Raw genomic sequence first — 115343 nt, 5'->3', positions numbered from 1 at the left:
ATAAACATATTTCTAAAAGCCCCTCGAAGGGCTTTTTTCATTTCATCTCCTATTGTTTCTAGCAAATTTTGCTGATATAATGTAGACTGTAAAAGTATCATTCATCATCGGCGAAAGGAAAAAAGATTAATTATGAAAAAAGTTAGCTTCTATGCCCTCAGCCTTCTCTCTCTGCTAGCTCTCTCAGCCTGCATGCCTGCCAAGCAGACGCAGCAAAGAAAAAAGACACCTAGCTCCCTCAAAGCTTCGAAAAGTTCATCCCCAACAAAGGAATCTAGCAAAAAAATCTCATCTTCCAGTGAGGAAGATGAAGACTACTCTACTTCTTCTAGCTCTAATACTCGCAAGGATCCTAATGCTCAAATCAGCCTAATTGACCAAGGAGAAGCTCTGGAAGCCCTTGGCGATATCCCCGAAATTCCAAAGTGGGCTGAATTTAAAACCATAAAAGTCGAGTCACTTATCGGATCTGCTGGTCCTACTCCCAGCACCAAAGATGAGGTTGTCAGCAAAATGGGACCCGCTGACTCAGATATGGGAAGTGGTGGCTTTTGGAGAGGAACTGATTACAGCATCTTGATAAGTTTTAGTGATCAGGGAGCAGCAACTACCAAGACAGCAAGCCTACCCAATCCTAAGAAAATCAGCAATCTCAAGGATGTAGAACCTGGGATGTCTGCACAGGAGGTCGTTGCTAAACATGGACGGCCAGAAACAATTGCAGTCTTTGGCCACTCAACCGTTTTTGGATGGGAAGGTCAGGATGGCAAAGATTACAGCGTCATGTTCGATCAAGATAAAGTCTATCAAATCGTTGAACCGTAAAATGTAAATTTGCTATTTTAAACGTTAGATTTTATAGCATTCTATTCGATAATTACCCACTTATCTATACTAGACTAAGCAGTTCTAGGAGTCGACAAACCTAATCGTTCGGAAATGATTATGCGTTCAGAACGCGAAACAACCTATGTCTATAAAAATTCCAATGACGAACAGTTTAGTTTCTCTACTCAGAACAATCAAATCGTTGGAGTAATGTCGACTTATCAAATGAAACAAACCAAAGACATTATTGACTCTGTCATTAAGGATAAGTAATCTTGTAATTGTTCCAAAAACACAAAAATCCAAGACCTCGTTTCGTCTTGGATTTTATTTTGGACAAGAGCAGTGAATGCTTTCCCTGCTTTGTCAATTAAAGCTCTGCAATCTGGCTGAGATTAACTTCAGCTACCGTGTCATTGCCAAACATGGAAATAATCATCTTGACCTTGTTATTATCAATTTCCGTAATCTTACCTGTATAGTCAGTGAAGGCACCATCTATGATACGAACAGTATCCCCAACCTTGACATCCAAGTCAAATTCCTGCACTGTTTGACCCATGGAGATGAGAATGTTGCGAATCTCTTCTTCCAAGAGTGGCGTTGGTTTAGAGCGGTTTCCGTGTGAACCGACAAATCCTGTTACATTCGGAGTATTCCGCACGACAAACCAGGCTTCGTCTGTCATTACCATTTCCACCAAAACATAACCAGGGAAGCGATTTTCTTCGATTTCCTTGGTCTTGCCATTTTTCTCTACTTGCACGGTCTGAGTAGGGATTTCCACGCGCAAGATATTTTCCAGCATATTATAAGTCTGAGCGCGCTGCAAAAGATTTTCTTTTACCTTGTTTTCATAGCCTGAGTAGGTCTGCAATACAAACCAGCCTTTGTCAAAACTGTCCATGAGTTCATCCTTTCCTAAATAAAAAAGCCTGTGGGCTTCTGCTTCTTTCTAGCCCTATTATACCATAATTTCCTCAAATGCAAAGGAATTTATCAACTATTTCCCAGACAAATCAAAACCTTGCAATTCTGCCTCATGTTTTTAAAAATAAAGGAAGGAGTAAATAAGGATATATACCAAAAATCCCACCTACTCACAATAGGTGGGAATTTGAATAATATGGCTGCCGCAGGATTCTTCTCTATTTCTACTTCAGTTATTAAGAGAAAATATTCAGAATCTGGAAAAGACCGCTTGCTACTACTTTGTCAAAGATATAGATGATTACCACAAAGAATGCAGTGTATTCCATGACAGAGATAAAATCTGTCCATCTTTCTTTTCTGGTAGGCCAAGTTGTATCTTTCAATAATTTAAAAACATCTTTAAAGAATTTCACAACAATCTCCTATCTAGTTTCTTTATGCAGCGTATATTTACTGCAATGCTTACAAAATTTATTAACTTCTAAACGCGTTGGTTTTGGAGTGCTACTGAGCTTAACCGAGTAGTTCCTAGAACCGCAGACTGTACACGCTAGACTCGCTTTTTTTAATGCCATAACGCCTCCATCTTTCTTATTATAGCAGGATTCTATGCTTTTGACAAGTCGTTCAGTTCTTTTAAATCCTATTGAAACCAGCTGGTAACAGTATCCCAGAGATTTTTCGCTTTCTCAGGAATACCAGTGTCATCAATGGCTTTCTTGGCTTCATCCACTAGATTTTGAGCTCGGTCCTGAACGTCCTGCAGGAAGTCTTTATTTTCGGTTGTGGTTCCCGTTTCCTGGGTACCATAGGTGTCCACAGGGGCAATACCGTTGGCAGCATAGGCATTCTTTTGCCCTTCAAAGGAAGTTCCTTCTGTATATGGCAGGATGCTGTTGGCAACATTTCGGAAAACCGCCGAGGCTTCATTTGCGCTGGTCCCAGTCAGATAGTGGGTTTCGTCAGTTTTTGGAAAGCCTAGCCACTGGCTGATAACCACATCCGGCGTATAACCAATGACCCATTGGTCGCCTGATAGATCTGGGTTAAAGTCCGTTTCAGTCGTACCGGTCTTACCAGCCATAGTATAACCATACGGAGCCGCATAAATACCTGTACCGTTCGAGAAGGTCCCCAGCATCATGCTGTTCATCTTGTCGGTCGTTGAGCTATTAAGAACTCGGGTAGAGGTTTGGCGATGGGTCTTGACGACCTGACCACTGGCATTTTCAATTTTTGTAATGAGATGAGCATCATTCATCACGCCGCCGTTGGCAAAGACTGAATAGGCCTGAGCCATCTGCATTGGATTGGTTGTAACTCCGCTTCCTAGAGCCACGCCCAAGGTCTTATCAACCTTGTCCATATTCAGACCAAACTTTTTACCGTACTCAAAGGCTTTGTTAATGCCTAACTCGTCCACAGTTGAAACAGCCGGAATGTTCAGAGATTCTGCCAAGGCTTGATACATTGGAACTGTAGGTGAACTTTGGATATTGCCGTAGTTGTTGATGGTATAGTCGCCAAAGGTGGTTCTGGTATTATCCAGCTCCTTATCCGTCGGCCAACCAGCAGCGACGGCCGGACTATAAGCAACCAAAGGCTTGATAGTAGAGCCAGGGCTACGAGAGGACTGGGTTGCATAGTTGAAACTTCTGAAGCTCGAGCCTTCTGCACTATTTACTCGCCCAACCAGCGCTCGCACACCGCCAGTCTTTGGATCCAAAGCAACACTGCCTGATTCAGCCATGGTGCCATCTTCTGCTACAGGAAAGAGAGAGACATTGCTATAAATAACCTGCATGCTGGCTTGGTAGTTCTGATCCAACTCCGTGTAAATTCGGTAGCCATTATTAACAATCTCTTCTTCTGTCAAGCCGTAGTCATTGACCGCTTCATTGATGACCGCATCGAAATAGGACGGATAGCGGTAGTCTTCTGACTTACCGGCATAAGCATCAACCAGCTGACCACCAATTCCTACAGCGGCAGCCTGGTCGGCCGTCCCCTGATCAATAAAGCCTGCAGCCACCATGTTTTGCAGCACCGTATCGCGGCGATTGGTCGCATTTTCAACCGAATACAGCGGATTATAGATCTCTGGTCCCTTGAGCATACCAGCTAGAACAGCCGACTGGTCCAGACTGAGCTGGCTAGCCGAAACTCCGAAATATTTCTTAGAGGCATCCTCCACTCCCCAGACCCCATTTCCAAAGTAAGAGTTATTGAGGTACATGGTCAGGATTTCCTGCTTGCTGTATTTCTTATTGATTTCCAGAGCCAGGAAAAACTCCTTGGCTTTCCGCTCAATGGTCTGGTCCTGAGACAGATAGGCATTTTTTGCCAGCTGCTGGGTAATGGTAGAACCCCACCCGAGCGACCAGCTGTCAGGATAGCCAGAATAAACCGACTGTAGTTAATCCCGCCATTCTCATAGAAAGTTCGGTCCTCTGTCGCGATGACAGCATTTTGCAAGTCTTGGCTAATCTCGGTCAGCTCGACATAAGTTCCTTTCTGGCCAGACAGGCTTCCCGCTTCATTGCCATCCTTGTCAAAGATGAACGTGGTAGCTTTGAGGGCATTCTGCAAATCCTTGACATTGGTTGTCTTAGCCACATAAAAGAGATAGCCGCCGACCACCAGACCAAAGGTCAAACCGAGAATCAGGAATATCTTAGTCAGATGAAACCTGCGCCAAAAACGGCGGATAGGATGCTGAGAGAGAGGTTTCTTTTTGGTCTTGCCCGAACGGCTGAGACCAGACTTGGCCTGCTCTTCTGTCAGCTCCACCTCCTCTGCTGCTTCTTTTTGAGGTTTCTGTATAGTAAAATAATCTACTAATTTTTCAAACAAATCTTTTAAATTCTTCATAAACCTTATTTTATCACCTTATTTAAGTGCAGACAAGAAAGTACCCTATTTCCCGTCTGATTTTTAGTTATTTTTAAGAAAAAGAGTATATTAAATAGCCTTTTAAAAGTCTCTGCAGCAAGTCTTATCCGACACTGCCTATTTCCAAAGTTCTGGCTTTCTGCTACAATAAATGTATGAAATTTACACTGACTATCCCAGACGGACTGCCTGCCATGACAGTCAAAAAGCTGCTGGAAGAACAATTTCTCATTCCACGAAAAATCCGGCACTTTCTACGGACCAAGAAGCATGTGTCCGTCAACGGTCTAGCTATCAACTGGCAGACTGTAGTCAAACCCGGAGATGACATCTGCCTGATATTTGACGAGGAGGATTATCCTCAAAAGACAATCTTGCTTGGCCAACCTGAACTCGTAGAAGAGCTCTACCAGGACCAACACCTCATTATCGTCAATAAACCCGAGGGTATGAAAACCCACGCCAATGAGCCGACTGAGCTAGCCCTGCTCAATCATGTTTCGGCTTATGTCGGTGAGACCTGCTATGTCGTCCACCGGCTGGATAAGGAGACTAGCGGTGCTGTCCTCTTCGCCAAGAATCCCTTTGTCCTGCCCATCCTCAATCGGTTGCTGGAAAAGCGAGAAATCAGTCGTGAATATTGGGCTCTGGTCCAAGGCAAGTTCCCAAGCAAAAAGCTTATCTATAAAGACAAGATTGGCCGCGACCGCCATGATCGTAGGAAACGGCTGGTCGACCCACGAAAAGGACTCTTTGCAGAGACTCATGTGACTAGGCTCAAGCAGTTTGGGCAGGCTGCCTTGGTCAAATGCCAACTCAAGACTGGCCGCACCCATCAGATCCGTGTCCATCTGGCTCACCACGGACACCCTCTGGTCGGCGACCCCCTCTATCATCCGCAACCCCAAGGGCGACTTATGCTCCACGCCCATCGACTGACCTTCACCCATCCTTTTACCCTGGGAAAAATCACTGTCGAGGCTCGCTCCGACAGCTTTGAAAAGGTCTTAAGCAGCCTGAAATCATAAAAGCTCTACTCTGAGAGATAGACTGTAACCTTATCCTAGATAAACCACGAAAAGAGGCTGAGACAAAAGTCCTAGCCTCTCAATTGTCTTTGGATCGTCGAGCAAGACGCAGTGGTTGAGTGGGCTCTACTACGCTGATTTCATCAGCTTTTACAGCCCTACTCAACTGTGCGGAGGTGGGACGACGAAATCGAATTCTAACGAATTCCCGATTTCTGTCCCACTCTCTTTTGGTTTGGAGTGAATGCGAGGATAAGCTCTGCTAGCTTACATCACTGAGCTGGAAGCGCACTGAGAAGCCTGGGTTTGATGGCTTTCTGAAAAGCTATGCTTAGCAAGTAAGATAGTAAGAAAATGATAAAAAAGCCAAAACTATAAATGCTATTCCGAGGCATTATCGACCTGAAAATGAAGATAATGAAAGGATGAATGATATAAATCATGGTGGCATATCTCTTGGCGATATTATTCAAAATCGGAATATCAATATCGGACCCATTTCTGACCGCATAGAGGAAAATTGCACTAGATGACAAAAGGGTACTAGGATAGAGGTCATATTCCGTACCCATGAAACAGTACTCAAGTAAAATCAAGCCTGCTATTCCTAGACCGATCGCCCATTTCCTGACAGACGACAAGTCGTAGGCTAAAATCCGAGCCCGATGCTTAGCAAACTGCATTCCTAGAATGAAAAAGGGAAGACCCATAAACAGGAAATTTCGGTAGTACAGGGTGCCACTAATATTGAACTCAATGCAAAAGGCCAGAACCAACAAGAACAGAGACACACCAAAGCTGGTTAAGCGGTAAAAATGCTTATAAAAAACCAGATAAAGCGTGTAGATATAAGAAATAGCCAGCAAATACCAGGTCGGTGTAGCAGCCGAGCCAATCAAGTCTCTGGGACTGTTAAAGAGGAAAAAGTCCGCAAAATCAGACAGGTCTATCGCTGCCATCTTTTCTGTTAACTCTTTGGTCAGCACTAGGTTGACAAAATGCACAATCGTGTAAAACATCAGACTGGCAGCTGTCAAAAGGAGCATCTGCTTGAGACGATACTTGACCTTATCTCTGGAAATATTAAAAGAAAAATAGCCCGACAGCATCATGAAAAAGGGAACTGCAAAGCGGGCCACAATTTGATAAAAAACGCCAAATTGCCCCGGCAGCAAAAAGTGTAAGGAAACAATACTAAAGCAAGCCAGGGCCTTAAAAGCGTGCAAAGTTGTGTTTTCAGTCTTCATGCGGACATTATAGCATGTTTATTATTACAGCTCATCAAGACCAGATTACACGCCCATTAAAAAACATATCAATTGATGACAGGGGAGTGCATATAAAAAGCCCAGACAGGGCTTAGCATTTAGATGAGGCTGGGACAAAAGTCCTAGCCTCTCAATTGTCTTTGGATTGTCGAGCAAGACGCAGTGGTTGAGTGGGCTCTATTACGCTGATTTCATCAGCTTTTACAGCCCTACTCAACTATGCGGAGGTAGGACGACGAAATCGAATTCTAACGAATTACCGATTTCTGTCCCACTCTCAGCATCAACGAGTCCGCAATTGCTGGAGCAGGCCTTTTAAATTTTGGTATTTGTAAATGCTGTAGGTCAGATAGACAAAACCGTAGGCTGCCGCAGCAAGATAAACTGATAAAAACCAATTCGAAGCAATAAATACAAGTGTCATTAGCAACTCAACCCAGATATCTTTGACGACCTCGATTTGCATCCTCTTGGCTAAGATTAACTCTGCCAATATACTCCTAGTCGCCAGTAGCAGTACGATAGACAGCACTGTAGCATTCAGATTGCGCAGAAAAACTGCAAAAATCAAGGTAGTAGCAAAGCTTAAGAGCATGGCAATAACATTTACTTTAAAAATCTGCCTCTCCATTCGCAAAGCTTTTAAGTAGGTATTGATAAGCAGAGCCATTTTTCCCTCATAGACAGACATAGGAAAGACTAGAGCCATAAATATCAAGGACTCTCTGTAAGCTGGTAGCCAGCTGTCCAAAACTATTTTCAGGGGATAATACAGCAAAAGCACGCCAAACATAAGAACCATAAGGACATTCCGCAACTGATTGTAAATCTTAGGTAACTTGCTTTCGTCCGTCCGTTTCAAAATCGGAAAGATGACCAAACCAATAGCGTTTATAAAGGTCATAAGCAAATTGGAAATGCTCAGGGTCAAGGATACTTTCCCAAATGTAGCAATGTTCCATACCTTTTGAATCCCCATTCGAACGGTCCCGATAATGAGCATACTGGCTACATTTGATAGCATCAGATTGATCCCAACAGCAATATCGCGAACCGTTTCCCGTATATCAAGCTTAAACTGATTGAGAGGTTGCAGAGCCATATCTCGGCACAGATACATGGCATAAAAAAGAGAAACAACTCTACCAATCAAATCTGCATAGACCATAATCTTGAAATCTCGAAAACCCACGAAAATAAAGACCAGTAAAAGCAGTAAATAGAGGAGTCGGTCTCCACTGACAACATAGGAACTCTCCTTTAGTCGATTAGTCATCTGCAAAACGTAAACAAAGAGAAAGCGCAGATTGGTGACCAACATGGTATAAACCAAAAGTGTAAAAACAAACCGACTGCTATCATCTCTAATAAAGGCAGAAATCCCTAATAAAAATAAAATCCCAATCCCTGTCAGATAAATCAAAAGCATGAGAAACTGAGAGAAAAACTTTTCTTTATCCAGATCCGCATACTCCAAACCACCGTAGCGAAGGTAGATTCCATCCACCCAACCCAGATGAACAAAACCGGCATAGGATAAATAGAAAATATAGAGTTGCCAGTATCCATACTCCTCTACACCCATAATCTTAGGCAAAATCAAGACAACCAGAGAAGAAACTATTACTGTCAGCAAATTGGACAAAACGACATAGGAAAAATTAGCTACTATTTTTTTAAATCCACCAGACAAATTTGCCCTCCTATTTCTTCCTATCTGCTGCCATGCTCTCAATCAAACGTGAAAACATAGTTTCTAAATCAGTATGAGCTTGCCAGCCCAAACTTTCAAGCTTGTCCGTATTGAGACGAATCTTAACTGTCGGATTATATCCTAGCTTTTCCACATCCTCTGCAAAATCAAAGACCAACTTCGTTTCATTGCTACCACTTAGTTCAATAACCATTTCCGCCATCTCACGGATAGAAATAGCCGTCTCTTTATTGGCGACATTATATGCTTGACCTGCTTGGCCTTTCAGCAGAATGTAAAAAATGGCTTCAATAGCATCTTTGGTATAGCAGTAGTTCCGAACAGTTTCCCCTTTAGTCCGGAGAACAATATCTTTCTTTTCAAGGATAGCACGCGCAAACTGCGCAAAAACTCTGTTGTCTTCATAGCTCACACCTGGGCCAAAGGTTTGTGACAAACGAGCCATTTTCACTGGCACCTGATACTGATGACAATAACCTACACACAAGGACTCTGCCATGCGCTTGCTTTCCGAATAACTACTACGGACACTGGTTGGATCCAAATAACCATAATCTTTCTCGCTAATGCTGGAAGCATCAGGATTTGTCGTCCCATAGACTTCCAGAGAAGAGAGATAGACCATACTGTGAACCTGCTTATTTTTAGCCAGCTCCAGCAGTTTTTTCGTTCCATTTACGGCTAGATCAATTGTCTCCACAGGATGCTCAACGAAAAAAGAGGAGTCCGTCGCACTGGCTCCATGGATAATATAGTCCAAATCCTCCTCTATCTGCCAATCTGACAGCAAGTCAGCATACACTAGCTTCAGATTCTCACTATGTAAAAAATCTTGAAATAGATCTTCCGCTTTTTTCTGATTTCGTGCTAAGGCCACTACTCTGACATTAGCTTGGTACAAATCATTTAAAGCCATCAAAGCGGAAATACAGTGTCTGCCTATAAGCCCAGTTGCTCCAGTTACCAAGACTGTAACATTTCTCAGTTCTCTGAGAATAGGACTGACAGCAGCTAGGTCTTCCATATCCTTTTGTAAAATCGTATTATTTCCCATATTAACCAAAAATTTGTGCATTTTCGCGCGCTTCGTAAATCGCTCTAAAAATATAAAAATCAGACGGAGTCGTAATTTTGATATTTTCGCTGCCCCCCATGACTGTATGCAGAGGGAGTCCAAAATAACGAGCCAGTGTCGCAGAATCCGTCATATCAAACTGATTCTCTGCCTGAGCTTTTAAATGCAGGGAGTGAATCTTCGAAAGCGAAAAAGTTTGAGGGGCGACAGCTGTCTGACAAGTGGAACGCTCGATAACCTGATTAATAACATCCGCCTCATCGACCTGAATAACTGTTTCGATAACCGGCTTAACCGTAATAGCTGCCCCATACTTTTTGGCTGCTTCAATATTTTTAGAAATAATTCCCCCGTCAATCAAGGGGCGAACACCATCATGAATCAACACATAGTCGTCATCGTTCTTGTACTTTTCCCGTAAGACAGATAGACCATTAAAAATAGACATTTGGCCAGTCTCTCCACCAGGAACCACTTGACTGACTTTTTTAATATTGAATCGAGCTAATAAATCTCTGCAGTAGTCCAGCCAGCCGTCTACACAGACAACCACAATGTCCGATACTGCCGGATGGTCTTCAAAGTGCTCAATCGTATGAATAATAATAGGCTTACCGTGCAACTCTAAAAACTGCTTGGGTAAGGTCTTGGTATTCATGCGGCTGCCTGTGCCGCCTGCGAATATCAGAGCTGATGTCGTCATACCGATACTTTCCTTCCTCTCGTTGTAAATCGTACTCTACTCAGTAAATCAGCTGCCATATAAATCACAAAAGCATAGATAATCCGATTAATATGGGTTGTCAGCAATGACAGCAACGTTTCCTGAAAGAATGAAATGACCAAAGGATACGCAAACAAAGCGAAAACAATAACCTTTAGCGGGGTGAAATAGCGTTTTTTGATAGAATAGTAGAAACTTCCGTAAAAGAAGCCATATAAAAGCTGAAAGATAAGGACTGAGAAATAGCCAAAATCCTTGATAAAGTAGTAATAAATTGTGTAAACATTGGTTTTATCGTCGTTGAAATGAACAACAGGCAAGAAAGGTGTCAGCTCATGGCTAGACAGACCGAGGGATTTCAAAGTTCCATAGATAGCAATAAGAGTATTTTCTCCAAAGACTTGATTATCGCTATAAAGAGTAGGATTTTTCAGATAATAGTCTAAAGCCTGAATAGGTGAACCCATATATTTAACCAAATTATCCAAAATTCCGAACTCTGCCCGACTATCCACTCGATTGAGAACAAAGGTTCCAACCGCCATGAATAAGACAAGGAATACAAAGCCAATTATCAGCAAAGAGCGAAAAAGCTTCACACCGTACCTGCTGTCTCTCCACGAATAATACTTCGAGAAAAACAGCATATACACAATAGCATAGCCTGCAACCAAGCCCAGCAACTCCGTACGTCCGGTGGACAAGAGGGAAATACCTAAAGAAATCAGACTAACCAGCAGTAACTTGCCCTTGTAAAAAATGCCATCTTTTCCCGAAAAAAGAGACTCGCAGAAAAAGTAGAAGAAAACAATTCCTAAGGAAAAGTTAACCCGCAACAAATTAAGGCTAAGACGACTAAGAGAGAAATCATAATTTGTAGTCATATGCCGAGCCAATTCAATGGTTTTAAACAATCCCCCCGGTACCTGCTTACTCTGCGCCGCCAAGTAAAGCAAATCGGAATAAATAAATCTGACCGCATAAGCCAAAAATAAGAGAACTAAAATAATGAAAAAATTACTCACCTTTATTTGACTAGGTTTGGCGTCCAACTTCCTCTCAGCAAACAAATTCGATGACAACAGGACTCCCATTAAAAAAATGGCATTTCCAACAAAGATAACAGTGACCGTTATCAGAGAAAGTCCCTCTCCCCATTTGGATGAATAAAATGCAGTAAAAATGCTTGCTATCATCCATATTGCCAGATATATAAAAGCCGGGTTAGCATAGTCTCTTCCTACTATTTTGATTGTCAAAAACAATAGGAAAAGGCCACCCAAAATCAGTAAAAAAACCATTATCTTCCTTCTATTAATTCAACCCAATTATCTCTCAGTCTGACATGACGTTCTGTCTGTTCTTTTTTTTCAGGCGGTGTCATGTAATCACCGTAGCGATTAGTCAGATACTTGTCCGCATCATTAGGTCCATCGAACTCATAGCCTTCAAAGGAATACTTCTTAGCTGGATAGAAACTTTCATAGTCAATAGTCTCTCCCAAATAGCCTTTTACACCATAAGCAATTGTTATTTTTGAAGTCTTCTTATTAGACTGGATGAGTTTTTCCATCAACTTATACATATTAGCCGGCCCCATGATAAAAGAAGGGAAGCCTATCAGTCTTCTGATCCAAAGATTTTGTCTGAGTTCTTTGGATTCTTTAGCCATATAGGTCAGATGCGGAGTAAACTTCGTATAGCAGCGCGAGCTGTTGTGTGATAAATCCAAGGCTCTGAATAGAAGACCCTTGAGCTTGCGAAGCATGTTATTCTCTGGGACAAAGTCAATTGGCAGCATATCAAGATAAAGATGTTTCTTTTTACTGAAACCTTCTCCCAAAACATCATAGTAGGTCAGTGACTTGCTCTGCAGCTTTAGAACCTTAAAGACACTGTCTGTCGCATCCGCAGGAGAGATCAGCTCGAAGTCCTCGCTGTCCGCAAAGATTTCCTGCAGACGATTGTAGTCCTCTCGGAACATCACTAAGTCGATATCATCGTCCCAAGGGATATAGCCCCCATGTCGCAAAGAACCAATCAAGGTCCCTGCAACCATATAGGAATGAATATGATGCCGACGACACTCTGCATCAAATTTTTTATACATTTGTAAATAGGCTTTTTGCAAAACCTTTAATTTATCATCCGTAATTTTCTGATACATGGGGCTGAAGCGTTCTCCCAAAGCCAACTCCCATTCAATCTTACTGGTTCCTCTCATTTTTCTTACCTCCCAAACTTTTTCAATAATCTCCTAGCAAGTCCATTCAGTGAATAGGTGTATACCAAATCACTGATGAAATCTTTTATCGTTCGATACTCCCTTATTTGAAACATTAGGCCCAAAGCCCAAAATGGATTTCTAGACTGTAATAATTTCAGTCTAAGATTGGTCAAGGCCAAAGCCCTATCAATCTGGCGATGGTCCGCCTCAGAAATCTGTCGTTCTTCTGCGATTTTTTTCACAGACTCATAGCGACTGATGACCTTCTGTAAATAGTTAATCCTAGATAACCTTGTTTTGTTAAAACTGAGCGACGACGCAGACTGGGTTACATTCGCCTGATGAATGCGATGCTGATCTAGAAGCTGGTCCAAGCAAACAACTTTTCCATACAATGGAGCCAGCATGCCAAATAAAACATCATGATAATCAAATCCAGGATAATCCGTATACTGCTGCTGCAAAATATCCGTCAGTACCGACTTTCTAAAAGCTGTCTGATAACCTGACGGCCATTTTTTCAGAAGCCAAGCTAGATCTCTTTCTCGACTTTCTCCTGAAACCTTGGGCTCCTTGATGACCTGACCATTTTGATCAATCAAGTAAGACTGGCCATACACCATAGCAGCACCTGTTTCTAACAGTACTTTCTGCAAGGCAGCTGTTTTATCAGGTAGCCATTTATCATCCTGATCAGCGAAAAAAACAATATCGTGCTCAGCCAAACTCGCTAATTTTATAAAAGTTCGATAATGACCCAAATTTTCCTGATTTTCAATCAGCTGCCAATCAGTCAGTTGATGCTTGGTGATGTAATCCTTGATTAGCGCCACTGTCTGATTTGTCGAACAGTCATCACAGATAATGACCTGATCAGGCTTCAGCTTTTGAGTGCGGATAGAGTCTAGTTGCTCCAAAATAAAATCCGCCCCATTATAGGTCGCCATCACGACAGAAATCATTTCTCCCTCCTTCCTAAACTTTTCATCCTATATCCCCCTAACTTCTAGCTTTCTCCCTGTCTAAGCTAGACTGCTCTGTCTGTAAAGAAGATTACTTTCTTCTAAGCAGATACTTATAAATAAAGGCTTTTATCCAAATAGGCGTTCCCACAAAAGCGCGAATCATCAACATATTTTGATAATATTGCCCTCGGTTCAACATACCATGTGCCAGCAAAAAAGTATTGACTACTTTCCAGCTGGCAATCTGCTCTGTCTGGCTTCTTCTCGTATGCATGCCGTTTCCGACGCGAGCATAAACCAAGACCCGATTAAGATTGGCGAAACGACAGCCCTGAGCAGCCATTCTCGCCCAAAGATAATAGTCTTCCACTAAAGGCAAGGGCTTGTAATTGCCTGCTTTTAAAACAGATGATTTCTTGAAAAATACTGTCATGTGACAGAAAGGATTTCTCCGCTGCAACCTTTTGATAATCTCTTCATGGGAGAGCGGCATTTGTTTCTCTGCCACTATTTGATCTGGTTCCGTGTCAAATTCTATGATATTGCCACCCAAAACATCTAACTGCGGATGCTGCTCAATATAGTCCACTTGTTGCTGGAAACGGTCCGGTGTCGCAATGTCATCTGTATCCATTCTAGCAATCCAGTCATAAGAGCAAGCCTCAACTCCCCGATGCAAAGCTTCTCCCAATCCGACATTTTCCTTTAAGGGTAGAACTTTCATCTCTGGAAATTTTTCCTTGAAATCTTGAATCGTCTGATACAGCTCTTCTGTCAGCGGCCCATCCTCTACAAGGACAAGCTCATCTGGCTTGCGGCTCTGCTCTATAAGAACGCTATTTAGGCTCTTCCTTAAGAAATCCGGATTCTCCTTCTGATAGACAGACATCAATACCGAAAACTTCACTAACAATCCCCCCATTCATCCTAAACTAGTTTCCCTTCTCCGTCCTCTCAATAGATCTCCTAAAATCTGCCACCTGATAAGACTGAGGATAGCTAGACATCTCTTTTTCATAAGTTAAGTCTGAAAACAGCTTATTCAGAGTCGAAACATAGCGGGACAATCTTTTTAAAATCCAGTTAAATGCAGGCAGCAAGGCTACTCTCTGGCCATGAGTCCGTTTTATTTCTTTGACTAGCTGAGAGGTATTGACATAGTCCTGATTTTGAGGATAGAAGATACCGCTGTCTTGATTCTGAACAATCAGTCTGATAAACTCACAAAGGTTATCAATATAAATCATACTACGTTCATTCTGAACCAAAGGGAAGACTGGTAGTTTCTGAGCCAACTTTGACAGTCGCTTATAGTTTCCCTTAGCTTGATGACCATAAACCATGGGCGGCCGTAAAACTGCCAATTTGAAATCTTCACTCTCCAATTCCCTCAGAAGTTTCTCAGCAGCTAGTTTGCTTTTGCCATAAAAAGAATCAGGACCTTCTTGCGTGTCTTTTGTGATAACCCGGTCTCCCAAAACTTCGCCATAGACGCTCATACTGCTCATAAAGACAAACTGTTTGACACCTTCGCGTTTAGCCTTTTGAGCCAATTCATAAGGTAGCTGAGTATTGACTTGATTATATACTGATTCCATCTCTTTTGATGGGTTGGAGATATGGACAATCGCCGCCAAATGCAAAATTACATCAAAAGACGAAAAATCTTTCTCCTTCCAGGTCTCTCCGCGGACGTCCAGCTCATCAACCTGAACATCCTCCCGTGAGGAAACATACCTCTTAAAGCTCCGGCCGATATAGCTACCCTCTCCCGTAATTAATATTCTTTTCATCAGCCTTTAATCTTTCTTTCCCATATTTCCCGTGCCGCCTTCAACAACACCTTCGCTCTTGGCCACACTCTTAATGGTGCCAAAGAAACAGCGGACATCTAATCCAAAAGACAAATGCTGGACGTAGTAGCCGTCCAATTCAGCTTTCTTGGCAATCGGCAACTCATCTCGCCCGTGAATCTGAGCCCATCCCGTCAGACCTGGCAAAACATCATTTGCTCCATAGCGGTCTCGCTCCTCAATCAAATCATACTGATTCCAAAGAGCCGGTCTTGGACCTATGATACTCATATCACCCACAAAAATATTCCAAATCTGAGGTAACTCATCCAGAGATGTCTTCCTTATAAATTTCCCAACCTTTGTAATCCATTGCTCAGGATTTTCCAGCAAATGAGTTGGAGTATCCTTAGGTGTGTCAATTCGCATCGTTCTGAATTTCAAAATATAGAAGTGTTTCTTATGCAGACCGATCCGCTTCTGTTTGAACAAAACTGGTCCTTTTGAATCCAATTTAATAGCGAGTACTAGAAGCAGAAAAAACGGTGATAAGGCAATCATTCCTAAGAATGACAAGACTATATCTAATGTTCGTTTAAAAAATTTATACATGATTATCCTAAAAACTTATTGCTGTGCAAACTTTACCAGGCTATCCTTGAGGTCATTTGCACCAAGAGACAGAAGAGAGTTCACATAGGAATCTACCTCGGTCTTGGGCAACGACTGAACATTTCCTACAAAAATCTTTTCATAGACTTGATCATTGACCTTTTCCTTGGCGGACAATAGCTCTTCATAAAGCTTTTCACCCGGTCGAATGCCTGCTTCCTGAATCTGAATCTCCTCTTCAGTATGGCCACTAAGCGTAATCATCTTTTTAGCTAGGTCCAAAATTTTCACAGGCTCGCCCATATCCAAGACAAAAACCTCTCCCCCTTGCATCAAGGCCCCAGCCTGAATCACCAAGCGGCTGGCTTCTGGTATCGTCATGAAATAGCGTGTCATTCGAAAGTCCGTCACGGTTATAGGACCTCCCTTGGCAATCTGCTCCTTGAACAAAGGAACAACACTACCTCGGCTGCCCAAAACATTCCCAAAGCGGACAGCTGAGAAAAGAGTCTTTCCTTCTTCATTTAAACTGGTCACGACCATTTCGGCCACACGCTTAGTTGCCCCCATAACATTAGGCGGGTTGACTGCCTTATCTGTAGAAATCATGACAAATTTCGCGACACCAGCTGCCTTTGCTGCTTCTGCTACATTTCGTGTACCATAGATATTGTTTTTGACCGCTTCTGTCGGATTGTACTCCATCAAAGGAACATGTTTATGAGCCGCTGCATGATACACTCGATCAGGGCGATAGGTTTCCATAATATGGAAAATCCTCTCTCTATCTTGAATATCCGCAATGATTGGAATCAACTCAATATCATCTTTATAACGGCTTGACAGCTCCTTATGAATCAAATAAATGGAATTTTCTCCATGACCTAGAAGCAGTAGCCTAGCTGGGCAGAATTGAGCAATCTGACGGCAAAGTTCCGAGCCGATTGACCCACCGGCCCCCGTAACTAGTACTGTCTTGCATTTAATATTGGACTTCAAACTTTGCTGATCCAGCTTAACTTCTTTACGTCCTAACAGATCTGCAATATCAATTTCCTGAAGTTTGCTGACAGATAATTTCCCCGTAATCACCTGTTCATACTTAGGCATGGCATTGACCTTGACCTCCGTCTGTTGGCAGTACTCTACGATTCGCTCGTAATCATCCGGAGCCAACGAAGGAATGGCAATGACAATTTGTTCAACTTCATAATTCCCTACAATTTCAGGTATCTGATCGGTTGTTCCTACAACTTTTACTCCATGAAGATACGTATTTTGCTTATTCTTATCATCATCCACAATCGCGACTATCTTCAAATCTTTTGATTTTTGCTGGGCCGTCTTGATAAAGAGACTAGCACCATCCCCTGAACCAACAACAAGGGTCTTTGTCCCATCTACTTTCTTACCCAGTAAAGCTGAAGGGTGCTGCACGAATTCATGAATCTCCCGCCAAGTCAGCCTTGAAGCAATAACCAATAAAAACGATAGCAGCATAGAAAGAACAATATATCTACTGTTTGTGGATTCATAAAAAATTTTCTCTACAATGTATACAATCGAGTAAGCTCCCCAAATTGAGCCCCCTACTCGAAACATTGTTTTGTAATCTGTATACCTTGTAATGGTAGAAAAGACATTCGACAGTGTTGCAAATGTCAAATACAATACAATAATCCCCATTAAAATAGAGATAAAAGACAAATCCGTTATCCCGACATATTTTGCTAAGAAGAATTTTGAAATCCCCTGACTTATACTGAGCAAAATAATATCAACAATAATTAATATGACTCTTTTTCTCGCTCTTGTCATGTTCCTAATCTCCCAATTATCCTAAAACTCTTTATTCCCTATTTCCCATAATAGCCATAGCTGCCATATCCCCCATAAGTTCCGTAGGCACCATAGCGTTCCAAGTCAATGTTATATTTATTGAGGACAACGCCCAAAAAAGGAGTTCCCGTTTGTTCCAGCTGATCTTTAGCTTTCATGACTGCTTTTCGTTTGATATGTCCTGCTTGTGTCACCAAGAAGCTAGCGTCGCATTTCTGAGCGATGATAGCCGCATCAATGACCAGACCAATCGGTGAAGTATCCACAATGATGTAGTCATAACGAACACGCAGGTCGGTCAAAAGTGCGTCAAACTGCTTGCTTTGCAAAAGCCCTGTCGGATTAGGCGATACTGGACCGGACAAGATCACATCCAGGTTGTCCATATCTGTATCGTTGATGACTTCATGCAGGGCAGCCTGTCCTGACAGATAGTCCGTCAGACCTGACACTTTTTTCTGACTGCTAAACACACCGGACATGACCGAGTTGCGGATGTCAGCATCAATCAGCAAGGTCTTATGACCAGCTCTGGCAAAGGCCGCCGCAAGATTCACCGAGGTTGTAGACTTTCCTTCATTTGCCGTCACCGAGGTTATTTCGACCATTTTGATATTGGCGCCGCTCAGCTGTACATTAGTGCTGAGAGCATTGTAGTATTCCTCGGTTAGTTTGACAAGATTCCTTTTTTTCCTAACTAATTCTAAGGTTGCCATTTTCTCTCCCTTACATTCTGTTCATATCTGGGATAACGCCCAACAGCGTCAAGCCCATAACTTCCTCAATGTCTTCTGGCTTCTTCACCCGATCGTCCAAGATTTCTACCGCGATGATAAAGATTGACATCAGGACGCTGCCTCCTAAAAATCCTAAGATAACATTACGCCGAATATTAGGTGAAGAAGGCTCTGCTGCGACTGTCGCTTCTTCCAAAGTTGTCACATCAGGAACTTTTGTCACCTCAATAATTTTCTCAGCGGCGATATTACGAAAGGCATTGGCAATGCGAGCCGCTTCCTCTGGATTGTCATCTTTAACCGTAATCGAAACGATACGAGTATCCGCCGGAACGGAAACGGTGATGTGACGCGTCAGCTCTCTTGGTGACGTTTGCAGTTTCAACTCACTAATTGCCTGTGACAGAACCGCCTGTGACAGAATAATTTCCTTAAAGTCCTTAACGAGGTAAGCCCCCGCCTGCAGGTCCTGATTGGTCAAAGCTGCCTGCGTTTCGTTCTGACGGCTGACCACATAGATGCGCGTGGTGCTCTGATACATTTTCTTAGCAATAAAGACGCTGTAGCCAAAAGCCAGCAAAGAAAAGAGCACAGCTCCCAATACGATGGTGAATTTCTTCAGCCATAAGGCTCTCAGCAAGGACAGAATATCGATTTCTACGATTTGCTTTTCTTGTTTTTCCATTTTTCCCCTAAATTAATTCATTTTTCAATAATAATGCTTGGTTGCCGCCAAAGAGAGCTTCTGCCCGGCGGGAACCGTATTTTTTAGCGACGATGTCAAAGGCCTCCTTCATAAAGGGCGGTCTCTGACTTAGATTGTGCATGTCGCTGGCAACAAAGTGGACCAAGTCCCTCTCCAAAAAGAACTGAGCCCGTTTTTTCATAAATTTATGCGAGTCTCCAAGCAGCTTAGGCTTCAGAACACTGGAGCTATTAATTTGAGTATAGCAGCCCATATTAATGAGTTCCTGCACCTTCTTTTCATCATTTTCCAGACAGTGATAGCGCTCAATATGAGCCACGACTGGGGTTAGACCTAAGCGCAGAATCTGAGCCAAGCCTTTATGAATGTCCTTATAAGGCGTCGCCATGCTAAACTCAATCAGCACATAGCGTGTACCAGCTAGACTGGGGAAAATCCCCTTTTCCAACTTATCCGCCACATCACTGGTGTAGTAAATCTCTGCCCCATGGAGAACCGTCAAGTCAGGCGCTACAAGCTCTGCCAGTTCTTTCACCATTTTAAAGTTAGCGCTAATGGTCTCCTCAGGCGTTTCAAACATACCCTTTCTGCGATGAGAAGTAGAGATGATGGTCCGAACTCCCTGTCGATAGCTTTCTTCCAGCAGTTTTTTGGAATCCTCAAAATTCTTAGGTCCGTCGTCCACATCAAAGATAATATGAGAATGGATATCAATCATGGTGTTTTTCCTTCCATTACCTGCTGAATCGCTGCCTTAGCATTGTCAAGGCTTTCTGGCTGGATTTCCATCATGTAGAGATTGGAGTCTGGCATAGCATAGGATGGTAAATCCATGCGCCCGTTTCCACTGATGGCTTGTGACTGAACCTGATAGCTTCCGCCTGATTCCAGCTGGGTATTGACCAGATTCATAAGAACAGGCAGCTCCATATTGGTCTGGATAGAATCCTGCAAGCCGGAAATAATTTCGTTGTAGTTCTTCAAAGCACTGGTTGAAGTCAGCTTTTTAATGACTGCTTCGATAACCTTTTCTTGATTTTTTCCGCGGTCATTGTCGCCACCCTGAAGGGAGTAACGCTCGCGAACAAAGCCAAGTGCCTGATCTGAGTTCATATGGACTTTCCCTACTGGGAAATGATGGTTGCCGTGTCGGCTGGTAAATTCTTGGTCATTTTCAACATCAATCCCTCCCAGCAGGTCTACCAGCTTGAGGAAGGAAGTGAAGTTCAGACGAACATAGTAGTCAATGCGAATGCCGTAAAGATTTTCCAGCGTGTGAACAGAGGCGTCCACCCCGTAAATCCCTGCATGGGTCAGCTTGTCCATCTGCCCAGCTCCTCCATCCGCAATAGCTACATAAGCATCACGCGGAGTTGTGGTCAAGAGGACTTTCTTGGTCTTGCGATTGACTGTCATGATGATATTGACATCTGAGCGAGAGACAGATGAGATAGACCCATAAGTGTCAATACCGCTGACATAGATATTAAAGACATCCGCATTGGCATCATCGCTGCGCTTACCGGTCTCTACTTGACGGGTGATTTTATAAGTATAGATTTTCTTTATCTTTGAAGCATAGTCAGCATCGTGAGAAGCCAGCATATCTCCAAACGAGTTGTTGAGGGCAATGGCCTCGGCCTCTTGATTGATGAGGGCATTGTAGGCTGAGATATATGACGAGCTGTTTTCTACAGTGAGCTCTGTCTTTTTAGTCTTCTTGATGTGGTCCAGAAGAGCCGTTACATTGTCCTTGTCCCCATTTTCAGTCGGAGCTGTCAACTTCTGCAGCTGAGTTACATCTGATTTATCGCTATCTGCCCGGACATAAACTGCCATTTCAATTTCAGAGTAATTTGAAGTGGAGTTCACACCTCTAGACAAGTCCATCAGCTCCTTGATCCCGTACATAGCTCCTGAAGATACTAGCAAGGTCACAAACAAAAGCACCGTGGTCAGAACTTTGAACTTATTTTTCCATATAAAGAAGGCTGCCAGTAAAATAACAGCCGCCAAAAGAGCAGACAAAATAAGGTTCAGGTGATAAAACGCCAGAACATTATTTTTAAATACAGAAAAAACCAGCAAAACTGAGACCAAGCTTACCAATATCAGTAAAGCTACATTAAAGAGCCTAAGCTTCTTCCCCTTTTTAGAAGCAGGCGCACTTCTCCTATGATGATTCATAATTCTCCCTTTTTCTCCCCTGAGATATAAATACATTTTATTATACCATAAATGCAATCTGATACACTAAAATATTTAAAAATATTTTAGTTTTTTTCAAATTTTGTTGACAAAAAAGGACAGTCTGTATTAATTTTCGGTAAATTCTTTCTTTCTTCTCGAAAAACCGATATTTTATACTGTTTTTGACAAAAGAAAAAAGAGATAAAACCTCTTTTATATCAGCATTTTACTTGGTTTTTAAAGCATCTTATCCCTGTCAACCTGCTCATAGGCCTGCAAACCATCATTCAGCTTGTCCCAGATGACTATCTGGCCTGACTGAAGGGACTTCTGCACATCAATGATGCGCTGATTAGAAGAGCCGCGGAACTGCAGCATGAGATTCTTCTTGGTAAGGTCAAAACGGCCGTCCACTAGAATGTCAATCAAACTAAGCAGCTCCAGCTTATCCTCCGTTTCCAGCATCATCTCCTCCCAGGTGTAGCCCGTCCAAGACCAGATATCCTTGTCTGGAAGCTCTCTCCGAATCCGCTTGACCAAGGGCAGGAGAATGCCTGTATTGAGAAAAGGCTCGCCGCCTAGGAGGGTCAGCCCCTGCACATAGGGTTCCGCCAAGTCTTTCATAATCTGCTCCTCCAACTCTTGGGTATAGGAAATGCCAGCGTTGAAAGACCAAGTTGCTGCATTATAGCAGCCCTCACAGTGAAACATACAGCCACTGACATAGAGGGAGTTGCGGACGCCTTCGCCATCTACAAAGTTAAAGGCCTTATAGTCAATGATTCGCCCCTTGCTCAGCTCCTCACTTTTCCATTCTTGAGGTTTGGGATTGTTCATGACACCTCCCCATCTAGCTCTATCCAGTAGCGCTGACTTCTGTCGATTGTATTTTCGTAAACACCGCCAGCAGAGAGAATCGTGCGTCGGCTGGCTTCGTTGTCTTCATCGCAGGTAATCAGCACTCGTTCCAATCCTTGCTTTCGAGCCTCTGCCAGCCCTAATCTCAACTGCTCCTTCCCATATCCTTTGCCTCGTTGACTGGGACGAATAGAATAGCCAATATGCCCACCCTCCACAAATAATTTGTCATTCAAGGACAAGCGCAGGGCTAAAAATCCTAGAGGCAGGCCAGTCTCATCAAAGGATAAAAATTTGATAGCGGGAACCCAGCCTGCTGGCAAGTTTGCTACATCTTCCTGCCGTTCTACAATTTTCAACCAATCCTCATAATCCTTTGCTCGCTTCCAAGCGGAGCCCATGCCACCGTGCATATAGGATTTTGCAGCATCGAACTCCGCAATCATCTCTAATATCGCGTTTTTATCTTCCAAAGTTGGTCGTCTTAGCTCCATACTCCCTCCTTAATCGACATCAATCCAGTAACGCTCTTTCCCGCCTCGAATATCCTCTAAAGCTCCGCCATTCGCCAGAATCACTGCTCGACTGGCAGCATTATCACAATCGCAAGTCACTAGGACTCGTTTAATATTTTTACTTTTGGCTACTTGCAAGCCTTGTCGCAGCTGCTCTTTTGCCAATCCTTTCCCACGCGCAGAGGGACGGATACTATAGCCGATATGCCCTCCTTCTTGGAGCAAATAGTCATTAAGCCGCAAGCGCAGATTGAGAAAGCCCACAGCCTGACCATCTGCAGCAAAAGAAATTAGTTGGATGTAAGGCACAAAACCTTGCGGCAAGCCTAGACCTGCCTCAGCTAGCTGAATAGTCTCCAGCCAGTCCTCGTAGACAAAATCCGCTCCGCCAAAGAAGCCGTCCTGCCGGCTACCAGTCGCTTCAAAGTCAGCCAGCATCTCTAAAATTTTTTCCTTGTCTTCTAGTTTCGGTCGTCTCAGCTCCATAGTGCCTCCTGATACGAAGAGAGTGAGACCGCCTTGCGCCCCACTCTGACTTCTATTGCTTCTTGTTTTTTTCTAAAAATTGCTAACGCAGTTTGGCCAATCGTTCTTTCTTACCGCTGCCGCCCTGCGAATGTTTTTCATGGAAACACTGCACCTGAGCCTTTCCTTTGTCGTCCAATTGATACTTTCCCATCTTAATTTCCTTCGTACTTAATAGTCGAGCCATTCATGTGCTTGACCCGAGCTGATATTTCCTTGTGTCGGCCGTTAACCATCGGACGGGCTTGCGGATTTCCTAGGTAACCGCAGGTCCGCTTGACCACATCGACCGTCTTGGGATCGCTGTTGCCACAGTTTGGACAGGTGAAGCCCCGCTCGGTCGGCGTGAAGTCTCCCTCAAAGTTACACTTGTAACAGCGATCAATCGGCGTATTGGTTCCCAGATAGCCGACCCGATCATAGGCATAGTCCCAGACAGCCTCCAGTGCTTTTGGATTTTGCTGTAGCACAGGATATTCACAATAATGGATAAAGCCACCAGAAGCACCCACTTCAGGATAAATCTTCTCAAAGTCCAGCTTTTCAAAAGGCGTTGGATTCTTACGCACATCGTAGTGGAAGGAGTTAGTATAGTACTCCTTATCAGTAATATCGGGAACAACCCCAAACTTCTCTGTATCCAAACGGCAGAAACGGTCGGTCAGGCTTTCAGATGGTGTCGAGTAGACAGAGAAATGATAGTCATACTGATCTGACCACTCTTCCACCCGACGCTTCATATCTTTGACAATGGCAATCGTAAAGTCCTTGGCTTCTGGATTGGTCTCCCAGTCACCACCGTAAAAGACTGCTGCCACTTCATACAGACCGATATAGCCTAGGGAAACCGTTGCACGACGGTGAGTAAAGAGCTGGTCTACCTGATCATACTTGCCCAGACGTTGGCCAAAAGCCCCATACTGATAAAGAATCGGTGCATTGGCTGGACTGGCTTCCTTGGTCCGCTCCACTCGGTAGACTAAAGCATCCTCAGCGATATTCATCCGCTCGTTAAAGAGTTCCCAGAATTTATCCAAATCCCCCTCGGATTCAAGCGCAATCCGCGGCAGATTGACAGTAACGACTCCTAGATTCATACGGCCGGAGTTGACTTCCTGACCATTTTCATCCTTCCAGCCTTGCAGGAAAGAACGGCAGCCCATCGGTACCTTGAACGATCCAGTCAAGTCGATAATCTTGTCATAGGAAAGGACATCGGGATACATGCGCTTAGTGGCACACTCCAGAGCCAGTTCTTTGATGTCGTAATTAGGCGTTCCCGGCTCGAGATTAAGCCCGCGCTTAAGGGTGAAAATCAGCTTAGGGAAAATTGCTGTGCGGTGCTCGCTTCCCAGTCCCTTGATGCGGATATTGAGAATGGCCTTCTGAATTTCTCGCTCAAAACGATTGGTTCCCAGACCAAAGCCCAGCGAGGTAAAAGGAGTTTGACCGTTAGAGGTAAAGAGAGTATTGATCTCATACTCTAGCGACTGCATGGCATCGTAGATGTCCTTCTTGGTCTTCGCCCACGCGTACTCTTCCTGCTTATCCGGCAAAACCCATTGCTCCGCATCCTTGAGATGCTTTTGGTAATTAAGTTTAGCATAGGGCGCCAAGACTTCGTCAATCCGATCGGCTGAGCAGCCGCCGTACTGACTGGAAGCTACATTGGCAATGATTTGCGAGATTTGAGCTGTCGCGGTCTGGATAGACTTGGGACTCTCTACTTCTGCATTCCCAATCTTGAAGCCATTTTTCAGCATGCCGTCAAAGTCGATCAAACAGCAGTTCGTCATGGGCGTATAAGGGCTGTAGTCCAAATCATGGTAATGGATGTCCCCCTTCTGGTGGGCATTGGCCACATGAGGCGGCAGCATCTTAAGCCCAATGGACTTGCCGACAATCCCAGCTGTCAAATCCCGTTGGGTATTGAAAACATCGCTGTCCTTATTGGCATTCTCATTGACTACCGTCCGATCTTTGTTGAGAAGCTTGTCAATGGTAAAGTTAATATCAGTCGCTTTTGAGCGCTCAAAATCCCGTTGGGTGCGGTAAGTGATGTAGTTCTCCGCAATAGCGTATTCCTTGGCATTCAAAAGCTCATGCTCAACGATGTTCTGAATCTCATAGATTTTGACATACTTAGCGAAGCGACTGCTGATTTCTGCCACAATACGGTCTGTGATAGCTTCTATCTTGGCTTCTAGCATCGGATTCAGCGGACCAACTTCTTGAGCTGCCCGCACCATAGCCTTATAGATCTTTGACACATCAAAAGCCACCCTGCGGCCGTCCCGCTTCTCCACATAAATCGCTGGAGCAGTTTCAAACTTCTCTTCCCTTAAAATCATTATGAACACTTCCTTTTCCTGCCCTTAGGACAAATCAAGTCTCTTCAGACTAGCCGCCTGCTAAGAAATTTCCAAGAAATCTCCGACAGCGGTTTATCCAAAGAACAGTATTTTTTTAATAAGTCGATACAAGTCTCATTATAGCACGTTAAAATTAAAAATCAATATGTTGTGGCAAAAAAGTCATTTTTTCTTTTTATACACAACATATTGATTTTTTACTACTTAAGTTGATAAAGCTTGAAATGGTCAAGTTTGAGGTCAGCTTCCTTGTAATTTTGGGAAATTAGCTGCTTCACATCTGACAGCAGTTTGACATCATTGTTAACCAAGATATACTTAGGTTGACTGTTTTCCAGTCCATTCTGAAGACCTAGACGATTTTCAGCCGTTCCCACATACAAAGTTGGAGTCAAGAGAGAGACAGCAGATAGGCGACCGCTCTTTTGATACAGACTAGCCGAGGTATCCCAAGCATAGATAGTATCCCCATCCTTGGTCTTTTCCTTAATATACTGAGCCACTTCACTTCTTTCAGCAGATACACCGCTGGAAAGGATATACTCATTGACCAAAGGATAGCCAATCAGATAAAAGATGGCTAGGAGTGGCAAAAAGAACTGGCCTGAAAGATAAGAAGTCCACATGGTAGGGCGACGGCGCTCCCGGCGGTGACGCCCTGGTGCCTGCTGCTTGCCTTTATTGAACCACAAAGCAAAAAGAATCATGGCAAAAGGCAGGGCCGGAAGCAGTTGATAACTGCCTTGATCTGGCAGGATAAAAGCCGCAAAGGCAGTAATGAAGAGCCCTAGCAGACCGATAAAGCGCAAGACGCGCAGGCTGGTTGCTTGCCCCTTTTCTCTTGAAAAGAGATTGACCCCGAAAGCAGAGATAAATCCTAAACCAAGAGTCAACAAGCCATAATAAACCAAATTAGAAATACTATGACTGCCAATCAAGCTGATGGAATCCCAAGCATAGGTCACCTGGCTGATAGCCTGACCAAAGGTTCGATTAGCAACAGTAAAGTAGCCGATAGGATAAAAAATCACTGAGAAGCCAAAGAGACCAGCTAAAAGCTGATAAAAACCTCGAGCCGTACGCTTGGCTGCGATATTGTAGACCAAAAGCACCAGAGCAGTCAAAGAATAGAAGACTAGGCTGGAAACCGGATCAATCATAAAAGCAAGAGCTCCAAAAGCTCCATAAAGAATGAACTTTTCATCCTTGATTGAATCCTGCAGATAGCGCACCAAAAAAGATAGATTCCAAAAAATAAAGGGCAGAACAAAAATACTAGAGTAAAGGCCGCCAAATCCAAGAGCAAAGACTAGCAGGTAAAAGAGCAGCAAGAGGCTGCGCGATAGATCCTGTTTAGGCTGTAAGAGCACCAAGGTCTTGTGCAGGAAAAGTCCGGCCAGCCACAGAGCCAGCGTCTGAAAGACCATCCACAAAAGCTGGCCAAAAGCCAGGCTGCTGGTCCAAGCCATCAGATAGTAAAGCAGGCCACTAGTCCCATATATTTGCGAATAAGGCACCTGCCCCTGAGTCATGGCCCAACCGGCATAGAGATTCTGACTTTGTAAATTCGTTGCTAGATTGGTCAAAAAAGGATTGACCACACTCAGCAGGCTGATAGCCAAACTGCACAAGAGCGTCAAAAAATAGGGCGTCGGCTCTGGCTTGGTAATTTTTTGCTCAGACCTTTCAGCCCTAGTAAGCTGCTCCTCTGAAACCTCTAAAACTTTTTCTTCCGTTGTATCATGCATATAAAATATTCTCCTTGATATCAGTCCAATCTAGTATATCAAATTCCTGTCCTCCTGTCAGCTTTCTCTTGACCCTTCTTCTGAGCATTATAGCTTCTAGCCAGCTCCTCCAATTCCCGAAAACAGCGATATTCTCTCGTTTCATAAGCAAGCGGCTGACTGGAAATTTTCTCCATTGTCATCTTAAAAAATTCCTTTATTTTTTACATTCGTAAAAACAGAGCAAAAATCCATCCCCCTATAAAAGCAAAAATGACAAGAACACATCTCAACACGATTAGCAAAAGACAAGCAAAAAATCTGAAACTTCCGCCTCAGATTTTCGGCTCTTTGTCAACTGTAGTTGGTAGAAAGTTTAAATCCGAGAGAGGACCAAATTGGTTCTCTCTTTTTGTATGTTCAAAGCGAGGAGGATTTTAGTTCTAAAGTTCTTAAAATTGCGAAAGCCGAAGGCCGCTCGTTTGATATCCTTGATGAGCTTGTTGGTAGCCTCGAGCTTGGCGTTGGAATAGTCGAACTGGAGTGCATTTGTGATGTAAGGTTTGAGTTTTAGGAAGCTCTCAAAAACTCTTTTGAAGGTCGAATTGACAAGATTCATGTTGTCTTCGATGATTTCAAAAAATTCTGTAGTACGTTTCTCTTGGAAATGGAAGAGCAAGAGCTGGTAGAGATCGTAGTAATAACGGAGTTCTTCTGAGAATTGAAGTGTCTTGTCCACGATTTCCTTAGGCTTTAGGGTCTGCCTAAAGGTCTTGGAATAAAAGCGATGACGAGACAGTTTTCTGCTTTCTCTCTGAAATAGTCGCCAGTGGTTTTTCAGCGCACGATAAGGCAGAGATTTCTTGTCAAAGGTCTTCATGATAGCGATTCGAGTGGTCATCATGGCTTTGCCAAGATGTTGGACGATGTGAAACCTATCCAACACAATTCTGGCCTTAGGAAATAGTTGCTTGATGATTGGAATGTAAGTGCCAGACATGTCCACGGTCACGACTTTGACCTGTTCTCTGACCTTTCTCGGGTAGCGGTAGAAATAATTTTTGATGGTATTCTGGCGATTGTTTTCGAGGAGGGCGATGATTTTCCTGGTCTCGAAATCCTGTGCAATGAAGGCTAATTTGCCTTTGTTCCTAGAAAATTCATCCCAGGAGATGACCTCGGGAAGTTTGGTGTAATCCTCTTTGAAAGTGAACTGAGCCAGCTTTCTCTGGACGGTTGAGACGGAGATGTGGAGGGTTCTGGCAATATCGGTATTGGCTCGATTTTCGGTCAAGAGCTGGGTGAGCTTCTTCCAGACCAGGTGTGAAATCTGGTGGTTCTTGTCTACGATGGGTGTCTCAGCTACGGTCACCCGATGACAAGATTTACACTGAAATCGCCGCTTCTTGAGACGGAGCAGAGTTGGAAACCCTTGTGCATCCAAGAGTGGGATTTTAGAGGACCTCTGAAAACCGTACTTAATCATCTTACCGCCGCAGTGAGGGCAGGAAGGAGCTGCATAATCCAGTCTAGCCCGAATTTCAAGATGGGTCTGGTGCTGCAAGATGAAGGTAATTTTGATATTTAAGTCTTTCATTCCCAGCAATTCTGTGGTATTCTTGATGTGTTCCATATGAGTCTTTCTAATGAGTTGTTTGCGCTTTTCATTATAGGTCGTATGGGACTTTTTGTATACATTCAAAAAGCCCTATAACCTCTGTGTCGGATTTACCAACTACAGATATTATAGAGCCAGATTTTCTGTATATTGCTGCAGAACTCGCCCACCTCTGGCATTAGAGCATGGGTGCAAAGAGTTGCATAATTTCTTTGATAAAGCGACGATACCAGCTGCTATCGAGATTCTCAGGAAGAATTTCCTCAGAAGCTTCAAAAATTGCTTCAAAATCTTCCTTGATAGCTGGGATACTCTCTGTTTGGTACATCAGGACTGCATTTTCATAGTGGTGCACCAAACTGCGGTAGTCAAAGTTAATCGTCCCTACCACAGCAAATTCATCATCGGCCACCACATGCTTGCTGTGGATAAACCCAGGCGTGTACTCAAAGATCTTAACCCCCGCTTCCATCAGATCCGGATAGGCTCCGCGGGTAACAATCTGAATCAGCTTCTTGTCCGGAATGAAAGGAGTCACGATGCGGACATCCACTCCCCGCATAGCAGCATTCTTAATATCCTCCGTCAGGTCATAGTCAATAATCAGATAAGGCGTGGTAATGTAGACATAGTCCGTAGCCTGACTGATAATATTTTGATAGACTATTTTGCCAACCTGACCCTTATAAATAGGCTTAGGCCCGCTGCCATAGGGAATGTAAAGCCCTCTGCCTTCGACAGCTTTATTTTCCAGATGGTACTTGTCAAAGTCAGTGATTTCCCCGCGGTTGATGTACCAGTTCATGAGAAAGAGACGCGTCAGAGCCTTGACTGCCCGACCTTCCAAGCGGACACCGCCATCTTTCCAGTGGCCAAAACGAACAATATGATTGATATACTCGTCAGCCAGATTGATGCCGCCAGTATAGCCAACCTGACCGTCAATGACCAAAATCTTGCGGTGGTCACGATTGTTATAGGCTACCGTCGTTCGCGGAATCACCTTGTTAAACTTATAAGCCTCGATGCCCATCTTGCGCAGCTTACGCGTATAATCGCCTGGCAAAGTGGCCATGCAGCCAATATCATCATAGAGCAGCTTGACTTCAATGCCCTGAGCAGCTTTTTCGACCAAGATTTCCAGAACACTGTCCCACATCAGCCCTTCATCGATGATAAAAAATTCCAGAAAAATGAATTTCTCAGCAGCCCGCAGATCAGCCAGCATGGCCTCAAACATCTCCTCTCCGATGGGGAAATAGTGAGAAGCTGTACCGTCATAGACATCCGCATTATTGTCCATACTCAGCAGCGACTTGATAATACCATAAGCCGACTTGTTTTCTTTTTTCAGCTGGACACGAAGATCATAGCTGTTGTCCTCTCGAAATTTCATGGAGTCCATATTTTCCAGCTGAATCATTTCTTTTTTAGACAGCCGCCGCTCGCCAAACATCAGATAGAGCAGGAAGCCAAAGACCGGCACGACGGCAATTAAGAGCCAGGTCACCTTGCTCTCTGGTGGCATATTGCGGTTGACAATGGCTAAAATGGTTCCGATATACAAAAACACAATCATAACTACTGACAGCCAGTTAGGTGCAATCTCATTTAAATAGAAAAACGCAACAAAGACAAAGGCCAGCTCCAGCAGCATTATAATGATGCTAAAACCATATTTTGACATTAATAAGCGGAATTTCCTGAAAGTCATACACTCTCCTATCTCATTGCATATATTCTAGTATAGCAGTAAAAGCGCCTTAAAACAACCTTTATATCAATGTAAATCGTATTTCTAGCTGATGAAAAACCAAGAGCAGCATTTAAACACCGCTATCCTTCTAATTTCACTGAAAGATTAGAACCGATAAAAGGAAAAGCCCTATTCAAGACAGGGCTCTTTCATCATTGTTTGGTAAAGACCAGTGTGTCATCATCATAAGGCTCTTGAGAAAGGTCCTCAATTGTCAGCTGATTGCCCTCAATGCGATAGCGCTTGACATCATCTCCAATGACCATAGTCTGGTTGGTAACATCAATCTGAACCTGTTCAATTTCCTGATCACCATCCGCCTCGACTTTAGTCAGCTGGCCAGTAGTTCCTGAAATCTGTAAGGTCAGCTGATCGCCTTCATGACTTGTCTGATAGCTGCCATCCAGCTCGCCATTGGCTGCTTGTTCAGAAGAGGATGCAGAAGCAGATGAGCTACTATTGGCCGCACTAGACGTGCTAGCTATCGACGAAGACTCTGCTGACTTGCTGGAAGCGACTGACTGAGACTGAGAGGAAGGTGCCGTCTGGTTCTGATTAGAACCGCAAGCTGCCAAGGCCAAAATAGCCGCAGCAGTTAGACCTGAAATCATTAACTTTTTAGAAATTGCCATAGTATTCTCCTTTTTCTTCTGTCTTTATTTTACCAAAGCAGGACTCTGGCGGTCAATTTATAAACTTGTCAAATAAGCTCTGACTTCTGCAATAAAATAGAGGGAACCCGTAATGAAAAGTAGCTGATTATCGTTTTGCCTCTCCTTAAAATTCTGAATAAGCTGCCGATAATCCTCTATGTAGAAGAAGCCTTCCGCTTCATCTTGACCAAGGGAATCTCCATCAGAAAAGGAAGTAACCGTCAACTGAACATCTGGCAGAGCCTCTCGCAAATAAGCCAGCATAGCGCTATAGTCCTTACGCTTGAGAGCACCGAAAAGAAGCAGGCACTCTTTGTCATTCTGGCTTTGGATAAACTCTACTAACCTTTCCAGCGCAGGCAGATTATGGGCCCCATCTAGATAAATACCTGGACCGGTTTCCTCCAAACGCCCTGCCCATCGAGTCTCCTGCAAGGCTGTCCGAATCTTAGCAGAATCTATTTCCCAGCCCTGCTGCTGCATGAAGAGCAGGAATGCCTGCAGAGCCAGCGCTGCATTTTCCTCCTGATAGCCCCCCTTGAGACCCAGTTCAAGATTTGATAGGGTCATAGTCGAATTGGAAAAAGTCTGATTTGCCAGAGAAAAATCGCAACCATACTGATAGAGTTCTATTCCCAGCTCCTGTGCTCGCTGCTCACAAACCAATCGCGCCTCCTCTGACATCGGTCCGATGACTGCTGGCCGCCCCGGCTTGAAAATCCCTGCCTTTTGCTCCGCAATCGCCGTCAAGCTCCCTCCCAGAGTCTCCTGATGGTCCAAGCCTACGGAGCTGATGACCGCAATATCACCTGTAATGACATTAGTCGTGTCCAAGAGTCCACCAATCCCTACCTCAATCAAGGCCAAATCCACTTCCTGCTCCTTGAAATAGAGAAAAGCAATCAAGGTCAGAATTTCAAAATAGGACAGCTGGTCATGGCTTTTGAGCAGTTCTTGCTCCATCTTTTGCACCTGCTGACCCAGACGGATAAAATCAGCTGAAGCAATCGGTTGACCGTTGATACAAATCCGATCATGAATACTAATCATGTGAGGCGAGGTGAAACTTCCTGTCTTGCGACCATGCCCCGCAAACAGCTGACGCATAAAAGCAATAGTAGAACCTTTGCCATTTGTACCAGTTACATGAATCGTTGGATAGCTCCGCTCAGGATTCCCCAAAAGAGTCACTGCCTGCCGCATCCGCCCTAGTCCCGAACGAAAGTTTAGCCCAATTCGGCTGTTCAGCCATTCTTCAATTTCATTCATTTCCTTACCCAAAAAAGAGCAGCGAAGCAGAATTCAAATCTGAATTGCAACTCGCTCCTCTTTCTAATCTTTATGATATAAGACGGAAAATAGCCAAGTCTTAGCTACTTCCTTCATCTGTCAAGTTTAGCTAGCTTTTCGCCCACACTTGTCCATTTCTGGAAATGAGACTAGGCTAGTCTTACTCTTCCATAAAGCTGTTGAAGACTTCTTCAATCATATCCCATTCAGCATCTGAGTCTTCTGGGATCGGCTGCAGGTCACCTTCTGTACCATCTTCATTTTCAGTAAAGGAATAAGCTTGAATCTCTACTTCACCGTTCTCATCTTCTTCCGCATTAGCCGGAATCAAAAGAACATAATTCTTGCCAAACTCTTCCTTACCATCAATGGTCAAAAGAATTTCAAATAAAGTCTCGTTCCCTTGCTCGTCAACCAAGGTGATTAATTCACGCTCTTCATGCTCGTGGTCATGGTTATGATCATGTGTCATACTAGTGTCTCCTTCATTTCTTTTCTAAAAATTTCGATCCAGATAATTCTGCAAAATCAGCTGCGCTGCCAGCTTATCAATGACTTTCTTACGCTTACTGCGGCTAATGTCCGCCTGCTCCACCAGCATGCGCTCAGCAGCCACCGTCGTCAGACGCTCATCCTGATAGTCAACCGGCAGACCAAAAAGCTCAGCAACCCGCCGGCCATAAGCCTGACTAGCCTCCACTCGAGGCCCGCTGGTATTGTTCATATTCTTAGGCAGGCCAATAACAAACTTATCAACCTTATACTCTTTAACCAGCTCGCCCAAGCGCTCTAGGCCGAATTCGCCCTTATCTTCATGAATCGGAATAATCTCCAGTCCTTGAGCCGTAAAACCAAGAGGATCACTAATAGCAACCCCAACCGTTTTTGAGCCCACATCTAATCCCATAATTCTCATTAGAGATCGACGCCTTGTCCTTTCAAATAATAACGAACCAACTCCTCAACAATCTCATCGCGCTCATATTTGCGGATTTGATTGCGGGCGTTGTTATAGCGAGGTACGTACGCAGGATCACCACTGAGTACGTATCCCACGATTTGATTGATTGGATTGTATCCTTTTTCATTGAGCGACTTGTAGACATCGGTCAAAGTCTCGCTAATTTCCTTTTTATTTGAATCATCGAGATTAAAACGTACTGTTTCATCTGTAAATCCCACAATTACACCCTCTTTCTTTAGAATATCCCTATTATAGCATAATTATAGGCTTTTCACAAATTTAATTCACCCGAATTCTCCTAATTTTTCAATAAGCTTTAGCTAATATTTATCCGAAGTCTGGCTCTGAAATCCAGCAAAAATCCAGCTCTCTTCAGAGAACTGGATGGAAACTTCCTAATTTGAAGACGGCACTTCCACACCGTCGCTTCCCTTAAACTTGTTTAGCAATTCTTCCGGACTCAGGGTCTCGATTTGCTCAAACAGCTGCGCGTAGTTTGGAAGCTTTTTGGCTGCTTCGTAGTCTAGATTCTCAGGATCGATAGTCATCTCCAGAGAAATCTCTTCCGCTGTCATATCTGTTTTCAAGTCAAGACCGGTGATATTCACCGCCTCTTTCAGACCCAGTGCTTCTTCGATCAAAGACAGCATTTCCTTCTTTACGGTGGAAACATCCTGTTTTGACAAAGCTTCCTTGATGTTGTCAGGAATAGCCTTGCTGACATGCAGGATAACCTTATCATACTTCTGTCCGCTGTAGCTGACGGTTAAGATTCTGGTTTCTTTCCCATGTTCTAATTGCTTCTCAGTTTTATAGGACTTAGTGACAATATCTCCTTTTCCAGCCCCTCCCTGTGAGGATGAACTGTTATTTGACTGCTGACTGCAGGCTGTTAAGATTGCCAAAGCTGCCAGCAAAAAGACAATTAATTTTCTCATGTCTTATCTCCTTCAATATTGAGCTGATTTTATCATATCATTATAAAAACGGCGCTGTCAAACTGATTGTCACTCTGTCATTAAAATGTAATAAAAAAGAGCAGCTTATTTCTGCTCTTCTGCTCCATTCATCAGGAGATTGTTGATATATTCTTCTGGCGTCAGCTTAATCATTTCTTTGAGCTTGAGATTTTGAAAATAAGGCATAGATGCAGCTTTTTCGATATCTAAACTCTCAAAATCATAGCTAGAAGTCATTTTCAGCTCGTTCTCATTCAAAATGGTCACTGAACCGCTGAAGCCTTGAAGTCCACTAGCCTGCACATAGTCTGCATCCTGCTCCAGTGACTCATTGAGCGACTTCTGCGCTTCCTCCAGCCCCATTTGCTTGATGGCTTCTTTCATCTCATCATCAGTCGCAGTCAGCCTTTCGATGACCAAACGTTTGAAATGCTCTCCCTGATAAGTCACTGTCTGACTCTGCTGGTTTCCTCGTTCATCCTTTGGAAAAACAAGTGTCCGAGTAATCACTTCCTGCTGCTTGGCATTATCAATGATAGGCAGATTATTGCTTATTTCTTTCTTGTCAGCCGCATTCGAATTCGTCTCTGTCTTTTTATGTCCACAGCCTGCTAACAGTGCCACACTCAATCCCAGTCCTAATAAAATTTTCTTCATCTTCCATCCTCCTCAGAGATATTGTATCACAGTTCTGCTCCTTGTCAATCCATCCCGTCGCCAAAGCCCTCTGTCAACCCGAACAAAAAGAAGAGCCGAGATTCTCTTCCCGACTCTTTCAGTTATATTCAAAGATTAAAGAGCAGCCCGCAGACGAGCTTCTGCATTTTCAACATTACGGACAGAACGTGGCAGAAAAGCACGGATATCATCTTCTTTGTAACCAACTTGGAGACGTTTATCATCCACTAAGATAGGACTTTTCAAAATACGCGGGGTCTCCATGATGATGTCAAGAACTTCGTTGACACTTAATTCCTCAATGTCAACACCCAAACCTTTAGCATAGCGATTTTTCGATGAAACAATGCTCGCAATACCATTTTCAGTTTTGGTTAGAATATCCAGAAGTTCCTCTTTGGTGATGCCTTCTTTGCCTAAATTTTGTTCTTTATAAGTTAATTGATGAGCGTTTAGCCAGGTTTTTGCTTTTTTACAACTAGTACAACTTGAGACAGTATAGATTGTGATCATGTAAGTACTCCTTTCGCTACACGATACTAATATCGTAGTCTATTATATCACAAAAACCATCGGTCTTGCGACCTATTTTGCAAAATTACTCTTCAATTTCGATGGCATCGTCCAAATCCAGAGTCACTTCTTCCAACGTTTCTACAGGGCTGTCAGCTTTGCTGCCAGCTACTTCTGCCAACTCATCGCCTTCAATCAAACCATAGCGGACACGAACCTGGCGGTCAATTTCGTCAAAGACTTCTGGATGATCTGCCAAGTACTTCTTAGCATTTTCAGAGCCTTGACCGATTTTTTCATCATTGTAGGAGTACCAAGCACCAGCTTTTTTGATGATATCCAAATCAGTCGCAATCTTAATCAACTCACCAGTCTTGGAAATTCCTTCTCCATACATGATTTCCACGAAAGCTTCCTTGAATGGCGGAGCCACCTTATTTTTAACGACCTTGATCTTGGTTTCTTTACCAACATTGGTATCCTTCTCATCACCAGTTCCCTTGATTTGAGTATTACCACGGACATCCAGACGGACAGAAGCATAGAACTTCAATGCACGGCCACCTGGTGTTGTTTCAGGATTCCCAAACATAACGCCAACTTTTTCGCGCAGCTGGTTAATGAAAATCGCAATCGTCTTCGTTTTGTTGATAGAAGCAGACAGTTTGCGCATAGCCTGGCTCATCATCCGAGCCTGCAAGCCGACATGGCTGTCACCGATATCGCCATCGATTTCTGCACGTGGTACCAGGGCTGCAACTGAGTCCACGACCACCAAGTCGACAGCACCTGAGTCAATCAGCTTGCCAGCAATTTCCAGTCCCTGTTCTCCAGAATCAGGTTGAGACAGCAGCAACTCATCAATATTGACACCCAGTGCAGCTGCGTATGACGGATCCAAAGCATGCTCAGCATCGATAAAGGCTGCGATGCCACCTTCTTTTTGCGCTTGAGCAACTGCATGAAGAGCAACAGTTGTCTTACCAGAAGACTCCGGACCATAGATTTCAATAATCCGTCCCTTAGGGTAACCACCAGCACCAAGGGCAATATCCAAGGCCAAAGAGCCAGAACTCATGACTTGAACCTTTTGCTCTGCCCGCTCGCCAAGACGCATAATGGCTCCCTTACCAAAATCCTTTTCAATGTTTTTAAGAGCATTATCCAAGGCTTTTTGGCGCTCATCGCCGAATTTCTTTGAGATTTCGTCTAATTTTTTTTGTTTCTTTGCCATTTATTTCTCCTGTTTTTTCTAAAATGTCTTTTGGCCATCTTCGTCATTATACCAAAAATCAGCTATTTAATAAAGTTTTTCGTACTAGGTTGAAAGCGTGCAGAACAGCAATTTTCCGCACATCACGCCGACTTCGTCCAGCAATATTGACCTTAATAGTTTCTGTTCCAGCAGCACTAGCTAAGCCGATAAAAACAGTCCCTGCTGGATGGTCTTCCAGTGACTCTGGTCCAGCCACACCTGTCAAACTGACAGCTAAGTCGCTTTCGGTCAGCTTTCTAGCCTGCTCTGCCATTTTCCCAGCTGTAAAAGCGGAAACAACTCCATGCTTCTCTAGGTCTCCCAACGGAATATCCAGCATCCGGCTCTTTTCCACCATGCTGTAGGTGACAAAGCCACCTGAAAAAATGGATGAGGCTCCAGCAAAATCTGCCAAGGTAGCCTGAAAGAGGCCAGCTGTCAGACTCTCTGCCGCCGAAATCGACTTCCCCTGATTCTTGAGCAAGTCAAAAGCCACCTGTGCCAAGGAATTGTCATCGCCATAACCGTAGAAAATCTCTGACAGTGAATGTCCCTCAAAAGTCTTGTGTGCCAAAATTTCCTTTTCCACAGCCTCAAATTTGGTGTCGGCTTCTGCCTGACTCAGAGCCTTGGTGGACAGTCGCAGGGTAACTTCCCCTGTCTTTGCATAAGGAGCAATGGTGGGGTCACTCTGCTGCTCAATCATCTCTGACAAAATAGTCACTAACTGACTCTCGCCGATACCAAAGAAGCGCAGCACGCGGGAATACAATTTTTGGCCTGTGGATAAGAGGGGAACCAGCTCGTTATTGACCATGGGCTTGAGCTCACTAGGCGGGCCAGGCAGGACTACATAGGTCACTCCATCTGCTTCTAACAATCCTCCGACAGCTAAGCCGGTTGCATTTGGTAACGGAGTCGAGCCTTCAACCAGCTGGGCCTGACGCTCATTGTTGGGAGTTCGAGCATAATCTGGCCGGCTAGCAAAAAAGCGATCCAGCTTTTCCACAGCCTGAGAGTCAAAATTGAGCTCACGTCCTAAGAACTTAGCCAAGGTCTGCTTGGTCAAATCATCCTCTGTTGGCCCCAAGCCTCCTGTTAGGATAATTAGATTACTACGCCCTTGAGCAATTTCCAAAACAGAGAGGAGACGATTTTCATTGTCCCCTACTGCTGTTTGAAAATAGACATCAATCCCCAGACTCGCCAGTTTTTCAGATAAAAATTGGGCATTGGTATTGACAATCTGACCTGTCAGAATCTCGGTGCCCACAGCAATAATTTCTGCTTTCATAGAACCTCCTACCTTACTATTCGGAATTGGCTTTATTTTATCACAAAAAATCTTAAAAAAGTTGATTTTCATTTCAGGAAATAAAAAGAGCTGTCAAGTTCCTTGACAAACTTGTCAACATGCTGTGGAAAACTTTTAAGAATGACTGGTGTTATGCAGAATAACTAGATTGTTAGGGAAATGCTATTGGCAAATAGTTTCATTATTTTTATAATAAAGAAGAAAAAAGGAAATCATCTAACTACTTTTATTTGAAGAAAGGAGATCATCATGAAAATTTCACAAGTTCTCAAAGATATTCGTCAACAAAATCAACTCACTCAGGAGGCTTTGGCAGAAAGACTCAAGGTTTCCCGCTCTGCCATTCGCTGGGAAAGCGAAAAAGGTATCCCTGATATTGGAAATCTCATCGCTATCAGTCGGGAGTTCGATATCAGTCTGGACACACTCATCAAGGAGGATGAGCGCTTGGAGAAAAAGGTTATCGAAGACAGTAAGGCTAAGAAATGGCATTATTTAGTCATTTTCTATCTCTTCTCCGTTTTGGTTGAGATTGCTATTTTTGCCTATTTGCATCATATCTTTATGGCTGGCTTCCTCATCTCCACCCTCTTTATGCTTTTCTATGAATTACGCATCTTTATCAAGGAAAAGATTTGGATGCAGAAAGGATAACTAAATAAAATTCCTTGGATTTTAGAAAGCCAAGGAATTTTTCCTATGAAATAAGAAACAGAATCACCCTATTATGAAACATATGAAAGAGAGCAGGCATGCAAAGATTGCGTTCGATTTTTACATATAAGACAGCAAAGAAAAAAGAGGAAAGTAGAACTGCAGCTACCTTTGACAAATGCTTGTCAAAAAATTAAATAATCATTTGTATTTCAAAAATTTATTGGAACTTTTGTCTTTATGCGTTTGTCGTGTCATCATAAATTATTTTTTAAACGCTTCGTATAGTTTTTTATAGAACTCTTTCTTTTCTTTTTTTTGATTATTAAACTCTTTTTTGCCGTAATCAAAATTCGCTACTGAAAATCCCTTGCCATCATCAGAAAAAGTGAAGAATTCTATCCCAATCAATTTATTATTTTTAGCATCTACTACAGTAGTTCCTAAATTATTGTTAAATTGTTTAACTTCTTCTTCACTAACCCCAAACCCCATAGCAGTGCCATCTGCAATAATATTTGAAAACACTTCTTCTGAAGATGCTACTTCTTTGACAGATATTAGATAGACAGCATCTTCTGTTTCTACTTGCCTTACCTTATCCCATCTTTCGGTATCATTCGAAGAGATTGTATAGACTGTTAAATCCACCGAAGGTTTATTGGGATTTTCTTTTTTAATCACTTGTTTGCCAATTAAGACGATTGCGAGTACTCCAATGACTAGTAGCAAACTAATATAAATTTTCTTTTTCATGCCTTACTTCCTATATCTTTTATGTCAACGATAACATCAACTTTACTATATACAGCTGGATCATGTGTTGCTATAATAACATAATTATTCTTGGCTGCTTCACTCAATAATAAGTTGATGATTTCATTCCCAATCTCACTATCCAAGGCTCCTGTAGGTTCATCCGCTAAAATAATTTTACGCGGTTTCATTAACATTCTTGCAATAGCTACACGCTGAGCCTGTCCCCCAGACAATTCATATATTTTATGTTTTAAATAGTCCGTAGAAAGGCCTACTTTTTCAAGTATCTCAGATATAATCTTTTTGTCTTTATTGAGGAGTTTTAAATTATCATATACTGTTTTGTTTTCTATCAAAGAATAATTTTGGAATACATACCCAATAGTATTTTTAAAATAGGTTCTTTCTTTTGTTTTCCAAATATCCTGTTTATCAACTAACACTTTTCCACTGTCAATTTTTTCTAGCCTTCCTATAATGTTTAGCAAGGTACTTTTACCTGAACCCGAACCGCCAATCAAGGCGTAGCTTTTCCCAGCTTCAAAGGTTAAATTTAAATCTGTAAATATTTCTTTTGAGCCATATTTTTTTGTAACATTCACAATTTCAATTGTCATTAGTCATCTCCTTTTAGAATTTGAGTGTATCTATCAGATAATTTTCTGAAACTTATTATTATTGACATCATTAAAACCGTTAAAGAAGCAAGACCAATATACAATAACTCTATTTGTCCAGTCATGATAAATGTCGATAAGATAACCATTATAATCGTTATCATAAAATATTTTAGACTTGAAATGGCTATACTTGTTTTCGATAGGCCTAAAATGATTTTTTTGACATAGTCATTCTGTTTTAAGGCAACAAACATTTGAGCATATTGATAAATGAGTAGAAATACAATTCCACAAATAATTATTTGCAGTATTTTTGAAAGGAGAATTTGGTGCTCTAAAGATTGAATATTAAGTTTCACAGTTTGGTAAACCTCGACTGGATTGATTGAAAAATTCAAACTAGCACTCAAATCGTTGATTTCCTTAATTGCTTCTGGACTAAAAAGTGAGTTATATATGATATTGCTTGCCAAAATAAAATCGTTAGTTTCTACCATTTTATCAGTATCTAATACAACCACTATATTACTCTTACTATTTGTCACACTTTCCAAAGGTAGATTATCTTTATTTTCAGGGACACTACTGCCATTTTCATTGAAATAGAAAAATTCTTGCCCATCAGGAATGACTTGCACCGTAAGATCATCTTTTGTATAGTTTGTACCAGTAAATTGTTCTGCTACAACCGTATTCTCGATTGATGCCTTATTCTCTTTAAATTTATTAGGAATATAGATGGTTGCTATTTTATTATCTAAAATACGATAGTTTGTTCCATTAACTTTATTTTGTACCTTAGCACCTGTTTGATTGATATAAACCAGCTCTTTATTAACCTCTGGATTCGTTATCCCATCACTTTTTAATTGCTTAGAAAAATCTTCTGTAACATGAGAAGTTTTCATAAAATCTGGAACATAGGCTGAAGATGATTTGATATATATAAAATCCAGTTTTTTTAAGGCTTTAGCAATCTCTATATACTTAGCTCCTGAGTCATTTGCTTCTTCTCCATTAGTAACAGATTCATTTTCAATACCCAAAAACTCTAGTCTTTTCCAATCTTTTACTGCGCTCCATGGTTCTAAATGCTTTATCTGTATATTTATCTTTGATTGACTAGCCTTTGTTTCCCGTAAAAAGACTCCTGAAACAACTATTATGCTAGAAATAACCGCAAGCCATACGATAAAAATGAGGCTGTTTTTGGCCTTATTTTTTATAATTTCAATAGGCTTTTCAACCTGAATCGTCAGCCAAAATAAAACAAAGGTGATGAGATCAATGATTTGAAAAATTATAAAATTGGTTAGAAGTAGAGAGAAGAATAACTTGGAACTATAGGTGAAGAGACCACTCCCCAGAAAAGAGCCATAGAAAACCATCAATAAAGCAACTAAAATCAGCTCAAAAGTAACAGAAATTAAATAATCCTTTTTTAGGTTATACACAGGCAATCCTAAAGAACGTCTTATCATCCCTTCTTTAATCTTTCTCGCTCTAACAACAAATAAAACAACTAATAAGGTTAAGTAAATTGAAATCATTAACAAAAATCTTAAAGAGCCAGTAAATTGTATCATTCCTCCCATATACCAAGGGTAAGCCATATATACTACTTGCAGACCTGTAGACGTAAGTTTTTTTAAACCATTTGAATCTATTTCCCCTAGAGTATAGTACATCCCTGTTATCGGTATAGACTTTAATTGTTCATGGCTGGCATCATCAAGATTTATATAAGTCAACTGTCCTGAATTCTGAACCACTGGCTTGTATATTTTAACTTTTTTCTCTTCTGATAGGTCACTAATCATTTGATATATTTCTTCATTAGAAAGATTGCTTTTCCCTTGAATGGAGAAGGCACCATCAATTGGTAAAGGTATTGGTTTTTGAGTATCACTAATACTAACCAGACCAATGGCAGCAATTAAGCAAAAAAAGAGTCCTATAACACCTAATTTTAATTTCATAAGCTCCTACCTATATTATAAAAGACCCTATAATATTATTGGGTCTTCCAACTTTCATAAACTATTGTTAAAATTTAAAGTAGTTCCAATGTGCATTTAATCGAACATCATTCCAACTTTTTGTTGAACTTGACATTGCCCATCCATATTTTTGAGAATCAGATGACTTAACAGTTCCCCAAAGATTAGTTATCGAAGATTTTGAACCAATATTATTCGGAGATTTAACATAGTAATTAGAATAACCATAGTTATCATTCACACCATAATTCCATTCATCAATAATCGGATATGGGGCTGGATATACTACTTCTGCACTAACGATACTAGTGCCCAAAACCTAAAGAAACTGTAGCTAATAAAGCTAATGTTTTATTTTTAATTCTTATTTTCATAACTACACTCCTATATTGAATATTTTATAGTTTTTAGAGAATATTTTACCTTTCCAATTTATAGCTTAGCTAGTCACAATCAACGACCCCTTGGTCTCACCTCCTTTAATTTTATAGATTCTAATTTTTAAATATATATATATTTAATCTTTGCCTACTTTTTTGAATGATTTAGTCCATTGGACTCGCCCCTTTCCTATTCTATTCACTTTACCACCATGGCCACCACCATGGAAATACACTTGTAGTAACTATTGACGTTACTGCCAGTACAATTAAATTGTACACTATTTTTTTCACATTTGCCCTCCTTTTTATTCCATGATATACTATTTTAAAATATTTTTTTCAAAATGTAGCTTTTAGTAACATTTTAAAAAGGAGTTCTTATGCGCTGGGATTATGGAAAAATCTATAAAGAAATTAGAAAATCAAAAGGGCTGACTCAAGAAGAAATTTGTGGGGATTTTTTAGCTCGCTCAACTTTGGCACGAATTGAAAGCGGACAAGTCGTGCCAAAGTTCGATACCATGATTTTTTTACTTCGCCAGATAGATATGACACTAGAAGAATTTAAATACATTTGTGATTATTATCAACCTAGTCAGAGACAGAAAATTTTAAATTCTTTTTATAACCAAGGTGAGACTATTGTAGGGACGAAAGGTTTGTTACAATTAAAGAGAGAATGCGAGGCATATCTATGTAAACATTCCGATATTCCGATTAAACATGCTTTAGATAGCATCAATATTACTATTCATCTGAGACAAAATGGAATTTCTGAGACAAAAGAAATTAATGCTACTACCAATAAAATTTGGGCGTATTTAGAAAAACAGGACACTTGGTATGAAAGTGATTTTCGACTTCTTTCTACTATTCTTTATTTCTTCCCTTTAGAAAATATAAAACAATTTACCCAAAAGATTTTAAATAGCATAAAAAAATACCAATCATTCCGCTATGGGAATAATCTACAAATCGGACTCTTAGTCAACCTTTCTACCATCTATCTTTATAATGGATTAAAGAGAGAATGCGCTGAAATCACTAAGTACATTTACGATTTGTCAAAAAAAGAAAAACGTTATGATTCCCTCGGGCTTTCACAGATTCGACTTGGAATTTGCAAAAATGATAACGAATTAATAAAAAAGGGATTGGTCTACTACAACTTGCCGATGAAAAAGAGCTAGTAAAATCGCTAAAAGAAGAAATTGAAAAATACCGTTGAGAGTCTTTCTCAAACGGTATTTTTATGTAAATTGAAGTCACAATCCTTTTCATGGTCGTTGATAAGTCCAGCTGCTTCTAGGAATGAATAGACACAAACAGGACCGACAAATTTGAAGCCTTGCTTTTTCAGCGCTTTAGACATGCTTTCTGATAGCTCTGTTTTAGTAGGTGCTTCCTTGTAGTTCGTAATTTGATTGTCAATCGTTTTGAAACCGACAAAGGACCAGATATAGTCATTAAACGAGCCAAACTGCTTTTGAACAGCCAAAAAAGCTTGGGCATTAGCCCTGGTCGCATAAATTTTCATCTTGTTACGGATAATATCAGGATTGCCTAACAAACCATCCAGATCTGCATCCGTCATCTGAGCAATTTTCTGGCCATCATAGAAATGAAAAGCTTCCCGAAAAGCCTGGCGTTTATTGAGAATGGTCTCCCAAGAAAGTCCAGCCTGATAGGTCTCCATGCAGAGCAATTCAAATAACTTCTGATCATCATGGAGGGGCTGGCCCCACTCCTCATCATGATAGGCTACATACAAGGGGTTATTCATTTTTACCCAGCCGCAGCGTTTGGTCATAGCTTTCTCCTATTTTACCAACATCTTAAGAGCGGACTTGATATAGTTTTCAGCTGTATCCGTCGTTCCTTCAAAGAATTTCTTGATTTTCTTAAGTTCAGCAGCTTTGTAGCCCAGAGCCAGCATGGCTTCCATGGCTTCCTCCAGCTCCTGATTATCCACAGTCTGGACGGGCGCCTTGCTTTCTGCTGGGCTGCCTGCCGCCACTACCTTGCCTTCTAAATCCAGCACCATCTGCTGGGCTGTCTTCTTGCCAATCTTAGGAAACTTGGTCAGGTAGGTGATGTTTTTCTGCTCAATGGCTTGTACCAAGCCGGCATTATCATCAGCCGCAATAATTGCCAGAGCAGACACTGGGCCGATACCTGAGACTGAAATCAGGCTGAGAAAGAGTTGCTTCTCCTCCTCGGTTGCAAAACCGTAAAGGAGTTCAGCGTCTTCTCTCACCACCTGGTGAACATAGACCTTGACTTCCTGATGAAGATGGCCTGAGTAAGCATAAGGATTAGCTACATGAAGAATATAGCCGATAGAGTTGGCTTCCAACACAATGTATTTGGCTGTAATTTTGCTGATAATTCCTTTAAAATATTCGTACATAATTTCCCTTCTTTTTGTATCATTTTGCCTATCTAGTATATCATATTTTCTGTCTAGAAACTGCAAACAGAAGTGCAACCAGCGGTTGACAAAATGTACAGGAAGCTGTATCCTCAAGATAACTAAAAGCTGTTAGGATAGAGTTAGCAAAGAAAAGGAGGCTGCGAACATGAAACTCGCTGATAAATTATTTGAACTAAGAAAAGAAAAAGGCTGGTCACAAGAAAAGCTAGCTGAACAAATCAATGTCTCTCGCCAGAGCATTTCCAAGTGGGAGTCTGGCCAAGCGCTACCAGAACTCGAAAAAGTTGTAGAGCTGAGCAAGATTTTCCAAGTGACGACAGATTATCTGCTTTTAGAAGACAGCGATAAGCCGGAAATAAAACCCGTCCTCTCAGAAGACGAAAAAAATCGCTACTACAAGGAAGTAAAATCTTATGGCTTCTGGCAGGTTCTGTATATTTTTATATCTGCCTTGGCTATTTTTCTCTTTTTTGCTGGCTCCAGCTTTCCAGCAAAATTCACTGCCCTTATCTGGTTAACTTTTTTCCTCTTAATCGCATCAACAATGGCTATTAACAAGGCGCTAAAAATCAAGAAAAAGTATCTGGACAAAGTTATAGGCCTTGATGATTTTAAGAAAGAAGGTGCTCAAGATGAAACTAAAAACTGACAATCCCATACCTGTCAAAACTCGTCTGAAAGAACTGATTGGAGACTGGCTCTTCATTTCGAGCTACCTTATTTCTCTTTTTTTACTAGCTATGGGCTTTTATAATCTGGTTCTAAAAGACATTCCTGTATTCACTGAAGCCCAGAGCCAGCTTCTGGCTTTTTCTACCTCAGTCCTGCCTCTAACCATCATCTTTGCTTGGCTAGACTATAGAAAAGGCAGTTTTGGAAAGCGTTGGGCAGGTTTACAGTTGGTTTACAAGCGTAGGAGCCTTGCCCACAGTCTTTTACGCTCTGCTATTAAGTTTTTTCCTTGGCAGCTGGGACATCTGGGAGCTATCCGTAGTGCTTATCAAGCAGATACCCTATCAATTTTCTTGTCAACTTCAGCAGGTATTCTCTTCTCGATCTTTCTGCTGATGGGACTGCTTCGTAAGGACAAACGCCATCCAGCTGATTTGCTTGCTGGAACACAAGTTCAGCTCAAACATTCAAAACAGCTCTAGTTCGATGACTAGGGCTGTTTGATCTTCTATAGAGTTTAGTATTTCCCTAACTCCCGTAGGCTAGTGTGATTTTCCTGAATGCGGCGGAACATTTTTTCCATATCCGACTTGGTAAAGTTGACCAAGACCGGTCGGCCGTGTGGGCAGTTATAAGGATTATCACACTGGGACAGTTGAAAGAGCAAGTCACGCGCAGAGTAGTCATCCAGGCTGTGATTGGCCTTGATGGAGCGTTTGCAGCTCATCATAATGGCCAGCTCTGCTCGATATTTCTTGATGGAAACTTCCTTAGTCAGGAGAAGCATATCACACATCTCATAGATGCCGGCCTCAATCTCCTCTTCCTTGAACCAAATGGGATGCTCACGGAGGATAAACTGGTTGGCACCATACTCTTCTAAAAAGATGCCAGCATCTTCTAACAGCTCCATCCGCTGCTTGATTCGCAGCATATCGTCCGCTGGAAATTCAAAGATATAGGGCACTAAGAGCTGCTGCTGGCTATTATCCACATCTCCAATCTTCTCCCGATAATACTCATACTTGACCCGCTCCTGGGCAGCATGCTGGTCAATAATGTAAAGACCGCCCTTGCCCTGAGCAAATAGATAAGTACCATGCATCTGACCGAAATATTCTAACTCTGGGAAGCTTGACTTCTCTTCCTGTTCCAACTTATCCACAGCTCGCTCCAGACTGGCTTGATCTAGCTCTGGATGGTCTAGTTGGTCATAGCTGGCCGGCTTTCGCTCTGCGAATTTGACCGAAGTCGGTTGCGGCTCTGCTTTTTCATCTGTCGCTTCATGAACAGGCTCCGCTGATTCTTCAAAGGATAGCTGCTGCTCGGCCACCTCTGGCTTGAGGAAAAAGTCATTCTGCTCCTTATCGTAGTAGAGGCGATTTTCTTTCAGCGGAAGACTGGTCTGTTCAGGCTTATTGGCACGCTTAACAGTTGATTTGGCTAGATTTTCCAAAGCATCAGGGATAAGATCCTGCTCCTTGAGACTGGTCGCAATAGCTTGCGAAATCAAGGCCATGAGTTCCCGCTCTTTAGAAATCCGCACCTCTTGCTTGGTCGGATGGACATTGACATCGGCCAGATAGGGGTCAATCTGAATATTGATGACCGCGAGTGGAAAGCGTCCTACCATAAGCTTGCTGCCGTAGCCGTCCAGAATAGCACGATTGAGCAGGAAATTCTTAATATAGCGACCGTTGATAAGGATCGTAATATAATTACGATTGGCACGAGTCAGATCAGGCAAACTAACATAGCCGCTCACCTCAAAGTCCAAATCTGAAGCGGAAATTTCCACCATTTTCTTAGCTGTTGCCAGACCATAGATGCCCGCAATAGCCTGACGCAAATTGCCACTGCCGGCAGTCCGTGTCATTTCGCGGCCGTCACTGATAAGGGTGAAAGCCACTTCCGGATGGGCCAGACTGATCCGATTGATCACATCAACGATATGGGACAGCTCAGCCTGCTGGCTCTTCATATACTTGAGCCGGGCTGGAGTATTAAAGAAGAGATCTTCTATCTTGATTTTCGTTCCCACTGGACTGCTAGCAGGCTCGTGCTCTTCTATCTCACCGCCTTGGGCAACCAGTAGCGTCCCGTGCTGGCCAGTTTCCGTTGCTGTTTCAATGGTAAAACGCGAGACAGAAGCAATAGAAGGAATAGCCTCGCCACGAAAACCCAGCGTCCGAATCCGAAAGAGATCCGCCTGCTTCTTGATTTTGCTGGTAGCATGGCGACGAAGAGCCAGAGGGACATCTTGGTGGTCAATGCCCTCGCCATTATCAGTCACCTGAATGCTCTTGAGTCCAGCTTCTTCGATTTCGATAGTAATCTGACTTGCACCCGCATCAATTGAATTTTCCACCAACTCCTTGACCACGCTGCTAGGCCGCTCAATGACTTCACCGGCTGCAATCTGATTGGCTAGAATTTCTGGAAGTTCGATAATTTTTGACATCATTTTCTCCGTATTTGTTCTGCTATCTATTATAACACATTGGGCTCTTTCTATCAGAAGGGAGCCTTATCTCGACCACTCTGCTCACCATTCAAACCAGATAGACACAAATAGCTACCACATGGTCAAAAGGGCTTGTTTTCTCTGCCAAGTTGCGGTTTAATAAAGGTGAAAGGAGGAAGTTATGAAAGTTAAGCTAAGAATCGATTCTCAAGTCACCGAGGACTCCGTTAGCATTGAGGCCGGCCTCATGACAGAAAGCATTCAGGAATTGGTCCACTTTGCTCAACATCTAGGCAAAGAGGACAAGATTCATGTCAAGAAAGAAGACGAAATTCACTTACTAGATGCTAAGGAAATTCACCGAATCTATACAGAAAATCGGCAGGTTCGGGTCCGAACGGCAAAAGACAGCTATCGAGCTCAACAAGCTCTTTATCAATTGCTGCAGGTCCTGCCGGACTATTTCCTGCAGATTTCTCAGTCGGAGATTATCAACAGCCGAAAAATTAGCCACCTCAAGCTGACTCCAAATGGTCTGATTCAAATATTTCTAAAAAACGGCGATCAGACTTACTCGTCCCGCCGTTATCTCAAATCTATCAAAGAAAGGTTGCAATTATGAAAACTCGTCTTAAAGAACTCTTTTTCGGAGGGATTGGAGGCATTTTCATCGGTCTCTTCTTCTCCATGATTGTTTCTTATTTTTACAATCCAGCTTATCTACCGCTTCACCCTCGCTCTCCTATCGGCCACTTCTTTTTGAGCCGGCATGTCCATGTTTCCCTCATCATGCTCTACTGCCTGCTTATCTGGTTTATCATGGGAGCTATTTTCAGATGGAGCGGAAACTTCTTCCAAAGAGACTGGAGCATCCTACGCTCCATCGTCAGCCACTATGGTATGATGATTCTGAGCTTTGCACTTTTGGCAAATCTAGCTGGATTTTTCCCAAGAGAAAAAATACTCAGCCTGACACTGACTGCCGTTGGGGAATTCACCCTTATCTATCTAATTATTTCAGGCGCCATCTATTACCACACCTACCGTAAAATTCAAAAAATCAATAGCGGCTTGTCTAGCAAATCGTGATAAATAAAAACAGTTCGAGTTCGAACTGTTTTTATTCGACTGGCGGAATTGGAGGCATAAACAGCTCTTTCAAATCATCAACTGTATCTGCTCTCATCCATTCTGCCATTCCTGGTTTCCAGACTAAGGTCGAAGGGAGGAATTGCCCTGATAGAGACATTTGTGTTAGGGTATTTCTATCATAAGGTCCAGATGCTTGTCCATTGTCAGCAATATGGTAAGCAGTTGTTGGAATCGGAGGAGGCGAAACAACTGACTGTTGTTGGGAGTTGCCTGACATCATATTATTCATAGCTCCAGCAATATTTTGGCCTACAGCACCTCCTACTGCCATTCCTGCCACCATAGCAGCGGGGTTGAAGCCTGCATCGCCTCCCAGAGAAACTGTTCCCGAACCATTAACGCCCATTTGCCCCAATGCATCAGCGCCAGCAATACCAACTTCGGACTGCTTTTCAACTTGAAATGCATCTAGGTTTGCAGATTGTGTTTGCTTATGTTGCGCATATTGTCCTTCTTCACGTTGGATACGTATCCGTTCAACATAGTCAGTAGTTTCCGCTTGTATTTTAGCTGTGGTAACATCCTTGGTAACCAACATAAGCTGTCGATAACCTTGACTTGATTTATCTATCTCTATTGCAGCTATATCAAGACTTGAAACAGTGACACCAAAATTCTCCTTTAATCTTTCCATGACATCATGTTCAAGAGCTTCATTAATTTGTGAAATTTTACTTTCAAGATTAATGACAGGAATGTTATTCTCTGTAGGAGCATTTGTTACAATATGTTTAGCATATCGGGCTACAGCATCCCGAATTTGCTTTTGAAAATCATCAAGATTAAAAGTATTTAGCCTGTGTAACTTGATAAATTCTTTATAATCAGTAATTTTAAAATTAATCGTACCACGAACTGCAACAGGTACACCAAAATCTAAAAACCTTGGATCATAGACATCAAAAAAGGGAACAGCAAACTTGACTTGAATAATTTGCGCAAGATTGATGAAATAGACTTCTGCCGGAAATGGCGTGCCACCTTCATAAGCTAGACCTACTATGCTTGCAAGCGCAGGAAAGTTAGAAGTCTTGATAGTCTGATCATATGGACCTACAATAAAGTCCTGCAGTGTGCCATCTTTTTGTTTATAGACAAAGACAGCAACCTCCCCATCTTTGACTCGCAGAGAAGAACCCCAACGAATGGCATTTTCTCTATTACCTACACCCTGTTTCACTCCTGCAGGATGCCACTTCCATATCAAATAGGATACTTCATCGCAACGAATTTCATCCATGAAACCGCCTGTGCGGTTGTTTTTAGCAAACAATCCCATAATATAACTCCTTCTAAATACAATCATTTAGCCCCAAAAATTAATGCAATGAATCCCAAAATAAACCCCAAAAGAAGAAATAACACCATGCTCAGAATAATAAGTGTTTGATTCCTTTTTTCTTTCTTTAGTTGTTTCATTTTTTGATCATGAATCTCTTTTATATTCAAAAAGTCTGGTGAATTAGCAAAACTAAAACGCGCCTTATCATAAGCTTGTTCAAACTTAGCTAACCAAGCATCTGATATAGCCCTTTGAGACGAATTAGGATCTCCCCCCGAGAAGCCATATAACCTTAAATCAATATTTGAAGCAGCTAAAATCACAAACTCAACAATATCTTCTTTGGTATTGGGAATAGAAAAACTACGAATCAAGTTTATCTTTTGCTCATCAGTTTTATTAAATTTGCCAAATATATCCCCTATAACTGAGTATACTTTATTCGTATCTGTGCGTACACTTTCAATTTGTTCAAGTTTTTTAGCAAACTCTTTCACGACAGAAGCTCCCTTTGCTCCCCTCAATTCATATCCGCAAGTGGGACAAACGGTCATAAAAGAATCTAGCCTCTCAGTACAATTCGGACATTTATATAATTCCCCATCATATACTGTTTTCCGTTGTGACGTTCCTGTATTTGTTTCTCCTACTGCAACGCCACAATTACTACAAAAATGAGCTCCCTCAGCAAGTGTTTGCCCACAGTTTATACAAAATCCCATTTCTTTTTCTCCGTTCTCCTATTTAACACCAATGTAGCATAAGCTATCTAATCTCATTATACAGCATTCCCACTACCATGTAAATATAAATTATCGCCTCAGCAACAAGCTTCTAAGCGATTACAAGAAAATTTTAATTACAATAAAAAAGAGCTTGATTAAGTATCAGGCTCTGATTTATCTATTTTACAACTTCTTCTTGAGCTCGGCTACCGCCGCCATGACTTCCAGGGGAGTCATATTGTAGATGTCCAAGTCTCGGAGTTCAGTCAGGACTGGATTTTCCGACCCTTCTGCGAAAAGAGAAATCTGCTCAGCTACTTGTGACCGCTTCGGTCTGGATTCAGCAGGAAGCTCTGAGCCTAGTCCCGTATTCTGACTCTCCAAATGACTCAAAATGCTATCCGCCCGCTCCAGTAATTTCTCAGGAAGTCCGGCAATCTTCGCCACATGGATTCCGTAAGACTTGTCAGCCGGACCCGGCTCAATCTTATGCAGGAAAGTCACCTGTCCGTCCTTTTCCAAGGTTGCCACATGGACATTTTCCAAATGCTCTAAGCTGTCCTCTAAGGCTGTCAGCTCATGATAGTGGGTGGCAAAGAGGGTCTTGGCCCCAGTATAATGATGAATATGCTCGATAATAGCCTGAGCCAGCGCCATCCCATCATAAGTAGCCGTCCCACGGCCCAGTTCATCAAAGAGAATGAGCGAACGCTCGCTGGCCTGCCGAATGGCCCGATTGGCCTCCATCATTTCCACCATAAAAGTGGACTGGCCAGACACCAGATCATCCGCTGCACCGATGCGAGTAAAAATCGCATCGAATAGTGGCAGACTGGCAGACTGAGCGGGCACATAAGATCCCATCTGTGCCATAATGACGATGATAGCCAGCTGGCGCATATAAGTCGACTTCCCGCTCATATTAGGCCCGGTAATGAGCTGGATGTCCGTTTGCTGGTCCAGCAGAATACTATTTGGAATGTAACTCTGGGCACCCATGACCTTTTCCACAACAGCATGCCGACCTTTTTCAATCTCCAGACGGCGCTCTGCAGTAAAGACAGGACGTACCAAATGCAGTTGTTCTGCCACCGCAGCAAAGCTCTGCAAAACATCGACAGCTGCCAGTGTTTGTGCCAAGGCCTGCAAGCGCTGGATGTATTTGCCAGCTTCCTCGCGAATCCGCATGAAAATCTCGTATTCCAGATTAGCAGATTTTTCACGCGCCTCCAACATCTCTCCCTCAATCCGGGCCAACTCCTCCGTTCCGAAACGCTCCGAATTTTTCAGGGTCGCCTTGCGGAAGAAATGACTAGGCACATGAGCCAGCTGAGAATTGGTCACGTGGAAATAGTAACCATCTTTTTTGTTGTAATCAATCTTCAGATTGCTGATGCCGCTGTTGGCACGCTCTTTGACTTCCAGCTCTGCAATCCATCCAGTCCCCTCCCTCAGCACAAGTCGATACTGATCCAAAGTCTCATCAAAACCGGTCCGAATGATATTTCCCTCTGTGATGATATGGGGTGCATCCGGTGAAATAGCTGAGCTAATCAAGCCCGCCAACTCTGGAATAGGATCCAATCCCTCAATCAAACGAGCTAGATGCGGGCTGCCAATCCCTTGCAGGATAGCCTTAATCTGAGGCACATTGCCCAATGTCGCTGCCAGCTGCAGCAGATCCTTGGGATTGGTCTTGCCAAAAGACACTCGACTAGCCAGCCGCTCGATATCATAGACTCCCTTGAGGCTCTCCGTCAAATCACTCCGCTCAAAGAAATGATCCAGAAAAACCTCGACGACATTCTGCCGCTGGCTAATTCGCGCTTCATCAATCAGCGGACGCTGAATCCAAGAGCGCAGCATACGGCCGCCCATGGCCGTCTTGGTCTCGTCCATCAGCCAATAAAGACTGCCGTGCTTCTTGCCCGAACGAGCATTTTCCGTCAAATCCAGACTCGCCTTGGTGGCATAGTCCATTTGCAGAAAGTCCTTGATTTCATAATGCTGAGCCTTCTTCAAATGGCTGAGCTCCCTCATCTGGGTTCGATGCACATACTCCAGCAGTTTCCCCGCCGCCTGACGTTCCATAGGAGACAGCTCCTCGCCCAGCAGCTGGACATCGTCCAAGGCCGTCTGTACATAGGACAGTAAGAGGTTCATCTGTCCAGCCAAGACCTGCTCCTCAGCTTCTGGCAAGGCATAGCCCAGCACCACTTCCCTAGCTTTCAAATTGCGGATTTCCCCGCAGACCAAGGCAAAGTCCTCTAAACTAGTCACCTGAAACTCACCAGTCACCAGGTCCATATAAGCCAGACCATAGAGGCCGTCCGAGTAATCCAGAGCCACCAGAAAGTTATTAGCAGAATCCGGCTTACTGGAGTCCACTACCGTTCCCGGCGTAATAACCTGAACTACTTCCCGCTTGACAACACCCTTGGCTTCTTTGGGGTCTTCCATCTGCTCCGCAATCGCCACCTTATAGCCTGACTCGACCAAAATATCAATATACTGCTGTGCCGAATGATAGGGAACTCCAGCCATGGGAATGGGATTTTCTGCATTTTTATTACGGCTGGTCAAGGAAATCTCTAAAATCTGGGCGGCATTGACCGCATCATCATAAAACAACTCATAGAAATCCCCCATCCGAAAGAGCAAGAAAGCATCTGGATAGTCCTTTTTGATATCCAAATACTGCTGCATGCCTGGCGATAACTTGTCTACTGCCATCTCTATCCTTTCTAAAAACAAACGAGGTCAGGACTCCCGTCTCAAACCTCTCCACCTTTCCTGAAAAAAATGTGACTCTTACATCACTTCCTGTATTTGCTCTTCAATCTCCTGAGCAGCTGCCTGATCCCGGCAAACCACTAAAAGAGTATTGGCACCCGCAACGGTTCCCAAAATACGGCTATCCAGCGAGCTATCTACGATATTGGCCAGCACTGTTGCCTCGCCCAGCTCAGTGCGAAGAACCAGACTAAACTCTGCTCTGGCTACACTCTCCACATGCTTGGCTAAAAACTCTATCAAGTCAATCTCTTCGGTCTCATGCGCCAAAACATAATAAGTCAGACCCTTCTTCTTAACCTTGGTCAGGCCAATTTCACGGAGGTCACGCGACAGGGTAGTCTGCGTTACATAAATCCCTTGCGCTTCCAGACGATCCTGAATCTCCTTTTGCGTTCCTAGCTTTTCTTCCTTAATCATCGTTTTGACTAACTGATGACGATCATTCTTTCTCATTTTTACCTCATTATTGAATAATTAGAAGCTGCATTCATGAAGAGCACTTCAACGGACAAAAGACTGCTTCTCCATCAATCTAGGCAAAGATTTGCAGGAATACTGAGAATAAACAAAAAACTTTAACGAAGAGTGACAGGCAAGGAAGCATTCAGATGGAAAGCTCATCTATAAATACAGGTTCTTATCCCTCTTATTATATCAGAAAAATTCCTATTAGCCCAAAAATTATTCCCAAAAAAATTGAAGATTCCTTGAAAAATGTGATAAAATAATAACAAAAGACACAAAGGAGCAAATATGGATAACAAACAGTTGATTGCCGGCGAATTGGCCAAGGTTATTGACAGCCTTGATCAAGACGCTATTTTAAATTTATTGGAGCAGCCAAAGAGCTCTGAACTTGGTGATATCGCCTTCCCAGCCTTTTCTCTGGCAAAGACTGAGCGCAAAGCTCCTCAGGCTATCGCTGCTGACATTGCTGAAAAGATTGACACGGCGCATTTTGATAAAGTCGTTGCGACTGGCCCTTATGTCAACTTTTTCCTCAGCAAGGCTGAAATTTCTGGCCAAGTTATCAAAGAAGTCATCAAAGACGGAGCTGACTACGGCCAACAGAACGAAGGAAATGGAGAAAATGTCACCATTGACCTATCCAGCCCAAACATTGCCAAGCCTTTCTCAGTCGGCCACTTGCGCTCTACTGTTATTGGTGATGCTCTTTCCAACATCTTCCGCAAGATTGGCTACAACACCATTAAAGTCAACCACTTGGGAGACTGGGGCAAACAGTTCGGCCTCCTGATGGTAGCTTATAAGAAGTGGGGAAGCCAGGAAGCTGTTGAAGCCAACCCTATTGACGAGCTCCTCAAACTCTATGTGCGTATCAATGCCGAGATTGAAAACGATCCGTCTCTAGATGACGAAGGCCGCCTTTGGTTCAAGAAGCTAGAAGACGGTGACCCAGAAGCGACTGAGCTCTGGCAATGGTTCCGCGACGAAAGTCTGACAGAATTCAACCGTATCTACGAACTCCTTGGTGTCGAATTTGACAGTCTAAACGGTGAAGCCTTCTACAACGATAAGATGGACGAAGGGATTCAAATCCTCGAAGACAAGGGTCTCCTGCAGGAATCCAAAGGAGCTAGCATTGTAGACTTGGAAGACTTCAACCTTCCGCCTGCTATGATTAAAAAATCAGACGGTGCTACTCTCTACATTACACGTGATATCGCAACAGCCATCTACCGGGCTCGCACTTACAACTTTGTTAAAAATGTCTATGTCGTAGGTCAAGAGCAGGCCAACCACTTCAGACAGCTTAAGGCTGTTCTGAAAAAGATGGGCTTTGACTGGAGCGATAACATGATTCACGTTGACTTCGGTCTGGTGACTAAGAACCGTCAAAAACTGTCTACACGTAAAGGAAACATCATCCTCCTCGAACCAACTCTGCTGGAAGCTATCAGCCGGGCAAAAAGTCAGATTGAAGCTAAAAACCCAGATTTGGAAAACAAGGAAGCTGTTGCTCGCGCAGTTGGAGTCGGAGCGGTTAAGTTCTACGACCTCAAAACTGACCGCCGCAATGGTTACGACTTTGACCTGGAAGCTATGGTTTCCTTCGAGGGAGAAACAGGCCCTTACATCCAGTATGCCTATGCTCGTATCCAGTCTATCCTGCGCAAGGCGAACTTCCAGCCAGATGCAGAGGCTATATACAGCCTGAACGATCCTGAAAGCTGGGAAATTATCAAGCTGCTCCAAGACTTCGGTCGCGTTGTCAAACGTGCTGCTGATAACTATGAGCCATCTCTGATTGCCAAATATGCTATCAGTCTGGCTCAAGCCTTTAACAAATACTATGCACACACTCGGATTCTGGACGAAAGCCCTGAGCGCGACAGCCGTCTGGCTCTCAGCTACTCAACAGCTGTTGTCCTCAAAGAAGCTCTGCGTCTGTTGGGAGTAGAAGCGCCAGAAAAGATGTAAGCTTGATTTAGAAACATCAAAAAACGAAAACCTCACTGGTTTTCGTTTTTTTCAATATGATAAAGTTCTTCAATAATCCCTGCAACCTTCTTAATGTCTCCCAACATGCCACGCATTTCAAAATCGGCCAAAACCGGAAATCCGAAGCGCTCTGAGTATTGCTTGGCAGTCAAACAGTATTGGTTGTTAAAGTTACGATTGCCGCTGCCAATGACACCTAGACACTTGCTGGCATTCTGACCATAGGCGATAAAGTCCCCCACATCGGTTGTCAGAATTTCTACATCGCCATTGTCGACACCATTGCCACCCTCCAGATAAGTCGGCAGAAAAGCGATAAAAGGATTGTCCATCTCAAAAAAGGGCTGACCTTCCTTTACCAGGTCTTTGATATGAATCTTCTCCACCTCTAGGCTTGGATGTTGCTCCAGCAAATAGTCTGTCAGCCGACGGACAAAACTCTCTGTATTGCCGCTCAAGCTGATGTAAACCAAGGAAACCTTTGTCATTGTATTCTCCATTCTAAAAAATAACAGATATTGCTTCTTAAAATTGTAAGCACTTATCTGTTATTTGTCAAATCTTATTCGTTTGCAGCTAGTTCCGCTTTTTCAGCTTCTTTCTGCTGCTGGACTAGCTTAAAGATGACGATGGAAAGGAAGATTAGGCTAATGACTACTGAAAGGAGGATGGAGAAATTCAGCCCCGTCATCTGTGCCGAAAGAAGAGTTGAGTCTGAAAAAGAAGAAGCTATAATTCCCTTTGATACCACATAAGCATAGGCTGTCGAAATCAAGCCCACAAGAACATCGGCAATGTAGATAAGATTGGCCTTAAATACATCTTTCCTAAAAAGGAAGAAAAGAGCCACTATTAAGAGAATGATGTGCCCGTAAAAAAAGAAATTATTGGCTAGCGAATTCGCCACTTCTGCACTCTTGCTAAAATAAGTTGCATATTGGGATTTTGCTGGTTCTTCTATCTGCTTAAGAATGCTTTTCACTCCAGCATCAGAAGAAGTGAACTTGCTAAAAAGTCCCCACAAGGTTCCCACGGTTGACAAACCCAGCAAAACATAAAGATAAATTGGTCTCTTTTTCATAAACGCCTCCTGTAAAGAAATATTTTCACTTATTATACACCGAAAAGAAAAAGCTGACAAGACCAAGAGGCTCTCGCCTTTTCAGAAGCCCACACAATAGCTAAGTCCCTATCCATATATTTTATTCAAAAATCAAAGCCGAAACACTACTGTCTCGGCTTTTTTGATTCAAAGAATATTAGCTGTTCAAGTGCCATACTTCTTCTTCGTATTGAGCGATAGTACGGTCAGATGAGAAGAAGCCAGCTTTGGCGATATTGACGATGACTTTGTCCATCCAAGCATCGCGGTCTTCATAGTCCGCCAGCATGCGCTCTTTGACTTGGATATAGTCTTCTAGATCCAGCAGGGTCATGAACCAGTCCTTGCTAATCAGTTCATTGTAAAGACGTTCCAAGCGTTCAGCTTTACCAACTGCCAATACTTCATCACTGACGATAAAGTCAACCAATGGCTTGATAGCTTCACGTGCATAGTACTCACTAGACTTGTAAGCAGATTTTGCATAGAGGTCAATAACAGTCTCAGAATCTTCACCAAAGATGTAGATGTTGTCTTCGCCAACCAGCTCTGCAATCTCAACATTCGCTCCGTCCATAGTACCAAGAGTCAAAGCACCGTTAAGCATGAACTTCATGTTACCAGTACCAGATGCTTCCTTAGAAGCCAGGGAAATCTGCTCAGAAATATCACCAGCGGCAATCAAGAAGCTAGACGCTGTAACATTGTAGTTTTCTACCATAACTACTTGCAGGTGTGGAGCCACTTGAGGATCATTAGCAATCACTTCTGACAAGCAAAGGATGAGGTGGATGATGTCCTGTGCAATTGTGTAAGCAGGAGCAGCCTTACCACCGAAGAAGACAGTGATTGGACGAGCAGGGATGTTACCAGCCTTGATGTCCAGATACTTGTGGATAACGTACAGAGCGTTCATTTGTTGGCGCTTGTACTCATGCAGACGCTTGATTTGGATATCAAAGATAGATTCTGGATTGATTTCCACGCCTTGTGCTTCCTTCAAGTGACGAGCCAATTTACGCTTGTTATGAGCCTTGATACTTTCCAATTTTTCTTTAACATTTGCAGCGCCAGTGAATTCCAACAAGCCTTCGAGCTTAGTTGCATCATGGTGCCAGTCGCGGCCCAGCAACTCATCCAAATAATGGGACAGGCGTGGGTTGGCATGCATGAGCCAGCGGCGGAAAGTAATACCGTTGGTCTTGTTATTGAATTTTTCAGGGTAGATATCGTAGAAGGCTTTAAGCTCAGAGTTTTTCAGGATTTCTGTATGCAGAGCAGCAACACCATTGACACTGTATCCGTAGTGGATATCCATGTGAGCCATGTGCACACGATCGTCCTCATCAATGATTTGCACTGCTGGATCTGCGTATTTAGCTTTCACGCGCTTGTCAAGCTCTTTGATGATTGGTACCAGGTGCGGCACTACTTCTTTCAAGAATTCCAGAGGCCATTTTTCAAGAGCTTCTGCCAGAATCGTGTGGTTAGTATAAGCAGTCATCTTCTGTACGATAGCAATTGCTTCGTCCAGATCCAAACCACGCTCAGTCAAGAGACGAATCATTTCTGGGATAACCAGAGATGGGTGGGTATCATTGATTTGGATGACAGCGTAGTCTGCCAAGTCGTGCAGGTTGCTGCCTTTTTCAATCGCTTCGTCAATAATCAGCTGAGCACCATTTGAAACCATGAAGTATTGCTGGAAGATACGGAGCAATTCCCCTTGCTTGTCACTATCATCTGGATAGAGGAAGAGGGTCAAGTTGCGAGCGATGTCTGTCTTATCAAAGTCAATACCGTCTGTGATGATATCTGCATCCACTGAGTCCAAATCAAAGAGACGAAGACGGTTCTTAGTTTCTGTCTTGTAACCTGGCACATCAATATCATAAAGAGTAGATGTCAGAGTGAAGTGAGCAAATGGCACTTGGTAGCTGCGGCTAGAGCGAACCAACCAGTTTTGCTCAGTCAGCCAGAAGTTAGGAATAGTCGTCTGTTCGTTGTTTTTCAAAACCTGTTGGAAGAGACCAAAGTGGTAGTTCAGTCCTACACCATCACCATTGAGACCCAATGTCGCAATAGAGTCCAGGAAGCAGGCAGCCAAACGACCCAAGCCTCCGTTACCCAGAGACGGCTCCAACTCAACTTCTTCTACTTCGATCAAGTCCTTGCCAGCATCTGCCAGTTCTTGCTTCACATCATCGTAAAGTCCAAGGTTGATCAAGTTGTTAGACAAAAGTTTACCAATCAGGAACTCAGCTGAAATATAGTAGAGTTTTTTCTTACCAGTGTTGACTGGCTTTTGAGCGCTGGCTAATTTAGTGTAGTTCAATAGAGCCAGGTAGAGTTCTTCATTGCTGCAATCAGCAAGATTTTTTGAATAAGTATTTTTGATATAAGTTTGTAAGTTTGACATGATTACTCCCTTCAAGTCTAGTTAGCTATTCTTTATTTGTTAATTAAATCGGTATTCATACGACGATAAGTCTTGGTCAAGCTATAAAGCTCACCTTCGACGATTGGATTCAGCTCTTCAGCTGTCATCCGCCAAGTCCAGTTGCCACCAATTGTGGATGGATAGTTCATCCGTGCTGCACTGTCTAATTCCAGCAGGTCTTGCATGGTCGCAATGGCCATAAAGCTGACTGAAGCAAAGATTGTGCGCAGCATTGCATGAGGTACTGTTTCGTACTCCTTGCGGTTGGTGTACTGTGCCATGTACTGGCGAGTAGCGTCGTCAATCTCATCCTTGTACCAGCCCAAAACAGTATTGTTATCATGGGTTCCTGTATACATGACTGAGTTGTTTGGCGCTAGATGCGGACTGTCGATGCTTTCATCATCAGGATTGAAGGCGAATTGCAAAATCTTCATTCCTGGGAAACCAGTGCGCTCGCGCAGCTCGATCACTTCATCCGTCATAAAGCCTAGGTCTTCTGCGATGATATTCAAATCACCCAAAGCTTCCTTAACTGCTGCAAAGAGTTTGTAGTCTGGACCTTTGACCCATTTACCAGTAGCAGATGTTTCTGAGTCAGCAGGTACTTCCCAGTAAGACTCAAAGCCGCGGAAATGGTCGATACGGACAATGTCGTAAATCTTGAAGCTTTCACGCAGACGCTCAATCCACCAAGCATAGCCATCTTTGTCCATCGCTTCCCAGTCATAGATAGGATTGCCCCAAAGCTGGCCAGTTTCTGAAAATTCATCTGGCGGACAGCCTGCCACACAAGTTGGCTTGCCAACAGCATCTGTCTTAAAGAAGTGCGGCTGTGCCCACACATCAGCACTATCAGCTGCCACATAGATTGGCATATCACCGACAATCTCGATGTGATGTTCATTAGCATAGGCTTTTAATCTTAACCACTGCTTAAAGAAGAGATACTGGGTCACACGATGATAGGTCAGCTTATCAGCCAGCTTATCACGATAAGAAGCGAGACTAGCAGCTTCACGGCGACGGATCGCTTCATCTGGCCACTCTGTCCAAGCTAGATTATCAAAATACTCTTTGATAGCCATGTACTCAGCGAAAACTTCTAACCAAGCTGCATTTTGCTCCACAAAGCTCTCATAGTCAGACAAATCGTCTGCTTTCAAGAAGCGAGCTACTGCTTTTTCCATAATTGGACGGCGAGCATCGAAAATCTTTGCATAATCCACTTTTCTAGGATCATCTCCGAAATCCGCTCCCTTGACATCTGCCTCGTTCAGCAAACCTTCTTCTATCAGAATATCAAAATCGATAAAGTAGGTATTCCCCGCAAAAGCAGAGAAAGACTGATAAGGAGAATCACCATAACTGGTAGTTCCCAGTGGCAAAATCTGCCAATAGCGCTGCTTGGTGCGAACCAAGAAGTCTACAAAATCATAAGCACTTTGGCCAAAAGATCCGATACCGTACTTGCCCGGAAGGGATGAAATGTGCATGAGCACGCCGCTTTGACGTTTTTTCATTTTGTCACCTCGTTATTTTTTTCCTCTACGCCTTTTCATTTTTACTTAATGCAAACGTTTGCGTCGACTTGATTATAACCTATTTTTTTTTTTAGTGCAAGGGGTTTTTGAGATTTTTTTCAATTTAATGGTTAAAGGATATAATGCTCTTTTAGGACTCTCTTACTGCCTCAATTGTTTACCATTTTTCTCTTCTTGCAAGCGTTCTCTTTTTGTGTTAAAATGTTCTTACAAACAGAAAACGTTTGCGTTTGCGGAGAAAGTGCTTTGTACTTGCTTTTTTGACCACAATAGTTAGGAAAAATTACTGGTTACGATAGCTATTTTCGGCACAGGTTTGCATTCCTTATATAAAGCAAGTGGCTCTACTAGCTTTAAAATAATTGATGTTATAGAAATGATTTCCAGCAAATGCAGGCCTTTAGGAGGTTTTTATGCGAGTTACTATCAAAGAAGTCGCAAAACTAGCAGGCGTATCACCCTCTACTGTGACCCGCGTCGCGCAAAACAAATCAACCATCAGTGAAGAAACTAAAAAACGGGTCCGTGCTGCTATGAAGGAGCTGGACTATCATCCCAATCTCAATGCCAGAAGTCTGGTCAGCCAGTCTAGCCAGGTCATCGGCTTGGTCCTGCCGGACGACTCAGATGTCTTCTATCAAAACCCTTTCTTCCCAACTGTATTGCGGGGGATTTCTCAGATTGCTTCTGACTATGACTATGCCATCCAGATCAGCACGGGGCAAGATGAAGGGCATCGCTTGGAAAATATGAAGCAGATGATTTTGGGCAAGCGAGTTGACGGACTTATCTTCCTATATTCTAAGCAGGACGATCCTTTGGTTGACTTTGCAGTCAGAAACAACTTCCCCTTCCTTATCCTAGGGAAAGCTGTCTCACCTTTTATCTCTCTGGTGGACAATGACAATATCAAGGCTGGCTATGACGCGACCAGATACTTCCTAGACAAGGGCTATCGAAAAATCGCCTTTCTGGCTGGGAATAAGGAGCTGGTCGTTTCCCAGGATCGTTACACAGGCTACAAGCAAGCCCTGAATGAAGCTGACCGGGCTTTAGATGAACGCATTATCAAATTCGCCTTCGGTTTCCTTCTGGAAGACAACAGTTACAAGATTATGGAGGAGCTGCCGCTGGATGAGATTGAAGCTATCGTGACATCTGATACCTTGGTAGCAGAAGGAGCCCTGCACTATCTCAAAGATCAGGACTACCAGATTCCCATTATCACCTTTGACTCTCTCAAACCACGCATTGATGTGGATGCCTATATCGATATCAATGCCCTCGAGCTTGGGAAAGAGTCTTTCCGAACTCTCTTTCAAATCATCAAGGACAATAAAGAAGACAAGCAAATCTGCTATCGCCAGCTGATTCCGCATAGCATCAGCACTCGCTAATCCGAATGCTTTTGCTCATTTATCAACAATTCACAGAACGGCCTTGTCCCAACCCAGGGAAAAGCCTGAACTCAAAACAATTACCCGAAGAGAAACTGACAAAGAAAGAGGAAAAACATGGCCTTTCGTATTTTTCAAGCCTATTTAGATGACGAAAATATCATCACCATCGAACTGGAAAAGAGCTTTGAAGCCTACTCCATCCACTTTACACTGGAAGACAAGCACAGCTCCAGCCCCTTAACCATCAAAAACATCAACAATCAGGAAGAGCGGATTATCTACACTGTATCGGCTAATGAGCCCATTGACCTGACGCAGTCCTACAAGGTCTATGACCAAGACCGCAACCATACCGACCTGCAGTACCGCCATATCGTGAAAAAGCCTATTTTCGATGAGATTTTTGACTATGCAGGCGACGATTTGGGAGCTCAATACAGTCCCCAAGCCACCGATTTCAAACTCTGGGCACCTATTTCTGAAAAAGTCCTCCTGCATCTGAAAAATCAGGTTCACCACCTCAAACGTCTGGATAGGGGAGTCTGGCATGCAAGGATTGAAGGAGATTTAGAGGGTGCCTCCTATTCTTATCTCCATAAGATCAATGGCAAGTGGGTAGAAGTCCATGATCCCTACGCCCTATCCTCAGATGTCAATTCGGGCAACAGCTATGTCATCAATCTAGACAAGATTAAAAAGCCAATCAAACGAGTGAAAACACAGCTGGATCCGACAGAAGCCGTCATTTATGAAATGAGCGTCCGTGATTTCTCTATGCAGAAAGAAGCTGGTTTCTCCTATCCTGGGAAGTTTGCCTCGCTGAGCGAATCTCCAGTCGTCCACGGTCAGAAGTTCGGTCTGGACTATCTGAAAGAGCTAGGTATCAGCCACGTGCAGCTTATGCCTGTCTACGATTTTGGCAGCGTTGATGAAAAGCATCCAGAGCTCGTCTACAACTGGGGCTACGACCCTGTCCAGTATAATGTCCCAGACGGCAGTTTTGCCAGCGACCCACGAGACCCCTATGCCCGTATCATAGAGCTGCAGGCGGCCATTACTGCCTATCACAATGCTGATATCAGCGTCATCATGGACGTGGTCTACAATCATGTCTATGACGCCAACAGCTATGCTTTTGAAAAAATCGTGCCCGGCTATTTTTTCCGGCTCAATGATATGGGCTACCGAACCAACGGAACCTTCTGCGGCAATGATGTAGCCAGCGAAAAAGCCATGGTCCGCCGCTATATCAAGCAGTCGGTCAAGCAATGGGTCAGTCTCTATGGCTTTGACGGTTTTCGCTTTGATCTAATGGGAATTTTAGATATCCAAACCATGCAGCAGATAGCTGACGAACTCAAGACGCTCTATCCTAACATCTATCTCTATGGTGAAGGCTGGCAAATGGATACTGGACTGGCAAGTGAGCGATTGGCTCATCAGTATAATGCTACCCAGCTTCCGGATTATGGATTTTTCAGTGACCATTTCCGTGACAGTCTCAAACAGACCATCGCCCAAGGTCGGCAAAGCGAGAGCAAGACTCCTGCTAGTCAGCTTGAAAATGTCCTGACAGCCAATGTCGGTCTAAAAGGTGAAGCTCATTTCACAGCGCCCCAGCAGGCCATTAATTATGTCGAGTGCCATGACAATGCAACAGTTTTTGATTACTTTGATATCGTCAATCCTGCTATCACCCTGCGGGATCGGCTGGCCAATTCGCGGCTGGCTCTCCATCTCGTCCTTTTGGCTCAAGGTGTGCCCTTTATCCATAGCGGTCAGGAATTTTTCCGGACTAAAAATCTGATTGACAACACCTATAATATACCCGACGAGATCAATAAGCTAGACTGGCTGCGCTCCCTGCATTACACAGAAGACATTGCTTTTATCAAGAAGCTGATTGCCTTCCGCAAGGCGCATCCGCTGCTCCATCTAAAGACCAGCACTGCCATCAAGCAAGCCTGTCAGGTCAACTGGCTGACAGACAGTTTATTGGAGTACAAGATTCAAGACAGCAAAGAGAGCATGACCATCGTCATCAACTTTGGCATCCAAGAAGCTGTCTACGAAAACAAAAACAAGCAAAAGCTACACCTCCAATACCCAGCCATTGATGCCCAAAAACCAATCGCGCCGCTAGCTGACAGTTACAGCCTAGCTGGCAAGCAGTTGATTGTGTTGAAATAGATTGTAAAACATCAGCCAATGAATAAGCTGATGTTTTTGTTTTTTACAACCCCAAATAATCCTCGACTGCTGCCTGCATTTGATCTGCAGCGACTGTCGTTTTATGACGCACTGGGGCTGTTTCTAAGCCATCCACGGCTGGTGGAAGGGCTACACCAGAAAGTTCGTGCAGTTGGTCCAAAGCCTCGAAGTCACTGAGTCCTGTTTGACCAGTCACAGCCTCAACGGCCACGACTGGGAATTTATAAGGACTAGCAGTAGATGCGATAACTGTCTTGCGCTGATCAGCTGTTTCTGCCAAGTATTTTTGATAGACAGCAGACGCAACGGCCGTATGAGGGTCTTCGATGTAGTTAGATGCTTGATAAACCCGCTTGATTTCAGCTGCTGTTTCTTCTTCTGTCGCATAGTCAGCTGCAAAGAGCTCTAAAATCTCAGCATCAAAGTCTGTCAGTTCATACTGTCCATGCTTATTCAGAGCCGCCATCAAACCAGCTGTTTTCTCAGCACTATTGCCAGACAGATGGAAAATCAAACGCTCCAAGTTAGAGGAAACCAGAATATCCATGGACGGACTAGACGTCACCTTGAAGCTCCGCTTCTTATCATAAACCTGAGTCTTGAAGAAGTCAGTCAGGACATTGTTTTCATTAGAGGCACAAATCAGCTTGCCAACCGGCAGACCGATTTGCTTGGCATAGTAGGCCGCCAGGATATTACCAAAGTTCCCCGTCGGAACTGTAAAGTTGACCTTGTCTCCTGCTGTGATTTCTCCCGTCTTCACTAACTGAGCATAGGCATAGACATAGTAGACAATCTGAGGCACCAAACGGCCGATATTCATGGAGTTGGCTGATGAAAACTGCAGTTTGTGCTCCAAGAGACGAGCTCGTAGGTCTGTGTCATTGAACATGTGCTTGACATTGGTCTGGGCATCGTCAAAGTTGCCATCAATGGCAACAACATGCGTATTGGCACCTGTCTGGGTCGTCATTTGCAGCTCTTGAACCTTGCTGACACCGTCTTTGGGATAAAAGACGATGATTTCAGTCCCAGGAACGTCCGCAAAGCCTGCCATAGCCGCCTTACCTGTGTCGCCAGAAGTCGCCGTCAAAATGACAATTTTGTTTTCCAAACCGTGCTTTTTGGCTGCGGTTGTCATCAAGTGAGGCAGGATAGACAAAGCCATATCCTTGAAGGCAATGGTCGCTCCGTGGAAAAGCTCTAGATTATACTGACCATCCAGCTTGACCAAGGGAGCAATCGCCGCATCATCAAACTTGCTGTCATAGGCATGGTTGATACAGTGGTCCAGCTCTTCTTCAGAAAAATCATCCAAAAAAGCAGACAAAACCAGCTTAGCTACTTCCTGATAAGAAGCGTCTTTGAGCTTGGAAAAGTCTAAATCGACCTGCGGATAGGTAATGGGCGTAAACAGACCGCCGTCTGTTGCCAAGCCTTGCAGAATCGCCTGGCTAGCTGTTACTCTATTCTTTTCGTCGCGTGTTGATTGATAAACTAAGGTCATTCTTTCTCATCCTTTATCTGTAGTTCGCTTTATTATACCAAAATTTATCAGAAAATTCTCGCTTTTTCACAGAGAATATAAGAAAAAGCCCATTTCTGGGCTTGTTTTCATCTTATTCATTCATAGATACGTGAACGTGGTCGTAATGGTTTTCAGTTACGCTGCCACGGTCTGGCATTTGGTTCCAAGTATTAGCTGGTCCATAAACGCTTTCAAATGGCGCGTAGAACTGTTGTTGCCAGATAACGTAAGAGATGCCTCTTTCAGTCATGTTAGAAGTAACATCGGCTGCGACCTGGTTTCCTAATTCAGTATTGTCACCAACGATAAAGTCAGCCGCCAAGCCTTTACCATGGTCACCACTATCACCTGGGCGGTAAAGACTAAATTCTGTAATTCCATATTTAGCTGCTATCTCTTCTTTCAGAGCAGCAGTTTGTGGCTGAAGACCTTCATTAGCAGGATTGTTAGTCGTCACGCTAGCTGCATCTGTTACAGCTGGAGCGTTGTAAGTTGTTGGCTCAACAGCGGCAGTTGCTTGACTGACCTGGTCTTGGCCTAATTCAGTCACTTCTGGTGCTGCCTCTGCTAGTGCTTCTGGACTTGCAGCAACTACTGGCTGTGGCGCTGCTTCTACTGGAGCGGCTGCATTGTCTTCCGCAGCTGGCGCTGCTTCACTTGCAACTTCTGCTACTGGGGCAGGAGCTTCTTCAGCAGGCGCTGGTGCTTGGTCTGCTGGAGCCGCAACAGCTTCCTCAACAGCTGGAGCTGGAGTTTCTGCTGCTTGAGCCGGTGCCGCAGGGGCTGCTTGCTCAGTACCAAAAATCTCGTCAGCTGTATAACTTTCTGTTACATATCCTGCGTTATTTCCTGCTTGGTAGCTTTGGATTTCTACAGAGGCAATTTCATTTTGTCCATTTGTTGTAACGGTCAAAACAGTACCTGGAAAAATCAAGTCTGCATTGGCAATTTGATTGATTTTTGCCAATTCAACAAGGTCAATATTCATTGCTTGAGCGATATTTCCCAAAGTGTCTCCATATTGAACAGTGTAAGTTTGTTGGTTTTCATTACTCGTAATATCCGCTTTAATTTGCTCAACTGTTCTGGCAGTCCAGTTTTGTGGCTGCTCCTCGGCTTTTGTTGTAAACAAAGGCAATGCTGACAAAGCAACAGTTGAAGCCAAAAGTAATTTCTTATTCATTTTCATTTGCATAATGCACCTTCCTAATCATTCATGATACGAAAACCATCTTACCATAAATCTTCTAAGAAAAAAGCCTTTTTCGACCTATTTAACAGAACTGTCTGCCTCCTGTAATATGGAGATTTGTTTGTAACATATTAAAATTGGCAGCAAGCAAAAGAACCCCATTTAGAGAGGTTCTTTTGGACTTATTTAAACTCTTGGTATTCTGTTAAGCTAAACCCGACCTAAGCTCTGGGCAAAATCATAAAATCTCCTAGAAGCTATCGCTTCTTCGTCCATTTTCCTATTTTTGCTGTGAGCTCTTAACGGTCTTGGTATCTTATTTCACCTTCATCATTCGGACAAGGCTGGCCCGTTCGGCTTCTTCCAGCTTCATTTCGATATAGTAGATGGTTTCTTTGAGGTCAGGGATGGTAGCATACTCTAGCCCGTTGACCCGGCGGCGGGTTTTCTCGATTTCATCCGCCATGAGCTGGCAGCTTTTTTCAATCTCAGCCAGTCGCAGCAGGTCCGGAAGCAGATCGCTCATGCTTTCAATAGTTTCATCCATTTGGCTGTTAGACGCCACATAGCTATAAACCACGTCTCCCTCGTCATCACTGTATGAATTGTCAATATGGGCATGCATCTTGGGCACGCGCACACTCATAATATTCTCTGTTTCCACATGCAGATTGACTTCCCGCATGGGCACAGCAAAGATTTCCTGGACCATGAGATCACTCTCCAATGCCTTGGCCATGACAAAATCCTGTAGGTGACCAACTAGAGCTGCTTCGACCTTTTGCCGGAGCTGATTGTTCTCACGGACAGACTCAATGAAGCGCCGCATCAGCTCATCCCGCTTATCCTTGAGCAATTTATGCCCACGGACAGCCGTTTTGAGACGGGCTTTTAAGTTATTCAGCTCCATCCGAGTCGGCTTGACATTGAGTCGCGTCATCTTTCTTCCTCCTTGGTCTGCGGCAGGTATTGGTCAATCATACCGTCCTTGATCCGCTTGAGCTCCGTTCTTGGTAAGATGGACAGGAGTTCCCAGCCCAGATCCAAGCTTTCCTCAATGGTTCGATTGGTCTGGAAACCTTGATTGATGTATTCCTGCTCGAAGCGGTCGGTAAAACGTACATAGAGCTTGTCCGTTTCGGACAGGGCGGATTCCCCCAGAACGACAGCCAACTCCTTGGCCTGCTTGCCTTGCGCATAGGCGGCAAATAGCTGGTTCATAGTTGCGGCATGGTCACCTCTGGTCTTGCCCTCACCCGATCCCTTGTCCTTGAGACGAGACAGAGAAGGCAGGACATTGATGGGCGGACGATAGCCGCTGTTGTAAAGGTCGCGTGAAAGGATAATCTGGCCTTCCGTAATATAACCTGTCAAGTCTGGAATCGGATGGGTAATGTCATCCTCTGGCATGGACAGAATCGGAATCTGCGTCACTGAGCCTTTCTTGCCAACCAGACGTCCAGCCCGCTCATAGAGGGTTGACAGGTTCGTATAGAGGTAGCCCGGATACCCACGGCGGCCTGGCACTTCACGACGAGCTGCAGAAACTTCCCGCAGGGCTTCACAATAGTTGGTCATGTCGGTCATGATGACCAGAACGTGCATATCCTTTTCATAAGCTAGGTACTCGGCTGCTGTCAGGGCAATCCGCGGCGTCGCAATACGCTCGATAGCTGGGTCATTAGCCAGATTGATAAAGAGCACCGAGCGGTCAATGGCTCCAGTCTCCCGGAGGTCATTCATGAAGAACTCGGCTTCTTCAAAGGTAATCCCCATGGCCGCAAAGACCACGGCGAAGTTTTCATCAGAGTTAAGCACGGTTGCCTGACGGGCGATTTGAGCGGCTAATTCCTTGTGGGGCAGACCAGAGCCAGAAAATACTGGCAGTTTTTGCCCCCGAACCAAGGTATTGAGGTGGTCGATGGCCGAAATTCCAGTCTGAATAAACTCATCCGGATAGTCGCGAGCTACTGGATTGATAGCTTGACCGTCAATATCCAGATATTTTTCTGGCAAGATAGCTGGGCCGCCATCAATTGGCTTGCCCATTCCATTGAAAATCCGTCCCACCATGTCTTCTGACACTGGTAGCTCTAGCGGACGGCCGGTAAAGCGAACCTTGGCTTTTTCTAGATTAATCCCACTGGAGCCTTCAAAAAGCTGGACCATAGCCTTATCTTCTTGGACTTCCAGAACCTGGCCCTGACGCTTGCTGCCGTCATGCAGCTGGATTTCTACCAATTCATTGAAATGCACACCAGCGACTTGGTCGACAATCATCAGAGGGCCGACAACTTCACTGACGGTGCGGTATTCTTTAATGACGCTCATTGTCTAGTCCTCCTTGTGCAAGAATCTGGTGCAGGGTTTCCTCAATAGTCTGACTGAGGGCCTGGATTTTTTCCAGCTGGTCTTCATGGACAAACTTGCTGCGGGCAATTCGGTCACGCAGCTCCACCGTTCCTTCCATGATTTCCCGGAAATAAGCTCCCAGCTCCAAGGCACGATTGGCCTCCGCATCGAAGGTCAGGATATTGCTCAATAAAGCCACCTGTTTTTTGAAAGAAGTATAGGTGTCCACATCATCAAAGGCATTCTGCTGCAGGTAGTCCTCGCGAATCATCTTAGCAGCATTCATGGTCAGGCGGTCCTTTTCAGACAAGGAATCCAAGCCTACCAAACGCACGATTTCCTGCAGTTCGCTTTCCTTTTGCAGGATATTCATGGCCTTGGTGACCTTCTCAGCCCAAGCAATCTTCTCATGCTGGTCGATATAGGCTCCCACTTCGTCTAGGTAGAGCGAATAAGAGCTCAGCCAGTTGATAGCAGGGAAGTGCCGACGTTGAGCAAGTTGAGCATCCAAGCCCCAGAAGACCTTGACAATCCGCAGGGTATTTTGCGTTACCGGCTCAGAAATATCTCCACCCGGAGGGGATACGGCCCCGATAGCAGTAATAGAGCCTTCACGCGCAGTCGAACCGAGCGTCTTGACCCGGCCTGCTCGCTCGTAATACTCCGCAATCCGGCTGCCAAGATAGGCTGGATAGCCTTCGTCACCTGGCATTTCTTCCAGACGGCCGGACATTTCCCGCAGTGCTTCCGCCCAGCGAGAGGTAGAATCCGCCATGATAGCCACCGAATAACCCATATCACGGAAGTATTCGGCAATCGTAATCCCTGTGTAAATTGATGCTTCCCGGGCCGCCACCGGCATATTGGAGGTGTTGGCAATCAGCACCGTCCGCTGCATGATGGACTGGCCAGTTGATGGGTCGATTAGTTCTGGAAATTCATTGAGTACGTCAGTCATTTCATTGCCACGCTCACCGCAGCCGACATAGATAACGATGTCAACATTGGCAAACTTGGCCACCTGGTGCTGAACCACAGTCTTACCAGCCCCGAATGGTCCTGGTACAGCAGCTGCTCCGCCCTTGGTCACTGGGAAGAAGGTGTCGATAACCCGCTGACCTGTCACCAAAGGCTCAACCGGAATCAGCTTTTGAGCGAAAGGACGACCTTGACGCACTGGCCATTTTTGCATGAGAGTCCCTTTAAAAATAGACCCATCCGCCTGCTCAATCTCGTAAACAGTCTCTTCGACAGCAAAACTGCCAGCAGAGATGTTGACCAAGCGTCCACTGATACCAACCGGCACCATGATGCGGTGCTCCACCAGATTAGTCTCCTGCACCGTTCCCAGAATATCACCAGCCTCAACCACATCTCCGACAGACAGACTTGGAGCAAAATCCCACTTAGTCTCTCGGTCTAGATTTGGCAATTGGACACCGCGGACGAGGAAGTCGCTCTCCGTGATGGTCTGGAAACGTTTCAAAGGCCGCTGAATCCCGTCAAACATCTGGGAAATCAGACCAGGTCCCAGTTCAACGGACAGAGGGCTTCCAGTCGTGATGACCGGCTCTCCCGGACCCAAGCCAGAAGTTTCCTCATAAACCTGGATAGAGGCTTGGTCCCGCCGCATTTCGATAATTTCACCGATTAGCCCCAAATCGCCAACCCGGCAGATATCCTGAATATTCGCTTCCTGCATCCCTGATGCCAGCACCAGAGGGCCAGAAACTTTGATAATCTTTCCTTGACTCACAATCTTCCTCCATTCTTGGGAGATTTTTCTTGCTTCTCCATGAAAATCAAAGAGCAAACTAAGTAACAGTTTGAATTTCATTTCCAAATAGTATTTTTTGATCCTTGCCGCGAGTTTGATATCCTTCTTAGCTAGCTCTACAGCAAGGATTGTTTCTTTTTATCTTAAAAATAAGATAAGGCTTTTATTTGCTGACCCTTTTCGTCGAAATTGTCTGGGCTGAGCCATTTTTCTAGACGGCTCTTGACGGCCGGCCAATCCTTGTCAATCATAGACAGCCAGTCAGTGTCTCGGTTGCGCCCCTTATAGACAAGAGCTTGACGAAACCTGCCTTCATAGATAAAACCAAGCCGTTCTGCTGCCCGCCTTGACGGCTGATTGAGGGCATCGCATTTCCATTCATAGCGGCGATACTCCAGCTCTTCAAAGACATAGCGTGCCAGCAAGTATTGGGCTTCAGTAGCCAGTCTGGTGCGCTTCAACTCGGGCGAATAGGTCACAGCTCCCACTTCGATGACACGGTTATTTCGGTCAATCCTCATCAAGGCAAAAGTTCCTAGAGCCTTACCGCTCTCCTTGTCTACAATCGCATAGTGAAAACGATCCTGAGCCGCCAGCATCTGATCTAGCTTCTGGGACCATTCCTCCTGACTTTGGGCAGGATTTTGAAAAAGATAGGTCCACATATCCGCAGGAGAATCCGGACCATACACTTCATACAAATCCGCCCCATGCTTTTCCTTGGACAAACGCTCGATAATAACATACTGGCCTTCGATTCGCTCCAGATTGGGCAAGTTTCCCGGCTGAAAATCCGGCAGAGCATCCCCAATGGGCTGACCTAGTTGATTGATTCGCATAAAAACCTCACAATATATCCTGTCCAACAGCCTTTTCGACATTTTCATGGATCCGCGAAAGAGCCAGACCCGTGCTCCCCTTATGGGTAGGGATAAGCACAAGAGCAGGAATCTCCAGCTGGTCATAGTAGGCCAGGGTTTCTGGAATATCCGCAGCTATATCCTCCGTCAGATAGATAATGCCGAAATCTTCGCGGGCGAGCCGACGCAGGGTATTGACCGTCTCCTGAGCTTCCTTCACTGGAAAGGTCTGAAAACCAATCAGCTTAAAAGGGAGAATGGTATCGCGATTCCCCACGACCGCAATCTTGTAGCTAGTCTTGTCCATAAATCGGTCGCATCCTTTCTCTGATAAGCTCTACGGGCAGCTGATTGTCCATTCCGGTCAAAATCAACCGCAGATTCTTGACTTCCAACTCCTTGCCCAGCAGATAGCGGGCCAGAGGTAGTGGTCCATCTGTCTCAAACTGACCAGCCGCCAGCAACTTAGCCTGCAAGAGGTCCGCTAGATATTCTAACTCTACTGTCGTCAAGGTCTGGTTCCGCATTTTTTCCTCATAGGAGCGCAGATCCAGATCGTAACCACAGGGATTGACCTGGCTAAACCAAGTCAAGAAATCCCCCTGCTCTGCCATAGCAATCCAGTTGGCAGCAGAAAGGCTTCCTTCATCAGACAGGAGCTGCCTCATAAAGCTGCGCGGTTTTCCCAAGCCAACAGCCCGCTTGACGGTGATGGCATTGTAAAAATCAATAGTCAGATTCACCAGCTGCAGCAGGCTCTCATCTTCCAACTCCTGTGTCAGACGCTTGAGATGCTGGAAATAAGCCATGTCCATGCCAATCTCCAGCACGCGCACATCCTGATAATCCTGGTATTCCTGCCAGGTCGCAAGCACCTCGTCCAGCATGAAATCTGGACAATACTCAGCCGAAAAGGCCATGACCAAGTGCTCCAAAACCTCCAGCGAATAGGTCCCCACCGGCATCAGCAAATGCTCCAAGGACTGACCTGTCGCCCGACCCTTTAGAAAAACTTTGAGATTGTGGTAGGTGTAGCGGAGCGTGAAAATCTCCACCAGCTCCTTACTTGGACTAATCTCAAGCGCCCAATTATAAACGGAATACAAATGCTTCATCAGTACTTGCTCAATGGCATTGAGATCCTTGATAGCTTCAGCATCCATGGCATAGACCGTTCCCTGCAGAAGAGCCGAACAGCTGGCAGGATCGTCAGCCTGCAGCAACTGTTCATATTGCTGGGGCGTCAAAAAGGAAGCCTCCTGCACACTAATGGCTGTATTGACTTGAGAGAAGCTTGTTTCACTCATGGTCCGCCTCCTATTCTGCCTGGTCTTTGAAAATATCCTGAGCCAGACGGTAGCTTTCCTCCTGCCAGACAAAGTCCAGCAAGTCACGATAGAGATAACTGTCATCCACCCGTCCCTGGCTTAGTACAAAACCTGCCTGACCGGCTATAGACTGGTCTGAAAAGTGTACTTGCGGAAAGGCCTTTTTCAAGCCTTCTAACTGGCTGGAGCTGAATTTCTCAGCTGATAGGGCACCGAAAACCAGTGTCAACTCTTCCTCTGGATATTTAGCAAGGACACTCTTCAGAAATTGCTCTTCCTCAATCTGTGACCAAGCCACCATCTGAGCATAGGATTCCTCAAAAAGCTCTCTGAGAACCCGCTGCTTGATGACCAAAGTAGACTGGCGCTTTTGATTTTCCAACTGCTGGATTTCACGTTGACTGCGCCGGCTGATTTCTTTGAGCTGCTGCTCCCGCTGTCCAAGCTTTTGCCGAACCAGCTGGGCCTCACGCTCCTTGGCTTCCTGCTCTATTTTCTCAGTAGCCTCGGCCAAAAGCAAACGCCCCTTCTCGTGAGCCTGCTCCAAGACAGAAGCTTTGAGATCTGATATGTCAGACATAAAAGCCTCCTTACTTCACATTCAGAACCATGATGAAGGATACAACGAAAGCCAAGATGGCGTAGGTTTCAACCATGGCCGCAAGGATAACTCCTTTCATGACCTCTTCCGGGCGCTTGGCCAAAATCTGAATACCAGCTGTCGCCACTCGCCCTTGGTGCTTGGCTGAAAAGTAGCCTACGATGGCAACCGGCAGAGCTGCTAGGAAATAAGCCACGCCTGATTGCAGAGCCAATTCTGGCTTGATATTAAAGAAAACGGTAATCCCGATAACAAAGCCGTAGAGACCTTGGGTACCCGGCAAAAGCTGCAGAATCAGAGCTTGAGCGAATTTTTCCGGCTGCTCTTTCAAGAGGGCTGCCGCTGCCTGACCTGTGCTTCCAACACCTAAAGCTGAGCCCATTCCGCTGAGAAAAACCGCCAAAGCTACTCCCAGACCTGCAAAAAAGGCGCCGCCGTAAGTTCCAAAATATGATGCTAAATGTTCCATGATTTACTCCTATGAAAATGCTGTAATCGTCATAAAACCAACAGCTAGTTGAATGAATAATACTTGTTTTGATGTTTTAGAAAGTGTTTTTATAAAGATGAGCTTCTCATCTCTTACCATAGTTCCTAATCTTTATTTCTTGCTTTGCTGAACGTATTTTTCGCTAGGCTTGAGCGGAGTGAAAGGCTTGCCGCCTCCGTCGTAGAATTTTCCAAAGAATTCCACGAAAATCAAACGTGCTCCGTGTACATAACCGGACAGAAAAGATAGAAACATATTGACCAAATGCAGGGCAATAAAGAGTAGAATGCCAATGCTAAAGCGAGCGACAGGTGGAAAGAGGCTGACAATCAGGTTAAAGGCCGAGCCAATGCTGGCTCCCGAAAGCCCCAAAGCCATCAGCCGCGTAAAGCTGACAAGATCTCCTACATAGCCGCTGACATTGTAGAGATTAAAGAGACCTGACCCCAGTCCTGACAAGCTCTTAGCACTGACAATGGATACTGCCAATATGCCCAGAGCATTGATGATGGCCAGCCACTGACCAATCGTTGCTGCAAAGGCCAAGGATGGAAAGAAATTCCCCAAGGCCAAGAGTAGCAGCCCCAGCAAAATAAGCACCCAAGCAAAGCCTGCATTATAAGCTTCTGCATAATCCTTAAGGCGGATATTTTTCAGACCGCTGAGGAAGAGACCTGCCAGCACTGTAACAAAGCCAAAGACGACCGAAATAACCAGAATCGTCATGGCGTCGGAGCTGGTGCTAATCAGAGCGAAGGGCAGTTCAAATCCAAAGAAAGAGCCATAAACCAGTCCCCAGATGATGACTGCCACACCCAGCAGGCGGAAGAATCGCAGATTCTTAGCCAGTCCCGGCTTGACATGCAAGAAGTGCAGCGCCAGACTGGTGCCCACAAAGAGCAAGAACCCGTAGCCAATGTCGGCAACCATCATGCCAAAGAATACAAAATAAAATAGGGAAACGACGGGGGTTGGATCCTTGTCACCATACTTAGGCAGGGAATACATCTCCGTCACTAGCTCGAAGGGCTCCACCAAGGCATTGTTTTTTAGCTTGGTCGGAACCTTATCTTCCTCGTCCTGTCGAATCTCTCTGGTCTGGATGAGAATGCTCTGGCCAAACTGCTCTGTCAAGCAAGCCTCAAGAGCTTGAACTTGATTGCTTTCGATCCAGCCTTCCAAGGCTGCCAGATTTTGCGTGCTGGCTAACTGGTTCTTACTTTCTTGACGGGAGGAGAGATTGCAGAGATAGTCCAGTTGAACCTTAAGCTGGTCCAGTTCATTCTTGGAAGCTGCCAGACTATTTGTCAGAGCTTCCGCCACAGCCTCCTGCTGTCGAATATTGGCCTTGAGCTGGGCTACCCTCTCAGCAGGCAGTTCCGCATGGTCAAACTCAAAGGGCTTAAAGCCATACTCTTTCATGATTTTGCGAACATCTTCCAGAGAGCCTGTCTTATAAAAAATAAGAACCCCATGCTCCGTATCATCGGTAAAGACTTCCTGAAACTTCAGATCAGGATATGCTCCCAGAGTCAGACGCAGAGCATCGTCGTCTGTATTGGGAATCGTCCCAATCAAAGCTCCCAGATGACTGAAAGTCGCAGCTGCTTGCGGTGTTAGCTCCAGTGGCTCCCACTTCTCCAGTGCAGCCACTTCCAAGCGGTCAGCTTCTATCTGTTCCTTAGCATCTTGTAAGACCTTAAGCTGCTTGCTGATTCCTTCTAATAGCGCTGCCTCATCTCGATCCTTACCTGCCTGCTCTAAAGCCGCAAAGGATAATTCCAAAGGATCTTCTTTTAAGGACTCTAGCAGCTTCTTTTTGGGCATAAAGGGCTCCAGCTCTGCAATCAGCCTCTCGAGCTTTTCCTGACGACTGAGCAAATCCTGCTGAGATAGCTGCCGATCTGGCCGGCCGACTAAAGCCTGCTCAAAGGCTGCCTGCCAGTCCTCTTCCTGCCGCAGGTCATGAATCTGAACCGACTCTAAGCCCTGTAGGTAAAAGAGAAGCTGGTCCAGCAGTTCCTTGGGCAAAAGCAGAGACAACTGCTGCATTTGACTAATGGCCATAGGCTTCTACCACCTTCTCTACAATGGCTCGCGCCAAGTCTGCTTTTTTGTCCGTCAGCGCAGCCGCAACCTTGTCCTCATTTTGCTGGGTTGTCTGCTCCAAGTCTTGCTGCAGGTGCACCAACTTTTGCTGGGAAGTCGCGGTTAATTCCTCTGCCAGCTTCTGCGTTTCAGCGTCATAGGTCAGACCCAGCTGCCTGAGATTTTCATCTACCTGCTGCCGTAGCTCCTGAGCCTGCTTCCTGTAGCCCATCAAAACTTCTTCTGCAGCAGTCTCAATTTCCTGCATTTTTTCAAGTGTTTCATTGGCCATCTATTCACCCCCTCGTTTTCAAAAACCTTCGAAAACGGATTTTAAAATCTGCATTCCTAGCTGACTGTCCAACCATCTGGCAAGTTATCTTCTGGAATACAGCTTCGTACTTGCATAAATTATAACATATTTTCAGAAAAACTGTCAGAGATTACTAAACAGGCATCTCAAACTAATAGGAAAAGCCGATATAGATTTGATTCATTTCAATACTTACAAATCAGGCTCAGCTGTGCACTCTTGATAAGTTTCAGTCTTGCAAACGGTTTATTTGTCTATAACTATGTTATAATATAAACAAATTCTAAGACAAATATAGAATAGCAGAAAAGTAAAAGTGGCTTCAATGTACCTTCCAGCCAGAACAGCCCTTAAACTTTTAATAAACATTATCCCATGAAGAAAGTGATTTTATGAGTCAGCAGAATATCTTGGCCATCATTGAGAGCCATCTTGACAAGATGACCGACTTGGAACAGAGGATTGGTCACTATTTTTTGAATCCAAATAGTATTCAAGAGGATTTATCCTCTTTGCAAGTCGCTCAAACCTTGCACATTTCTCAAGCAGCCTTGACCCGTTTCGCCAAAAAATGTGGCTTTAAAGGTTATCGAGAATTTAGCTTTCAATATCTACAGGATCTACCAAAGGCACAAACCGAGGCGGATAATATGCAAAGCAGCTTATCTCGTCATGTCTTGTACAACTACAATCAAATCCACCAGCAAACAAAAGAACTGATAGATGAGGAAAAGCTGGAGCGAGTGGCTCAAATCATAGAAGAGGCGGACCGAGTTTATTTCTTTGGAACAGGGAGCTCGGGCTTAGTAGCACGTGATATGAAGCTGCGCTTCATGAGACTGGGAGTCGTTTGTGAAGCCCTAACCGACCAAGATGGCTTCGCTTGGACAACTAGTATTCTGGACAAGAACTGCCTCGTTATTGGATTTTCTCTATCCGGACAAACCCAGTCCATCATTGACAGCTTGATTGACGCTAAAAATATGGGAGCAAAAACCATCTTGGTGACAGGACAACCTGAAAAGATTCAAGAAGACTTCACTGAAGTCGTTCCTGTTGCCCTTCAAAGCAAGCCTGAGTTTATCCTGCGAATTTCAGCACAATTCCCCATGCTTCTCATGATCGATCTTATCTATGCCTTTTTCCTCGAGATTAACCGCGAGAAGAAAGAAAAAATCTTTAACAGCTATTGGGAAAACCAGAAATTGAATGGCTACTACCGTCGCAATACCCACAAAAGATAAAAACGATTCAGGATTTTCTGACTCGTTTTTCTTTTTCGGTCTAACTTTTTTCTCTTTCTTTCACAAGGGAAGGATTGGCCCGTAGATTTCTAATTGAGGCTGAACTTTTTCCATATGAAAAGCATCGTAGGCACGCCACTTTTGATAAGTAGACTGATCCATTTTGAGGCTACTAAGACCAATTAAAAAACTAGCACGTTTATGGAATCTTTCAAGAGCAATGAGGAGGCGGTTATCCGGGGCTTTGGCTTTCTCCAAGCTCCTTAAAACTTCTGCTAAGCACTCGTAAAAGCGGATTTCATCACTTGATTGAATTGTCTTCTTTTGAAAATCTTCCATCAAAGAATCTAGAAGCTGAGCAGCTTCCTGAATGAAACTTCTTTCTGTCATTTGATTTTCCTCTTGAAAGACAAGGAACCTGAGAAAAATCTCAGGTTAAGCTTGTCTATTTTTGAAATGATAGTAGGCTCCAAACATACCCGCAGTATTTTGATGATGAGCAAAGGCCAGTTTGGTTTTGTCAGCAATGCTTGGGACTAAAGCATCCTGCAAAGTCGCCTGAATCCGCGGTCTAAGGATAGCTTCTTGTCCCATGATGCCGCCTCCTAGGATAACAACTTCCGGATTAACGACATAGCAGATATTGGCAATTCCTTGACCTAGATAGCCAACCATGCGATCGATGCCCTCGATACAGAGTTTATTGCCCTCAGTTGCTTCTTTGAAAATCCGACGGCCATTCCAATGCTCTGCGTCTTCTCCATGTAGCTCAGCCACATAATTGACCAGAGCTGTTGTAGATGCCACATCCTGAAAGGCTCCGTCTGGTAGATGCAGGTAACCGACCTCACAAGCAGAGTTACTAAAGCCATGGAAGACCTGACCATCTACGACCAGACAGCCTCCGATACCTGTACCGATTGTCAAACAAAGGGCAATCTTGGCTCCCTTGCCACTGCCCGACATAGCCTCCGCCAAGCCAGCACAGTTGACATCATTTTCAATCTCACAAGGCAGGGAGAATTTTTCTTCCAGCACTTTTTTGAACTGGGTCCCAGCGTAATTCGGAATCTGCGGCCCGGCATAGAAAATTTCACCCTTGTCTGGATCTACCATACCAGCTGAAGAAATACAAATCCCAGCCAGAGCTCCTTTTTCTAAATAGGCTGCAACAATGCCTTCAACTTTCTGCATAATTCCCGGACCGCCTTTGTGGGCCTCTGTTGGCATTTCATGTGCTTCCACCAAGGTTTCCGCCTCGTCAATTAAGCCATACTTGATATTGGTACCGCCAATATCAATAGCAAAATAGTGTTTCATAGCACACCTTCTCTCTAGTGTTTATCCTGTTGCTTATAAAAATTGCTCCTTGGTTTGTCTAATCAACTGAGCAGCTTCTTCCACAATTGGCCGATCACTTTCCTGTAGCGGTGTCAGAGGAGAGCGGACAGATCCGATGGCCAAGTCTTCGTTAATTTCCAAAACACCCTTAATAACAGCGTACATATTGCCGTGGGCGCTGGTTAATTTTCCGATGATGGCATTAATCGCATATTGCAATTCTTTAGCCCGTTCCAATTCCTTGTCAGCAATCAGTTGATTGAGTTTGAGAAAGAGTTCTGGCATAGCTCCGTATGTACCACCGATACCGGCTGCAGCACCCATAAGACGGCCACCTAAGAATTGCTCATCTGGACCATTAAAGACTACATGATCTTCTTCCCCAAGAGATACAAAGGTCTGAATATCCTGCACCGGCATTGAAGAGTTCTTCACACCAATCACGCGCTCATTCTTGAGCATTTCCTTGTAAAGGCCAGGAGTCAAGGCTACACCAGCCAGCTGAGGGATATTGTAAATCACGAAATCAGTATTAGGCGCCGCCGCACTGATGTCATTCCAATACTGGGCAACCGAATACTCTGGCAAACGGAAATAAATCGGCGGAATAGCTGCAATAGCATCGACACCCAAACTTTCCGCATGACGAGCCAGTTCCACGCTGTCTTTAGTATTGTTGCAAGCCACATGAGCAATGATAGTCAGACGCCCCTTAGCAACTTTCATCACTTCTTCTAGAACCCGTTTTCGGTCTTCCACGCTCAGATAGATACACTCGCCCGAAGAACCGTTGACATAAAGACCTTGCACGCCCTTGGCGATGAAATATTCCACTAAAGCGCGAGTCCGCTCCGGGCTGATTTCACCTTCCTCGTCATAGCAGGCATAGAAAGCAGGAATGACACCTTGGTATTTGGTCATATTTTTCATTTTCTTTTATCTCCAAATCTAAAATTTCTATAAATTAAGGCCTTTCGTATTTGGCAAAAATCTTCTCTAAAACAGTAATCTGCATGAAGGCCAATCCAGCAAAACCGATTAAAATAAGGAGCGACAGCCCTAGTAAAAGCAAAAGTCCTGAACTAAGAAGCACTGTCAAAATAGCTACTAGAATTGCTATCATCAGGAAAAACCAAGGAAAGTTAAGACTGAGCAAAACTAGACTAGTCTGTAACCCACCTATGAGAGACTGCTCAAATCGGCCAGCCAGTGGATAAACACACAAAAAGAGTGCTGTTGTAAAGATAAGAAGAGCAAAGCAGGCAACTTTCAGTATTTGAAAAGGCAGAGCCTCCTGCCCCCAGATAAGAAGGAGGTCAAAAATACTGATAGCAGACAGCATCAGCTCCAGCAGACCCAATTTGAAGCCCAACTGCCAATTTTCTCGGAAGGCCTTGATATAGACAGCCGTTACTTTTACACGACGACCGCCTTTGATCTCAAAAAGAGTTTGATAGAGGCTTAGCTTCGCAATACCAATGGTTAGAAGAGGCAGAGATGTCAGCAGAAAAAGCAAGTTTACAGTCGCTAAATCAAGGATTTTCTCACAAATCTGCATAAAGAAATTATCCGTATCAAAAATAGTCTCTATCAATCGGCTACCTCTTTTATCCATTGCTAGCCTCCTTTTCAAATATTAATCCAACAAAACTTTAAATACACACTTTTTAACTGTCTCTTCTCTGCCAGCAAATTGATTGGGCTGGTGGGCTTCTTCTGGCAAAAAAGCAGCAAAATTGAAACCGTCTAATAAGAGCGGATAAGTCTGTTCGCAAACAACAAAACCAATATCTCGACCTTCATCATAGGCTTCCTGAACTTCTCTAATCTGACAGCCATATTGGATCAGTTCATGCCCTTCCAAAAGAAAGTGCAAGTCCAAGTATTTCTGGTGAAATTCAAAGCTTTCCTCTTGCTGCTGACTGAGAGTATTTTCCTGCAAAAAGAAGAAGACCCTATCACCATCTACTTCATAGCGCCCTGAGTTTAGATTAGATACATCGTGACTCAGGAGATAATCAATGGCTGTATCGATATTTTTGTGAATCCCTCGATAGCGAACGAGATTCTCTAATTGATCAAAAATCATATTTCTATCCTTTAACAGCTCCCATAGTGATTCCTTGTGTGAAGGATTTTTGGAAGATGAGGAAGACTGCCACAATTGGCACTGCAGCCAAAGCAGCTCCAGCCATGATTAGGCCATAGTTGGTTGCCATTTCAGCCTGCATGGTCGCAACCCCGAGAGATATTGTCAGATTTTGTCTAGATGTCAACATAACCAACTGCATAAAGTAGTCGTTCCAAGTATTGATAAAGGTAAAAATAGCTAGAGCCGCAAAGCCCGGTTTGACAATCGGGAAAGCAACACTCCAGAAAGTCCGAATTTCGCCACAACCGTCGATTTTAGCAGACTCAAGAAGTTCTGTCGGAATGTTTTCACTGAACTGCTTCATTAGAAAAACTCCGAAAGGCCAGCCAACCAACGGTAAGATTACCGCAGCCAAGGTATCGTGAATTCCCATGAAATTCACAATACGCACTAGTGGTACCAGCACTACTTGCTTAGGCAAAGCCATGGCCGCAATGAAGATTGCAAAAAGAATCCGTTGACCATAGAACCGCTTCTTGGCCAAAACATATCCTGCCAAAGAAGAAGTGGCGCAGACCAGAAACATGGTCGCAAGCGAAATGAAAACACTATTCCACATCCATTGCATGGCTGGATTTTGCACCATCAATTGCTGGAAGTTTTCAACTGTTGGCATTTTTGGCCACCATTCTGGCGGAATGACAATCGTTGCTGGTTGAGATTTGAAAGCTCCTGTCAAAATCCAATAGAAAGGAAAGACAAAGAGGATGGTTAGTATGGCCAGAACAAATCCTGATACTACCTTAAAAACATTCATTTTTTTAGTTTGCATCTTCTTTCTCCTTTCTCTAGTATTCTACATCGTTTCCAAGAATCTTGAATTGGGCGAAGCTGATGATGGCAATCATGACTGCTAGAAAGACTCCCATGGTATTAGCGTAGCCGTATTCAGATAACTTGAAGGCTTTTTCATACAGATAGTACATGAGCGTACTGGTTGAGTAATTAGGTCCGCCTGATGTCAAGAGCTGAATCAAGGCAAAACACTGGAATGAGTTAATTGTAGTAATGATAGCAATGTAAAGGGTTGTTGGAAGCAGGCTAGGCCATTTGATCTTCCAGAAGACTTGCATTTCTGTCGCACCATCCACTCGCGCAGCCTCAACTAGAGAATTGTCAATATTTCCCATAGCTGCGATATAGAGAATGATAGGTTGACCCACAGAAGTTGTTAAGAGAATAATGATAATCGCTAGCAATGCCCAATGTTTATCGCCAAGCCAAGAAATATTTTGATTGATGACATGGCCTGACTTCAAAACAAAGTTCAAAATACCAGACAGCGGATCGTAGATCCATTTCCATACAACCGTCACAGCTACGCTCCCTGTAACAACTGGCAGGAAGAATACAAAACGGTAAAAGGAACGAGAGACAGCATTCATCTCATAAGTCTGCGAAGCCACAAACAAAGAGAAGAGAACTACAATCGGCACAGAGCCGACCACGATAATGACCGTATTAATCAGAGATTTCATAAAGACCGGATCTTTAAACATCCGAATATAATTATCAAATCCGACAAAAGTAAAGGAGGTCATCGTATAGTTAAAAAAACTAGTAACAAAACCCATAATCATAGGTGCCAAGACAAATACCGTGAAAAATATCAGAATTGGAGCTAAAAACGCGTATGATACTAGGGTTTCTTTCATTCTGATTTTATTGACTTTCACAATGAGGTACCCCTCTTTCAAGATTTTCTAACAAAATCCCCCTTTTTCTACTTCTAGAAACTGTCAACAGAAAAAGGGGAGGATTTCACATTTGCTTATTTTTTAGTAATTGTTTCGTTTGCTTTTTCTGTAAATGTCTTCAAAGCAGGTTCAACCTTTTCATCACCATTGGATACAGATTGGAGCATTGGGAACCAAAGTGTTCTCATTTCCGCAAAGCCATCAATAGTGTTGTAATATGGTGAATAGTACTGAGTCCATCCACTGATGGTTTCCATACGTTTATCATCATAGAGTTTTCCAAATGAAGTACGAACTGGGAAAGCACCTGTACGAACTACATTCTTAGGTCCCCATTCCTTGTCATCAGCGATAAATTGGACGAATTTCTTAGAAGCTGCTACTTTCTTTTCATCTTTATTGTTAAAGACTGCAAATCCGTTTACAAGATACTCAAGTGCTGGTTTGCCAGATTCTGATGGGAACGGTACTTCCACTACATCGACTTTGCTGGCTTCTAAAAGTTGCGCTTGAATACCATTTTGAGAAGGAGCCCAAAGAAGAGTGTAGGATGTTTGGCCGTTAGCAAAGTTTTGAATATCTGCTCCACCATCATATTGAGAGCCGTTCATCATCAAACCGTCATTAATCCAGCCAACTGCTTTTTCCAGTCCTTTGACAAACTTAGGATCATCAGTTGTGTATTTGGTAACTTTTTCATCTGTAATAGATCCGCCATAAAGATTAGCGATGAAGGCACGAGTTCCTTGGTCACCACCTTGACCATTACTAAAGAGGGAACCTGGAGTGTAGCCTTTATCTTTCAGAGCTTTCAGCACTTTTTCAAAATCAGATGTTGTCCAGCCTTCCTTTACAAGATTTGCTACACCGGCATCTTCCAACATTTTCTTATTGAAAGCCATATAGAATGGAGCAGAGCTGATAGGATACATGTAAGCTTTATCTCCTGCCTTGCTAGCTTGGATAATGTTATCATTATTGACGTCTTTGACAAAGTCATCAGTAAAGAGATCGTTCAAATCAGCTAATTTACCATTTTTTCCATACTGAATAATCCGACCTGGTGCATCAAACAAAACATCTGGTGCTGTGCCTGCTTCGATAGCTGTCGTAATCTTTTCAGGACCAGATTTAAAGTCAATAGTTTCTAGATTGACATGAATATCTGGATTCGCTTTTTCAAAAGCTTCGATAATTGATTTTTCATAAGTTCCAACACCATCGTTGGCATTTTCCTGTGTGAAGACTGGGAAAGCCCACCAAGTAATCTCTGTTTTGCCAGAATTACTGCCAGAGCTAGCTGTTTTATCTGATCCGCCATTGTTTCCACAGGCTGCTAAAGAAACAATTGCAGCACCTGTCAATAACGATGCGAATAATTTTCCGAATTTCATATCCTTTTCTCCTTAAAAATGAATTTCTCTTGAATATGGCCCTTTTCTTTACAAAAACTGAAAGACTTATTTGTCTTTGTTTTTCCAGCTTCAAGCAAGAATTGGGCTTGGCGATAGACATGGACCTGTTAGCCCTTCTTGTTTTACTGCTTCTTCAGAACAGTAAATAACTATTTTAGAATCTTAACTCGATAAATTCACTCCTTTTTAATAAATCTCTTTTTATAGATAGCGTTTTCATTTTTGTTTAAAATTCTTAAATTTCGATTCGTTCTTGACTATCAAAGTCAAATATATGAGCCTTAGGCATCTTAAAGGTAAAGCGAATCTTAGAGCCAGGCTCCAAATAGTTAGAAGCTTCCACTTTGGCTGAAAATTCTTGTACGCCAGCCTTACAATAGAGAACAGACTCACTGCCTAGCAACTCAGAAACGGTGACTTCAGCATCTACAGTGCTATCTGGAAAAGTATCTTCTACTATCAACTCAGCCGAGATATCCTCTGGTCGAATGCCCAGTATCACTTTCTTTCCTTCATAGCCTTTTTCTTCTAGGATTTTACGTTGACCGTCTGGAAGTCCTACAGCAAACCCTTGTCCATCTGTAAGCTGATTGCCCTCTAAGTTCACTTCAAAGAAATTCATAGCTGGACTGCCGATAAAGCCTGCCACAAATTTATTAGCTGGTTCGTTATAAAGTTCCTGCGGCGTACCGATTTGCTCGATTCGACCGATAGTACCTGTTCCTGCTTCGTTCTTAGTAGCTGACATGATAACGATGCGGTCAGCCAAGGTCATGGCCTCGGTCTGGTCGTGGGTTACATAGATAGTCGTCGCTCCAATACGACGGTGAATTTTTGCGATTTCTGCCCGCATGGACACGCGCAGTTTGGCATCCAAGTTGGACAAGGGTTCATCCATAAGGAAGACTTTGGCATCACGGACAATCGCCCGCCCCATAGCTACCCGCTGGCGCTGACCACCAGACAGGTCGGCTGGTTTACGATCCAGTAGCTCTTTCAGCCCAAGGATTTCCGCCGCTTCCTGAACTCTTTTGTCAATATCAGCCTTGTCATACTTGCGAAGCTTGAGCCCGAATGCCATATTGTCATAAACAGTCATGTGAGGATAAAGGGCATAATTTTGGAAAACCATAGCGATATCCCGATCTTTAGGAGCAATGTCATTGACAAGATTTTGATCAATATAGAGCTCCCCTTCTGTGATATCCTCAAGGCCTGCAATCATCCGCAAGGTTGTTGATTTCCCGCAACCGGAAGGTCCTACAAAAACGATAAACTCCTTATCCTTAATATCCAAATCAAAATTTTCAACAGAGTAAAAATCACTATTAGGATATTTTTTATATAGTTTATTTAATGTTAAGGTTGTCATTCATCTACCTCACTTATTTTAATCCTGCAACAAAGCGCTCTGTAATTTCTTTAGGCCGAGTAATGGCTCCGCCGACAACGATGCCTCTTACACCCAAATCATGTATCTGCTTGGCTTGACTCGGATAGTGAATCTTTCCTTCAGCGATGACATCAAAGCCTGCTTGACACAAGCGGCGGATTAGCTCAATGTCCGGTCCGTCAACCTTGGGGCTATAGGAAGTGTAGCCCGATAAGGTCGTGCCGACAAAGTCTACACCAGCTTCTACTGCAGCAGCAGCTTCCTCATAGGTACTGATATCTGCCATCAATAGCTGATGAGGATATTTGGCCTTGACCTGCTTGATGAAATCTGCAACTGTCAAGCCATCATGGCGTTCCCGCTTAGTACAGTCCAAAGCTATCACTTCAATATCCAGAGCAGCCAACTCATCCACTTCCCGCATGGTAGCCGTGATAAAAGGCTCTTGTGGCGGATAGTCGCGTTTGATAATTCCGATGATGGGCAGAGAAGTTACTTCCTTGATCTCCCGAATATCGCGAACGCTATTAGCTCGAATACCGACAGCACCACCCTGCTCAGCAGCCTTGACCAAGAGAGGGATGACTCCTCCAGCTTCAGTATAAAGCGGCTCCTGGGGCAAGGCTTGACAAGAAACAATGATGCCGTCTTTAATCTTGGCTATCAAATCATCTTTTAGAATCTGTGACATGAATATACAATTTCCTTTCGTAAGACATCTGTCTGATCAGATAGTCTAACAACTATCTAGGATCTCAGGCGGAGCAGAGAAGAAGGCCGTAAACAAATATTTTTACTTCCTTATCCTAGACTCCTTTTTTTAACTCGAGTATTTCATAATGTTATTATAAATAATTTTTAAAGCGCTTTCAATATTGTTTGAGATTTAGATTTTAGTTTCCGAATTTTCCAGAAAAACAGAAATTCCTGAAAGTACTTTCAGGATTTCATTTTGTAGAAAAGCCAATTAAGGAGCAAGCGAACTTCTAAAAAAGATTCTCATTTCTATCTATACTCCCTCAGGCAAGTAAAAAGGGCTAGGCCATTACCTAGCCCCAAAGGGGGGACGAATATTATCTCTCGGATTTAAAGTCCGAAATGAGACAAGGTCTTTTTATTTTGGTTCCGCAGAGCCAGTTAAAGACAGTATCACTGACACGGACATTCATAGTCTCATGCCCATACTCAGGCAGGAGATGATACTCCTTTTGTCCAGCCAAGCAGTTATAAATGGCAAACTGCGTGATAGGATAGCAAACATCATCCTCCAGACCAATAATCATTTGAACAGGACAGCTAATACGATGGGCCAGATTTTTCACGTCAATATAAGCAAGTGTCTGCAACAACTGTTCTTCTGTCTCATGAAAAGGATCATGGAATTTGAAATAACGAAAGAGCTCATCATAGGCTTCACTGGTATTGCCAATCTCCAAAACCCGTCTAAAGTCAGCAAGGAAGGGATAGATGGCTACAGTCTGCTTAATCCGAGAATTTAAAGCAGCTGCTACCAAGGCCAAGGCCCCACCCTGTGAACCTCCAAAACTAGACAAACGGTTTTCATCCACAAAGTCCAAACCAGCCACTAGCTCGATCAAGGTGTAAACATCCAGATAGACATCCTTGAAAAAAAGTTGATCCGGTCCATCTAGAGCCCCGCGTATAATATGTCCTTTAACAGTATTCCCGCGAACTTCTCTATTGCCATCCAGTGAATAGCCTGACTGACCACGGACATCCATCGACACCACACCCCAGCCTGCTGCCGTATAGGCCAGCATATCAGCCCAATCCCAGCCCTGCCCCATATAACCATGAAAATGAAACAATACCGGAACTTTTTCTGATAACTTAGGCACAACTAGCTTAGCATAGATTAGTCCACCATTTCCAGTCTTGAAAGTTAGCTCGTAACAAGCTGCATATGCAATTCGAAAATCTTTTTCCAGCAACTGGTAGTCCTGAGGCACTTCCACCTCCGCCACTTGTCTATTCCAAAAGGTATCAAAATCGTCAGGCATTTCATCTCTTCCGCGATAATGTAACATTTCTTTAAGTAAAGTAGGGTTTTTCATGTCTTATCCTCCCAACGATTCTTGAAACCTCTTTCATCATACCATAGAAAGAAGAAATTTTCAATAGGTTAATATATAGATTTTCTGTTTTTCTGAAATTTTACCGATTCACTGCCTAAGAACCTATATGAAGCAGAAGCAGTAAATAGAACAAACTAAATCCTATGTTTAGGCCAGCTCCGTTAAGGTAGGGGCGCCCGATTCTCAGCTTTTCTACTAGTAAGATAGTCAACAGACTGAGAGGTAAAGGCGTCAGCAGCCCCAGATAAGCAGGTAATATTGTCTGACCGGTAACTATTAGCAGTGAGTAAACGAGCCAGCCTAGACCGGTCAGAGCGATAGCTGTCCTCCAGGTCAGATCCAGAAAAAGTACTGCTTCATTGATAAGCCCGCTATCTTCGTCTGAGCAGACCTGTCCTTTGCTTCGTTTATAAGCCTTTTTGCTGATGATTCCAACGTAGTAAAAGGCCACGTGTGCCACCGGCGACAGGGCAAATCCAATTCCTAACAAGGCTATTGACAGATAGGCCCACAAGCCCTTATTTGTCAAACCAAAGAGAGCATAAAGCGAGACTAACATAAGAGGGATTGAGAAGTTAGCCACCAGAGCGCCCAGACGCAGCCGACCGACAGAGCCAGAAAGCATCAGCATAGCCAGATTCTTATTGCCAATCCGACTCTGCTCCGTAAAAGAGGCATAGCTTTCCTTGTCTACCTCAAAGCCAACCAACAGAATATCCCCAATAACCAGCAAAGACCACTCAACAGCCCAGCCCATAAAGATAAAAAAATCACATTGGTCTCCTTTTTTCCATTGTCCCCTTATCTTAGCACAAAAGCTCACTCAATCACAAGTAGTCAGAAGGTTTACGTCTTTGTACCCCAGCAAGGTCCTTTCGTCAAGAGGCCTAGCACCCCCGTCGCTCCACTCCTCAGCATCAATGTCTCTAAACTCGGCTTCGACCAGAGGTCTTGCCTGGCTAAGAGACCTAGAAAAATCCCCCACCAAAGGGCAGGGGATGACCAACAAACTGTCTTATTTTTTATTGAGGAAGCTGCTCGTTTATTTGCGGCGTCCTGGGCGTTCCTTGTAGCCATAGTAAGCGTCTTCGATAATTTCCTGCATGTGGTCAACCATTGGAAGGCGTGGATTGGCTGGAGAACATTGGTCTTCATAGGCAAGGAAGGCCAATTCGCGTGAATGTTCTTTCCATTCTTTTTCATCGATTCCTTGTGCTTTGAAGTTCATTTGGATACCTACGCGCTCACCAAGTTCGTAAACAGCTTTTGCGTAAGATTCAACCCCTTCTTCCGGAGTAGACGCTGGGAGTCCAAGCATGCGTGCGATATCTTGGTATTTCTCATCCGCACGGTAGTAGTTGTACTTAGGCCATGTCGCTGTCTTAGCTGGACGTGTACCGTTGTAGCGGATTACGTATGGTAGCAAGATCGCATTGGTACGACCGTGGATCGTATGGAACTGAGCACCAATCTTATGGGCCATAGAGTGGGAAATTCCCAGGAAGGCATTGGCGAAGGCCATACCAGCAATAGTCGAAGCGTTATGCATCTTTTCGCGAGAGTGGAAATCAGCATTCTTAACAGAGCTTTCCAGGTTTTCAAAGACAAGTTTGATTGCTTGAAGAGCAAGACCATCAGTGTAGTCGCTGGCCATTTGAGATACGTACGCTTCAGTTGCGTGAGTCAATACGTCCATACCAGTATCAGCAGCGACAAATCCTGGAACTGTTAATACCAAAGCTGGGTCTACGATGGCTACAGTAGGAGTCAATGAGTAGTCAGCGATTGGGTATTTACGGTTGTTCGCCTTATCAGAGATAACGGCAAACGGTGTTACTTCTGAACCTGTACCAGACGTTGTAGGGATTGCGATAAACTTAGTCTTCTTACCAAGCAATGGGAATTTGAAGGCTCGTTTACGGATATCCATGAATTTTTGAACAAGGTCACGGAAATCCACTTCTGGTTGCTCATAGAAGAGCCACATTACTTTAGCTGCGTCCATTGGCGAACCACCACCAAGTGCAATAATTGTATCAGGTTTGAAGGTACGCATAATCTCTGTACCGCGTTCAACGGTTGTGATATCTGGATCTGGCTCTACGTCTGCAAAGATTTGGTAAACAACCTTATTACGACGAAGATCGAGTTGTTCGATGATACGATCTAGGAAACCAAGCTCTACCATAGCATGGTCTGTTACGATCATGACACGTTCCACATCGCGACATTTTTGCAGGTATTGGATAGAGTCACGCTCGAAGTAAGTTTTTGAAGGGAGTTTCATCCATTGCATATTATTTCTACGTCTTCCTACTTTTTTGATGTTCAAGAGATTCACAGCACTAACGTTATCACCAACTGAGTTGCGACCATAAGATCCACAGCCCAGAGTCAGTGATGGCAGGAAGGCATTATAAACATCCCCGATACCGCCGAAAGTAGAAGGTGAGTTGCAAATAACACGGATGGCACGAACAGCCTTACCAAATTCCTTGGTCAATTCTTCATCCGCTGTATGGATAGCGGCTGAGTGACCAAGACCATGGAATTCTACCATTTGACGGGCTTTTTCAACACCGTCTTCACGAGATTCAGATTTGAGCACAGCAATGACAGGTGACAGTTTTTCACGTGTCAATGGCTCTTTTTCACCAACTTCTTTACACTCTGCAGCCAAGATATTCGTATCTTCTGGCACGCTGAAGCCTGCTTGCTCTGCAATCCAAGTAGCTGGCTTACCAACGATATCCGGATTGAGCTTAGCACCAGCACAGTTCTTGCTGTTTGCCTTAGCACCGAAGCAGAATTCTTCCAAGAGAGCTTTTTCTTTCTTATTTACAAAGTAAGTATGATAAGATTTGAATTCTTCTACAAATTCATCATAAACTTCCTTGTCAATGATAACGGCTTGCTCAGAGGCACAGACCATACCATTGTCAAAGGACTTGGACATAACGATATCATGCGCTGCTTGACGGATATTAGCGGATTTTTCCACATAAGCTGGTACGTTTCCGGCACCAACTCCCAGAGCTGGCTTACCACATGAGTAAGCTGCCTTCACCATTGCATTACCACCTGTCGCAAGGATAGTCGCAATCCCTTCGTGGTTCATGAGTGCAGAAGTTGCTTCCATAGATGGTTGTGTAATCCATTGCACACAGTTTTCAGGCGCACCTGCTGCAATCGCTGCATCACGCACGATTTGTGCCGCATGAGCAGAGGATTCTTGAGCAGATGGGTGGAAAGCAAAGATGATCGGATTACGAGTCTTCAAGGAAATCAAAGATTTGAAAATCGCTGTTGAAGTCGGGTTGGTAGTCGGTGTGATACCGCAGACAACACCCACTGGCTCTGCAATCAAGGTCAATCCAGTCACATCATCTTCATCAATAACGCCAACTGTCTTCGTATGACGCATGTTATTCACAACGTGCTCACAGGCGAAAAGGTTTTTCGTTGCCTTATCTTCAAAAACTCCGCGGCCTGTTTCTTCATAAGCGTGCAGGGCCAACTCACCGTGAGCATCCAAAGCTGCTACAGAGGCCTTGGCTACGATGTAGTCCACCTGTTCCTGATTCAGCTTTCTCATTTCCTCTAGTGCAGCCAGACCTTTTTGCACCAATTCATCGACATGCTTTTGCGCTGCCAAAGCCTTGTCTTCTTGTTCTACCGTTTTCTTCTTTTCAGCCATTCTATTCCTCCAATGGTTTTGCCTTAGGTTAGACGAAGAACTCTAACCTTTGTTAAATATTTCACAATTTAATTATAACCTATTTAATGATTTTTGTAAACACTTTCACTTGACATTCACAAACTTTTTCCTGTTATTTTGTGAATGTTATACAATAAGCGCTGATTTGCCAGATTATTTTTGTCTATTTTGTGAAAAACTTTTTTTATTTTTTAGAGATTTCACATACTTTTGTTTTCACATAATATACGAAAGCGCTTTCCTTTGATTGAGCGAAAAAGCTCGGATGGACCGAGCTGATCTTTACTTTATAAACATCTAAAAGATGAGCCTTCATTTCTATTTTTAATGATAATCTCAATCGTCGTCATAAACACGTTCACCGTGTATTTTGATGTATTCTTCGCGTTTTCTATCCAATTCTTCCCAGATAGGATCGTCAATAGCATTAATCGTTTGAATTTCCTCCAAGCTCAGCTCATTTGCTTCTTCAAACGTTAGAGATAGAATAGCCTCATGTTTTCTTTTAAACTCCTCTATTGTCAACCAGCTAGCCTTATCATCCTCGCTAATTTGCCCGTCAATAACCTTTGCAATCTCAAGCGCCATAATGTACATGGCTCGTTTATCAACTGTCAAAACTTCTAGATGGGTGGTTAAAATACGGAGATAGTCTCCCTTTTCGTTATAATCCGTAGCAAATGCATCTTCAAAATTGATTTCAATACATTCCTCAATATGTGAAAAGAGACTTCGTACCCCTTCCTTTAGGGGGACACTAGACCATCTCTTATCCGCAGCGCTTTTCCTCAATGATAAATTTGAGAAAAAATCTTCTTGTAATGCATCATTATTCCCAGCATTTGAGTACGATACTGGCTTTTCTTCTGGAAACCACATTTTACCAGCAAGCTCTAGATAACCATAAGGTATCTTTTTTGTATAATCGCCTTTAATATATAATCTCACTCATCTTCCTCATCGTCATAAACACGTTCGCCGTGGATAAACAATTAATTTTTTTACAAATAGAAATATTTAGTATAGTTTAAAACTATCTTTTAGATCTGAGTATTCTTTATCTGTTAAATCCAACAATAAAATACTCACCAGTCTTCCATCTTGAGAAAAACTTAATTTTACTCGACCATTCGTTAGATAAGATGTTTCTTCCACATCAATTAACTGAATCTTCAAAATTTCTCTTGATAAAAATACATCAAAAGACTGATTTATATCATGCAGGCCATTTGTGAATGAAATATCACTTTGGAAAACAGGACAACCTTGTTTATCAGCTATTTCCTTTACTACTATTTGATTAACTAAACTTGCACATGAAATTTGGACTAAAATAATATTCATTAATTGGTGAGACTCTATATCAATGCCTATTTCGAGTAAACTATTTTCCTTTACTAAACGAAAATAATTCTTTTCTGCATACGAAGGAATTCCTGAAACCTCAATCGTAAGAGGAGTATAGTAATCCACCTCAACGTTATAAGTGGCATTAATTGATTGACTTAATTTCAACATATTTGATTCTTTCTGTTTTGCTAATCATTATTTCACTAGAGTCTAGATACATCGTGATCTCTACTTCTTTTCTGATGGGAATCTGTTCATCATCCAAATATTTTTTACGATATAAATGTCAATTCTTGAATTCATCGTCACCATTAAATTATTTTGTTACCGTTCCAGCAAATAATCAGCAATTGTTTTCGTTGAATCTGATATGACTTCATTAACTGTTTTTCTTGTTCCAAAGTCGTTATGCCAATAATGAATATCTGATAAACCACCGCGTGGTGGAAAAAGTTCTTGATAAAGAGTAAATTTTTCCCTTGTACTTAGCTCGTCATTGGTATTCAAAAAATTTTTTAAATCCCAATTTGTAAAATTAAGCTAGACAGAAAAAGCCATCTATGTTAGGCTCAGATAAACACCACATTTGTCTGAAAGGAACTAACATAAATGACCTATACACATCTTACCACAAACGAGCTTGTAATGATAGAGGCTTACTACAAAGAAGGTATAAAAGTTACAGATATTCTAAAAGCTCTTGGAAGATCAAAACAGACCATCTACAATGTCATCAACTATCTGAAAGAGGAGCACTCTGCTTATGATTACTATAACCGATATAAAATCAATAAGAAACGCTGTGGCAGGAATAAAACAAGGCTTACACAAGCAGAAAAAGATTTTATCCAAACTCATTTAAATCTAAGCTGGAGCCTTGATGTCATTAAGGGAGCTTATCCAGATAGGATTTCTTGTTCTATGAGAACTCTCTATCGACTAGCAGACCGTGGTATTCTAAAGAAAGAGGATCTCCCTTGGAAAGGCAAAAGAAAACCAAATGGTCATAGCGAAAAACGAGGAAAACAAGCGTTTCGCAGAGATTTACGTGAGAGAGCAGCCATTTATCCTAATTTTAAGACAGAATTTGGTCATCTAGAAGGGGATACCATTGTTGGCGAGAAACACAAAAGTGCGGTTATTACTTTGGTAGAACGCCTCTCAAAAGCCATCATCACACTGAAAACTAATGGACGGAAAGCAAGTGATATTGAGGTTTCCATCAATCAATGGTTGTCTCAAGTCCCCAGCCATCTCTTTAAGTCGATAACTTTTGATTGTGGGAAAGAATTTTCTAATTGGAAGTCTATTTCGAATGCGCATGACATTGATATTTTCTTTGCGGATCCAGGCTGTCCTGGTCAAAGAGGCCTCAATGAACATTCTAATGGCTTATTAAGACGAAATGGATTACCGAAACAAATGGATTTTACTGCTATTTCTCAAAATTATTTATCAGCTATCGCTGATAAAAGAAATAGAATTCCTAGGAAATCTTTAAATTATCAAACACCATACCAAGTTTTTCTGAGTTACTTGAAAAGTCTAACTTAATTTGACAATTTAGGAATACTTTAAATCCTCTACTTGCGGATGAATGTTTTTAATCTTATATCGGTCAATTATTGATAACAAATTATCAATTGCTTTTAAAACTGTTTCTAACATACTAATATTTTCCTGTTCTAGAGATATATTCAAAAAGCTTTTGCTCAAAGTTAGGACCTTGTTGCTCAACAAATCTACAAGACGAAAAGGGCAAGGAAAGCATCCTACCCTAAAATTCTTTATACTAGATTAATCTTCTAAAATCACAGGAAAAATATCTTCCCCTCTGTGCATTTTTTCTTCCATTTCTTTCCACTCAATAACTAATTTATATAGTTCATTAGTTGAAATAAAGCAAGGTTCCCCAAGACTTTCATCATCCATTTGATAGTATACTTCTGTTTCTTCTTTGCCTATATCGATATTCAGCATATTACCGCCAAAGTCTGACTCTTCTTTTTGACCAGTAACAACCGCCTCTAATTCTTTTTGAATATGGGGGTAAAAATTATGGACTTCTGTATCAAAAAATTCACATAAGGTTTGATAATAGGGATCAAAAAAACTTATCATTAAGCTAATACTATTATTTTGATATTTGAATATATCGTATTCTCTTTTTACCATTTTTCTCCTCTTTCTCATTTTATAATTCAATGTTTTAACTATTCTTTGCTAGGAAAAGCTGAAATAATCTTTTCATCAGAGTCCAAATACATCGTAATCTTCATTCCGTTTTTGCTAAATCCTTCGTAAGTATTCCTTGTTTTTACTTTAAATTGCCTTATTTCATATGCCTCATTAATGGCATCCACAACCTCCTGTGGGCTCATATTATCTGGGAAAAAGGTTGAATAACCTCCATTTGCTTTTTTAGGAATCCCATCAACTTCTACCTTTGCTTCATAAACCCCAGTATCATTTAAAACGCCTTTAGTACCTTCTATGACATTTCCAGAAGTCCCTTCTACCATATCATAATGATAGCCACCTGCTTGTCCTCTCCTATTTAAATCACCTTCAAAAATGTGAATCTTAGACTTCTCTGTAAAGTTCTCTGTATGTTTAAGATTCGCCAAATCATCCATAGTGTAGGTTTTAACCTCAACCACCGGCTGACTCCCCACACTTGGAATTTTCCCTTTGATCCAATCTTTTCCTTTGCCGATGGCTTCGGGGATTGTTGTATAGGGTTTATTGTAATACTGGTTATACCCCACATAAGCAGAATACAAGGCAGTTCCCCAGCTAAGTGTTTCAGTGATTGGATGGATGTGATTATACCATTCAGCTGTTTGGATTTCTTCGGCTGTCGCAGGCTCAAGTGTAATTGGATTGATCCCTTCTTCAAGGATGTAATGATTGAACTTCGCCGTGTAATTAGGATCACGCCAGCTAAGTAATTTCTGACTGTCCATTAAAAAATAACGGTCTGTCACATAGCGATGATTGGCCCATTCAGTCTCTGACATGCCTAAACTGCCAAATGGTTTCACATGAGCCTGGGAAATGGCGTTTTTGAGCTCAGGAAATTCTTTTTCTATCTCCTCTTGGCTCATACCATCTATTTTTTTCTTAAAAGCTGGATCAACCTTAGCTATTTTTTTGATACAGAGATTTCTTTTGAATAATTACACGACCTGATCAATCCCAAGCCGTGTAATAGTTTTATGGATCTATATTGGTTTCTTCATAAAATATTTAATTCTAATCAGTCATGACATTTCATAAACTCTTTATTTCAAGTTCAACTTGTTCATCTATAGCATCTAACAAAGCTCTTTTTATCACAGAAATTAGATTCTTTCCACTGCTTGTCACAAAATAATCTGATAGCGCTTTGATATCTGGACTGATATTGTCACCCCAAGGAGGCATTTTACTTCTATCTTCCTTATCCCAAACAACTTGATCAGGATTAATTCTTTCTAATTCCTTTTGGATGGTTTCCAATTCACGTAAAGCCTCCTCCAACTGTTGTGGATCTAGCTTTCCACTATATAACTCATTCATCAAAACAGGAAATCTACTTCCCCAAACATTATTTTCTAAACGAACACAAATTGTTGAAAAAAACGAGTGGAGAAAATCTCCTGTTCCAATAGAATACCAATATAAATCTACTTTTAAACCGACTGTCATAAGTTCCTCACTCTCTCTTGAATAGAATTTCAGCATTATAGCCTGATTTTTCTATAATTTTATTTTTAATATCTCGGAGTATTTCTAAATTATACTCTTGACCTCTTACATCAATAACAACTGTTTGTTCGGTACCTTCTGGTAAATTTGTGAGTCTTTTTTTAATCTGACTACTCACGTTATTTATTAAACTGTTTCTACCTGAAGAAGTTTCTATATCATAATTTTTAACTTCTACGCTATGACCGTTTTTATAAAATTCCGGTCTAACACTTCCTTTAGTACCATAAGGAACTTCTTCTCCATTAATAAATGATTTTTGAGCGTCATATCCCTCGTAATCTTTTCCGACATCCAATTCAGATTGTCTCCAAGTAGGTCTGCTAATTGGCTCTTTTGCAATGTTGTTATTAATACCTCCTTCTGGATTAACGTCCGAGACCACCGGCTGACTCCCCATACTTGGAATTTTCCCTTTAATCCAACCTTTCCCTTTGCCAAAAGCTTCGGGGATTGTTGTATATGGTTTATTGTAGTACTGGTTATACCCCACATAAGCAGAATACAAGGCAGTTCCCCAGCTAAGTGTTTCAGTGATAGGATGGATGCGATTATACCATTCAGCTGTTTGGATTTCTTCGGCTGTCGCAGGCTCAAGTGTAATTGGATTAATCCCTTCTTCAAGGATGTAATGATTGAACTTCGCCGTGTAATTAGGATCACGCCAGCTAAGTAATTTCTGACTGTCCATTAGGAAGTAACGATCAATTGCATAGTTGCGATTAGCCCTCTCAGTCTCTGACATGAATATACCGCTATATGTATTTATATGTGCCTGAGAAATTGCATTTTTGAGCTCAGGAAATTCTTTTTCTATCTCCTCTTGGCTCATACCATCTATTTTTTTCTTAAAAGCTGGATCAACCTTAGCTAATTCTGTGGGACTCAAGCCTAGATGATCACTTTTTACTTGGTCATATCTCGCCATAATCAATTTAAGAGCATCCTGACTCATAGTTGCAATAGATACATCAGTATATCCCGTGTTTAAAAAATGTTCATAGGCCTGAATCTTGTCACCATACTTTTCCTCAAGCTCAGCTCGGGTCATATTAAAAATATCCAGTAGATTCTCCCCTTTATCTGTCTTAAGATTTTTATTAAAGTTAGCAATAATCTTCTTCCATTCAGAACGTGGTTTGCCCTGCAGCTTCTCTGCGAGCTTACTTCGGTAATAGATTTCAGCAGCACCAGATAACTTCATATCTTTGACAGCCTTGTCTATAGCCTGTTCTTGTGGTGTTCGATAATCACTCTTTGAAACAGTCTGAATCTTCTGAGCCTTCATCTTAGCAGACCAACTCATATCTATGCCATCAGTAGAGTAATTACCCTCACTGTCTACCAATACCTGACTAAGCTGCGTCGCTCCTTGAATAGCTAAGTTCAAAACCTGCAGACTATCTGTGAAATACTGGGACACCTGAGCCACAAACCATTCCAGTTTGTCAATTTTTTCCTGAATTTCCTGAATACCGATATTTAGCTGGTTTTCCACCTCAGTCAGAGCAATCGTCTTGGACAAATTGTCAGCTAATTTCCCTGTAAATCCATCGCTAATCCGGCGAGACAGAGACTGATACTCCGCCAACTGAGCTTGGGTTTTCTCCAACATCTCCTGTTTTATTTTCAGCTGTTCTTTCAATAACTCCAAATCTAACTCGCCGTATTTGGCCACCTCGGTATCGGCACTTTTATAAGAGGCAAGCTCCCCCTGAATATCATCAATAGCCTCTTGCAGCTTCTTGATGGAGGGGATGATCACTTCGGTAAATAAGCCTTTCCCCGCTGTGTAAGCCGCTCCCAGCAACTCACCCGACTCCAAAGAGGCAATCAGATGGTCGCAGCCACTAGATAGACGATCGGTCACTTGATTGGCTACTTGCAGGTTGCTAGTCATCGCTTGGATAAGCTGGGCTGAATCCGCTGCACTATATTTTACTCCCATGGCAGACTATTCCTTTCTTTGGTCAGTTCTTCTCGCTCTTTTTCCATAGTCTTTCTTGCTTGATGACTAATCTTTCCCAGTTCATCCATCTGAACATCCACATAGTTCTTAACCTGTCGGTTAAGATACTGAGTTTCTGCTAAATCTCGACTGAGGGCAGCAGTATTTTGCGGATGCTCATAAAGTAGATGTTCCATTCGGGTCGCCAAATACTGGAAATCCGTCGCAAAATTCGCCAGAGAAATCTCGTATTGACGTTTCATTGTCATAAATTCGTCTTCTTTTTGGTCAACTTTGAGAATTTTTTCGTAAAGTGCCTGGCGTTCTTTTTCGCTTTTATCTGCCTTCATCTCAACTCTCCCAGCGCTTGGCTTCCTCTATATCGCGTTTCTCAATTTTTGCAGCAATTTCTGGAAATTTATTGGCCTGAGTAAGAACAGCTGAGCTGAAGTCACTGACAGCCTGCAGCATTTGATTGCAGGCCTGACGGCCAGCTTCCATCCCAGCAATCCCTGTTGTATAGGAAAATTCGACTTGTTGATTTTGTGCATTGCTAGTATCAACTCCAACTAGCTCGCTGATAGCAGAGCCAGCTGAAATAGCGCTCGATTTAATTTGTCCCATTATTTCTTCTCCTTTTGGAATTTATGGTTTCACATTACCTGAATTTGCTTCTTCTATGGCTTGCTTAATGGTATTGGCATAGAGAGTTGCCCCCTCAATGATGGACTCTGGGGTCGATCCAAAGTGGACATAGTCTGTCCCTTCCCAAATCTGCGGATTGTCAATAGCAGTTTGATGCCAGTCAGCCACAAAGACATAGTCGTACTTCTTGGCTAATTCCAGCATATGCTCCCTCTGCTGAGCCAAGACACCACCCTCTGAGCGACCGTCATAAGGAGTCACGAGAATCAGTTGATGCCCCTTAGGCAGGCTGGAAACATACTCGTCTAAAAGCTCATTCGAGTAACCGGACGAATTGGTTCCAAGAGCCAGAACAACCTGCTTCTTCAGCACCCTATTAGCAATAGCTGTCTTATAGACCTCCAAGCCTGTACTCAGACTGCGGCTAACGACAGCGTCTAGCTCGATTCCTGGCAAAATCTGCTGCAATTGATCGCTAGAGCGCAGGGCAACCGAGTCGCCAATCAAGGTAATTCCGTCCGCCACATTGTACTCAGTCGCCTTGGACTGATCAACCTGACTTCGAGTTGTCTGCATCTTAGTGTCTGCTTGATTCAGAGCGTTGACAATCAAACTTTCCTCAAAAGCTCCTACCTTTGGTGCTGTCACCGAGATAAAGAACATGATTAAAGTCAGTGGAATCATACTGTAAAAAATTGGTCTAGTAAGAGACGATAGGTCCATCTTGGTTCCCATGATAACTGGCTGACGACCAGCAAGAGTTGGCTCCAAGATATAGAAAGACAAGGCTGCAAAAGTAAGAGACAGCAGCGTGGCCAAAAGAACAGCCAAACCATTACTCATCAGCTGGGTAAAGATAATATAGAAAGGCCAGTGGAAGAGATAAACTCCATAGCTGGTATCTGCGATAAAGTTGATAACACTAGGCTCCTTCACATCAGGGAGCTTGTCATGCAGCATCCTAGCTGCCAAAATCATCAGACAGGCCAAAATAGTCGAAATCAAGAATCCTATCAGGTAGGTCCAAAGATTGTCAAACTTGAGCAGGAAGCTGAGCAAAAGCAAAATAGCTGCGCTGCCCCCCATAATTCCTAGTACTTGCTTGAGAGCCAGCTTTTCCTCCAGCATCTTAAAGCGACTGCTGACATGGCCGACACCAGACAAGGTTGCTAGGATGCTTCCTGCAAAGAAAGGAAAGACGTGGGTCAAACTTGAAAAATAAATGTCAGAGTAATTCTTAGTGGTCAAAGCGCCAACAAACATTGATACAAAGCTGACCAAAAAGAGACCTACAGAAACCAGCGCAATCATACCGCGATAGCGGGCCGTTGACTTAGCAACCTTGCCCAAGCCCCAAGCAGCCAAGCCCCAAAGAACATAATAGTGCACTTCTAAAGCCAGACTCCAAGTATGGATCAAGATGTGCGGTACAAACTGACTCTCATAATTGCCGCCAGATAGCATTTCGTAAAAGTTGGTCACAAAGCCCAAGGCAGCCGCAATCTGCGTCCCAATCCCAGCCACAAAATCCTTACGAATCAAGAGGGTAAAGGGCATAACGACCAAAATCATAAAGACCAGAGGCGGTACAATCCGATAAAAACGCCGTTTGAAAAAGCCTTGGATATCGATTTCTTTCTTCTTGGCAAACTCGTCAATAAGCAGAGAAGTAATCAAGAAGCCAGAAAAGGTAAAGAAGATATCCACGCCAATAAAACCCCCAGGGAAAACGCCCTGGAAGTAATGGTAAAGCAGAACTAGAAGCAGCCCCGTGATTCTGACGAGCGAAAACCATTTAATGCGCATTTTGATAAATTCCTTGTTTAAACGTTCCTTCATAAACGACATTGCCTTCTGTCGTTAGCTTCCCTTGTCCATCAGCCTGACCCTTGCTGAAGTCCCCTTCATATTTCCAGCCAGCCTGCGAGGTAAAGGTCCCTTTGCCGTCAAAGATGCCATTGCGAAATTGACCGCTATAACTGTCCCCATTTTGAAAAGTCATAGTCCCCTGACCGTTCATCTTCCCGCGAACCAAGGTCCCGTCATACTTGATCTTGCCCTGATCCAGCGTTAAAACGCCCTTACCAGGAATCCCCGAAGTAAAGACCAGAATAGCTGACAGTACAATGACCGTTACAGCCAAGAGTTCTAAATTCTGCCGGGTCAGATAGACCTTGTATTTATCGTAAAATTCTTTTACTTTATCCATATTCCTATCCATCCAAACGCTCTAGCCACTTCTTGCAGCCAGCCAAGACCAAATCATAGGTTTGGTCAAAATCTCCTGTGTACCAAGGATCTGGCACACTTTCTTCTTCAAACTGATAAATTTTATGCTGAAAATCCTCAGGCGCCATCCGCTTCAAATCTCGGACATTGCTTTCATCCATACCGATGATGTAGTCAAAATCCGCAAAATCCGCTGCCGAAATCTGCTGAGAAGTCTTGTTCCTATCATAAGAAATGGCATATTTCTTAAAAATAGCCTGTGTTCCCCGATGAATGGGATTGCCGTGCTCCCAGCTTGAGGTTGCCCGGCTCTCGATTTTCAGTTGGTCTGTTAAACTCTTCATGACAAATTCTGCCATCGGACTGCGGCAGATATTGCCCAAACATACAAATACAATTTTCTTCATACAATACCTCACTATCTATTATAACAAAATAATGGCAAAAACTAGCCCTGAATCGTTTACAGTTTCCTGATTCTCGTTGAAAACTGACAAGCCCTGCCCCTCTCATGTCTATAAATAGCAAAAAAACCACCTATTTGGTGGCTTTTTGTAGGGAGATTATTTTTTAAAAAGAAAAAAGTTTTAGGAGTTAAGTTAATTTCTTAACTTAGTTATAGTATAATATCCATTCCTTAAAACTTCCTTAAAATAACTTAAAAATTTTACTCTTAGCTTATACCTATTTATCAGGATAGTGGTATTCCAGCTGCGGCCAGCGTTTCTGCCAATTCTTCTTAGCCAAACGTTCAGCATAGACAAGCTGGCGCTCCTTATTTTCAAGAAAATGAGGAGTCGGTCTGACCTGAAAGTTTAAGATATCCTCCAAACCATAGGGAGCAAAAAGTTCCAGTTTGTCATTTTCCAGTAAGCGCAGGCCGATAGCCGTGCAGCGCTCAGGATACTTACTCATGGCTTCGCAAGCATTTTTATAAGGCGCCGTTCCAGGACTATAGCGGTGCATATAGGCTTGATTTCTCAGCTCCCATCGATACTGTGGCCAGTCTGCCTTGAGCTTGGCTTCCAGCTCTACCGTCTCCGTCTCAGCATAACTCGGATCAAAAAAAATGACATCTACATCCGTGTCAGAATCAAAACCTGATCGCTCTGACAGCATATTCCAGATAAAATTCCTCACACATCCAGCCGCTAACCAAGAATCCTTGAGCTCCAGACTGCGAATAATTTCCAAAATCGCTCGGATGTCTGGAGCTTGACCTAGTCGGTCTAAAATCTCCTTTTCTGTCATCATTCCTTCATATACTCATATCCTAGATGCTCATAGGCTTTACGGGTAGCCACGCGCCCAGTCCGAGTTCGCATGACAAACCCTTTCTGAATCAGGTAAGGCTCATACATGTCCTCCACTGTTTCACGCTCCTCAGCAATATTGACCGAGAGGGTTCCCAGCCCCACCGGACCGCCACCGTAGACCTCAATCATGGTCTTCAAAATCTTCTGGTCCACATAGTCCAGCCCTTCCTGATCCACATCCAGCATGGAGAGAGCCTGGTCGGTTATTTTATCATCAATCAGGCCATTGCCCATAATCTGCGCATAGTCCCGGACCCGCTTGAGCAAACGGTTGGCAATCCGCGGTGTACCTCGGCTACGCAGAGCCAGCTCCTTCGCAGCCTCGTGAGTAATATCCATCTCAAAAATCTCTGCCGTCCGCTCAACGATTTCCGCCAGGTCGTCCGCTTCATAATACTCCATGTGACCAGTAATCCCAAAGCGAGCCCGCAGAGGATTGGACAGCATACCTGCCCGAGTGGTCGCCCCAATCAGAGTGAAAGGTGGCAAATCCAGATGGACACTGCGACTGGCCTCGCCTGAGCCAATCATAATGTCAATGTAAAAGTCTTCCATAGCGCTGTACAGCACTTCCTCTACTGCCATTGGCAAGCGGTGAATCTCATCTATAAAGAGGACATCACCCGGTTCAAGGTCATTTAAGATTGCAACCAAATCACCAGATTTCTCAATCACCGGACCTGAAGTCTGCTTGAGATTAACGCCTAGTTCATTGGCAATGACAAAGGCCATGGTCGTCTTCCCCAGACCTGGAGGACCAAAAAGCAGAGTGTGATCCAGCGCCTCATCCCTTAGCTTAGCAGCTTCAATAAAAATCTTCAGCTGATCCTTGACCTTATCCTGACCAATATACTCCTGTAAATACTGGGGGCGCAAGGTGCGCTCTACCAGTTCCTCATCACCCATTAACTCATTATCTAAAATTCTACTCATAGAACTATTATAGCAGAAAATAAAGCAGAGGAAGCAAATCTAATCCACGTCTGAACACAAAAAAAGACCACCGGATTGGGTGGCCTTTATGGGAGATTATTATGAAAAAGTTTAGGATTTCTATCAAATAAAGTTAGGAGGTCTTCATTTGATATTCATAGTATACTGCCCCTAACTTAAAGAAACCTTAACTTTGTATAACGTATCCTTTAAAATTTAACATTTGAGTTACAATCCGATAAACTTCCTGTCTTATTCTAAAATTTGAGCAAAAAAAGACCACCGAATTGGGTGGCCTTTATGGGAGATTATTATGAAAAAGTTTAGGATTATCAAACAAAGTTAGGGGGCTTCATTTGATAAAAATAAGTATAGCAGCCTTAGCTTAAGAAAAACTTAAAGTAAAATTCAGTTAGCAAAAAAGATTTTGTTTTTGATTGTGGAGGCGTTTTCCTTGCTCAAGATTAGCTACTGAAAACATAGTCGCTGAAATCTGTACAAAGAAAAACGACAGAAGGAGGTACTGCCGTTTTCTGTGCTCTTTCGCGATTGTTTCTTTATAAAGTTGCTTTTACATCAGCGTAGTACACTGTCCTGCTAGTGAAAATCTGACCGGCCTTGAGAATGACATCTGACTGCTGGCTACTGTGAATGGCATCCGGCAGGGCCTGAGCTTCCAGAGCCAAGCCATTATGCTGAATCATAGGCTGGCCATCAAATTGAACCGAATCATCTACGCAATTCGCTGAATAAATCACTAGGCAGGGCGCCTGAGTCTGAATGGTCAGGCGGCGGCCAGATACTGGATGATAGAGCGTCCCTGCCTGGTCTCGGCTTGGGCTTAGCACAAAAGGATGATCCAAACCAGATACCAGCCGAATTTGCTCATCGGTCGCATCGAAAATTTCCTTAAGGGCAGCGCCCTTGGTCAGCTTCTTGACAAAGTCACGCTCTGCATCAGCCTTTTTTTCGGGAAGACCGTCAGCTGCGATAGGATAGACACCATCAGTATTGAGCTGAAGGATATGGTCATCAATGGGCTGATTGAAACGACCAGACAGGTTGAAATAGCTGTGGTTAGTAGGATTGACCAAGGTATCCTGATCTGTCTGGACCTGATAGGATATTTCTAGCTCGCCCTTCTCTGTCAGGGTATAGGAAACCCAGATTTTCAGATTACCAGGAAAGCCGCCAGTTCTGTCAGTCCGCTCTGTATAAAAGGTGAGCCCGTCATTGCTGACTTCCTCTACTTCAAAAACCGCACTATCCCAGCCGCTTGATCCACTATGATTGCAGTTTAGGCCATTATTGGCCTCTAGCTGAAAGGTCTGACCATTCAGCTCAAAAGCCGCTCTAGCAATACGCCCAGCCACCGGACCAATACTGGCTCCATGCTTAGGGCTGTTTCCAATATAATCCTCAAACCGATCAAACCCGACGACGATATTGTCAAAGTGATTATCCTTATCAGGAGTAACATACTGGACGACAGTTGCTCCGTAGTTCATGACTGTCAGACGATAGCCTTGATCGTTTTCAAAGGTATAAGCCAGAATCTCCTGACTTCCCAGCCTGCCAAAAATGGATTCTTGGTAAGATTTCATACAAAACCTCTTTTATCTATCCTGTTAAAAATCACGAACTTGCCAAGACCTGTCTTCAAAAGGCAGGTCAAGCTTGTCCAGCCAAGACACTGCTGTTTGGCGCAAGACTTGATTAAGATCCTCGATATTCTGACGGCCTGTCTCGTCCAGCCACGCTCGAGCTACTGCAGCTCCCTCTTGGGCAAAGACAGAAACTGCATCCTTCCAGGTAGCCCGTCCGCACAGAACACCGTTAAACCGTGAGCCCGCTTCATGGGCTAGCCGCAGCGTTTCTTGGAAAAGCTCGGCACTGACACCAGCGCTGAGGAAGATGAAGGGTAAGTGCGTCGCATCTGACTGTTCTTTAAAGAAAGCTCGGGCTTCTGTCACGCTGTAGACTGGCTCAACTCCTTCTTTGGTGAAGCCCTCGACAAAGTTCATATTGACCGGCACTTCAACTTTTAAGACATCTACATGGTAACGGGGATCTGAAAAGAGCTTGACTGCCTCGTTGACCTTATGCGGCTTAAGCTTGGCATAGTTATCGTCCAAGACACTGTCACTCTTAGCATCATAGGTCAGAATCTCCAGAAAATAGGGAATGTCCTCAGCTAAGCATTCACTGCCCACGCGCTCAACCCAGGCCTGCTTGATGTCGTTGATTTCTGGCTTGTCGTCCACATCATAGTAAATCAAGACCTTGACGGCATCTGCGCCCATGTCTCGGATACGGCTAGCTGACCAGTTTGGCAGCAAGTCCGGCAGGCGGCCCTCGGCAGTCGCATCATAGCCAGTCTTTTCATAGGCTACTATCAGCCCGCAGGAAGCATCCCGCAGCTCGGCTGCCGGCAGACCGAACTCCGGATCCAACAGGATGGAGCTGGCATAGGGCGTCAGCTGACTAGAGATTAATTCTTTAAACTGAACCAGAGCTTGATCACCAGATGGCACATCTTCTCCGCTGGCCAGCATTTTCTTGAGTGATCCACGCTGGTCAATAGCCAAAGCCCCGATAATCCCCTGCTCGTCTGATAGTTTTTTCAAATGATTCACTTTTTTGTGGCTGATTTGTAATTTCTGCATAACTTTTCCTTTTCTTACTGCCCAAGAGGGTGAATAATAACTCCCTGTACTACGCGATTGACTGTTCCTGTCGGAGACGGTGTGTCAGGACGGTTCTTGACCTTGAGCGAGGACAAGAGGGCAAATAGCTGAGCGTAAACGATGTAAGGGAAGATGCGATAGCTATCTCCCAGAGGCTCTTGGGTACTTAGCACTACTTGCTCGACTCCTTCCAACTGCTCCTCCCGGTCAGTCAGCAAGACCAGTCTGAGGACAATCCCGTCACCAGCCACTTCCCGCACCAAGTCTAAATCGTAAGACTTGGTATAAGCATCTGTCGAGCCAAAGACCAGAACAATTGTGTCTTCGTTGATTAGGGACTTTGGTCCATGTCGGAAGCCGACTGGGCTTTCGTACATAGTCGCAATCTGACCGGCTGTCAGCTCTAAAATCTTAAGCTGGGCTTCATGCGCCAGACCAAAGAAAGGCCCTGCCCCCAGATAAATGACCCGACTGAAATCCAAATCAACCAGCTGCTGCACATCTGCAACGCGTTCTAAAACATCCTGACTGAGCTGAAGCAGAGCCGCAACCTTGGCTTCTTTCTGAGTTAGATCAGCCCGGTCAAAGACCAAAAGGGCTGTCAGCATCATGGAGCTGAAGCTAGAGGTCATGGCAAAGCCAGCATCATTAGAAGCTTCCGGCTGCAGGAGCAAAAGATTCTTTTCATCACCTTGGGCCTGCTGGGCCAGCTTGCCTTGGGCAGCACAAGTAATGGTAATCTGGTACAAGTCATCCACCAGCTGCTTAGCCAAGTCCACAGTCGCTACACTTTCTGGTGAATTGCCGCTGCGGGCAAAGGAAACCAGCACTGTCGGTACTTCTCTCTTCAGATGTACCAAGGGGTTGGCCACGATATCTGTCGTCGCAATAGCGTTAAAATTCCATTTGCGCTCATCATAAATCTGCCTGAAATAAGGCGTCAAAGTATCTCCGACATAGGCTGATGAGCCGGCTCCGGCAAAAATGACCTTGATGTAGTCATGTTTGTCCTCGATTTTTTTCAGAAAAGCAGCGATGTCTGCGGCCTGAGCCTTGTAACTGTCAAAGGCTTCCTGCCAAACCTCAGGCTGCTGATAGATTTCTCTCGTTGTGATGTCAGCCCCCAGACGCTGCAATTCTTCCTGTGAATAATCTAACATTCTCTTTCTCATTCCTTTCCATCATTTGAAAAAAGGGGGAGCGAGACAGAACCCAGAAAATCAAAGATTTTCGGCTCGCTGTCCCACCCCCGCAACGATGGCTAGACTTGAAATATACTTTTAACAAGCTTTTTCAAACCAGACAGCGACTGCATTTAGCAATGCTGAACCATCCATTTCCCTAGCCCAAGAGGCATCTCCCAAATTCCTCTTAGACCAATATGCTTGAATCATCCACTGTGGCTTGGCCTTACCTATCAGCAGTCTCCCATCTGCTGACAGCGCAAGGACTTCACCCAACTAGAAGTGATTGTTCAAGCTTTTATTCATCTTCATCATCCATTAGGCCAGCTAGAACATCATTGACCTTAACAATATTCTCTGCTGCCTTGGATGGATAGCTGACTTCTGCTCCTGTCAAAGATGCATTGATAAACTCAATGACCATGGGCAGATTGACCCCCGCATAAAGCTCGATATCCTGTCCTTCCATAATGAAGCGGCTGACTACATTACAAGGAGTGCCCCCCAAGAGATCCGCAAAAACCAAGTAATCCTCAAAATCTTTGACCGTTTCTAAGAATTTAGCTGCGAAGTCTTCTGGACCTTCCTCCGGAAGCAGGGCTACTGCATGGATGTCTTCCTGAGGCCCCATAATCATTTCCGTAGTTGTTTTCAGTTCTTCACAAAAGCGACCATGGCTGACTAAAACTAATTTCTTACCCATAAATCACTCCATTACTCTGGTACTTGTCCCAGCAGGAAGTAGCCGATAGCAGAGAAGCTCACTGCCATGATAATGATAATGAAGATAGCCTTAGTAGAGTTCATTCCTTTCTTGCCCAAGAGCCAGAAGATAAAGCCTGTAAAGACTGCTGGAATCAAACGTGGGAAGATAAGGTTGAGCATATCTTGGAAATCAATAGCTTTTTCACCAATCTTCAACACCCATGATACTTCAAAGTTGATCATAGTAGCAATCAAACCACCCACCATGAAGATCCCCAGTACAGAAGCCGCTTCAACAAGAGCTGTCAAAGTACTTTGCATGTTGGTAATGAGATTGACCCCTTCTTTGTAGGCAAATTCTAACTGTTTCCAACGGAAAATGTCATAAGCAACTGCTACAGCAATCCAAAGGAAAATTCCCCAAGGCTGGCCTGCAATAGCCATGGTAGCAGCGATAGATCCCATGATAGCTGGCACAAGAGAGCCAAAGATAGAGTCTCCAAGAGGAGCAAATGGTCCCATAAGACCTGTCTTGATACCATTGACCGCATCTTTTGATTTAACCCCGTCTTTTTCTTCCATAGCTAGGTCAAAACCTGCAATAATAGTATGGAAGAAAGGTGAAGTATTGAAGAATTGCGTATGCAATTTCATCATTTCTTGCAATTCTGGAGTGCCATCACCATACATTTTACGCAGCTGAGGCAAGAGCATGTAGAGATAACCTGAACCTTGCATCCGCTCGTAGTTCCAGCCTAATTGGAAAGTGAACAAGCTGCGTTTATTGATTTGTTTAAAATCTTCTTTTGTTAATTTATAATTAGAGTTCGTCATCTTCAATTTCCTCACTTTCTGATTTTGTGCTAGCAGCTGGAGCAGCAACTACTGTTCTTTGGCTGTATTTGAAATGCTGTACTGCAAGGAAGATACCAAAGATAGCTACACCAATCATAGACAAGCCTTTGAAGTTGTTGGCAAATGTGATCGCAGCATCTTTTGGAAGAGTTCCAACAATACTAGATACAGCCCCACCCAAAGTTTGAATGTTTGAGTAAAGCACAGTCAGCATAGCAGTCAAGCCAAAACCAAGAGCTAGGTAGTGAAGATTGCGTTTAACTGGAAGGTAACGAAGCAAGATAGCAAACCCGAGCCCTGGAAGCATACGACCAGCCAGTGTCAAACCTGCAGCCAGCCATTTCACACCAGCAACACCATCTACTATCGCTTGAACAAATGTTCCACCAAATGCCAGAGCCAGAAAGACTGGAAGGGCACGAGACAGGGCCCAAGGAATAGCACCTAAGAGATAGTTGCGTTCAATACCTTTATAGTCGAAACGCTCAACTGCTGCATCCACACGGTGTGCGAAATAAGTCGTTGTCATACGGCCTAAGATATCAAAGTAAGTCAACAAAGTTGCTACCGGTACTGCGATTGTCGCAATAGCCAACTCTGGCTTAATGCCTTGTGCTACGGAGAAAGCTGTCGCAAGAACGGCACCTGATGTCGCATCAATACGAGAAGCTCCACCAAATGTTCCGACACCAAGAACGAACAATTGCAGGCTACCACCGATAAACAAACCGGTCGTCAAATCGCCCATAATCAAGCCAGTAATGAAACCAGCAAATACAGGGGATCCTGCTGACGAAACGATGGTCAACTCATCACAGATTTGATAAGCTGAGTACAAAGTGAGTAGTAAAATTTGCCACCATTGTATCATAACAATGTCCTCCTAAAATTTTGTCTTATTTTAATAACTTCATGAAGTCCTCAACAGGATCGTTGGGAACCATTTGCGCTGTCAGCTTGACTCCTTTTTCGTGCAGCTTGTGAAAGGCTTCAACATCTGCATCTACCACGTTGATAGAGCGGGTAATGGAGCGAGTTTCATCTGACTGAGACATATTGCCGACATTCAGCGTTTCCAGCGGAACACCAGCTTCGACCAACCGCAAGAAGCGGTCTGGCTTGCGAGCGACAATCAAGAGTCGCTGTGAATCATACTTGCCGGCCAAGATATTTTCTGCTGCCTTAGCGATTGGCAAGACACTTAGTTTCACACCAGCTGGCGTTGCGAGCTTGAGTCCGCTCTTTTCGATAGCATTTTCAGCTACCTCATCGTCAATCACCATAATGCGTGAAATGTTGAGCTTGGTAGTCCAAAGATTGGCTACCTGTCCATGGATCAAACGTCCATCGATACGTGCACCTACTATTGTCATAGATTTTCCCCCTTTATTGTTTTAAATGTAGGTTTGTTAACTAAGTGAATAGTTTCGCTGTATACCCCTTCTGTCTCAAAGATAATGATGCGATTGTCGCCTTCTCTGAGCAGGCTGTGTGGGATATAGAGCGATAAGGTCGGTCCGACATTCCAGAAGCGGCCAATGCTGACACCGTTGACAAAGACGACGCCCTTGCCAAAGTCGGACAGATCCAGGTAAGCATCTTTAAGCGCTTTCATTTTAAAGTCAAAAGCGTAGAAAGCTGGTTGCTTTTCCTGCCACCCTTTTGAAAAGTCGATCTTTTCTGGATGGTCCAGCGGCAATGGATAATGCTGCCAGTCAAGCAGGAAGTGCAGGTCCTTGCAGACACCGGTACGGATGCCTTTTTGCTGGGTATCTGCCAAGAGCTTGTGGCCATAATTGACCCGGCCCATATTCTCCATCAGAATGTCAAGCTGGTGCTCTGACTTTTTCTGGCCGTCCACCATGATATCCTGACCGATTTCTGTCTGGTACTGGGTTGCAATGTGCTGACCGTCCACATAGAGCTGCATACGGTCGCGGCCGTCAATGACACGGAGCCTTTCCTGATCAGCATCCCAACTAGCCCAAGTCCGATAGAGCAGGTAGCCGACATTTTGCCCCAGCTCTTCCATCTTCATCGGATAGAGACTTTCGATAGGCTGAGCCAAGTCAGGCAATGTCTCAAAGAGACTGACTTTCTGACTGAGCGGGATATTCCTGAGTTCAAAAGACTCTTTCACCAGCGGCTCCATCTGCGGATACTCTGGATAATGCTCTTTCAGCATCCTCTGAACTGCATAGTACTTATCCGTCGGATTGCCTCGCTCATCGAGTAGAGCATCATAGTCATAGGAAGTTACCTGTGGCAGGTCAATAACACCTCTGGCCGAACAGCCATTCATAAAGCCAAAGTTGGTACCACCATGAAACATATAGAGATTGATTGAACCCTGCTGGAGCACTTCGTGAACAGCTTGAGCCAGTTCGTCTGGATCTCGCTTGATGACAGGCTCTTTCCAGCGATTGAACCAGCCATCCCAGAACTCCATACACATGAGCGGCCACTTTTTGCCATGCTCGTCAAAGAATTCCTGCATCTGGGCAAAATTGTAATCTGCCTTGGAGCCGAAATTTCCTGTCACAAAGACATCATCGTCAATCAATGTACCGGCTTTCAGTGTGGCTCGCCAAGGTCCGTCTGAAGTAAAGAGCGGACAGGTTACACCTCGTTCTTCCATGAGCTGTCTGATTGCTCTCAGGTAGGCCTTGTCTTCCCCATAAGAACCGTACTCATTTTCCACCTGCATCATGAGGATGTTTCCCCCATTGTCCAGCAGCCTTGGAGTCAGTCGCGGCAGCAGCTCGTCATAATAGCTGGCTACAGCCTGCAGAAAGGCCTCATCTGATGAGCGGATGCGCATGTTCTCATTGAGCAGCCAGGCCGGCAGACCACCGAACTCCCACTCCGCGCAGATAAAAGGCGAAGGGCGGATAATGGCATAAAGTCCCAAATCCTGAGCTGTCTGTAAAAATGCTTCAATATCTAAAATCCCTTGGAAGTTAAAGACACCTTTTTGGGGTTCGTGCATATTCCAGGGAAGATAGGTTTCCACTGTGTTAAAGCCCAGAGCTTTGAGATTATAAAGGGAATGGTACCAATCCTCAGGCTGTACCCGAAAATAGTGAATGGCTCCCGATAAAATCTTAAACTCCCGATCATCCAAACAGAAGGAATGACCAATTTTGAATCTTGCCATCTGATGTTCCCTTCAGTTTAAAACCGCTTTCATCTCTTATTAACATTAATATAATAAATTTTTGCATAAATGTCAACATTTTTTTTTAAAATATGTTAAAATCTTAAGTAAGAAAAGTAAAAAAAGAGAGGTGAACAAAATGGCTATTCCAAAATACCAACAAATCAAAGATGAGCTCAAGCAGCAAATCATTTCTGGCAAATTTGAAAATGGCGATAAGTTTTACACAGAGGCTGAGCTGATTCAGATGTTTAATGTCAGCTCCATTACCGTTGTCCGCGCTTTGAATGAACTGGCCAACGATGGTTACATCATCCGCCAGCAAGGCAAGGGAACCTTCGTTTCACGTGCAAGAAAGCACAAGCTGGTGGAATTTTCTGACGTTGAGACCTTCCCTATCCAAAAAGATAAGGTGACTGTTCTCTCCATCAAGCGTGGGAATGACCTGAAAATCTTGGATAAGCTAGAACTAGCACCAACGCAGTTCTACTATAAGATCGACCGGATCAGACGGACTGGCGATAAAATCTATATCTATCACCAAACCTATATCCCTGAGCAGTACATCAATCCTAACTATCCAGATATGGACTACTACAGCTCTATCTACAACCGCTTCAAAACTGACTACCACATTCACATGAATGATGAGCATTTTGAAGAGACCAATGAAATTGTCTTCCCAACACCAAAAGATGTTGCGAAAGTACTGGAAGTTGATACCAACTTCCCGACCGTTCATCAGGTGAAGATTACCCAACTGGAAAGCACTGGGCAGATCTTAGAATACAGCGAAACTTACAAACGCGGTGACTTCTTCAAGATCAAGTTCATTTCCTGCAATCGGGACCACTAAGATTGAAAACGATGGCTTCTAATCGGCTGTCGTTTTTTGTTTCATCTTGTGTATTTATATCTATAATAAGTCTATCTATACCAATTTGCAATCCATTCTAAGAACTTTTGTTCATTAAAAAGTGAATTCTGTCAAAAAGTAAGCACAGTTTATTGTTTTGTTCTATTTTTCAATTATTCTAAAGAAGAAAAAATAAGAAACACTGGCTGTTTCCCTGAAAATTGGTACAATGATAAAGCAAAAAACTGGGACTGAATCCCAGTTTTTTGATATAAAATGTTCCTTATTTTGCAAATGAAGTCGTTTATTAAGTCTCTAGAAAATCAGCTATTTCTTTATTTCTAATTCACGGACCTGAAGCAAAACGTTAGGTAAATCTGCCCCAGCCTGAAGAAGGGCAGCTGCCGTATAAGCACCCTCTACCAAGGGAACATTGTTGATGATGATTTCCTTGTCAGAAAAGTCTGCGACCATTTCTAGATTCATCCGAGCCGAGCCCAGATCGAAAAAGGC

113 protein-coding genes and 8 pseudogenes (1 of these 121 only partly in view) are annotated in these 115343 nt (G+C 43.5%); 14 read left to right on the top strand and 107 right to left on the bottom strand.

Annotated features, from left to right (window positions below; all coding sequences use genetic code 11):
• Nucleotides 1-132: 132 nt before the first annotated feature.
• Complete coding sequence (locus FFV08_00960) at nucleotides 133-825, top strand: outer membrane protein assembly factor BamE (protein QLB51377.1); 693 nt, start codon at nucleotides 133-135, stop codon at nucleotides 823-825.
• Nucleotides 826-1198: 373 nt separating this feature from the next.
• Here FFV08_00960 and nusG read toward each other — a convergent pair whose 3' ends face one another.
• The 4 genes and pseudogenes from nusG to FFV08_00940 form a co-directional block, all read right to left on the bottom strand.
• A complete protein-coding gene (gene nusG, locus FFV08_00955) occupies nucleotides 1199-1735 on the bottom strand; it encodes a transcription termination/antitermination protein NusG (protein ID QLB51376.1) in 537 nt (178 codons plus the stop codon).
• A gap of 259 nt (nucleotides 1736-1994) precedes the next feature.
• Entirely contained in the window at nucleotides 1995-2174 is a 180-nt protein-coding gene (gene secE / locus FFV08_00950) for a preprotein translocase subunit SecE (protein QLB51375.1), read from the bottom strand.
• A 9-nt stretch (nucleotides 2175-2183) separates the two neighbouring features.
• On the bottom strand, nucleotides 2184-2336 hold the full coding sequence (rpmG, locus tag FFV08_00945) for a 50S ribosomal protein L33 (GenBank protein QLB51374.1): 153 nt from the start codon (nucleotides 2334-2336) through the stop codon (nucleotides 2184-2186).
• 68 nt (nucleotides 2337-2404) lie between these two features.
• A pseudogene (locus tag FFV08_00940) lies at nucleotides 2405-4632 on the bottom strand (PBP1A family penicillin-binding protein).
• 152 nt (nucleotides 4633-4784) lie between these two features.
• Here FFV08_00940 and FFV08_00935 point away from each other — a divergent pair.
• Nucleotides 4785-5681, top strand: a complete 897-nt coding sequence (locus FFV08_00935) for an RluA family pseudouridine synthase (protein QLB51373.1) — start codon at nucleotides 4785-4787, stop codon at nucleotides 5679-5681.
• A gap of 272 nt (nucleotides 5682-5953) precedes the next feature.
• Here FFV08_00935 and FFV08_00930 read toward each other — a convergent pair whose 3' ends face one another.
• The 36 genes and pseudogenes from FFV08_00930 to FFV08_00755 all read right to left on the bottom strand — a co-directional run bounded on the left by FFV08_00930 (nucleotide 5954) and on the right by FFV08_00755 (nucleotide 38711).
• Nucleotides 5954-6928, bottom strand: coding sequence for an acyltransferase (locus FFV08_00930; GenBank protein ID QLB51372.1), 975 nt, complete (start codon nucleotides 6926-6928; stop codon nucleotides 5954-5956).
• Nucleotides 6929-7162: 234 nt separating this feature from the next.
• Nucleotides 7163-7228: pseudogene (locus FFV08_00925) on the bottom strand (NUDIX hydrolase).
• 4 nt (nucleotides 7229-7232) lie between these two features.
• Nucleotides 7233-8642, bottom strand: a complete 1410-nt coding sequence (locus tag FFV08_00920; protein QLB51371.1) for a hypothetical protein — start codon at nucleotides 8640-8642, stop codon at nucleotides 7233-7235.
• Nucleotides 8643-8652: 10 nt separating this feature from the next.
• On the bottom strand, nucleotides 8653-9717 hold the full coding sequence (locus tag FFV08_00915; protein ID QLB53251.1) for an NAD-dependent epimerase/dehydratase family protein: 1065 nt from the start codon (nucleotides 9715-9717) through the stop codon (nucleotides 8653-8655).
• A 1-nt stretch (nucleotide 9718) separates the two neighbouring features.
• On the bottom strand, nucleotides 9719-10441 hold the full coding sequence (ispD, locus tag FFV08_00910) for a 2-C-methyl-D-erythritol 4-phosphate cytidylyltransferase (GenBank protein QLB51370.1): 723 nt from the start codon (nucleotides 10439-10441) through the stop codon (nucleotides 9719-9721).
• Nucleotides 10438-11763 (bottom strand): oligosaccharide repeat unit polymerase, encoded by a 1326-nt coding sequence (locus tag FFV08_00905; protein ID QLB51369.1) that lies wholly within the window; start codon nucleotides 11761-11763, stop codon nucleotides 10438-10440. Before FFV08_00905 ends, ispD begins: the two co-directional genes overlap by 4 nt.
• Nucleotides 11763-12686: a LicD family protein gene (locus tag FFV08_00900; GenBank protein QLB51368.1), complete on the bottom strand. Its 924-nt coding sequence runs from the start codon at nucleotides 12684-12686 to the stop codon at nucleotides 11763-11765. Before FFV08_00900 ends, FFV08_00905 begins: the two co-directional genes overlap by 1 nt.
• 5 nt (nucleotides 12687-12691) lie before the next feature.
• Nucleotides 12692-13651 carry a glycosyltransferase family 2 protein gene (locus tag FFV08_00895; protein ID QLB51367.1) on the bottom strand — a complete coding sequence of 320 codons (960 nt, stop codon included), beginning with the start codon at nucleotides 13649-13651 and terminating at the stop codon, nucleotides 12692-12694.
• A gap of 91 nt (nucleotides 13652-13742) precedes the next feature.
• On the bottom strand, nucleotides 13743-14561 hold the full coding sequence (locus FFV08_00890; protein QLB51366.1) for a glycosyltransferase: 819 nt from the start codon (nucleotides 14559-14561) through the stop codon (nucleotides 13743-13745).
• Nucleotides 14562-14586: 25 nt separating this feature from the next.
• Entirely contained in the window at nucleotides 14587-15447 is an 861-nt protein-coding gene (locus FFV08_00885; GenBank protein QLB51365.1) for an NAD-dependent epimerase/dehydratase family protein, read from the bottom strand.
• Nucleotides 15448-15453: 6 nt separating this feature from the next.
• The gene (locus FFV08_00880) at nucleotides 15454-16059 is read right to left on the bottom strand and encodes a sugar transferase (protein QLB51364.1); all 606 of its coding nucleotides are present in this window, start codon (nucleotides 16057-16059) and stop codon (nucleotides 15454-15456) included.
• A gap of 15 nt (nucleotides 16060-16074) precedes the next feature.
• On the bottom strand, nucleotides 16075-17877 hold the full coding sequence (locus tag FFV08_00875) for a polysaccharide biosynthesis protein (protein QLB51363.1): 1803 nt from the start codon (nucleotides 17875-17877) through the stop codon (nucleotides 16075-16077).
• A gap of 38 nt (nucleotides 17878-17915) precedes the next feature.
• Nucleotides 17916-18614, bottom strand: coding sequence for a polysaccharide biosynthesis tyrosine autokinase (locus FFV08_00870; protein ID QLB51362.1), 699 nt, complete (start codon nucleotides 18612-18614; stop codon nucleotides 17916-17918).
• A 10-nt stretch (nucleotides 18615-18624) separates the two neighbouring features.
• Nucleotides 18625-19320 (bottom strand): capsular biosynthesis protein CpsC, encoded by a 696-nt coding sequence (locus FFV08_00865; GenBank protein ID QLB51361.1) that lies wholly within the window; start codon nucleotides 19318-19320, stop codon nucleotides 18625-18627.
• 7 nt (nucleotides 19321-19327) lie between these two features.
• Nucleotides 19328-20059, bottom strand: a complete 732-nt coding sequence (locus FFV08_00860; GenBank protein QLB51360.1) for a tyrosine protein phosphatase — start codon at nucleotides 20057-20059, stop codon at nucleotides 19328-19330.
• A complete protein-coding gene (locus FFV08_00855; GenBank protein QLB51359.1) occupies nucleotides 20056-21564 on the bottom strand; it encodes a LytR family transcriptional regulator in 1509 nt (502 codons plus the stop codon). The genes FFV08_00860 and FFV08_00855 overlap by 4 nt, the downstream gene beginning before the upstream one ends.
• 204 nt (nucleotides 21565-21768) lie before the next feature.
• Nucleotides 21769-22368, bottom strand: a complete 600-nt coding sequence (gene nrdG, locus FFV08_00850; GenBank protein ID QLB51358.1) for an anaerobic ribonucleoside-triphosphate reductase activating protein — start codon at nucleotides 22366-22368, stop codon at nucleotides 21769-21771.
• A complete protein-coding gene (locus FFV08_00845; GenBank protein ID QLB51357.1) occupies nucleotides 22365-22883 on the bottom strand; it encodes a GNAT family N-acetyltransferase in 519 nt (172 codons plus the stop codon). Before FFV08_00845 ends, nrdG begins: the two co-directional genes overlap by 4 nt.
• 9 nt (nucleotides 22884-22892) lie before the next feature.
• Entirely contained in the window at nucleotides 22893-23390 is a 498-nt protein-coding gene (locus tag FFV08_00840; protein ID QLB51356.1) for a GNAT family N-acetyltransferase, read from the bottom strand.
• Nucleotides 23391-23472: 82 nt separating this feature from the next.
• Complete coding sequence (locus tag FFV08_00835) at nucleotides 23473-23616, bottom strand: hypothetical protein (protein QLB51355.1); 144 nt, start codon at nucleotides 23614-23616, stop codon at nucleotides 23473-23475.
• Nucleotides 23585-25780: an anaerobic ribonucleoside-triphosphate reductase gene (gene nrdD, locus FFV08_00830; GenBank protein ID QLB51354.1), complete on the bottom strand. Its 2196-nt coding sequence runs from the start codon at nucleotides 25778-25780 to the stop codon at nucleotides 23585-23587. The genes FFV08_00835 and nrdD overlap by 32 nt, the downstream gene beginning before the upstream one ends.
• A 221-nt stretch (nucleotides 25781-26001) precedes the next feature.
• Nucleotides 26002-27549, bottom strand: coding sequence for a heme transporter CcmD (locus tag FFV08_00825; GenBank protein ID QLB51353.1), 1548 nt, complete (start codon nucleotides 27547-27549; stop codon nucleotides 26002-26004).
• Nucleotides 27550-27587: 38 nt separating this feature from the next.
• The gene (locus FFV08_00820; GenBank protein ID QLB51352.1) at nucleotides 27588-27731 is read right to left on the bottom strand and encodes a hypothetical protein; all 144 of its coding nucleotides are present in this window, start codon (nucleotides 27729-27731) and stop codon (nucleotides 27588-27590) included.
• A 173-nt stretch (nucleotides 27732-27904) separates the two neighbouring features.
• Nucleotides 27905-29161, bottom strand: a complete 1257-nt coding sequence (locus tag FFV08_00815) for an ISL3 family transposase (protein ID QLB51351.1) — start codon at nucleotides 29159-29161, stop codon at nucleotides 27905-27907.
• 163 nt (nucleotides 29162-29324) lie between these two features.
• Nucleotides 29325-30860 carry a cardiolipin synthase gene (cls, locus tag FFV08_00810; GenBank protein QLB51350.1) on the bottom strand — a complete coding sequence of 512 codons (1536 nt, stop codon included), beginning with the start codon at nucleotides 30858-30860 and terminating at the stop codon, nucleotides 29325-29327.
• A gap of 194 nt (nucleotides 30861-31054) precedes the next feature.
• Entirely contained in the window at nucleotides 31055-31534 is a 480-nt protein-coding gene (locus tag FFV08_00805; protein QLB51349.1) for a hypothetical protein, read from the bottom strand.
• Nucleotides 31535-31591: 57 nt separating this feature from the next.
• Nucleotides 31592-32824, bottom strand: a complete 1233-nt coding sequence (locus FFV08_00800; GenBank protein ID QLB51348.1) for a bifunctional folylpolyglutamate synthase/dihydrofolate synthase — start codon at nucleotides 32822-32824, stop codon at nucleotides 31592-31594.
• A gap of 181 nt (nucleotides 32825-33005) precedes the next feature.
• Complete coding sequence (locus tag FFV08_00795) at nucleotides 33006-33317, bottom strand: DUF1292 domain-containing protein (GenBank protein QLB51347.1); 312 nt, start codon at nucleotides 33315-33317, stop codon at nucleotides 33006-33008.
• 24 nt (nucleotides 33318-33341) lie between these two features.
• Nucleotides 33342-33761 carry a Holliday junction resolvase RuvX gene (ruvX, locus tag FFV08_00790; protein QLB51346.1) on the bottom strand — a complete coding sequence of 140 codons (420 nt, stop codon included), beginning with the start codon at nucleotides 33759-33761 and terminating at the stop codon, nucleotides 33342-33344.
• On the bottom strand, nucleotides 33761-34027 hold the full coding sequence (locus FFV08_00785; protein ID QLB51345.1) for an IreB family regulatory phosphoprotein: 267 nt from the start codon (nucleotides 34025-34027) through the stop codon (nucleotides 33761-33763). The genes ruvX and FFV08_00785 overlap by 1 nt, the downstream gene beginning before the upstream one ends.
• 177 nt (nucleotides 34028-34204) lie before the next feature.
• Nucleotides 34205-34747, bottom strand: coding sequence for a hypothetical protein (locus FFV08_00780; protein QLB51344.1), 543 nt, complete (start codon nucleotides 34745-34747; stop codon nucleotides 34205-34207).
• 105 nt (nucleotides 34748-34852) lie between these two features.
• Nucleotides 34853-35425, bottom strand: a complete 573-nt coding sequence (locus FFV08_00775; protein ID QLB51343.1) for a hypothetical protein — start codon at nucleotides 35423-35425, stop codon at nucleotides 34853-34855.
• A 135-nt stretch (nucleotides 35426-35560) separates the two neighbouring features.
• Entirely contained in the window at nucleotides 35561-35959 is a 399-nt protein-coding gene (locus FFV08_00770; GenBank protein QLB51342.1) for a transcriptional regulator Spx, read from the bottom strand.
• 85 nt (nucleotides 35960-36044) lie between these two features.
• A complete protein-coding gene (gene recA, locus FFV08_00765) occupies nucleotides 36045-37193 on the bottom strand; it encodes a recombinase RecA (protein QLB51341.1) in 1149 nt (382 codons plus the stop codon).
• Between the two features lie 58 nt (nucleotides 37194-37251).
• On the bottom strand, nucleotides 37252-38580 hold the full coding sequence (locus tag FFV08_00760) for a competence/damage-inducible protein A (protein QLB51340.1): 1329 nt from the start codon (nucleotides 38578-38580) through the stop codon (nucleotides 37252-37254).
• Nucleotides 38577-38711: pseudogene (locus tag FFV08_00755) on the bottom strand (glutamyl-tRNA amidotransferase). Before FFV08_00755 ends, FFV08_00760 begins: the two are co-directional and overlap by 4 nt.
• 67 nt (nucleotides 38712-38778) lie before the next feature.
• Between FFV08_00755 and FFV08_00750 the strand changes: the two are divergent.
• A complete protein-coding gene (locus FFV08_00750; protein QLB51339.1) occupies nucleotides 38779-39183 on the top strand; it encodes a helix-turn-helix transcriptional regulator in 405 nt (134 codons plus the stop codon).
• A 264-nt stretch (nucleotides 39184-39447) separates the two neighbouring features.
• On the opposite strand, the gene FFV08_00745 is transcribed toward FFV08_00750, so the two are convergent.
• The 4 genes from FFV08_00745 to FFV08_00730 form a co-directional block, all read right to left on the bottom strand.
• The gene (locus FFV08_00745) at nucleotides 39448-39939 is read right to left on the bottom strand and encodes a hypothetical protein (protein QLB51338.1); all 492 of its coding nucleotides are present in this window, start codon (nucleotides 39937-39939) and stop codon (nucleotides 39448-39450) included.
• The gene (locus FFV08_00740; GenBank protein ID QLB51337.1) at nucleotides 39936-40559 is read right to left on the bottom strand and encodes an ATP-binding cassette domain-containing protein; all 624 of its coding nucleotides are present in this window, start codon (nucleotides 40557-40559) and stop codon (nucleotides 39936-39938) included. The genes FFV08_00745 and FFV08_00740 overlap by 4 nt, the downstream gene beginning before the upstream one ends.
• Nucleotides 40559-42541 carry an ABC transporter permease gene (locus FFV08_00735; GenBank protein QLB51336.1) on the bottom strand — a complete coding sequence of 661 codons (1983 nt, stop codon included), beginning with the start codon at nucleotides 42539-42541 and terminating at the stop codon, nucleotides 40559-40561. The genes FFV08_00740 and FFV08_00735 overlap by 1 nt, the downstream gene beginning before the upstream one ends.
• Before the next feature lie 67 nt (nucleotides 42542-42608).
• Nucleotides 42609-42878 (bottom strand): hypothetical protein, encoded by a 270-nt coding sequence (locus FFV08_00730; protein QLB51335.1) that lies wholly within the window; start codon nucleotides 42876-42878, stop codon nucleotides 42609-42611.
• A 447-nt stretch (nucleotides 42879-43325) separates the two neighbouring features.
• On the opposite strand from FFV08_00730, the gene FFV08_00725 reads away from it, so the two are divergent.
• Nucleotides 43326-44135 (top strand): helix-turn-helix domain-containing protein, encoded by an 810-nt coding sequence (locus tag FFV08_00725; protein QLB51334.1) that lies wholly within the window; start codon nucleotides 43326-43328, stop codon nucleotides 44133-44135.
• A gap of 47 nt (nucleotides 44136-44182) precedes the next feature.
• Here the strand turns inward: FFV08_00725 and FFV08_00720 are convergent, their stop codons facing one another.
• Together FFV08_00720 and ruvA are read right to left on the bottom strand one after the other, a co-directional pair.
• Nucleotides 44183-44755, bottom strand: a complete 573-nt coding sequence (locus FFV08_00720) for a DNA-3-methyladenine glycosylase I (GenBank protein QLB51333.1) — start codon at nucleotides 44753-44755, stop codon at nucleotides 44183-44185.
• A 9-nt stretch (nucleotides 44756-44764) separates the two neighbouring features.
• Nucleotides 44765-45355 carry a Holliday junction branch migration protein RuvA gene (gene ruvA / locus FFV08_00715; GenBank protein QLB51332.1) on the bottom strand — a complete coding sequence of 197 codons (591 nt, stop codon included), beginning with the start codon at nucleotides 45353-45355 and terminating at the stop codon, nucleotides 44765-44767.
• 169 nt (nucleotides 45356-45524) lie between these two features.
• Between ruvA and FFV08_00710 the strand changes: the two genes are divergently transcribed.
• Together FFV08_00710 and FFV08_00705 are read left to right on the top strand one after the other, a co-directional pair.
• Nucleotides 45525-46028 (top strand): helix-turn-helix transcriptional regulator, encoded by a 504-nt coding sequence (locus FFV08_00710; GenBank protein QLB51331.1) that lies wholly within the window; start codon nucleotides 45525-45527, stop codon nucleotides 46026-46028.
• Nucleotides 45982-46533: an RDD family protein gene (locus tag FFV08_00705; protein ID QLB51330.1), complete on the top strand. Its 552-nt coding sequence runs from the start codon at nucleotides 45982-45984 to the stop codon at nucleotides 46531-46533. The genes FFV08_00710 and FFV08_00705 overlap by 47 nt, the downstream gene beginning before the upstream one ends.
• Before the next feature lie 35 nt (nucleotides 46534-46568).
• Here FFV08_00705 and mutL read toward each other — a convergent pair whose 3' ends face one another.
• Nucleotides 46569-48512: a DNA mismatch repair endonuclease MutL gene (gene mutL / locus FFV08_00700; protein QLB51329.1), complete on the bottom strand. Its 1944-nt coding sequence runs from the start codon at nucleotides 48510-48512 to the stop codon at nucleotides 46569-46571.
• A gap of 184 nt (nucleotides 48513-48696) precedes the next feature.
• Between mutL and FFV08_00695 the strand changes: the two genes are divergently transcribed.
• Together FFV08_00695 and FFV08_00690 are read left to right on the top strand one after the other, a co-directional pair.
• On the top strand, nucleotides 48697-49137 hold the full coding sequence (locus FFV08_00695; protein QLB51328.1) for a LytTR family transcriptional regulator: 441 nt from the start codon (nucleotides 48697-48699) through the stop codon (nucleotides 49135-49137).
• Nucleotides 49134-49604, top strand: coding sequence for a DUF3021 domain-containing protein (locus tag FFV08_00690; GenBank protein ID QLB51327.1), 471 nt, complete (start codon nucleotides 49134-49136; stop codon nucleotides 49602-49604). The genes FFV08_00695 and FFV08_00690 overlap by 4 nt, the downstream gene beginning before the upstream one ends.
• Before the next feature lie 31 nt (nucleotides 49605-49635).
• Here the strand turns inward: FFV08_00690 and FFV08_00685 are convergent, their stop codons facing one another.
• From FFV08_00685 to argR, 4 genes are all read right to left on the bottom strand, one after another.
• Nucleotides 49636-50946, bottom strand: coding sequence for a DUF4339 domain-containing protein (locus tag FFV08_00685; GenBank protein QLB51326.1), 1311 nt, complete (start codon nucleotides 50944-50946; stop codon nucleotides 49636-49638).
• Nucleotides 50947-50969: 23 nt separating this feature from the next.
• Nucleotides 50970-51671: a zinc ribbon domain-containing protein gene (locus FFV08_00680; protein QLB51325.1), complete on the bottom strand. Its 702-nt coding sequence runs from the start codon at nucleotides 51669-51671 to the stop codon at nucleotides 50970-50972.
• Between the two features lie 186 nt (nucleotides 51672-51857).
• Nucleotides 51858-54407: a DNA mismatch repair protein MutS gene (mutS, locus tag FFV08_00675; protein ID QLB51324.1), complete on the bottom strand. Its 2550-nt coding sequence runs from the start codon at nucleotides 54405-54407 to the stop codon at nucleotides 51858-51860.
• A 78-nt stretch (nucleotides 54408-54485) separates the two neighbouring features.
• Entirely contained in the window at nucleotides 54486-54923 is a 438-nt protein-coding gene (gene argR, locus FFV08_00670) for an arginine repressor (protein QLB51323.1), read from the bottom strand.
• Nucleotides 54924-55223: 300 nt separating this feature from the next.
• Between argR and FFV08_00665 the strand changes: the two genes are divergently transcribed.
• Nucleotides 55224-56912 (top strand): arginine--tRNA ligase, encoded by a 1689-nt coding sequence (locus tag FFV08_00665; protein QLB51322.1) that lies wholly within the window; start codon nucleotides 55224-55226, stop codon nucleotides 56910-56912.
• Between the two features lie 32 nt (nucleotides 56913-56944).
• Here FFV08_00665 and nrdI read toward each other — a convergent pair whose 3' ends face one another.
• From nrdI to malQ, 4 genes are all read right to left on the bottom strand, one after another.
• Complete coding sequence (gene nrdI, locus FFV08_00660) at nucleotides 56945-57433, bottom strand: class Ib ribonucleoside-diphosphate reductase assembly flavoprotein NrdI (protein ID QLB51321.1); 489 nt, start codon at nucleotides 57431-57433, stop codon at nucleotides 56945-56947.
• A 62-nt stretch (nucleotides 57434-57495) separates the two neighbouring features.
• Nucleotides 57496-58014, bottom strand: a complete 519-nt coding sequence (locus tag FFV08_00655) for a lantibiotic ABC transporter permease (protein QLB51320.1) — start codon at nucleotides 58012-58014, stop codon at nucleotides 57496-57498.
• A gap of 178 nt (nucleotides 58015-58192) precedes the next feature.
• Nucleotides 58193-60454 carry a glycogen/starch/alpha-glucan family phosphorylase gene (glgP, locus tag FFV08_00650; GenBank protein ID QLB51319.1) on the bottom strand — a complete coding sequence of 754 codons (2262 nt, stop codon included), beginning with the start codon at nucleotides 60452-60454 and terminating at the stop codon, nucleotides 58193-58195.
• Nucleotides 60455-60486: 32 nt separating this feature from the next.
• Complete coding sequence (malQ, locus tag FFV08_00645; GenBank protein QLB51318.1) at nucleotides 60487-61998, bottom strand: 4-alpha-glucanotransferase; 1512 nt, start codon at nucleotides 61996-61998, stop codon at nucleotides 60487-60489.
• A 434-nt stretch (nucleotides 61999-62432) separates the two neighbouring features.
• Here malQ and FFV08_00640 point away from each other — a divergent pair, with 434 nt between their 5' ends.
• Both FFV08_00640 and pulA read left to right on the top strand, forming a co-directional pair.
• Entirely contained in the window at nucleotides 62433-63416 is a 984-nt protein-coding gene (locus FFV08_00640; protein QLB51317.1) for a LacI family transcriptional regulator, read from the top strand.
• A gap of 117 nt (nucleotides 63417-63533) precedes the next feature.
• Nucleotides 63534-65609: a type I pullulanase gene (gene pulA / locus FFV08_00635; GenBank protein QLB51316.1), complete on the top strand. Its 2076-nt coding sequence runs from the start codon at nucleotides 63534-63536 to the stop codon at nucleotides 65607-65609.
• Between the two features lie 43 nt (nucleotides 65610-65652).
• Here the strand turns inward: pulA and FFV08_00630 are convergent, their stop codons facing one another.
• The 12 genes from FFV08_00630 to FFV08_00575 form a co-directional block, all read right to left on the bottom strand.
• Nucleotides 65653-67137, bottom strand: coding sequence for a threonine synthase (locus FFV08_00630; protein QLB51315.1), 1485 nt, complete (start codon nucleotides 67135-67137; stop codon nucleotides 65653-65655).
• A gap of 112 nt (nucleotides 67138-67249) precedes the next feature.
• Nucleotides 67250-68347: a LysM peptidoglycan-binding domain-containing protein gene (locus FFV08_00625; protein ID QLB53250.1), complete on the bottom strand. Its 1098-nt coding sequence runs from the start codon at nucleotides 68345-68347 to the stop codon at nucleotides 67250-67252.
• A gap of 319 nt (nucleotides 68348-68666) precedes the next feature.
• On the bottom strand, nucleotides 68667-69290 hold the full coding sequence (locus FFV08_00620; protein QLB51314.1) for a V-type ATP synthase subunit D: 624 nt from the start codon (nucleotides 69288-69290) through the stop codon (nucleotides 68667-68669).
• The gene (locus FFV08_00615; protein QLB51313.1) at nucleotides 69287-70681 is read right to left on the bottom strand and encodes a V-type ATP synthase subunit B; all 1395 of its coding nucleotides are present in this window, start codon (nucleotides 70679-70681) and stop codon (nucleotides 69287-69289) included. Before FFV08_00615 ends, FFV08_00620 begins: the two co-directional genes overlap by 4 nt.
• Nucleotides 70668-72539, bottom strand: a complete 1872-nt coding sequence (locus tag FFV08_00610; GenBank protein ID QLB51312.1) for a V-type ATP synthase subunit A — start codon at nucleotides 72537-72539, stop codon at nucleotides 70668-70670. Before FFV08_00610 ends, FFV08_00615 begins: the two co-directional genes overlap by 14 nt.
• Nucleotides 72540-72622: 83 nt before the next feature.
• Nucleotides 72623-73318, bottom strand: coding sequence for a GNAT family N-acetyltransferase (locus tag FFV08_00605; GenBank protein QLB51311.1), 696 nt, complete (start codon nucleotides 73316-73318; stop codon nucleotides 72623-72625).
• Nucleotides 73319-73325: 7 nt separating this feature from the next.
• Nucleotides 73326-73646 carry a V-type ATP synthase subunit F gene (locus FFV08_00600; GenBank protein ID QLB51310.1) on the bottom strand — a complete coding sequence of 107 codons (321 nt, stop codon included), beginning with the start codon at nucleotides 73644-73646 and terminating at the stop codon, nucleotides 73326-73328.
• Nucleotides 73633-74646 carry a V-type ATP synthase subunit C gene (locus FFV08_00595; GenBank protein ID QLB51309.1) on the bottom strand — a complete coding sequence of 338 codons (1014 nt, stop codon included), beginning with the start codon at nucleotides 74644-74646 and terminating at the stop codon, nucleotides 73633-73635. The genes FFV08_00600 and FFV08_00595 overlap by 14 nt, the downstream gene beginning before the upstream one ends.
• 10 nt (nucleotides 74647-74656) lie before the next feature.
• Nucleotides 74657-75247 (bottom strand): hypothetical protein, encoded by a 591-nt coding sequence (locus FFV08_00590; protein ID QLB51308.1) that lies wholly within the window; start codon nucleotides 75245-75247, stop codon nucleotides 74657-74659.
• A 10-nt stretch (nucleotides 75248-75257) separates the two neighbouring features.
• Nucleotides 75258-75737: a V-type ATP synthase subunit K gene (locus tag FFV08_00585; GenBank protein ID QLB51307.1), complete on the bottom strand. Its 480-nt coding sequence runs from the start codon at nucleotides 75735-75737 to the stop codon at nucleotides 75258-75260.
• 132 nt (nucleotides 75738-75869) lie between these two features.
• Nucleotides 75870-77825, bottom strand: coding sequence for a V-type ATP synthase subunit I (locus FFV08_00580; protein ID QLB51306.1), 1956 nt, complete (start codon nucleotides 77823-77825; stop codon nucleotides 75870-75872).
• Entirely contained in the window at nucleotides 77815-78138 is a 324-nt protein-coding gene (locus FFV08_00575; GenBank protein ID QLB51305.1) for a hypothetical protein, read from the bottom strand. The genes FFV08_00580 and FFV08_00575 overlap by 11 nt, the downstream gene beginning before the upstream one ends.
• A gap of 413 nt (nucleotides 78139-78551) precedes the next feature.
• On the opposite strand from FFV08_00575, the gene FFV08_00570 reads away from it, so the two are divergent.
• Complete coding sequence (locus FFV08_00570) at nucleotides 78552-79403, top strand: MurR/RpiR family transcriptional regulator (GenBank protein ID QLB51304.1); 852 nt, start codon at nucleotides 78552-78554, stop codon at nucleotides 79401-79403.
• A 60-nt stretch (nucleotides 79404-79463) separates the two neighbouring features.
• Here the strand turns inward: FFV08_00570 and FFV08_00565 are convergent, their stop codons facing one another.
• The 17 genes and pseudogenes from FFV08_00565 to FFV08_00485 form a co-directional block, all read right to left on the bottom strand.
• On the bottom strand, nucleotides 79464-79793 hold the full coding sequence (locus FFV08_00565) for a DNA helicase (GenBank protein ID QLB51303.1): 330 nt from the start codon (nucleotides 79791-79793) through the stop codon (nucleotides 79464-79466).
• A gap of 45 nt (nucleotides 79794-79838) precedes the next feature.
• Nucleotides 79839-80723, bottom strand: coding sequence for an ROK family protein (locus FFV08_00560; GenBank protein ID QLB51302.1), 885 nt, complete (start codon nucleotides 80721-80723; stop codon nucleotides 79839-79841).
• Nucleotides 80724-80756: 33 nt separating this feature from the next.
• Entirely contained in the window at nucleotides 80757-81674 is a 918-nt protein-coding gene (locus FFV08_00555; protein QLB51301.1) for an N-acetylneuraminate lyase, read from the bottom strand.
• A gap of 34 nt (nucleotides 81675-81708) precedes the next feature.
• Nucleotides 81709-82359, bottom strand: a complete 651-nt coding sequence (locus FFV08_00550; GenBank protein ID QLB51300.1) for a DUF624 domain-containing protein — start codon at nucleotides 82357-82359, stop codon at nucleotides 81709-81711.
• A gap of 21 nt (nucleotides 82360-82380) precedes the next feature.
• A complete protein-coding gene (locus FFV08_00545) occupies nucleotides 82381-82833 on the bottom strand; it encodes a DUF386 domain-containing protein (protein QLB51299.1) in 453 nt (150 codons plus the stop codon).
• Between the two features lie 4 nt (nucleotides 82834-82837).
• Entirely contained in the window at nucleotides 82838-83668 is an 831-nt protein-coding gene (locus tag FFV08_00540) for a carbohydrate ABC transporter permease (protein ID QLB51298.1), read from the bottom strand.
• Nucleotides 83669-83684: 16 nt separating this feature from the next.
• A complete protein-coding gene (locus FFV08_00535; GenBank protein QLB51297.1) occupies nucleotides 83685-84572 on the bottom strand; it encodes a sugar ABC transporter permease in 888 nt (295 codons plus the stop codon).
• 95 nt (nucleotides 84573-84667) lie between these two features.
• Complete coding sequence (locus FFV08_00530) at nucleotides 84668-85987, bottom strand: carbohydrate ABC transporter substrate-binding protein (protein ID QLB51296.1); 1320 nt, start codon at nucleotides 85985-85987, stop codon at nucleotides 84668-84670.
• Nucleotides 85988-86243: 256 nt separating this feature from the next.
• Entirely contained in the window at nucleotides 86244-87380 is a 1137-nt protein-coding gene (ugpC, locus tag FFV08_00525; protein ID QLB51295.1) for a sn-glycerol-3-phosphate ABC transporter ATP-binding protein UgpC, read from the bottom strand.
• 13 nt (nucleotides 87381-87393) lie between these two features.
• On the bottom strand, nucleotides 87394-88092 hold the full coding sequence (locus FFV08_00520; protein ID QLB51294.1) for an N-acetylmannosamine-6-phosphate 2-epimerase: 699 nt from the start codon (nucleotides 88090-88092) through the stop codon (nucleotides 87394-87396).
• A 382-nt stretch (nucleotides 88093-88474) separates the two neighbouring features.
• Nucleotides 88475-89476, bottom strand: coding sequence for an acetylxylan esterase (locus FFV08_00515; GenBank protein ID QLB51293.1), 1002 nt, complete (start codon nucleotides 89474-89476; stop codon nucleotides 88475-88477).
• Nucleotides 89477-89591: 115 nt separating this feature from the next.
• A pseudogene (locus FFV08_00510) lies at nucleotides 89592-90271 on the bottom strand (beta-carotene 15,15'-monooxygenase).
• Nucleotides 90272-90320: 49 nt separating this feature from the next.
• Entirely contained in the window at nucleotides 90321-90506 is a 186-nt protein-coding gene (locus FFV08_00505) for a hypothetical protein (protein ID QLB51292.1), read from the bottom strand.
• 33 nt (nucleotides 90507-90539) lie between these two features.
• The gene (adhE, locus tag FFV08_00500; GenBank protein ID QLB51291.1) at nucleotides 90540-93194 is read right to left on the bottom strand and encodes a bifunctional acetaldehyde-CoA/alcohol dehydrogenase; all 2655 of its coding nucleotides are present in this window, start codon (nucleotides 93192-93194) and stop codon (nucleotides 90540-90542) included.
• A gap of 357 nt (nucleotides 93195-93551) precedes the next feature.
• Nucleotides 93552-94163, bottom strand: a complete 612-nt coding sequence (locus tag FFV08_00495) for a hypothetical protein (GenBank protein ID QLB51290.1) — start codon at nucleotides 94161-94163, stop codon at nucleotides 93552-93554.
• A gap of 69 nt (nucleotides 94164-94232) precedes the next feature.
• On the bottom strand, nucleotides 94233-94733 hold the full coding sequence (locus tag FFV08_00490) for a hypothetical protein (GenBank protein ID QLB51289.1): 501 nt from the start codon (nucleotides 94731-94733) through the stop codon (nucleotides 94233-94235).
• A 156-nt stretch (nucleotides 94734-94889) separates the two neighbouring features.
• A pseudogene (locus FFV08_00485) lies at nucleotides 94890-95072 on the bottom strand (ABC transporter).
• A 102-nt stretch (nucleotides 95073-95174) separates the two neighbouring features.
• Between FFV08_00485 and FFV08_00480 the strand changes: the two are divergent.
• Entirely contained in the window at nucleotides 95175-96119 is a 945-nt protein-coding gene (locus tag FFV08_00480; protein ID QLB51288.1) for an IS30 family transposase, read from the top strand.
• Between the two features lie 15 nt (nucleotides 96120-96134).
• Here FFV08_00480 and FFV08_00475 read toward each other — a convergent pair.
• From FFV08_00475 to FFV08_00370, 22 genes and pseudogenes are all read right to left on the bottom strand, one after another.
• A pseudogene (locus FFV08_00475) lies at nucleotides 96135-96233 on the bottom strand (ABC transporter).
• A 129-nt stretch (nucleotides 96234-96362) separates the two neighbouring features.
• On the bottom strand, nucleotides 96363-96740 hold the full coding sequence (locus FFV08_00470) for a hypothetical protein (GenBank protein ID QLB51287.1): 378 nt from the start codon (nucleotides 96738-96740) through the stop codon (nucleotides 96363-96365).
• Nucleotides 96741-96778: 38 nt separating this feature from the next.
• On the bottom strand, nucleotides 96779-97531 hold the full coding sequence (locus FFV08_00465) for a hypothetical protein (protein ID QLB53249.1): 753 nt from the start codon (nucleotides 97529-97531) through the stop codon (nucleotides 96779-96781).
• Between the two features lie 307 nt (nucleotides 97532-97838).
• Nucleotides 97839-98255, bottom strand: coding sequence for a hypothetical protein (locus tag FFV08_00460; GenBank protein QLB51286.1), 417 nt, complete (start codon nucleotides 98253-98255; stop codon nucleotides 97839-97841).
• 439 nt (nucleotides 98256-98694) lie between these two features.
• Nucleotides 98695-99147 (bottom strand): annotated as a pseudogene (locus FFV08_00455) (hypothetical protein).
• Between the two features lie 219 nt (nucleotides 99148-99366).
• A pseudogene (locus FFV08_00450) lies at nucleotides 99367-100263 on the bottom strand (hypothetical protein).
• Nucleotides 100254-100613, bottom strand: a complete 360-nt coding sequence (locus FFV08_00445; GenBank protein QLB51285.1) for a cingulin — start codon at nucleotides 100611-100613, stop codon at nucleotides 100254-100256. Before FFV08_00445 ends, FFV08_00450 begins: the two are co-directional and overlap by 10 nt.
• 1 nt (nucleotide 100614) lies before the next feature.
• Complete coding sequence (locus FFV08_00440; GenBank protein ID QLB51284.1) at nucleotides 100615-100890, bottom strand: TIGR04197 family type VII secretion effector; 276 nt, start codon at nucleotides 100888-100890, stop codon at nucleotides 100615-100617.
• 18 nt (nucleotides 100891-100908) lie between these two features.
• Entirely contained in the window at nucleotides 100909-102714 is a 1806-nt protein-coding gene (locus FFV08_00435) for an acyltransferase (protein ID QLB53248.1), read from the bottom strand.
• Nucleotides 102704-103117 carry a hypothetical protein gene (locus FFV08_00430; GenBank protein QLB51283.1) on the bottom strand — a complete coding sequence of 138 codons (414 nt, stop codon included), beginning with the start codon at nucleotides 103115-103117 and terminating at the stop codon, nucleotides 102704-102706. The genes FFV08_00435 and FFV08_00430 overlap by 11 nt, the downstream gene beginning before the upstream one ends.
• A gap of 4 nt (nucleotides 103118-103121) precedes the next feature.
• Nucleotides 103122-103544 carry a low molecular weight phosphotyrosine protein phosphatase gene (locus FFV08_00425; GenBank protein QLB51282.1) on the bottom strand — a complete coding sequence of 141 codons (423 nt, stop codon included), beginning with the start codon at nucleotides 103542-103544 and terminating at the stop codon, nucleotides 103122-103124.
• A 277-nt stretch (nucleotides 103545-103821) separates the two neighbouring features.
• Entirely contained in the window at nucleotides 103822-104391 is a 570-nt protein-coding gene (locus FFV08_00420; GenBank protein ID QLB51281.1) for a nucleotidyltransferase family protein, read from the bottom strand.
• The gene (gene ruvB, locus FFV08_00415; protein ID QLB51280.1) at nucleotides 104388-105386 is read right to left on the bottom strand and encodes a Holliday junction branch migration DNA helicase RuvB; all 999 of its coding nucleotides are present in this window, start codon (nucleotides 105384-105386) and stop codon (nucleotides 104388-104390) included. Before ruvB ends, FFV08_00420 begins: the two co-directional genes overlap by 4 nt.
• 557 nt (nucleotides 105387-105943) lie before the next feature.
• Complete coding sequence (locus tag FFV08_00410; GenBank protein ID QLB51279.1) at nucleotides 105944-106990, bottom strand: galactose mutarotase; 1047 nt, start codon at nucleotides 106988-106990, stop codon at nucleotides 105944-105946.
• A gap of 24 nt (nucleotides 106991-107014) precedes the next feature.
• A complete protein-coding gene (lacD, locus tag FFV08_00405) occupies nucleotides 107015-108052 on the bottom strand; it encodes a tagatose-bisphosphate aldolase (protein QLB51278.1) in 1038 nt (345 codons plus the stop codon).
• 14 nt (nucleotides 108053-108066) lie between these two features.
• Nucleotides 108067-109245, bottom strand: coding sequence for an SIS domain-containing protein (locus FFV08_00400; GenBank protein QLB51277.1), 1179 nt, complete (start codon nucleotides 109243-109245; stop codon nucleotides 108067-108069).
• 108 nt (nucleotides 109246-109353) lie between these two features.
• Nucleotides 109354-109533, bottom strand: a complete 180-nt coding sequence (locus FFV08_00395) for a violacein biosynthesis protein VioB (protein ID QLB51276.1) — start codon at nucleotides 109531-109533, stop codon at nucleotides 109354-109356.
• A 22-nt stretch (nucleotides 109534-109555) separates the two neighbouring features.
• On the bottom strand, nucleotides 109556-109960 hold the full coding sequence (locus FFV08_00390; GenBank protein QLB51275.1) for a PTS sugar transporter subunit IIA: 405 nt from the start codon (nucleotides 109958-109960) through the stop codon (nucleotides 109556-109558).
• 11 nt (nucleotides 109961-109971) lie between these two features.
• Nucleotides 109972-110796: a PTS system mannose/fructose/sorbose family transporter subunit IID gene (locus FFV08_00385; GenBank protein QLB51274.1), complete on the bottom strand. Its 825-nt coding sequence runs from the start codon at nucleotides 110794-110796 to the stop codon at nucleotides 109972-109974.
• Nucleotides 110783-111688, bottom strand: coding sequence for a PTS mannose/fructose/sorbose/N-acetylgalactosamine transporter subunit IIC (locus FFV08_00380; protein ID QLB51273.1), 906 nt, complete (start codon nucleotides 111686-111688; stop codon nucleotides 110783-110785). Before FFV08_00380 ends, FFV08_00385 begins: the two co-directional genes overlap by 14 nt.
• 25 nt (nucleotides 111689-111713) lie before the next feature.
• Nucleotides 111714-112190 carry a PTS system mannose/fructose/N-acetylgalactosamine-transporter subunit IIB gene (locus FFV08_00375; protein QLB51272.1) on the bottom strand — a complete coding sequence of 159 codons (477 nt, stop codon included), beginning with the start codon at nucleotides 112188-112190 and terminating at the stop codon, nucleotides 111714-111716.
• Complete coding sequence (locus tag FFV08_00370) at nucleotides 112187-113974, bottom strand: beta-galactosidase (protein QLB51271.1); 1788 nt, start codon at nucleotides 113972-113974, stop codon at nucleotides 112187-112189. The genes FFV08_00375 and FFV08_00370 overlap by 4 nt, the downstream gene beginning before the upstream one ends.
• Nucleotides 113975-114113: 139 nt before the next feature.
• Here FFV08_00370 and FFV08_00365 point away from each other — a divergent pair, with 139 nt between their 5' ends.
• Nucleotides 114114-114830, top strand: a complete 717-nt coding sequence (locus FFV08_00365; protein QLB51270.1) for a GntR family transcriptional regulator — start codon at nucleotides 114114-114116, stop codon at nucleotides 114828-114830.
• A gap of 327 nt (nucleotides 114831-115157) precedes the next feature.
• Here FFV08_00365 and dhaM read toward each other — a convergent pair whose 3' ends face one another.
• Nucleotides 115158-115343, bottom strand: partial view of a PTS-dependent dihydroxyacetone kinase phosphotransferase subunit DhaM gene (gene dhaM, locus FFV08_00360; GenBank protein ID QLB51269.1) — the final stretch only. 189 nt of this gene lie beyond the right edge of the window; the window shows 186 of its 375 coding nt (coding positions 190-375); its start codon lies off the right edge, out of view; it ends in the stop codon at nucleotides 115158-115160.

It is taken from the genome of Streptococcus sanguinis, assembly GCA_013378335.1.
Taxonomy (GTDB): domain Bacteria; phylum Bacillota; class Bacilli; order Lactobacillales; family Streptococcaceae; genus Streptococcus; species Streptococcus sanguinis_I.
This window is presented reverse-complemented; position numbering and strand designations above follow the sequence as displayed.

Bases quoted from the DNA above. Each gene is read 5' to 3' on its own strand.
- FFV08_00960 (QLB51377.1), top strand. From the start codon at position 133: ATGAAAAAAGTTAGCTTCTATGCCCTCAGCCTTCTCTCTCTGCTAGCT.
- nusG (QLB51376.1), bottom strand. From the start codon at position 1,735: ATGGACAGTTTTGACAAAGGCTGGTTTGTATTGCAGACCTACTCAGGC.
- rpmG (QLB51374.1), bottom strand. From the start codon at position 2,336: ATGGCATTAAAAAAAGCGAGTCTAGCGTGTACAGTCTGCGGTTCTAGG.
- FFV08_00930 (QLB51372.1), bottom strand. From the start codon at position 6,928: ATGAAGACTGAAAACACAACTTTGCACGCTTTTAAGGCCCTGGCTTGC.
- FFV08_00915 (QLB53251.1), bottom strand. From the start codon at position 9,717: ATGGGAAATAATACGATTTTACAAAAGGATATGGAAGACCTAGCTGCT.
- ispD (QLB51370.1), bottom strand. From the start codon at position 10,441: ATGACGACATCAGCTCTGATATTCGCAGGCGGCACAGGCAGCCGCATG.
- FFV08_00905 (QLB51369.1), bottom strand. From the start codon at position 11,763: ATGGTTTTTTTACTGATTTTGGGTGGCCTTTTCCTATTGTTTTTGACA.
- FFV08_00900 (QLB51368.1), bottom strand. From the start codon at position 12,686: ATGAGAGGAACCAGTAAGATTGAATGGGAGTTGGCTTTGGGAGAACGC.
- FFV08_00895 (QLB51367.1), bottom strand. From the start codon at position 13,651: ATGATTTCTGTCGTGATGGCGACCTATAATGGGGCGGATTTTATTTTG.
- FFV08_00885 (QLB51365.1), bottom strand. From the start codon at position 15,447: ATGAAAAGAATATTAATTACGGGAGAGGGTAGCTATATCGGCCGGAGC.
- FFV08_00880 (QLB51364.1), bottom strand. From the start codon at position 16,059: ATGTATAAATTTTTTAAACGAACATTAGATATAGTCTTGTCATTCTTA.
- FFV08_00875 (QLB51363.1), bottom strand. From the start codon at position 17,877: ATGACAAGAGCGAGAAAAAGAGTCATATTAATTATTGTTGATATTATT.
- FFV08_00870 (QLB51362.1), bottom strand. From the start codon at position 18,614: ATGGCAACCTTAGAATTAGTTAGGAAAAAAAGGAATCTTGTCAAACTA.
- FFV08_00865 (QLB51361.1), bottom strand. From the start codon at position 19,320: ATGGAAAAACAAGAAAAGCAAATCGTAGAAATCGATATTCTGTCCTTG.
- FFV08_00860 (QLB51360.1), bottom strand. From the start codon at position 20,059: ATGATTGATATCCATTCTCATATTATCTTTGATGTGGACGACGGACCT.
- FFV08_00855 (QLB51359.1), bottom strand. From the start codon at position 21,564: ATGTATTTATATCTCAGGGGAGAAAAAGGGAGAATTATGAATCATCAT.
- nrdG (QLB51358.1), bottom strand. From the start codon at position 22,368: ATGAACAATCCCAAACCTCAAGAATGGAAAAGTGAGGAGCTGAGCAAG.
- FFV08_00845 (QLB51357.1), bottom strand. From the start codon at position 22,883: ATGGAGCTAAGACGACCAACTTTGGAAGATAAAAACGCGATATTAGAG.
- FFV08_00840 (QLB51356.1), bottom strand. From the start codon at position 23,390: ATGGAGCTGAGACGACCGAAACTAGAAGACAAGGAAAAAATTTTAGAG.
- FFV08_00835 (QLB51355.1), bottom strand. From the start codon at position 23,616: ATGGCTCGACTATTAAGTACGAAGGAAATTAAGATGGGAAAGTATCAA.
- nrdD (QLB51354.1), bottom strand. From the start codon at position 25,780: ATGATTTTAAGGGAAGAGAAGTTTGAAACTGCTCCAGCGATTTATGTG.
- FFV08_00825 (QLB51353.1), bottom strand. From the start codon at position 27,549: ATGCATGATACAACGGAAGAAAAAGTTTTAGAGGTTTCAGAGGAGCAG.
- FFV08_00820 (QLB51352.1), bottom strand. From the start codon at position 27,731: ATGACAATGGAGAAAATTTCCAGTCAGCCGCTTGCTTATGAAACGAGA.
- FFV08_00815 (QLB51351.1), bottom strand. From the start codon at position 29,161: ATGGAACACATCAAGAATACCACAGAATTGCTGGGAATGAAAGACTTA.
- cls (QLB51350.1), bottom strand. From the start codon at position 30,860: ATGACTTTCAGGAAATTCCGCTTATTAATGTCAAAATATGGTTTTAGC.
- FFV08_00805 (QLB51349.1), bottom strand. From the start codon at position 31,534: ATGGCAATTTCTAAAAAGTTAATGATTTCAGGTCTAACTGCTGCGGCT.
- FFV08_00800 (QLB51348.1), bottom strand. From the start codon at position 32,824: ATGAATGAAATTGAAGAATGGCTGAACAGCCGAATTGGGCTAAACTTT.
- FFV08_00795 (QLB51347.1), bottom strand. From the start codon at position 33,317: ATGACACATGATCATAACCATGACCACGAGCATGAAGAGCGTGAATTA.
- ruvX (QLB51346.1), bottom strand. From the start codon at position 33,761: ATGAGAATTATGGGATTAGATGTGGGCTCAAAAACGGTTGGGGTTGCT.
- FFV08_00780 (QLB51344.1), bottom strand. From the start codon at position 34,747: ATGAGAAAATTAATTGTCTTTTTGCTGGCAGCTTTGGCAATCTTAACA.
- FFV08_00775 (QLB51343.1), bottom strand. From the start codon at position 35,425: ATGAAGAAAATTTTATTAGGACTGGGATTGAGTGTGGCACTGTTAGCA.
- FFV08_00770 (QLB51342.1), bottom strand. From the start codon at position 35,959: ATGATCACAATCTATACTGTCTCAAGTTGTACTAGTTGTAAAAAAGCA.
- recA (QLB51341.1), bottom strand. From the start codon at position 37,193: ATGGCAAAGAAACAAAAAAAATTAGACGAAATCTCAAAGAAATTCGGC.
- FFV08_00760 (QLB51340.1), bottom strand. From the start codon at position 38,580: ATGAAAATCAACTTTTTTAAGATTTTTTGTGATAAAATAAAGCCAATT.
- FFV08_00750 (QLB51339.1), top strand. From the start codon at position 38,779: ATGAAAATTTCACAAGTTCTCAAAGATATTCGTCAACAAAATCAACTC.
- FFV08_00745 (QLB51338.1), bottom strand. From the start codon at position 39,939: ATGAAAAAGAAAATTTATATTAGTTTGCTACTAGTCATTGGAGTACTC.
- FFV08_00740 (QLB51337.1), bottom strand. From the start codon at position 40,559: ATGACAATTGAAATTGTGAATGTTACAAAAAAATATGGCTCAAAAGAA.
- FFV08_00735 (QLB51336.1), bottom strand. From the start codon at position 42,541: ATGAAATTAAAATTAGGTGTTATAGGACTCTTTTTTTGCTTAATTGCT.
- FFV08_00725 (QLB51334.1), top strand. From the start codon at position 43,326: ATGCGCTGGGATTATGGAAAAATCTATAAAGAAATTAGAAAATCAAAA.
- FFV08_00720 (QLB51333.1), bottom strand. From the start codon at position 44,755: ATGACCAAACGCTGCGGCTGGGTAAAAATGAATAACCCCTTGTATGTA.
- ruvA (QLB51332.1), bottom strand. From the start codon at position 45,355: ATGTACGAATATTTTAAAGGAATTATCAGCAAAATTACAGCCAAATAC.
- FFV08_00710 (QLB51331.1), top strand. From the start codon at position 45,525: ATGAAACTCGCTGATAAATTATTTGAACTAAGAAAAGAAAAAGGCTGG.
- mutL (QLB51329.1), bottom strand. From the start codon at position 48,512: ATGTCAAAAATTATCGAACTTCCAGAAATTCTAGCCAATCAGATTGCA.
- FFV08_00695 (QLB51328.1), top strand. From the start codon at position 48,697: ATGAAAGTTAAGCTAAGAATCGATTCTCAAGTCACCGAGGACTCCGTT.
- FFV08_00690 (QLB51327.1), top strand. From the start codon at position 49,134: ATGAAAACTCGTCTTAAAGAACTCTTTTTCGGAGGGATTGGAGGCATT.
- FFV08_00685 (QLB51326.1), bottom strand. From the start codon at position 50,946: ATGGGATTGTTTGCTAAAAACAACCGCACAGGCGGTTTCATGGATGAA.
- FFV08_00680 (QLB51325.1), bottom strand. From the start codon at position 51,671: ATGGGATTTTGTATAAACTGTGGGCAAACACTTGCTGAGGGAGCTCAT.
- mutS (QLB51324.1), bottom strand. From the start codon at position 54,407: ATGGCAGTAGACAAGTTATCGCCAGGCATGCAGCAGTATTTGGATATC.
- argR (QLB51323.1), bottom strand. From the start codon at position 54,923: ATGAGAAAGAATGATCGTCATCAGTTAGTCAAAACGATGATTAAGGAA.
- FFV08_00665 (QLB51322.1), top strand. From the start codon at position 55,224: ATGGATAACAAACAGTTGATTGCCGGCGAATTGGCCAAGGTTATTGAC.
- nrdI (QLB51321.1), bottom strand. From the start codon at position 57,433: ATGGAGAATACAATGACAAAGGTTTCCTTGGTTTACATCAGCTTGAGC.
- FFV08_00655 (QLB51320.1), bottom strand. From the start codon at position 58,014: ATGAAAAAGAGACCAATTTATCTTTATGTTTTGCTGGGTTTGTCAACC.
- glgP (QLB51319.1), bottom strand. From the start codon at position 60,454: ATGTCAAACTTACAAACTTATATCAAAAATACTTATTCAAAAAATCTT.
- malQ (QLB51318.1), bottom strand. From the start codon at position 61,998: ATGAAAAAACGTCAAAGCGGCGTGCTCATGCACATTTCATCCCTTCCG.
- FFV08_00640 (QLB51317.1), top strand. From the start codon at position 62,433: ATGCGAGTTACTATCAAAGAAGTCGCAAAACTAGCAGGCGTATCACCC.
- pulA (QLB51316.1), top strand. From the start codon at position 63,534: ATGGCCTTTCGTATTTTTCAAGCCTATTTAGATGACGAAAATATCATC.
- FFV08_00630 (QLB51315.1), bottom strand. From the start codon at position 67,137: ATGACCTTAGTTTATCAATCAACACGCGACGAAAAGAATAGAGTAACA.
- FFV08_00625 (QLB53250.1), bottom strand. From the start codon at position 68,347: ATGAAAATGAATAAGAAATTACTTTTGGCTTCAACTGTTGCTTTGTCA.
- FFV08_00620 (QLB51314.1), bottom strand. From the start codon at position 69,290: ATGACGCGACTCAATGTCAAGCCGACTCGGATGGAGCTGAATAACTTA.
- FFV08_00615 (QLB51313.1), bottom strand. From the start codon at position 70,681: ATGAGCGTCATTAAAGAATACCGCACCGTCAGTGAAGTTGTCGGCCCT.
- FFV08_00610 (QLB51312.1), bottom strand. From the start codon at position 72,539: ATGAAATTCAAACTGTTACTTAGTTTGCTCTTTGATTTTCATGGAGAA.
- FFV08_00605 (QLB51311.1), bottom strand. From the start codon at position 73,318: ATGCGAATCAATCAACTAGGTCAGCCCATTGGGGATGCTCTGCCGGAT.
- FFV08_00600 (QLB51310.1), bottom strand. From the start codon at position 73,646: ATGGACAAGACTAGCTACAAGATTGCGGTCGTGGGGAATCGCGATACC.
- FFV08_00595 (QLB51309.1), bottom strand. From the start codon at position 74,646: ATGAGTGAAACAAGCTTCTCTCAAGTCAATACAGCCATTAGTGTGCAG.
- FFV08_00590 (QLB51308.1), bottom strand. From the start codon at position 75,247: ATGTCTGACATATCAGATCTCAAAGCTTCTGTCTTGGAGCAGGCTCAC.
- FFV08_00585 (QLB51307.1), bottom strand. From the start codon at position 75,737: ATGGAACATTTAGCATCATATTTTGGAACTTACGGCGGCGCCTTTTTT.
- FFV08_00580 (QLB51306.1), bottom strand. From the start codon at position 77,825: ATGGCCATTAGTCAAATGCAGCAGTTGTCTCTGCTTTTGCCCAAGGAA.
- FFV08_00575 (QLB51305.1), bottom strand. From the start codon at position 78,138: ATGGCCAATGAAACACTTGAAAAAATGCAGGAAATTGAGACTGCTGCA.
- FFV08_00570 (QLB51304.1), top strand. From the start codon at position 78,552: ATGAGTCAGCAGAATATCTTGGCCATCATTGAGAGCCATCTTGACAAG.
- FFV08_00565 (QLB51303.1), bottom strand. From the start codon at position 79,793: ATGACAGAAAGAAGTTTCATTCAGGAAGCTGCTCAGCTTCTAGATTCT.
- FFV08_00560 (QLB51302.1), bottom strand. From the start codon at position 80,723: ATGAAACACTATTTTGCTATTGATATTGGCGGTACCAATATCAAGTAT.
- FFV08_00555 (QLB51301.1), bottom strand. From the start codon at position 81,674: ATGAAAAATATGACCAAATACCAAGGTGTCATTCCTGCTTTCTATGCC.
- FFV08_00550 (QLB51300.1), bottom strand. From the start codon at position 82,359: ATGGATAAAAGAGGTAGCCGATTGATAGAGACTATTTTTGATACGGAT.
- FFV08_00545 (QLB51299.1), bottom strand. From the start codon at position 82,833: ATGATTTTTGATCAATTAGAGAATCTCGTTCGCTATCGAGGGATTCAC.
- FFV08_00540 (QLB51298.1), bottom strand. From the start codon at position 83,668: ATGCAAACTAAAAAAATGAATGTTTTTAAGGTAGTATCAGGATTTGTT.
- FFV08_00530 (QLB51296.1), bottom strand. From the start codon at position 85,987: ATGAAATTCGGAAAATTATTCGCATCGTTATTGACAGGTGCTGCAATT.
- ugpC (QLB51295.1), bottom strand. From the start codon at position 87,380: ATGACAACCTTAACATTAAATAAACTATATAAAAAATATCCTAATAGT.
- FFV08_00520 (QLB51294.1), bottom strand. From the start codon at position 88,092: ATGTCACAGATTCTAAAAGATGATTTGATAGCCAAGATTAAAGACGGC.
- FFV08_00515 (QLB51293.1), bottom strand. From the start codon at position 89,476: ATGAAAAACCCTACTTTACTTAAAGAAATGTTACATTATCGCGGAAGA.
- adhE (QLB51291.1), bottom strand. From the start codon at position 93,194: ATGGCTGAAAAGAAGAAAACGGTAGAACAAGAAGACAAGGCTTTGGCA.
- FFV08_00490 (QLB51289.1), bottom strand. From the start codon at position 94,733: ATGTTGAAATTAAGTCAATCAATTAATGCCACTTATAACGTTGAGGTG.
- FFV08_00480 (QLB51288.1), top strand. From the start codon at position 95,175: ATGACCTATACACATCTTACCACAAACGAGCTTGTAATGATAGAGGCT.
- FFV08_00470 (QLB51287.1), bottom strand. From the start codon at position 96,740: ATGGTAAAAAGAGAATACGATATATTCAAATATCAAAATAATAGTATT.
- FFV08_00465 (QLB53249.1), bottom strand. From the start codon at position 97,531: ATGGACAGTCAGAAATTACTTAGCTGGCGTGATCCTAATTACACGGCG.
- FFV08_00460 (QLB51286.1), bottom strand. From the start codon at position 98,255: ATGACAGTCGGTTTAAAAGTAGATTTATATTGGTATTCTATTGGAACA.
- FFV08_00445 (QLB51285.1), bottom strand. From the start codon at position 100,613: ATGAAGGCAGATAAAAGCGAAAAAGAACGCCAGGCACTTTACGAAAAA.
- FFV08_00435 (QLB53248.1), bottom strand. From the start codon at position 102,714: ATGCGCATTAAATGGTTTTCGCTCGTCAGAATCACGGGGCTGCTTCTA.
- FFV08_00430 (QLB51283.1), bottom strand. From the start codon at position 103,117: ATGGATAAAGTAAAAGAATTTTACGATAAATACAAGGTCTATCTGACC.
- FFV08_00425 (QLB51282.1), bottom strand. From the start codon at position 103,544: ATGAAGAAAATTGTATTTGTATGTTTGGGCAATATCTGCCGCAGTCCG.
- FFV08_00420 (QLB51281.1), bottom strand. From the start codon at position 104,391: ATGATGACAGAAAAGGAGATTTTAGACCGACTAGGTCAAGCTCCAGAC.
- ruvB (QLB51280.1), bottom strand. From the start codon at position 105,386: ATGAGTAGAATTTTAGATAATGAGTTAATGGGTGATGAGGAACTGGTA.
- FFV08_00410 (QLB51279.1), bottom strand. From the start codon at position 106,990: ATGAAATCTTACCAAGAATCCATTTTTGGCAGGCTGGGAAGTCAGGAG.
- lacD (QLB51278.1), bottom strand. From the start codon at position 108,052: ATGCAGAAATTACAAATCAGCCACAAAAAAGTGAATCATTTGAAAAAA.
- FFV08_00400 (QLB51277.1), bottom strand. From the start codon at position 109,245: ATGAGAAAGAGAATGTTAGATTATTCACAGGAAGAATTGCAGCGTCTG.
- FFV08_00390 (QLB51275.1), bottom strand. From the start codon at position 109,960: ATGGGTAAGAAATTAGTTTTAGTCAGCCATGGTCGCTTTTGTGAAGAA.
- FFV08_00385 (QLB51274.1), bottom strand. From the start codon at position 110,796: ATGACGAACTCTAATTATAAATTAACAAAAGAAGATTTTAAACAAATC.
- FFV08_00380 (QLB51273.1), bottom strand. From the start codon at position 111,688: ATGATACAATGGTGGCAAATTTTACTACTCACTTTGTACTCAGCTTAT.
- FFV08_00375 (QLB51272.1), bottom strand. From the start codon at position 112,190: ATGACAATAGTAGGTGCACGTATCGATGGACGTTTGATCCATGGACAG.
- FFV08_00370 (QLB51271.1), bottom strand. From the start codon at position 113,974: ATGGCAAGATTCAAAATTGGTCATTCCTTCTGTTTGGATGATCGGGAG.
- FFV08_00365 (QLB51270.1), top strand. From the start codon at position 114,114: ATGGCTATTCCAAAATACCAACAAATCAAAGATGAGCTCAAGCAGCAA.